Below are 114,221 nucleotides of genomic sequence, written 5' to 3' on the forward strand. Positions count from 1 at the left end.
GTGGATGATCGAGCCGACATCGCCGTGCCCGCTCAACACCGGGCGCGGGTCGCCGGTCACATCGGATTCGCCGATCACGCTGGTACGCGACCCGACGTTGCCGGTCACGGTGTCGATGGTCGGGCGGGAGGGTCGCTTGACTGCAGGTTGAGTTGCCATGATCTAAAACATCCCTGAAACAAGGTTCGATGAAGATCCGGGGCACGTGCCGAATCGCGCAGCAACACGTTGATGGCGCAAATCGAGGCGAAATTGCTCGACGAGCCCGGGGTTGCGGTTTGGAGGTCATCCATACGCATAGCGGCCATGCGTACCGACGCGAAGGTGCGGAAGCTCGATATGGCTCCCACGCAACGAAAGGATTTCGTAATTTACAGGCGTGCGATGCATGTATCCAGCTTGGACACGACCGTTGCTTGACCTCTGTCGACCATTGCGTCTCGCGGGTTGATTTACTCGGTGATTTTTGCCATTCCCGATTTCCGCAGTGGCGACGACTGCACGCGCAACGCGATGACTCGTCGCATCAGCAACGCTAAAAGCCGGCAACGTCAACGTGGCATTCGCTCGCACCAATAGAAATGACCCGGTCTTCGCATTCGCGAAGACCGGGTCATGTCGCACCGTGTGGCGCGTCGGAAAGCTTATGCCATGGCCGTGGTTTGCATCGCAGCCTGCACCATCAGGTCGACATCCTGCACGGTATTGTGAGAGCCGGTGTAGCCAACACCGTCAAGCACCGGCCGCCCTTCGTTCGCCGCAAGCTCCGACATTCCGGGCGCGCCACCCTCCGCCCGAAGCAGCTCCTGAGAGCCGGCACTCAGCACATCTGCCAACGCGAGCTCCGGCGTGTTGCTGCCCGCCCCGTCATCGGCCTGGGAACCCTCATCGCCTGCCTCGTGATGCATCCCGTCGAACAACGCGGCGAGCGACCGCGTCGATGCCATTGAGCCGCTGGTCGGCGTCGTGATGTCGAGCACCTGATTCGCGCCGCTCGGTTGCAGTATGGCGACGCTCACACCGCCATGCACACCGCCGACATCGGCCACGGTAGCTACCGCCTCCCCGCTCCCGCCATCGCGGGCGACCGTACCGGTGAGCGCTTGCTCGGCCTGCGGATCGAAGGTCGCGGATTGAACGCTCGCACCGACTCCGGGGCCGGAGAAGACGATGTCGTCCACCCAGTTCATGGTCATATCGTTCGATCGCCATTCTTCGTTGATTTCGACGCGCGTGAACTCCTTGCCGACATCGATATCGATCCGCTGATGCAGGCCGTCGGCGACCGTGTACCCGGGGGACGTGAAAATCAGGCTGCCGCTCTTGTCGTAAAAATACAGTTTGACGATCTCGCTCGACGTCACGTCGCCCAGATCGAACGACATGTGCGTGGCAGACCGCCCGTCATGCAGATCCAGCCGCACCCTGCCGGTGATGACCAGTGCGCGCGTGGGCGGGCGCTCGCTGATATAGAGGCTCGGCGCCGCGACACTTTCACCCGTCAACAAGCCCTCATGAAAAACGACGGCACCGGCCCCATTCGGGTCGATGCGGGTCACGTCGAAATAGCGGGTGGACGCGCGCTGACCGGCGACGTCCAAATATATTTCCGTCGGCAACGCGTTGAAATCCTCGAAAATGCTGCCTTCCACCGCGTAGTCGAAGCTCGCCGACGATGGGCTCGCATTGCCCGCGGGATCCCTGGCCGTGGCCGTCAACGCATGATGGCCGACCGTGGCCGTCATTTCAGACGGCAACTGGAACGTCCATTGGCTATCGGGGCCTGCCGTCGCGGTGCCGAGCAAAGCCTGGCCGTCATACACCTCGACCGTCGAATACGGCTCTGCATGGCCGGACAGTGTCGCGGAGATGCCGGACGACGCGTGATCGATGCTCGGCGGCGGCGGCGGAGTCACGTCGACCTCGATCATGTAAGCATTCGACGGCACGCTCTGCCCGGCCGCATTGCTTGCCCGAACCGACAGCCTGCACAAGCCGTCCGACAACGGTTGCGGCAATTGATACGTCCATGTTCCGTTCGGGCGGACCTTGACGGTGCCCACTTCGTTGTTGTCGACGCGGACGTGGATGATCGAGCCGACCTCACCGTGCCCGCTCAACACCGGGCGCGGGTCGTTCGTCAGCCCGGACTGGCTGATCAGGCCGGTGAGTGGCTCGACGTTGTCGGTCACGCTGTCGATGGTCGGGCGCGACGGTCGCTTGACTGCTGATTGATTTGGCATGAGCTGAACCTATCTGAAGCGGATTTCGGTGAAGATCCAATGCCGCGCACCCAACTGCAATCGCAATTGCGCAGCAGCGCGTCTATCGCGCAAATCGAGGTGGAACGGCTCGACGAGCCCGGAGTCGCGGTTCGGAGAAAAGAACCCCGATGCTTACGCATGGCGGCCACGCTCACCAACGGCGTGTACGGCAAACGCTGATATGGCTCAATCGATGCCCATAGCAAAATGAAATAGTTTTCGTCATGTGCCGACGTGCGACGCAGGCATCCCGACTGGATACAGCCGTGGCCCGACCTGAATCGGCCCGCACCAACGACATGGACCGGTCTTTGCCTTCGCGAAAACCGGGCCATGCATGCAACATGCAGTGCGCCGGGCCGCTTAGGCCATGAGCGTGGCCTGCATCGCGCTCTGCACCATCAGGTCGACATCCTGCGCGGCGTGGTGAACGCCGGTGTAGCCGGCATCGTCAAGCACCGATCGCCCTTCGTTTCCCGACACGCGTTCCGGCATGCCGGGCACCTGCGCGCCGCCATCCGCCCGAAACAGCTCCTGATGGCCAGCACCGCTCAACACGTCCGCCAACGACAGCTTCCGCGTGTTGTCGCCCGAGTCGATCATCGGCACGATCGACGATTCGCCGGTCAGCCCGGCCGCCGTGCCGTCGCTCGGCCCATCGCTGTGCCACACCCCGCTGTCGCGCCCCGCGTCGTCCACCACCGCGCTTGCGGCCGGCTGCGCCGGCACGACGATGTCGAAGCTCGCCGACGATTCGCTCACATTGCCCGCGAGATCCCTGGCCGTGGCCGTCAACGCGTGGGTGCCGGCCGCCATGTCGCCCGGCAGCGACAACGTCCATTGGCTGTTCGCGCCTGTCGTCGCGGTGCCACGCAAGGTGTCGCCTTCATACACGTTGATCGTCGAATACGGCTGCGCATGACCGGACAGCGTGGCGGGCCCTTCGGACGACGCGTGATCGATGGTCGGCAGCGGCGGCGGGGTCACGTCGACCTCGATCATGTACCCCTGCGACGGCAGGCTCTGCCCGGCCGAATTGCTCGCCCGAACCGACAGACGGTAAAAGCCGTCCGACAGCGGCTGCGGCAATTGATACGTCCACGCCCCGCCCGCGCCGACCTCCACGGTACCCACTTCGATGCTGTCGACGCGAATGTGGATGAGCGAGCCGACGTCGCCGTGCCCGCTCAACACCGGGCGCGGGTCGTTGGTCAGCCCGGCCTGGCCGATCACGCCGATGTCTGGCTGAACGTTGTCGGTCACGGTATCGATGGTCGGACGCGACGGTCGCTTGACTGCTGATTGTTTTGCCATGAGTTGAACCTCTCTGAAACGGATTTCGGTGAAGATCCAATGCCGCGCACCCAACTGCGATCACACAGCGGCGTACCTGTCACGCGAATCGATGCGGAACGGCTCGACGAGCCACGGATCAATGGTGCTGAGAAGGGATGCGGACCATTTCGCACGGTAACCCTGCGTATCGACGGCGCATTCGCCGCCCGATCGGGCGGCCACCGGCCCTCATCTGCGGGAAAGGCGTTGCGTAATGTACAGACGCACGCTCCCTGCACCCAAACCGGGCGCGACCGTTGCTTGACCTGAATCCAACATTGCATTCGACAGACCGCCGTAGCCGCCCGCGGGGGGCGTCCGATTGTCCCGGCGAAATCCGCTATACTTGCCGCCACTCGTCGCCGCGACAGCGGGGCGGGAACACTCGAATGACGCGCCGATTTGCTGACTCGATTGCGGGCGCGCGAACCCCAGCCACCAGGCCGCGGGTTCATTACAAATGCGGCTAAAGAGGTCGTCAGCCGCGCATCTTTCACTCCGCGCTTCGCCGACGCCATTTAGCCGCCCAGTCATAAGGCGGAACGAATGGAATCGATCGGCATCGTCGCTCCACAGACCATGCATTTCGCCGAACCGCTGCGGCTCCAGAGCGGCAGCGTGCTCGGCAACTACCAACTCGTCGTCGAAACCTACGGCGAACTGAACGCCGCGCGCTCGAACGCGGTGCTCGTGTGTCACGCGCTCAACGCCTCGCACCACGTCGCGGGCCTGTACGCGGACGATCCGCGCAGCACCGGTTGGTGGGACAACATGGTCGGGCCCGGCAAGCCGCTCGACACCAACCGCTTCTTCGTGATCGGCGTGAACAACCTCGGCTCGTGCTTCGGCTCGACCGGCCCGATGAGCATCGATCCGTCCACCGGCACGCAGTACGGCGCGCGCTTCCCGGTGGTGACGGTGGAGGATTGGGTCGACGCGCAGGCGCGCGTGGCCGATGCGTTCGGCATCGAGCGCTTCGCCGCGGTGATGGGCGGCAGCCTCGGCGGCATGCAGGCGCTGGCCTGGAGCCTGATGTACCCGGATCGCGTCGCGCACTGCATGGTGATCGCCTCGACGCCGAAGCTCTCGGCGCAGAACATCGCGTTCAACGAGGTGGCGCGCTCGGCGATCCTGTCCGATCCCGATTTCCACGGCGGCAACTACTACGCGCACAACGTGATTCCGCGTCGCGGCCTGCGCGTGGCGCGCATGATCGGCCACATCACCTACCTGTCGGACGACGACATGGCCGAGAAATTCGGCCGGGCGCTGCGCCGCGTCGACGGCGCGCTCGACGCCTACAACTTCAACTTCGACGTGGAATTCGAAGTGGAGTCGTACCTGCGCTACCAGGGCGACAAGTTCGCCGAATACTTCGACGCGAACACCTACCTGCTGATCACGCGCGCGCTCGACTACTTCGATCCGGCCAAGGCCTTCGAAGGCAACCTGAGCGCCGCACTGGCGAAGACCACCGCGAAATACCTGGTGGCCAGCTTCTCGACCGACTGGCGGTTCGCGCCGGCGCGCTCGCGCGAGCTGGTCAAGGCGCTGCTCGACAACCGCCGCGACGTCAGCTACGCCGAGATCGACGCCCCGCACGGCCACGACGCGTTCCTGCTGGACGACGCGCGCTATCACAACGTGGTGCGCGCCTATTACGAACGAATTGCCGCGGAGGTGGGCGCATGAACCAGCAAGCCTTGACGATGCTTTCGGCCCGGCCGGACTTCCGCGCGATCGCGCGCTGGGTCGAGCCGCGCTCCACCGTGCTCGACCTCGGCTGCGCCGATGGGTCGCTGCTGGCGCTGCTCGCGGAGGAACTCGAAGTGAGCGGCTACGGCATCGAGATCAACGATGCGGGCGTGCTGGGCTGCGTGAAGAACGGCGTGCACGTGATCCAGCAGAACCTGGAAGACGGGCTGCGCCTGTTCGAGGATCAGAGCTTCGATTTCGCGATCCTCTCGCAGACCTTGCAGACCATCCACCAGACCGCCGCGATCCTGCGCGAGACCGTGCGCGTGGGCCGCGAATGCATCGTGTCGTTCCCGAATTTCGGTTACTGGGCGCATCGCTTGTCGGTGCTGCGCGGGCGCATGCCGGTGTCGAAATCGCTGCCGCACCAGTGGCACAACACGCCGAACGTGCGGGTGCTGACGATCAAGGATTTCGAGGCGCTCGCGCCCGAAGTCGGCATCGAGATCCTCGATCGGGCCGTGCTGCATGGCGGCCAGCCGGTACGCTGGGGCGCGAACTGGCGTGGTAGTCTTGCCGTCTATCGCGTCAAGCGAGCCCATCCCTGACGATTCTTCATGACCTCTCCCGAGCAGCGCGACACGCCGGCGCTGGCCGCACACGATGACCACCCCGGCTGGCGCGCCTACCTGAACAAACGCACGCTGATCTGCGTATTTCTGGGCTTCACCTCCGGCCTACCGTTGTTCACGCTGATCTACCTGGTGCAGGCGTGGTTGCGTTCGGAAGGGGTCAACCTGAAGGAAATCGGCCTGTTCGCGCTGATCCAGATTCCCTACACGTGGAAGTTCGTCTGGGCGCCGCTGATGGACCGCTTCGTGCCGCGCCTGCCGGGCTGGCGGCCCGGGCGGCGGCGCGGCTGGATGCTGGTCACGCAATTGCTGGTGGCGGTGGCGATCGGCACGCTCGGCTTCGTCTCGCCGCGCGATTCGATCTGGACCGTCGCCGCGCTGGCCACCCTGGTGGCGTTCTTCGGCGCCAGCTCGGACATCGTGATCGACGCCTATCGCCGCGAGCTGCTGCACGACACCGAACAGGGGCTCGGCAATGCCGTCCACGTCAACGCCTACAAGATCGCCGCGCTGGTGCCCGGCTCGCTGTCGCTGATCCTCTCCGATCACCTGCCGTGGAGCCTCGTGTTCATCGTCACGGCCCTGTTCATGCTGCCGGGCATGGCGATGACGCTGTGCGTGCGCGAGCCTGAAGTGCGCGGCACGCCGCCTAAGAACCTGCGCGAAGCCGTGGTGCTGCCGTTCAGCGAATTCCTGCAACGCGGCGGCTGGCGCAACGCGCTGCTGGTGCTCGGCTTCATCTTCCTGTTCAAGCTCGGCGACACGATGGCGACCACGCTGTCGACCTCGTTCTTCCTCGACATCGGCTTCAACAAGACTCAGATCGGCGTGCTCGCCAAGACCACCGCGTTCTGGGCCAGCCTGGCCGGCGGCATCCTGGGCGGCGTCTGGCTCGTCAAGATCGGCATCGCGCGCGGGTTGTGGATCTTCGGCTTGATTCAGATCGTCTCGACGCTCGGTTTCGCGTGGCTCGCCAAGGCCGGCCCCGATCCGGTGCTGATGGCGGGCGTCTACGGCTTCGAAACGTTCTCGACCGGCCTCACGCTGGCCGCCTTCACGGCCTATATCGCCAGCACCACCGATCCGCGCTATACGGCCACGCAGTTCGCGCTGTTCACGAGCCTGGCTTCGGTGCCGCGCACGCTGGCCTCGGCGTCGAGCGGCTTCATCGTCGCGCAGATCGGCTGGCTCGATTACTTCCTGGTGTGCGCGGCGCTCGGCATTCCGGGCATGTTGCTGCTGTTCAAGGTCGCGCCGTGGCGCGGCGGGCAGAGCGGAGCGGCCCGTGCGAGCTGAACTGGCCGCCACGCTCGGGCGAGCCGGCGCGCTGCTGGCCGGCTCGCTGCTGGCCTGCGCGGCCGGGCAGGCGTTCGCGGCCGGCGAGCCGGTGCACGGCACACATGCCACCACCAACGCGGTGGCCGCCGCCAATGGCGCGAACCACGCGGGCGGCCCGGTCGCGGCCTACGCGCCGCCGCCACGCAGCGTGCATTACGGCAACGCGTTCGCGTTCCGCAATCTGGTGTCGTCACCGATGCTCGAGCAGATCACGGCCGCGCAATACCAGCAGATGGTGCAGGCCGCGGCGCGCGCCGGCACGCTGGTGCCGGCCGGCGACCCGCGCGTGAAACGGCTGCGCGCCGACGTCGACCGGCTCGCGCCGTATGCGGTGAAGTGGAACGAACGCGTGAAGGACTGGCACTGGGACGTGAACGTGGTGCGCGCCCGCACCACCCGCATCGTCTGCCTGCCGGGCGGCAAGCTGCTGGTCGACAGTGGGCTGCTGGCGCGGCTCCATCCGAACGACGACGAACTCGGCGTGCTGGTGGCGCACGAAATCGCGCATGCGCTGCGCGAGCACGCGCGCGAAGGGTTGGGCGACATGCAGGTGCCGGCCACGCTCGGCACGAACCCGATCTCCTCGCTGTACGGCCTGACCGAGCCGCTGCCCGCGCAGCCCGACATCGCCGAGCGGCTGGCCACGCTGCGCTACGGCGCGACCGACGAAACCGAGGCCGACGTGATCGGCGGCGATATCGCCGCGCGCGCCGGCTTCGATCCGCGCTCGGCCATCACGCTGTGGGACAAGCTGGCCGTCGCGACGCGCGGCGACCGCCAGCATGGGTTCATCTACGCGCACCCGTACAGCAGGCATCGCCGTCAGGATCTGCTCAAACGGCTGGCCGACTGGATGCCGACCTATGCGAAGGCGATCGGCAAGCCGGTCGGGTTGTTGCCGTCCTACGCCGGCATCAGCGCGGTGCGGCCGGTTTCGGCGCGGCGTTGAGGGCTGGGTTTGCGCTTGGGTTGCGGGCCGCCTGGCCCGTATGAATGCGGCTTCATTGATGCTTCCACCCAGGCTTCCACGCCGCTTTTGCAACTGCTGCGCGTCATCGGCGCTGCCCTCACGCCGCGTCGGTCACGGCGCTCTCGCACGCCTCGTCACTCCACCTCCACCGCCGCATCGCTCGCCACCGCGCCGTTGGCCGACTGCACCCAGCGCACCTCATCGCCGGGGCTGCGGCCGAACATCCGCTTGAATTCGCGGCTGAACTGCGATGCGCTGACATAACCGACCCGCGCCGCCGCCACGCTCGCGCTCACGTTCTGCTGCACCAGCATCAGCCGCGCGTGGTGCAGGCGCGTGGCCTTCACGTACTGCATCGGCGAGGTGCCCGTCACGCGCCGGAAATGCGCGTGGAACACGGCCGCGCTCATGCCTGCCTCGGCCGCCAGCACGTCGACCGAATGCTCGCCGCCGAGATCGACGTGAATGCGCCGCAGCGCCTTCGCGATCCGGCCGAAGTGATGCTGCTGGGCCAGCGCCGCGCGAATCCCGTCGCCCTGCTCGCCGGTCAGCACGCGGTAGCCGATCTCGCGCATGATCGACGGCCCGAGCACGCGCGTGTCGTGCGGCGATTGCAGCACTTCGAGCAGGCGCAGCACGGCGTCGGCGAGCGGTGCGTCGAGCGGCGTCGAGCAGATGCTGTCCGGCTCGCTGACGGCCGCGCCGTGGGTTTCCTCCAGCAGCATCGCCAGCTCGGCGATCACGCCCAGATCGATGCGCACCGTGATCGCCAGGAACGGCCCGTGCGGCGCGGTATAGGTTTCGCACTCGAACGGCAGCGGCACCGACAGCACCAGATACTGCCGTTCGTCGTACACGAAGGTGCGCTCGCCGACATAGCCGACCTTGCGCCCCTGGCAGACGATCACGATGCTCGGCTCGTACAGCACCGGGCAGCGCGGCAACGTGGTGCTGACGCGCATGAAGCGCACGCCTTCGAGCGTCGCGTCGGTGACGCCGTCGCTCGGCGCGAGCTGGCCGAGCAGTTCGATGATGCGCTGCTGCACGCGCAGGTCGCCATCCGGAATCAAGGGTACGAAGCTCATGAGCCATCCGCCGCCGCAATAGGATCAGGCTTGCAATCTAGCATTGCGGGCCTCCACTGCGTGCTGCATCCGCACAATTCGAGAGGTTTAGGCAACGCTTCAAGACCTTCAGGTATATCGGCCGGCACCTCGCATCCTTAGTATGGGAACCCGTTTCGCACCCGACCGCCGTGTCGGCAGCCGGGCGAAGCGTTCCGAATTCAACAGTAAGGAGCCCTCCCATGAGCACGACTTACGCCTACGCGGCGCAGAGCGCGACCAGCCCGCTCGCCGCCACCGAAATCCAGCGCCGTGAACTGCGCGATCTCGACGTCCAGATCGAGATCCTCTACTGCGGCGTCTGCCACTCGGATCTGCATCAGGCCCGCAATGAATGGAAGAACTCGGTGTACCCGGTGGTGCCCGGCCATGAAATCGTCGGCCGCGTGAGCGCCGTCGGCCCGGACGTCACGCGCTTCAAGACCGGTGAGCTGGTCGGCGTCGGCTGCCTGGTCGATTCGTGCCGCACCTGCCCGAGCTGCGGCGAAGGCCTGGAGCAGTATTGCGAAAACGGCTGGGTCGGCACCTACAACGGCAACGATCGCGTCACCGGCGACCTGACGTTCGGCGGCTACTCGTCGCAGATCGTGGTCGACGAAGCGTTCGTGCTGCGCGTGCCGGAGTCGCTCGATCCGGCCGCCGCCGCGCCGCTGCTGTGCGCCGGCATCACCACCTACTCGCCGCTGCGCACCTGGGGCGCCGGCCCCGGCAAGAAGGTCGGCATCGTCGGCCTGGGCGGCCTCGGCCACATGGGCGTGAAAATCGCCCGTGCGATGGGCGCGCACGTCGTGCTGTTCACCACCTCGCCGTCGAAGATCGAAGACGGCAAGCGCCTGGGCGCGCACGAAGTGGTCATCTCGAAGGATGAAGCGCAAATGAACGCGCACCTGAACAGCTTCGACCTGATCGTCAACACGGTGGCGGCCACCCACGACCTGAACCCGTTCCTGAACCTGCTCAAGCGCGACGGCACGATGGCGCTGGTCGGTGCACCGGAGCACGATCACCCGTCGCCGCAGGTGTTCAACCTGATCATGAAGCGCCGCCGCCTGGCCGGCTCGCTGATCGGCGGCATCGCCGAGACGCAGGAAATGCTCGATTTCTGCGCCGAGCACGGCATCGTGTCGGACATCGAACTGATCAAGATCCAGGACATCAACGCCGCCTACGAGCGCATGCTCAAGAGCGACGTGAAGTACCGCTTCGTGATCGACAACGCCTCGCTGCAGCCGGCTGCATAAGGGCTTTGCACTGCCGATGAAAAAACGCCGCCGGGAGCGATCCCGGCGGCGTTTTTCTTTACGTACCCTTGATGGGCGCCGGCGCGCGCGTTACTTGTAGTCGTAATCCACCGTCAGCGGCGCGTGGTCGCTGAACTTGATGTCGCGGAAGATCGTCGTCTGCTTGGCCGTGCTGGCCACGCCGGCCGTCGCGAGCTGGTAATCGATGCGCCACCCGACGTTCTTCGCGTAGGCCTGGCCGCGGTTGCTCCACCACGTGTATTGATCGGGGCGCGGGTCGAGCGTGCGGAACACGTCCACGTAGCCCACGTCGTCGAACAGCTTGGTCAGCCACGCGCGCTCTTCCGGCAGGCAGCCCGAGTTCTTCTGGTTGCTCTTCCAGTTGCGGATGTCGATTTCCTTGTGGACGATGTTCACGTCGCCGCACAGGATCACCTCGCGCTTGGCCTTCAGCTCGGCCAGGTGCGGCATGAATTCGTCCATGAAACGGTACTTGGCCTGCTGGCGCTCCTCGCCGCTCGACCCGGACGGCACGTAGACCGAAATCACCGACAGCTTGCCGAAGCGCGCCTCGACATAGCGCCCCTCGGCGTCGAACTCGCTGCTGCCGTAGCCGATGATCACGTCGTCCGGCTCGCGGCGCGTGTAGAGGCCCGCGCCGCTGTAGCCCTTCTTCTGCGCGTGGTGGAAATAGCCCTGGAAACCGTGCGGCGCGACGAATTCGGCCGGCAGGTCGTCGGCCGACACCTTGATTTCCTGCACGCAGACGCAATCGGCCGTCTGATCGCCGAGCCAGTCGAAAAAGCCCTTCTTCGCGGCCGAGCGGATGCCGTTCAAATTCGCCGTGATGACACGCAGCATGATGTGATTCCGTTCAGTGTTCGGTGAGTGGGAGGGGGAGCGAGCGAGGCGGCCGGCCAGCCGGCGGTCACTCGACTCACTCGATCGTCACGCCCTTCAGTTCGGGTTTGGCGGCCGGATAGTCGAGCTTCATCGCGGCCAGCTCGCGCAGCAGCAATTCGGCCACCATGACGTTGCGGTGCGTCTTGGAATCGGCCGGGATCACGTACCACGGCGCGTGCGGCGCGGAGGTGGCGGCGATCGCGTCGCGGTAGGCGGCCTGGTAGGCGTCCCAATGCTTGCGCGCCTCGATGTCGGACAGGTCGAACTTCCAGTGCTTGTCGGGGTTGTCGATGCGCGATTGCAGGCGCTCGCGCTGCTCGTCCTTCGAGATGTGCAGGAAGCACTTGACGATGGTGGTGCCCGATTCGTGCAGCATGGTTTCGAATTCGCGGATCTGCCGATAGCGGCGCGCGCATTCGTCGGCATCGATCGCGCCGATCACGCGCGGCACCAGCACATCCTCGTAATGGCTGCGATTGAAGATGGTCAGCTCGCCCGCGGCCGGCGCCTGCGCATGCACGCGCCAGAGGAAATCGTGCGCCAGCTCCACGGCGGTGGGCGCCTTGAACGGCACCACGCGCAGGCCCAGCGGATCGACCTCGTGGAACACGGCGCGCACCGTGCCGTCCTTGCCGCTGGTATCCATGCCCTGCAACACCAGCAGCAGGCGCTTGCGCGATTGCGTGTGGAGCCGGTCCTGCAAGGCGTCGATCTGCACCGATACCTCGGACAGCCGCGCCCGATCCGCCTCTTTCGAGCCGGCCGAGAACGGCTTGTCGCCGGCCTCGAAGCGGTCGAGCCGGAAGCCGGCCGCCGCTTTTTCGTCGGTGTGATACGGCACGCGGAAATCGTCGAGCGATGCTTGCTTGGCCATCTATGCCTCCGGGCGGGACAGGGTTCGGGCTGCATGCCGCGCGAGCCGCCGCGACACGAACCGACGAGCATAACGCAACGGGCCGCCGCCGGCAGCCTGCCCGGCAGCGGCCCGCGAGCGCGGCCGCATCATCGGCCGCGCGATGCTCAACCGAGCTTCTTTTTCAGCAGTTCGTTGACCTGGGCCGGGTTCGCCTTGCCCTTGGTCGCCTTCATCGCCTGGCCGACCAGCGCGTTGAACGCCTTCTCCTTGCCCGCGCGGAATTCCTCGACCGATTTCGCGTTGGCGGCCAGCACCTCGTCGATGATCGCTTCGAGCGCGCCGGTGTCGGAGATCTGCTTGAGCCCCTTCGCCTCGATGATGCGATCGGCCGCGGCTTCGTCGGTGGCCTGTTCGTCCCAGATCGCCTGGAAGATTTCCTTGGCGATCTTGTTCGAGATCGTGCCGTCGGCGATGCGTTGCAGCACCAGCGCGAACTGCGCGGCCGACACCGGGCACGCGTCGATCTCGATGCCTTCGCGGTTCAGCAGCGACGACACGTCGCCCATCAGCCAGTTGGCGGCCGTCTTGGCGTTGGCGGCGCCGGCCTTGGCGACCACCGCTTCGAAATAGGCGGCCATCGCCTTGCTGGCGGTCAGCACCACGGCGTCATAGGCCGTCACGCCGTACTGCTCGACGAAGCGCTGCTGCATCGCGGCCGGCAGCTCCGGCATTTCACTGCGCACGCGCTCGATCCACTTCGGATCGATCACCACCGGCAACAGGTCCGGATCGGGGAAATAGCGGTAATCCTGCGCGTCTTCCTTGCTGCGCATCGAGCGCGTCTCGCGCTTGTCCGGATCGTAGAGGCGGGTTTCCTGCACCACTTCGCCGCCGTCCTCGATCAGCTCGATCTGGCGGCGCACCTCGTAGTTGATCGCCTCTTCGAGGAAGCGGAACGAGTTCAGGTTCTTGATTTCGGCACGCGTGCCGAACTTCTCCTGACCGACCGGGCGCACCGACACGTTGGCGTCGCAGCGGAACGACCCTTCCTGCATGTTGCCGTCGCAGATGCCGAGCCACATCACCAGCGCGTGCAGCGCCTTCGCATAGGCCACGGCCTCGGCCGCGCTGCGCATTTCCGGCTCGGTGACGATTTCGAGCAGCGGCGTGCCGGCGCGGTTCAGATCGATGCCGGTCATGTCGGCGAAATCTTCGTGCAGCGACTTGCCGGCATCTTCTTCCAGATGCGCGCGGGTCAGGTTGATGACCTTGGAATAGGCTTCCTTGCCGGCTTTTTCGTTGGCCGGCACCTGGATCGTGACCTTGCCGCCCTGCACCACCGGAATTTCGTACTGGCTGATCTGATAGCCCTTCGGCAGATCCGGGTAGAAATAATTCTTGCGCGCGAAGATGCTGCGCGGCGCCACCACCGCGTCCACCGCGAGGCCGAGCCGGATCGCGCGCTCGACCGCGCCGCGGTTCAGCACCGGCAGCACGCCCGGCAGCGCGAGATCGACCGCGCAGGCCTGAGTGTTGGGTTCGGCGCCGAACTGCGTCGACGCGCCGGAGAAGATCTTCGACGCCGTCGACAGTTGCGCGTGCGTCTCCAGACCGATAACGACTTCCCACTGGGCCATGTTCTTAGACTCCTGCCGGAACTTGCTTGTGCCAATCGGTCGCGCGCTGGAACGCGTCGGCGACCTGCAGCATCCGGGCTTCGTTGAAATAGTTGCCGATGATCTGCAGGCCGACCGGGCGCTGCGCGTTCGCGCCGGCGCCGAAGCCGCACGGCACGCTCATGCCGGGCAGCCCGGCCAGGCTCACCGACAGCGTGTAGATGTCGGCCAGATACATCTGGACCGGATCGTCGCCCTTGGCGCCGAGATCCCAGGCCACGCTCGGCGACGCCGGCCCCATGATCACGTCGCACTGCTCGAACGCGTTCTGGAAATCCTGCGCGATGATGCGGCGGATTTTCTGCGCCTGCAGGTAGTAGGCGTCGTAATAGCCGTGCGACAGCACGTAGGCGCCCACCATGATGCGGCGCTTCACTTCCGGGCCGAAGCCTTCGGCGCGCGACTTCTTGTACATGTCCTGCAGATCGCGGTATTGCGCCGCGCGATGGCCGTAGCGCACGCCGTCGAAACGCGACAGGTTCGACGACGCCTCGGCCGGCGCGATCACGTAATACACGGGGATCGACAGCTCGGTCTTCGGCAGCGACACCGGCACCAGCTTGGCGCCGAGCGCTTCGTACTGCTTGAGCGCGGCGTCGATCGCGGCGCGCACGTCGGCGGCCAGGCCATCGCCGAAATATTCGTTCGGCAGGCCGATGCGCAGGCCGGCCAGCGGCTTGTCGGCCGGCGCGTCCGGGGTCCAGCCCTGGCCGACGTAGCGGCCGAAATCTTCATCGTCGCGTTCGAGGCTGGTGGAATCGCGTTCGTCGAAACCGGCCATCGCGTTGAGCAGCAGCGCGCAATCGGCGGCGGTTTGCGCCATCGGGCCGCCCTGGTCGAGCGACGAGGCGAACGCGATCATGCCGTAGCGCGACACGCGGCCGTAGGTCGGCTTGATGCCGGTGATGCCGGTAAACGACGCCGGCTGACGGATCGAGCCGCCCGTATCGGTGCCGGTGGCGGCCGGCGCGAGGCGCGCGGCCACGGCGGCCGAGCTGCCGCCCGAGCTGCCGCCCGGCACGGCCTGGTGATCCCACGGGTTCTTGACCGCGCCGAACGCCGAATTCTCGTTGGACGAACCCATCGCGAATTCGTCCATGTTGGTCTTGCCGAGCGTGACCATGCCGGCCGCGGCGAGCCGCGCGACCACGGTGGCGTCGAACGGGCTCGTGTAGTTGGCGAGCATCTTCGAGCCGGCCGTCGAGCGCCAGCCGCGCGTGACGAACACGTCCTTGTGCGCGATCGGCAGGCCGGCCAGCGGGCCGGCGTTGCCGGCGGCGCGCGCGGCGTCGGCGGCGCGCGCCTGCGCGAGCGTCAGCTCCGGATCGACGTGGACGAAGGCGTTGAGCTCGCCGGCCGCGTCGATACGCTGCAGGTAGAGCTGCGCCAGCTCGACGGCCGAGGTTTGGCCGGCGTCGAGCGCGGCGCGCAGTTCGGTCAGACTTTTTGCGTGCATTGCGGGAGGATTCCTGGATTCTGGGGGGCCCGCGGCGGGCCGCGGGCCGGGACGGCGCTGGCCGGCCGCGCTTATTCGATCACCTTGGGCACGAGGAACAGGCCGTCCTGGACGGCGGGCGCGGCGCGCTGATTCTCGTCGCGATTCACCTGCTCGGTGACGGCGTCCTCGCGCAGGCGCTGCTCGACGGCCTGGATCTGCTCGATCGGATGGGCCAGTGGCGCGATGTCGCGTGTGTCGACGGCGCGCATCTGCTCGACGAGGCCGAAGAAATCGTTGAGCTGGTTCAGCGTGTGTTCGGCCTCGGCATCGGCGATCTCGAGCCGCGCCAGGTGCGCGATGCGTTTCACATCGTTCAGGGTCAAAGCCATGCGTTTCACCGGGAAAACTGGGCTTGCGCGACGCATTGGAAGCCGCGCCGCAACAGGGGGTTGGAGGACTCGTTCGAACCCTCAAAATCGGGTACGAAGCGGTGAATTGACGGTCCGTTTGGGTTCAAATACCCAGAAATTATAAGGTATCATTACGCGTTCGACCCAGCCCCGGACCATCCCCCTCGCACGGCAACCGTTAGCTGCAAGCCGGCTGCAAGCTCAGCCGCCTGCCAAGCGGGGCGCGCGACGGTCCCGGTAGATTGCACCCGCAGCTTCGCGTTCCAGCGGCGGCCATGCCCGCCCGATCCGAGGCTGTTATTTTTTCCGCCGCCACCCTTGCGCGCCATGTCAGCGCGGGGGCGGCCCAGAGCGAGACAGGATTCTGAATGTTCGGTTTTTTGCGCAGCTACTTCTCCAACGATCTCGCGATCGATCTCGGCACCGCAAACACCCTCATCTACATGCGCGGCAAGGGCATCGTCCTCGATGAGCCGTCCGTCGTGTCGATCCGCCAGGAAGGCGGCCCCAACGGCAAGAAGACGATCCAGGCCGTCGGCAAGGAAGCCAAGCAGATGCTCGGCAAGGTGCCGGGCAACATCGAGGCGATCCGGCCGATGAAAGACGGCGTGATCGCCGACTTCACCGTCACCGAGCAGATGATCAAGCAGTTCATCAAGACGGCGCACGAGTCGCGGATGTTCTCGCCCTCGCCGCGCATCATCATCTGCGTGCCGTGCGGTTCGACCCAGGTCGAGCGCCGCGCGATCAAGGAAGCCGCGCACGGCGCCGGCGCCTCGCAGGTCTACCTGATCGAGGAGCCGATGGCCGCCGCGATCGGCGCGGGCCTGCCGGTGTCGGAAGCCACCGGCTCGATGGTGGTCGACATCGGCGGCGGCACCACCGAAGTGGGCGTGATCTCGCTGGGCGGCATCGTCTACAAGGGTTCGGTGCGCGTCGGCGGCGACAAGTTCGACGAGGCGATCGTCAACTACATCCGCCGCAACTACGGCATGCTGATCGGCGAGCAAACCGCCGAAGCGATCAAGAAGCAAATCGGCTCGGCGTTCCCCGGCTCCGAAGTCAAGGAAATGGAAGTGAAGGGCCGCAACCTGTCGGAAGGCATTCCGCGCAGCTTCACGATCTCCAGCAACGAAATCCTCGAAGCGCTGACCGATCCGCTGAACCAGATCGTCTCGTCGGTGAAGATCGCGCTCGAACAAACCCCGCCGGAACTGGGCGCGGATATCGCCGAGCGCGGCATGATGCTGACCGGCGGCGGCGCGCTGCTGCGCGATCTGGATCGCCTGCTGGCCGAGGAAACGGGCCTGCCGGTGCTGGTCGCCGAAGATCCGCTGACCTGCGTGGTGCGTGGCTCGGGCATGGCGCTCGAACGCATGGACAAGCTCGGCAGCATCTTCTCGTACGAGTAACCCCCGCTCCGGGGCCGCGCCGCGCATCGTGCGCGCAGCTCCGGGCCGGCGGACAACCCCGTCCCCGGCATGCAGCCGCCACCGACGCACGCGCGTGACGCTCCGGCTTGTAACATTGGCCGAACCGCCGCGCGTTTTTCGCGTCTGAGAATCATTTAACCGATCAAGCCGCCCGGCGCCGACCATGGAATACAGTCCGCCGCCCCTCTTCAAGCAAGGTCCGTCAGCGCTCGCGCGGCTGATCTTCTTCGTTGCGCTGGCGATCGCGCTCCTCGTGTCGGATGCGCGTTTCAATTCGCTCGAAATTGTCCGGGGCATTCTTGGCACTGCGCTGTACCCGCTGCAGCGGGCCGCGCTCGTGCCGCGCGACCTGTTCATGGGCGCCGCCGATCTGGCCGCGAGCAACGCCACGCTGCGCCACGACAACCAGCAACTGAACGACCGCAACCTGAAGCTCTCGCTGCAGGCCAACCAGTCGGCGCTGCTCGCCGCCGACAACATGCACCTGCGCGCGATCCTCGGCCTGCGCCAGCGCATCGCCGCGCAGGCCACGCCGGTCGAGATCCAGTACGACACCAGCGATCCGTTTTCGCAGAAGGTCGTGATCGGCCACGGCTCGCACGACGACATCCAGAACGGCGCGCCGGTGGTCACCGAAGATGGCGTGGTCGGCCAGGTCACGCGCGTGTTCCCGCTGCAATCCGAAATCACGCTGATCACCGATCGCGACCTCGCGATTCCGGTGCAGGTGCTGCGCACCGGGCTGCGCAGCGTGATCTACGGCACGCCGAAGGGCGATTCGCTCGACCTGCGCTTCGTGCCGACCAGCGCCGACCTGATGGTCGGCGACGAGCTGGTCACCAGCGGCCTCGACGGCATCTACCCGCCGGGCCTGCCGGTGGCCAAGGTGGCGCGCGTCGACAAGGTGGGCGACACCGCGTTCGCGCATGTGGTCTGCGTGCCGATAGCCGCCGTGCGCGGTGCACGCGAGATGCTGGTGCTGCACTATCAATCCGACGTGCCGCCGCGTCCGGTCGATCCCGAAGCGGCCACCGACAAGAACGGCAAGGGTAAAAAGGGGACGAAGGCCGCCGACAAAACCAAGGCAGCGGCCAAGGAAGCGCCGGCAGCGCCCGCAGGCAAGCCCGGCAGCGTCGCCACGGCAGGCGCCACGGCCAACGGCAGCGCCGGCCCGGCCGCAGCCAATGTCGCCGCCAAGCCCGCCGCTGCCCCCGCCGCCAAGCCCGCACCGGCGCCCGCCGCCGCGCCGCCCCGGGGAACGCAGCCATGAGCCGTCCGCAATACATCCTGCAGCCGGTCAACCCGACCTTCATCATCTTCAGCCTGGCCGTCGCGTTCCTGCTGAACCTGATGCCGTGGGGGCGCCTGCCCGGCGTGCCCGATTTCGTCGCGGTCGTGCTGCTGTTCTGGAACATCCACCAACCGCGCAAGGTCGGCATGGGCGTGGCGTTCCTGCTCGGCATCCTGATGGACGTGCACGACGCGGGCCTGCTCGGCGAACACGCGCTGGCCTACACGCTGCTCTCGTACGGCGCGATCACGATCCACCGCCGCGTGCTGTGGCTCTCGCTCGGCGTGCAGGCGTTCTACGTGATGCCGCTGCTGGTGCTCGCGCAGCTCGTGCCGTTCGTGATCCGCCTGATCATGGGCGCCGCGTTCCCGGGCTGGAGCTATCTCGTGGACGGTTTCGTCGAGGCCGCGCTCTGGCCGTTCGTGAGCCCCCTGCTGTTGATGCCGCAACGCCGCCCGGTCGATCCGGACGACACGCGGCCCATCTGACGTCGCCATGACGTTGCCGCGCCGCCGCCTGCCTGCCGATCCGATCCCGGGCGTCGCGGCGCGTGCGCCTTACCCCGTATCCGCATGACCGAATTCCAGGACACCCAGCAACAGCTCTCGAAGTTCCGCCTGCGCGTCGCGGCGGCGGGCCTGTTCGTGTTCGTCTGCTTCGGGCTGCTCGCCACGCGCTTCTTCTATCTGCAGGTCTGGCAGCACAACAAGTACGCGCTGCAGGCCAACGAGAACCGCATCTCGGTGGCGCCGATCGTGCCGAACCGCGGCATCATCACCGATCGCAACGGCGTGGTGCTGGCGCGCAACTATTCGGCCTACACGCTCGAAATCACGCCGTCGAAGCTGAACGACACGCTCGACAACACCATCACCGCGCTGTCGGAAGTCATTCCGATCGACGCGCGCGACCGCCGCCGCTTCAAGAAGCTCCAGGAAGATTCGAAGAACTTCGAAAGCCTGCCGATCCGCACCCGCCTGACCGACGAGGAAGTCGCGCGCTTCACCGCGCAGCGCTGGCGCTTCCCCGGCGTCGAGGTGCGCGCGCGGCTGTTCCGCCAATACCCGCTCGGGCCGACGGCGGCGCACGTGATCGGCTATATCGGCCGGATCTCGAAGCGCGACCAGGATCGCATCGACGCGATGAGCGACGACAACGACAGCGATCCCGAGCACTACGATCCGCGCAAGGACGCCAACAACTACAAGGGCACCGACTACATCGGCAAGATCGGCGTCGAGCAGAGCTACGAAACCGAGCTGCACGGCATCACCGGCTTCGAGGAAGTCGAGGTGACGGCCGGCGGCCGGCCGGTGCGCACGCTGTCGCGCACCCAGGCCACGCCCGGCGACAACCTGGTGCTGTCGATCGACATCGGCCTGCAACAGGTGGCCGAGCAGGCGTTCGCCGGCAAGCGCGGCGCGCTGGTCGCGATCGAGCCGGCCACCGGCGACGTGCTGGCCTTCGTGTCGTCGCCGAGCTTCGATCCGAACTCGTTCGTCGACGGCATCGACCAGCAGACCTGGGACGAACTGAACAACTCGCCCGACAAGCCGCTCCTGAACCGCCCGCTGCACGGCGTCTACCCGCCCGGCTCGACCTACAAGCCGTTCGTCGCGCTGGCCGGCCTCGAACTCGGCAAGCGCACGCCCGGCTGGGGCTTCCAGGATCCGGGCTACTACACGTTCGGCGGCCACACGTTCCGCAACGACGTGCGCTCGGGCCAGGGCTGGGTCGACATGAACCGCGCGATCATGGTGTCGAACGACACCTACTTCTACATGCTGGCGCACGACCTCGGCGTGACCAACATCGCAAACTTCATGAAGCCGTTCGGCTTCGGCCAGATCACCGGCATCGATGTGCAGGGCGAGGCGCGCGGCGTGCTGCCGTCGCCCGACTGGAAGAAGAAGACGTTCCGCAAGGCGGCGCTGCAGAAGTGGTACGACGGCGAAACCATCAGCCTCGGGATCGGCCAGGGCTACAACTCGTTCACGATCCTGCAGCTCGCCCACGCGGTGGCCACGCTGGCCGACAACGGCGTGGTCATGAAGCCTCACCTGGTCAAGGAAATCGAGGATCCGATCTCGCGCCAGCGGCACCTGACGGTGCCCAAGGAAAGCGAGGTGATTCCGCTCAAGCAGTCGAACATCGACGTGGTGAAGCGCGGCATGGAGAACGTGATCGAAAATCCGTCCGGCACCGCGTACAAGCTGTTCCGCGGCGCGCCCTACACGGCGGCCGGCAAGACCGGCACGGCGCAGGTGTTCTCGCTGCAGGGCGCGAACTACCACGGCCACATGCTCGCCGAACACCTGCGCGACCACGCGCTGTTTACCGCCTACGCACCGGCCGATCACCCGCGGATCGCGCTCGCGCTTATCGTCGAGAACGGCGGCTGGGGCGCGCAGTCGGCCGGCCCGATCGCGCGCAAGGTGCTCGATTTCTACCTGGTCGAGCGCCAGAACCCGACCAACGAAGCCACCGCCGTGGCCGCCGCCGCCTCGGCCACCGAGCCGGTCAGCGCGCCGGTGGTGGGCGACGCCACCCAGCCGGTGCAGGTTGCGATGGGCTTCACCGCGCTGCCGCAGCCGGTGCCGCCTGCGGCAGCCAGCGCCGCCTCGGGCGCCAGCGCCGCCGACGCCGCCTCGGATGCGAACCCCGCCGGCAGCAGCGCCGTGCCGGCCAGCGCGGCCGCCGCATCCGAGGCCGCCAGCGCGGTCAGCGCGACGCAGATGCGGCACCTGCCGCGCAAGCCGCACCGCACGCCGGCCAACGGCGCGAGCGCGCCCGCCGCGATCCGCGACGAACGCGCCGCCGCGCGGGCCGCCGCCGGCACCCACTAACGGAGAAAGGCATGCAATTCGACAAGCGCGCCTGGCTCGACAAGGCCAAACAGATGTTCGCGGGCTTCGACCGCCCGCTCGCGCTGTTCGTGTTCCTGCTGCTCTGCGTCGGGATCGTCACGCTCTACAGCGCCGCGATCGACATGCCGGGCCGCGTCGAAGATCAACTGCGCAACATCATGCTGACGTTCGTGCTGATGTGGATCATCGCGAACATCCCGCCGCAAACGCTGATGCGCTTCGCGGTGCCGCTCTATACGTTCGGGGTGGCGCTGCTGGTGGCCGTCGCCGTGTTCGGGATGACCAAGAAGGGCGCGAAACGCTGGCTCAACGTCGGCGTGGTGGTCCAGCCCTCGGAGATCCTCAAGATCGCCACGCCGCTGATGCTGGCCTGGTATTTCCAGCGCCGCGAAGGCGGCATCCGCTGGTTCGACTATCTGTTCGCGTTCGGCATCCTGCTGGTGCCGGTGGGCCTGATCGCCAAGCAGCCCGACCTCGGCACGGCGATGCTGGTGTTCGGGGGCGGGCTGTTCGTGATCTATCTGGCGGGGCTGTCGTTCAAGCTGATCGTGCCGGTGCTGATCGCCGGCGTGGTGGCGGTGGCCGCGATCGCCACGTTCGAGAGCAAGATCTGCCAGCCGCAGGTGGTCTGGCCGCTGATGCACGATTACCAGAAGCACCGCGTCTGCACCTTGCTCGATCCGACCTCCGATCCGCTCGGCAAGGGCTTCCATACGATCCAGGCCGTGATCGCGATCGGCTCGGGCGGGCCGGTCGGCAAGGGCTATCTGAAGGGCACCCAGGCGCACCTCGAATTCATCCCCGAGAAGCACACCGACTTCATCTTCGCCGTCTATTCGGAGGAGTTCGGGCTGGCGGGCGGCCTGGTGCTGCTGACGCTCTACATGCTGCTGATCGCGCGCGGGCTGTATATCGCCGCGCAGGGCTCGACGCTGTTCGGGCGGCTGCTGGCCGGTTCGCTGTCGCTGGGCTTCTTCACCTATGCGTTCGTCAACGTCGGCATGGTCAGCGGCGTGCTGCCCGTGGTGGGCGTGCCGTTGCCGTTCATGAGCTACGGCGGCACCGCGCTCGCCACGCTCGGCATCGCGATCGGCATGATCATGAGCGTCGGGCGGCAGAAGCGCCTGATGAAGTCCTGACGCGCGCTCACCCGCCATTCAAGCGAAAACCCGGCGTCGGTTCATCACGCCGGGTTTTTCGTTACTGCCGGCGGCGCTGCATGCGCCGCTCGTTCATTGCGATGCCGCTGGCGGAGCCGAAGCCGCCGATGCGCCCGAAGCACCCGAAGCTGCGGCCGCCACCTGCGCACGCAGCGCCGTGCTGACTTCCTGATACTTGAGCGCGGCGACATCGTCGCCATGTACGGCCGCCGCCGCGTAATAGACGCGCGCGAGGTTCAGGTCGACAGCAACGCCATCGCCGCCGCGTTCGTAGAACGAGGCCGTCACGTACTGCGCGGTCGGCTCGCCGGCGTCGGCCGCCTTGCGATACCAGAGAAACGCCTGATGGTTGTCGCGCGGCGTGCCGCGACCGTCGAGGAACTGGTTGGCGAGCGCCAGCTCGGCCTCGACGTGCCCTTGCTGCGCGGCCTTCAGCAGCCAGCCGTGCGCCGCGGCGGGATCGCGCGCGACGAAATCGCCGTTGTCGTACATCGTGCCGAGGACGTACTGCGCCTGCGTCATGCCGGCCCCGGCAGCCGTATTGAGCCAGTGCAGGCCGTCCGGCACGTTGGCCGTGGCGCCTTCGCCCTTGAGCAGCATCATTCCGTAGTTGAATTGCGCGAGCCGATCGCCGTGGCCGGCCGCGCGCTTGAAGCCCGCGAGCGCGGCGTCGAGATCGCCGGCGTTGTAATCGGCGACGGCCGCCGCCGTGGCCTTCGACGGCGCGGGCGGCTTGCGCAGCTTCGCGTGCGGCGTCGAGCGCGGTGCGCTGGCGGCAGCGTTCGCCATGCTGGCGGCGCTCGCCGCACCGGTTGCATTCGCCGTATCGGCCGCCAGGGCCTGCGCGCTCGTCACGAGCGCGGCGCCGGCCGCGCTCAACGCCAGATATGCCGCCACCGCGCGCGCGACGCGCACCGTCCGCTTGCCTGAGCCATTCATGTCCTGTTCTCCTGCTGGCCGCGCAAGGCGCATGGCGCGCGCGGCCGGTTGCCCCGTCACCCGTGTGGCGGAATCGTTGTTGTATCGGGAAAAGCGTGTTCGCCGCGCGGCGCGCGGCGGCCCGTGAGCCGCCGCACGCATCGCGCGCGCGACGATCATACCGTGGTCAGAAATGCGCCGCCGGGCGTGCGTTCGGGGGACGCGAAGCGCCGTTCGACAGGGCGAACGGCGTGCGGGAAAGCGGCGGGAAGGAGGGCGAAACGAAGGCGGACAACAGCGCGTGCCGGGCCTCGCGCCCGGCCGACGAGCGGCGCCTCAGCGCGCCGGATTACGTTCGACGTCGGCCCAGCAGTTCGGCGTTTCGTAGAGCCGCACGCGTTCGAGGCGCAGGTTGATGCCGTAATGGGCGTCGTACACATTCGCAAGGATGTCGAACGCCACCGCCGCGAGATTCTCGACGGTGGGAATGCGGTCGAGCACGACCGTCTTGTGGTCGGCCATCTGTTCGAGAAACCCGCGCACCTGCTCGTCGCGCGCATACACGAGGAACGCGTGATCCCACTTGCCGACCAGATGCTCCATGGCCAGCGATTTGACGTCGGCGAAATCCATCACCATGCCGCGGTCGGGTGCGCCTTCCGTATCGACGAGATCGCCGCGCAGCGTGATTTCGAGCACATAGCGATGGCCATGCAGGTTGCGGCACTGGCTGCGGTGATCGGGGATGCGGTGGCCCGCGTCGAATTCGAGTTTTCGGGTAATCAGCACGATGAGTGAAGCTCGCGGCTCAAGGAATATTCAGGTATTTGTGCGTCTGCATCGACAGGCGCCACTGCGGATGGCGCTTGCACCAGTCGATCGCGAGCTTGGTATTGAGATCGCGCGACGGGCCGTCCATCGGCTGCACGAGGAAGTAGGCGAAATCGAGCTTCGCGTACTCGGCCAGGCGCTGGTTGTCCTGCGGGATCACGACCTTCAGCTCGTGGCCCCGGGTGACGACCAGCGGCGCATCGGCCTTCGGGCTGACGCAGATCCAGTCGATGGTATCGAGCACCGGCAGCGAGCCGTTGGTCTCGATGGCGATCTCGAAGCCGCGCGCATGCAGCGCGTCGACCAGCGCCTGATCGAGTTGCAGCATCGGCTCGCCGCCCGTGCAGACGACGAAGCGATGCGCCTCGCCTTCCGGCCACAGCGCCGCCACCTGGTCGGCCAGCGCGTCGGGCGTCTTGAACTTGCCGCCGTTCTCGCCATCGGTGCCGACGAAATCGGTATCGCAGAACCGGCACACGGCCGACTCGCGATCGGCTTCGCGGCCCGTCCACAGATTGCAGCCGGCGAACCGGCAGAACACGGCCGGACGCCCGGCATTGGCGCCCTCGCCCTGCAACGTGTAGAAGATTTCCTTGACCGTGTACGTCATCTGCTCATCGTGCGGCGGCTTGCCGCCGTTTCCATTGCTGCGCGCCTGCCCGGCGCGCGTTGTGCGGTGCCGGCCGTCAGGCCGGCGCCTCGGTGACCTGCTCGCCGTTGCGATAGGCCTCGTAGCCGCGCTTGCGCAGCTTGCAGGCCGGGCACGCGCCGCAGCCGAAGCCCCAGTCGTGCAGTTCGGCGCGCTCGCCCACGTAGCAGGTGTGGGTTTCGACGCGCACCAGTTCGACCAGATCCTGGCCGCCGAGCTGCTCGGCGAGCCGCCAGGTGTCGGCCTTGTCGAGCCACATCAGCGGCGTTTCGAGCACGACGCGGGTATCCATGCCGAGGTTCAGCGCGACCTGCAGCGCCTTCATGGTGTCGTCGCGGCAATCGGGGTAGCCGGAGAAATCGGTCTCGCACATGCCGCCGACCAGCACCTTGAGCCCGCGACGATAGGCGACGGCCGCCGCGATCGTCATGAACATCAGGTTGCGGCCCGGCACGAAGGTGTTCGGCAGGCCGTTCTCGGCCGTTTCGATCTCGATGCTGCGCGTCATCGCGGTATCGCTGATCGCACCGAGCACCGACAGGTCGATCATGTGATCCTCGCCGAGCCGGTTCGCCCATTGCGGGAAGCGCGTGCGCAGCGCTTCGCGCACGCCTTCGCGGCATTCCAGCTCGACGCGGTGGCGCTGGCCGTAATCGAAACCGAGGGTCTCGACGGTTGGATAACGTTCGAGCGCCCAGGCCACGCAGGTTGCCGAATCCTGGCCGCCGGAAAACAGTACGAGCGCGCCGCCCTTGGCGTCTGTCCGAATCACCGTGTACTCCGAGTAGAGAGGAGCCGCCGCGGCGCCGCGCGCGGAATCGGGCGGAGCGAGCGACAAACAAAAAAGGACTTGCGGCGCGGAAAACCAGCGTCTCAAGTCCTTCAAGTCTTTGAGTCGGCAAGGATTTTATCATGCAGCCCGCCGTTTCGCCCGGCGCGCGCCCCGCGTGGCGGCGCATGCCGGGCATAGCGGGCGCGGCATGACCGATGCGGCGCGCGTTCGGAAGCGGCGGGGGCAGCCCCGGGGCTTCCAAAGGGAAAAGGTCCAAAAGCCGTGAAGCTTTTGGACCTTTTCGAATTTGGTGGCCTGGGTCGGAATCGAACCAACGACACGCGGATTTTCAATCCGCTGCTCTACCAACTGAGCTACCGGGCCAACGAAGAAGAGAGAGTATAGCCAGACCGTAACTGCAGATCAAGCCCTTTTCGCAAAAAATTCAGAGGCCGCCTTCCGGAGGCTTCTTGCCGAGTTCGACGCCGAGCTGCTTGAGCTTGCGATACAAGTGCGTGCGTTCGAGGCCCGTCTTTTCCGCGACGCGCGTCATGCTGCCGTTCTCGCGTGCCAGGTGGTACTCGAAGTAGGCCCGCTCGAACGCATCGCGCGCCTCGCGCAACGGAATGTCGAACGGGATCGCGGCAGCCTGCCCCGACGCGCCGAGCGCCACCTGCACTTCCTCGCCGAGCGTCGGCAGCGCGGCGGCCGAGGCCACCGCCGCCGGGCCGGCTGCCGGCTTCGCCGCCGGGCTTGGCTGCACCGGCGCCGCGCCGCGCGCCAGGCCGTGCTCGACCGATTTCAGCAGCTTCTGCAATGCGATCGGCTTCTCGAGGAAATCGAGTGCGCCGATCTTGGTCGCCTCGACCGCGGTATCGATCGTCGCGTGCCCGGACATCATGATCACGGGCATCGTCAGTTGCCCGTGGCTCGCCCATTCCTTCAACAACGTGACGCCGTCCGTATCGGGCATCCAGATGTCGAGCAGGACGAGATCGGGCGCGAGCCGCTGACGATAGTCACGCGCGGCCTGCGCGTTCTCCGCCAACTCGACGACGTGTCCTTCGTCCGCGAGGATTTCCGAGAGCAATTCCCGGATGCCCATTTCATCATCTACCACCAGGATGGTTGCCATTTACGCTGCCCTTGTCTGCACTGTTGCTTTTGTCTTGGCGGGTGCCGTTCCGCTGTTCGCTCCGCCCTCGGAGCCCGTGGTGTCGTCGGCGAGCTGCAGGAACAGGATGGAAACCTGCGCGCCCTCGACCACTTCACCCTGCATGCGGTTGCGCAGATCGATCCGCGCACCGTGTTCATCCACGATCTTCTTCACTGTTGCGAGCCCGAGGCCCGTGCCCTTCGCCTTCGTCGTGACGTAAGGCTCGAACGCGCGCGTGAGGATGCGCGCCGAAAAACCCGGGCCGTTGTCGGATACACCCAGCCGCACCGCGATGCGCCGCATGCCGCTCGCATCGGGGTCGCCATATTCTACTGCCCTCGTTTCGAGCCACACACGAGGCTGCGCGACATCGGCGACCGAATCCTGCGCGTTCTGCAGCAGATTGTGGATCACCTGACGCAGTTGCGTGGCGTCGCCGCGGATCACCGGCAGCGGCCCCTGCTCGACCACGATCACGTTCTTGCCTTCGCCCACGCCGTACAGCGTCAGCACTTCGCTGACCAGATCGTTGAGCTGCAGATTGCCGAGCACGGCCGGCGGCGTGCGCGCGTAATCGCGGAAATCGTCCACCATGCGCTTCATTGCGGCCACCTGGTTGACGATGGTGGTCGCGCCGCGCTTGAGCATGTCGGCATCGGCCGGCGCGAGCTTGTCGGCGAGTTTCATCTGCAGGCGCTCGGCCGAAAGCTGGATCGGCGTGAGCGGGTTCTTGATCTCGTGCGCGAGCCGTCGCGCCACCTCGCCCCAGGCCACCGAGCGCTGCGCGGAGATCACGTCGGAAATATCGTCGAACACCACCACGTAGCCGGATGTCTGGGGATCGTCGGCCTCGCCCGCCACGGCCGACGCAAGACGCGTGCCGCGTACCAGCAGCGTGAGCGGCTCGGGCTCGCCCGGCACCGTCACGGCGAACTGCTGCTGCCAGTGCCCGCGATCCTCGCCGCCATGGCCGGTGGCCTCGCGATCCGCGAACGCCTTGCGCACCATCGCGCCGAACTCGGCGACCACCGCCAGTTGATCGAGCACGGTGCCGATCTGCGACTGGAACGGCTGGCGGAAAATCCGCTCGGCGCCGCGATTGGCGATCGTCAGGCGAAACTGGCGGTCGAGCACGAACACGCCGGCCGTCAGGTTGGCCAGGATGCCTTCGAGGTAGGACTTCGAATATTCGAGCGCGACGCGGTTGCGCTCCACCGCGAGCCGCGCCTCGGACAACTGGCGCGTCATCGCGTTGAACGACTGCGTGAGGAAGCCGAGCTCGTCGCGCGTCTTCAGCTCGCGCTTGGGCGTGTAGTCGCCTTCGGCCACTTCCTTGGTGCCCTGCGCCAGCAGGAACAGCGGCCGCGCGAGCTGGTTGCCGAGCGCGAGCGCGATCATCATCGCGATGAAGGTGGCCAGGAACAGCGCGAGCGTCAGCGTGCCGATATACATCTTGCGCAGGCCGCTGCGGCCCAGCGATTTTTCCTGGTACTCGCGGTAGGCGCGCTGCACGGCGTCGGCGTTGCGCGCAAGCGTGGGCGAGACGGGCTGCGTCAGTTGCAGATAGCGCTCGACCGGCCGCAGCAGCGCCGTCGACGAATCGGGAATGCGCTGCACCACGCGCAGGCGCAGCGCGCCCTTCGCGCCGCGCGCGCGCGGATCGCCATCCACCTCGCCTTCGATCGCCGCGTAGCCGCTGTGCTCGCGCGCCTGGTCCAGCATCAGCGGCGTGGGCATGTCGTCGGGGATCAGCGCGGCGAAATTGCCCGAGGCCTGCGCGACGATGTGCAGATCGGGCGTCGCACCCGTGCCGTTGTGGCCCGGCTCGACGATGGTGGCGTCCTGCACGCCGAACTGGTCGCGCAGCCGCAGCAGCGTCAGCGTGGTGCCGTTGGTGTTGGCATCGGCGCTCGACAGTTGCTCCGACATCAGCCGCGCCTTGTTCTGCAGATCCGACAGCGAGGCGTCGAGCATGCCGCGGCCGAGGTTCAGGCCGGCCGTCAGCGCCGTCTCCACGTTGACGTCGAACCACGACTCGATGCTGCGCGAGACGAACTGATACGACACGATGTAGATGATGCCGCCCGGCACCACGCCCACCAGCGCGAAGAAGATCGCCAGCTTGGCGAGCAGCCGCGTGCCGAACTTGCCCTTGCGCAGGCGCACCACGATCATCCCGCCGAGCCCGAGCACCACCAGCAGGAACACGATCGCGACGAGAATGTTCGCGGTGTAGAGCCACGAGTAATAGCGATCGAAGAATTCGGTGTTGGCGCTCGCGGCGGCGAGCAGCACCAGCAGCAGTAGCGCCGTGACCGCGACGGTCGAGACGAGCACGCGAATCAGCAGGCTCTTGCCGAAGAAGCGGCTCAGGCTATTTCGCACGATCGGTCACCGTGAACGTGAAGCGCTTCCAGTCGGACACGAGCGTCCAGTCGCGGTTGTTCACCGCGTCAACCTGGAACGGCTTCGGCATCAGCGCGGTATCGAGCTGCATGCGCACCGAGGCCGTGTACGTTTCACCGGCCTGCACCTGCGTGCGGTCGATCACGTGCCAGGAGCTCACGTGCTGCACCACCGCCAGCGCATCCTTGAGCGTCGGGAAGCCGAGCTGCAGGCCGCCCGTGGAGACGCGATATTCGCGCGTGAGCGGCTGGAACGACAGGCGGATGGTTTGCGTGACCGACACCGGCTGTTCGTCGAACCAGTACCAGCGCGCGCGGCTCAGTTCGAAATCGGTCGTGAAATAGAGCGGAATGCCCTTGTTGACGGCATCTTCGAGATTGGCGTTCAGCTCGAACTCGAAGCGCACGTCGAGCGCCCAGCCGTTGCCGTCCGATTGCAGCGACGCGCGCTGGACGTTGACCGGATCGGCATGGGCGGCGGGCGCGGCGGCCGCGAGGCACAGCGTGATCGCGACCAGCAGCGCGGCCGCGAACCGAAGTGGAAGGAGGCGAGAGATCGTCACCGTTTCTGAAAGCGCGCGTAGAAGAATCCGTCGTGATCGGCCGGCCGCGCGTCGGCGTCGTGACCGGCATCGTCCTGCAACCGGCCCGCGGCGGCCCGAGGCAGCAGTTGCCCGGGCGCGTCCAATCGTACCGCATCTTGAACCGCCGCTTCAAACCAGCGCGCCTGCTGTTCGCCTTCCTCGGGGAAGATCGAGCACGTCACGTACAACAATTCGCCGCCCGGTTTCAGCAACGGCCACAATGCCAGCACGATGCGGCGCTGCTCGGCCACCAGCGCGGCCACGTCGGTCTCGCGGCGCAGCCAGCGGATATCGGGATGACGGCGCACGATGCCCGAGGCCGAGCACGGCACGTCGGCCAGGATTCGGTCGAACGCCTGCCCGTCGTGCCACGCGGCCGGGTCGCCCGCATCGCCCACCCGCACCTCGGCCACGAGCTTCAGGCGCGCGAGGTTGTCGCCGATGCGGGTGGCACGCGACGCGTCGCTTTCGAGCGCCACCACGTCCACCTCGGCCTGCTCCAGCAGATGGCCGGTCTTGCCGCCCGGCGCCGCGCAGGCGTCGAGCACGCGCATGCCGTCACGCACACCGAGCCATTCGGCCGCAAGCTGCGCCCCGGCATCCTGCACCGACACGACGCCTTCCGCGAAGCCCGGAATCCGGTCCACCGGCAACGCCGCGGCAAGCCGCACCGCATGCCGGCCGACCGCCTGCGCCGCGATGCCGTGTTGGTTCAGCGTGGCCAGGTAGGCCTCGACGCTGGTCTGCCGCGCATTGACGCGCAGCGTCAGCGGGCCGGGCGCGTCGCCGGCCGCGAGGATCGCCTGCCAGTCGTTCGGCCAGGCGCGTTCGACCGCGTCGATCCACCAGTCGCGATAGTTCCAGCGCGCCTCGCGTACCGCCTGCCATTGCGTGGCGAGCGTCGCGCGTTCGCGCAGGAAGCGACGCAGCACCGCATTGACCAGGCCCTTCGCGAACCCGAATTCGCGGCGTGCGCCAAGCGCCGTCACCGCCTGATCGACCACGGTAAACGGCGCGTAAGCCGCATCGGCCCCTTCGTCGACCAGCAGCGCCAGCGCACAGGCCAGCAAGGCCTGCACATGCTCGGGCGGCGCCTTGCTGACCAGCGTGCCGATCAGCCAGTCGGTGGTGCCGCGCCGGCGCATCGAGCGGTAGGCGATGTCCTGGATCGCGCCGCGCGACAGGCCGCGCGCCGCCGCCGGCTGGGCCGCCTGCACCGCGGCCAGCGCGGCGGGCAACGCGCTGCCGTGCGACACGGCGACCAGCGCCTGCGCGGCGCCGTCGAGCGCGAAGCCGAGCGAATCGGGCGGCAGGTGCAGCGCGGACAGGTGCGAGGCCGGCGCGTGCGGCGTGCGCGCCGGCGCCGGCCGGGCGGGCTTGCCCGGATTGGCGTGACGCGGACGGGACGGGCGGGGGGTGCGAGGCTGGGTCATCGGGTACGGGATCGTGCGCACCGGCGCCGAGCGGGCTGCGCGGCGGACGAATGGCGTCAAACGGGGGATTGTAGCGCGCCGCCGGGGCGGATTCCCGCGCGGGCCGGGGCAATGAGCCAAACCGGCGGGCCGGGCCGGCGGCCTCGTATGCCTGCGTCGCGTGCCGGGCTCATGTGCCGGGCTCATATGCCGGGCTCATGTGCCGGCCTCGCGTGCCGGCCTCGCGTGCCGCGCTCATATGCCGGCCTCGCATGCCGCGCTCATGTGCCGGCCTCGCGTGCCGGGCACGTATGCCGGGCTCGTATGCCGAACCCGCACGCGTTGCCGTGCCGGGCACCGGGCCACCACCCGACAACCCCGATTCCTCATACCCGAGCCGCCCTGGCCGCCCCTGTGGTTCGGTGCGGAATCGCACGGACGCGAACTCGCTGCGATTCGTCTAATAGAAACCACGGAGCATCGAAGGGCACGGCGGTCGAAAAACGGACCGGCCCCGACGCGCGCCGCATGACGGCCACCCAGCCGGACGCACCGCGCACGACGCGAGCGCCAGGCCGCCGGACGCGGTCATGACCAGCGGGGATTGGAGCCAGCGCATGCCACGGGCTTGGTGGATTGCGGCACGACACGGTTCGAACCCCCGAACGCACCAGCAGCACCACCTCAATCGGGGACCTCGTTCCATGAAAACCGCATTGCGCCGCATCCTTTCCGAATCCGCCCGCCTGAGCGTGCCAGTCGATACGCTCGCCGACGACGCCGATCTCTACGCCGCCGGCCTCTCCTCGCTCGCCACCGTCCACCTGATGCTCGCCATCGAGGACGAGTTCGGCATCGAGGTGCCCGACCGCATGCTCACGCGCCGCCTGTTCTCGAGCATCGACTCGCTGGCCGCCGCCGTGGCCGAACTGCAGAAGGCCGCCGCATGAACTCGCCGCTGATCCATCAGCCGGCGGCGGCGGACCCGGCCGGCTCGGCCGCGCTGGCGGCGGCCACGGCCAGCGATTTGCCGGATGCAGCGAAACGTGCGGAGCAGATCCTGCCATCCGCACCGCCCGCCGTTGCATCGCTGTCCCCGTTGTCCGCATCGAGCACACCGCTAGCGTCGCCCGAGCCGGACTGGCGCGCCGCCGCCCAACGCTGCGCCGATCTCGCCGCCCAGTTCGCCGACGCCATCGACCGCGAGGCGCGCTTCCCGTTCGAGGCGTTCGAGGCGCTGCGCCGCGAGCGATTGCTGTCCGCGCTGGTGCCGGCCGCGTATGGCGGCGCGGGCTTGTCGCTGGCCGAGGTCGGCGATATCTGCGAAACGCTCGCGCACGGCTGCGCGTCGACCGCGATGGTCTACGCGATGCACCAGATCCAGGTGGCCTGCATCGAGCGCCACGCCAGCGGCAACGCCTGGCAGCGCGCGCTGCTCGGCAAGCTGGTCGAACACCAGTGGCTGCTCGCGTCGGCCACCTCGGAAGAAAACATCGGCGGCAGCATGCGCACCAGCGCCTGCTCGGTCGAACTCGACGGCACGCGCTTTCGCATCGACAAGGCCTGCCCGACCATCTCCTACGGCGCGCACGCCGACGCGATCCTGGTCACCGCGCGGCGCACCGCCGACGCGCCGGCCGCCGACCAGGTGCTGATCGTCGCGCTGCGCGACGAGACGCGGCTCGACAAGCGCAACGGCTGGGATTCGATGGGCATGCGCGGCACCTGCAGCGAAGGCTTCGCGCTGGCCGCCACCGGCCACGCCGACCAGATCCTCGCCACGCCGTTCGCCGAGATCGCCGATCGCACCATGCTGCCCGTCTCGCACACGCTGTGGGCCGCCGTATGGACCGGCATCGCCGGCGACGCCGTGAACCGCGCCAAGGCGTTCTTCCGCGCCCAGGCGCGCGCCAAGCCCGGCTCGGTGCCGCCCGCCGGCCTGCGCCTGGCCGAAGCGGTGGGCCTGTTGCAGATGATGCAGGCGCGCCTCGCGGCCGCGTTCCAGGCCGAGCACGCGGAGCACCGGGCCGCGCGCGGCCCGGCCGACGACGACGCGCCGCTCTCCGCGATGCTCGGCTTCGCCGCCGACATGAACACGCTGAAGACCGCCATCTCGCAAACGGCCCTGCAGGTCGTGCAGCAGGTGCTGATGATCTGCGGCATGGCGGGCTACAAGAACGGCACGCCGTTCAGCGTCGGGCGCCACCTGCGCGACCTGCACTCCGCGCCGCTGATGATCAACAACGACCGCATCGCGCAGAACACCGCGAGCCTCCTGCTCGCGCAGCGCCCGACCACCCACGCGAAGGGGTAACACGATGAACACCATGACCATCGACGACGCCGCACTCGCCGCCGGCCCGCGAATCGAGGCCGCCGGCCTGCGCGACGCGCTGCTGGCCTCGGGCCTCCTGATCGAGACCGGCGAGGACGGCCTGTACGGCCGCAGCCAGGTGTTCGAGGACGTGATCGAGCGCCTGAGCGTGGCGATCACGCACCTCGGCGCGGATCAGCAGGCCGAACTGCTGCGCTTTCCGCCCGCGATGCGCCGCACCGATTTCGAGGACAGCGAATACCTGAAGAACTTCCCCGATCTGGCCGGCACGGTGCATGCGTTCTGCGGCAACGAGATGGGCCAGCGCCGCCTGCTGACGGCGCTCGACAAGGCCATGGAAGCCGGCCCGGAAGATCGCGACACGGCCTGGATGGATCAGCAGCAGCCCACCCGCATCGTGCTGACGCCGGCCGCCTGCTACCCGATCTACCCGGTGATCGCCAAGCGCGGCCCGCTGCCCGCCGACGGCCGCACCGTCGACGTGATGTCGTACTGCTTCCGCCACGAGCCGTCGCTCGATCCGGCGCGCATGCAGATGTTCCGTCAGCGCGAATACGTGCGGATCGGCAGCGGCGATCAGGTGCTCGAATTCCGTCAGCGCTGGATCGAGCGCGGCTCGCTGCTCGTCAAGCTGCTGAACCTGCCGCTCGAGGTGGATCTCGCCAACGATCCGTTCTTCGGCCGCGGCGGCAAGATCGTCGCCGACAGCCAGCGCGCCCAGGCGCTCAAGTTCGAACTGCTGATCCCGGTGTCGAGCGACGAGAAGAAGACCGCCTGCCTGTCGTTCAACTATCACATGGAGCACTTCGGCCAGATCTGGCGCATCGCCTGCGCCGACGGCTCGGTCGCGCACACCGCCTGCGTGGGCTTCGGCATGGAGCGCATCACGCTGGCGCTGTTCCGTCATCACGGGCTCGACGTGCAGGCCTGGCCGGAAGAAGTGCGCGCGCTGCTGTGGGGCGATACGGCCGCCTGCGTGACGCTCGGCATCGATGGCCTGGCGGGCACGCCGGGCGCGCGTCTGGCCGGAGAAAGCGCATGAATCCGGTCGTCCACGCTCCCCTCGCGTCACCCGCGATCGCCGCGCCGCCGGCCGGCGCGGCCATGCCGCTGCGCCGGCACGCCTCGCACGCGCTGCATCAGGGCGAGCGCGTCTGGCAGGAAACCAATTGCTACGTCGACTTGTGGATCGAGCTGCTGCACGGCTTCGGGCTCGACCCGCGCGCGGCGCTCGCGTTCACCGTCACGCAGGATTTCGAGGGCGACCAGTTCACGTTCTTCAAGTTTCCGCTGGAGGACATCGAGCGCCTGTACGGCACCCAGGTGCAGGAGCTGGCGATCTACGATTCGATCGAGGCCCACGTGCTGGCGCAGACGCAGCGCGGCAACACCGTGCTCGCCGAGGTGGACGGCTTCTACCTGCCGGACACGCGCGCCACCTCGTACCGGCGCACCCATCCGAAAACCACCATCGGCGTGGATTTCATCGATCCGGCCACGCGGCGCTGCGGCTATTTCCACAACACCGGCTATCACCTCGTGGAAGGCGACGATTACGACGGCGTGTTCCGCAAGCTGCCGCAATTCGCCGGCCGGGACGACCTGCTGTTCCCGTACGTCGAGTTCGCCAAGCAGACGCGCAGCCCGCTCGCGGGCGGCCAGCTCGCCGAGGAATCGGCGGCGCTGCTGGCCATGCACCTGGAGCGGCGACCGGCCGTGAACCCGATCGCACGCTGGCGCACGGCGTTCCCGGCGCATCTCGACACGCTGCTCGAACGCGGCGAGACGTACTTCCATCCGTACACGTTCAACCTGATGCGGCAGCTCGGCGCGAACTTCGAGTTCCTGTCGAAGTACCTGACCTGGCTGTCCGACCAGGGCTTCGATATTCCCGGCTCGATTCCGATTGCCGCGCAGGCCATCGCGTCAGAGGCGATGGTCATGCAGTTCCGCGTGATGCGCGCCATCGCCCGCAAGCGGCGCGATCTCTGCGAGGACTGCTTCGACCACCTCGAACACGCCTACGACAACACGCTGCCGCCGCTCGCCGCCCTCGTGCAGTGACGGCACGCCCGCCAGGAGACGCCGTGCGGATCAGGCTGACCGATATCGAAACGATCGAGGCGTCGATGTCGCTTTCGCGAGGTGGTGAGGGCGGGGGTGATGTCGCGGCCGGTGCCGGTGCCGGTGCCGGTGCCGAGGATGACGTCGATGCCAATGCCGAGGTCGATGCCGATGCCAACGCCAACGCCGATGCCAACGCCGATGCCGATGCCGATGCCGATGCCGATGCCGATGCCGATGCCGACGCCGACGCCGAGGGCAAGGGCGATGTCGGGGGTGATGCCAATGCCGATACCGACAGCGCCTCGCCCTGGCCCGTGCGGATCGATACCGGCTGGCGCTGCCTGTCGACGCCGGCCGGTGCGTTCGCCGCGCCGTCGATGCTGCCCGCCGACGGCGACTGGCTCGCCGCCGCCGTGCCCGGCACGGTGGCCGGCGCGTGGCGGGCGGCCGGGCGGCTCGACATCGAGCACGCCCCGGCCTTCGCCTACGACGATCACTGGTTTCGCGTCGCGCTGCCCGGCGACGGCACGCGGCGGCTGCGCCTGCACGGCCTCGCGACGATCGCCGAGGTCTGGCTCGACGATACGAAACAGCTCGACAGCGATTCGATGTTCGTCGCGCACGATCTCGACGTGAGCCTGCATGCGGCCAGCGTGCTGACGCTGTGCTTCCGTTCGCTGGCGGGCGCGCTGGCCGCGAAGCGCGGCCGCGCGCGCTGGCGGCCGCGCCTCGCGTCGCCGCCAAGCCTGCGCGCGGTGCGCACCACGCTGCTCGGGCACATGCCGGGCTGGTGCCCGACCGTGCAGGCGGCGGGGCCGTGGCGCGCGGTGGAGTTGCTGGCCGCCACACCGGACGCGATCGAGCACGTCGATTGCACGACGCGCCTCGACGGCGACGACGGCATCGTGTCGGTCACGATCCGCTTTCTCGATGCGCGGGCGAAGCACACCTTGCGCGCCCGCCTGCGCTGCGGCGATCACCTCACCGATCTGAGCTGGGACGACGCCGGCCACGCGCGCGGCGAACTGCGCATCGCACGCGTCGAGAAATGGTGGCCGCATACACACGGCACGCCCGCACTGCACGCGCTGACGCTAGAACTGAGCACACGCGACGGCGCAGCACCACGCACGCATCCGCTCGGCGAAGTCGGCTTCCGCACCCTCGACGTCGATCGCGGCGCCGACGGCCGTGGCTTCGCGCTGCGCGTGAACGGCGTGCCGGTGTTCTGTCGCGGCGCATGCTGGACCAGCGCCGATCTCGTCACGCTGACAGGCGAGCCGCACGCGCTCGCGCGCAGCTTCGCGCTGGCGCGCGACGCCGGCCTCAATCTGCTGCGCGTGGGCGGCACCATGCTGTACGAATCGGATGCGTTCTTCGAGATCGCGGACCGCACCGGCGTGCTGATCTGGCATGACTTCGCGTTCGCCAATTTCGACTATCCGGCCGATGCCGCGTTCGTCGCCTCGGTCGAGCGCGAGGCCACGCAGTTCCTCGCTCGCACGCGCCGCTTCGCGTCGCTGGCCGTGCTGTGCGGCGGCAGCGAAGTCGATCAGCAGGCCGCGATGTTCGGCCTGCCCGAAGCCCTGCGCACGCAGGCGCTGTTCACGTCGCAACTGGCCGGCATCGCCGCACGCGAACGCGGCGATGCCGTCTACGTGACGAACTCGCCGTCGGGCGGCGCGTGGCCGTTCTCGACCGATGAAGGCATCACGCATTACTACGGCGTGGGCGCCTATCTGCGCCCGCTCGACGACGCGCGCCGCGCCAACGTGCGCTTCGCCGGCGAATGCCTTGCATTCGCGAACGTGCCCGACGACGTGGCGCTCGACGCGCTCGGCACGCATCAGGCGCACGACCCGCGCTGGAAACGCGCCGTGCCGCGCGACCCCGGCGCGGGCTGGGATTTCGACGACGTGCGCGACCACTATCTGCGTACGCTCTACGACGTCGATCCCGCGCGCCTGCGCTACGAGGATTCACCGCGCTATCTGGATCTGTCGCGCGCGGTGGTGGCCGACGTCATGCGCGAGGTGTTCGCCGAGTGGCGGCGCGCCGGTTCGGCGTGCGGCGGCGGCATCGTGTGGCAATGGCAGGACCTGCGTATCGGCGCGGGCTGGGGCGTGATCGATGCGCACGGCGCACCGAAAAGCGCCTACCACGGGCTGGCGCAAGCCTGGCAGCCGGTGCAGCTCGCGATCACCGACGAAGGCCTGAACGGGCTCGATCTGCATCTGATCAACGAGCGCGCCGAGCCGATCGCCGCGCGTCTCGATCTGGTGTGCCTGCGCGACGGCGCGGTGACGGTAGCGTCGGCGCAATGCGAGATCGAACTGCCCGCGCGCAGCACGCAGCGCGTGTCGGCCGCGCAGTGCCTCGGGCAGTTCTTCGATTTCACGCACGCCTACCGGTTCGGCCCGCGCGCGCACGACGTGACCCTCGCCAGCCTGCGCGCGCGCGACACCGGCGCGCTGCTCGCCGAGGCGTTCCATCTGCCCGACCGCTCGGCCCGCGAGCGTCACGATCTCGGGCTGACGGTGGCGCTGGAACGGTCCGCCGACGGCTGGCAGTTGCGCATCGAAGCGCAACGTTTCGCGCGCTTCGTGCAGGTGGCGGACCGTCACTATCGCGCCGTGCTCGACGGGTTTCATCTCGCGCCGCGCGAGCCGGTGGTGGTGCCGCTGGTGCCGCGACATCCCGGCAGCATCGATATCGATGCGCTGCCGAAGCCGGCCGGCGAGATTCGCGCGATCAACGCGTACGCGCCGGTTTTCTACGATTGAGCCCGGCGCGCACGACGCACCGTATTTTTGATATGGCGCACGATTTCCGTATAATCCAGGCTGGTTAGCGGTAACACCGCAACCGTTTGATCCAGCATCAATCGTTCAAATGCGTCTGGCGGCGCGTCGTGTTTTCAGCGGCGCCGCAGGAGCATGTCCAATGTTCCGGTCCTGCAGGCAGCAGGCTGGAATGTCGTCTGCAAAGCAGGCGGTGAAGAGCCAGGGGAGACACTGGCACCTTCTCCGAAGTGCGGCTCTAGATCGTGCGTAACCCCTTCGAATCGTCGAAGACTCGTCATGGCATCGTGCCGCGACGAATCGGAACCGGTTCTAACGAGGACGGCCAAGCCATGAATCCGACTCTCCACAAACGCTTGCGCGAATAGCGTCGCCGCGTCCACTCCGCTTTGCATGCCGGCTCACATGCCGATCCGCATGCCGAGGCGGACGCCCTCACCTTCGATTCGCAGTCGCCTGACGTCGCTTCGCGCGACCTCGCGCTGCGCTGCCGGACCTCGCGCACCAGTGCTGTTCGCCTGGCCGGGTCCGCACGCCCGTGCTCGTCATCGCGCGTCCCCGACGCCGACCGAGTGTGGTTCTGCTCGTCCGCGTTTTTCGAACGAGCGCTGACACACCAACACGGAGTCACGACTCACATGTCTACCGACAATCAGAATATTTCCGTCGCGCAACGCGACGCCACACGCATCGCCTACACCACACGCTCCGGCTCACGCGACATCTTCGAGCGGATCGGCCTGCCCAAATCGCTCGCGGTCGGCTTTCTCGGCCTGTTGCTGTTCATGATCGGCGACGGCGTCGAAGCCGGTTATCTCGCCCCCTTCCTCGGCAGCCACGGCGTCTCGAACGACAAGGTCGCGCTGCTGTTCACGGTGTACGGCGTCACCGTGTCGATTTCCTCGTGGCTGTCGGGCGCGCTGTCCGATCTCTGGGGGCCGAAACGCGTCATGGCCGTGGGCCTCGCCATCTGGATGGTGTTCGAGGTGCTGTTCCTGAGCTTCGGCGTGCAGACCCACAGCTACCCGATCATGCTGGTCGCCTATGCGATCCGCGGGCTCGGCTATCCGCTGTTCGCGTTCGGCTTCCTGGTGTGGATCGCGGCGGCCACGCCGTCGCGTCAGATGGGTTCGGCCGTGGGCTGGTTCTGGTTCGCGTTCGCCGCCGGCCTGCCGACGCTCGGCTCGCTGTTCGCCGCGTTCGCGATTCCCGCCATCGGCCAGGTGCCGACGTTCTGGGCCTCGCTCGGCCTCGTCACGCTCGGCGGCGCGATCACGCTGCTGTTCTGCCGCGACAAGGCCGGCAGCGAACGGCTGGCCCCCCACGGCACGCACCCGCTGAAGGTGGTGTTCGGCAGCGTCACGATTCTCTGGCGCGAGCCGAAGATCATGATGGCCGGCGTGGTGCGCGCCATCAACACCTCGTCGGAATATGCGTTCCTGGTGATCATGCCGGCGTTCTTCACGAAGGTGATCGGCCTGACGCTCGAGGATTGGCTGCATCTGCTGTCGATCATTTTCCTGAGCAACATCGTCTTCAACCTGGCCTCGGGGATGGTGGCCGACCGCATCGGCTATCGGCGCGTGATCGGCTTCGCGGGCGGCGTGGGCTCGGCGATCACCGTGCCGCTGATGTACTACATGCCGCTGCTGTTCAAGGGCGATTTCGCGATGATCTCGCTGTTCGGCGTGCTGTACGGCGCGACGCTCGCGTGCTTCGTGCCGCTGTCGGGGCTCGTGCCGCAACTGTGCCCGAAGGAGAAGGGGCCGGCGCTGTCGATCCTGGGTTTGGGCGCGGGCATCAGCGTGTGGCTGGGGCCGCTGGTGGTGACGCTGTTTCGCAGCCGCGTCGGCATCGAGGGCGTGATCTGGATCTTCTCCGGCATGTACGTGCTATCGGCGGTGCTGACGTACTTCCTCGCGGTCTCCGACGAGGCCAAGGCCTACGCGGAAGAGCACCCCGACGCCGAAGGCACGTTCTCGCTCGGCCACTGAACGCAAAACGGGGCGGCCGCGCGATGGCGGGCCGCCCCGTGGTTCAGGCCGGATTCGACTTCAGTCGAAGCGCCCGGTGCGCGCCATTTCCATCAGGCGCGCGACGCGCTCCTCGGTGGCCGGGTGGGTGCTGAACAGGTTGGCGATCGAACCGCCGGCCAGCGGGTTCATGATCATCATCTGCGCCGTGGCCGGGTGCGCCTCGGCGGTCTGGAACGGAATGCCCGAGGCGTAGCGGTGGATCTTGTCGAGCGCCGTGGCCAGCGCCTGCGGATCGCCCGAGATTTGCGCGCCGCCGCGATCGGCCTCGAATTCGCGCGCGCGCGAAATCGCCATCTGGATCAGCGCACCGGCGATCGGCGCGAGCAGCGCCACCGCAATGCCGGCGATCGGGTTGGTCGAACGGCCGTTTTCGTCGCGGCCGCCGAAGAACATCGCGAAGTTCGCGATCGCCGAGATCGCGCCGGCCATGGTGGCCGAGATCGTCGAGATCAGGATGTCGCGATGCTTGACGTGCGCCAGCTCGTGCGCCATCACGCCGCGCATTTCGCGCTCGGACAGCACCCGCAGGATGCCGGTGGTGGCCGCCACGGCCGCATGTTCGGGATTGCGGCCGGTGGCGAACGCGTTCGGCGCGGCTTCGTCGATCAGGTAGACGCGCGGCATCGGCAGATTCGCGCGCGTGGCCAGCTCACGCACCATGCGGTAGAACTGCGGCGCGGTGGTTTCGTCCACTTCCTGCGCGTTGTACATGCGCAGGACCATCTTGTCCGAGAACCAGTACGAAAAGAAATTCATGCCCAACGCGAACAGCAACGCGATCACCATCCCGCGCGACCCGCCGATCGCGCCGCCGATCGCGATGAACAGGGCCGTGATCGCGGCCATCAGCATTGCCGTCTTGACCCAATTGAACATAGTCGACTCCTTGACCGAAATCCTGTCCCACGGCATCTCAAAATGTGCCGCCGGACGATTGTAAGCGATTCGTTAGATAGGGACGCGCCGGAAAAATTCAATCCCCGCAACGACGGCGCGCATCAGCACGCGCCGTGATGCATCAGCGCTGGGTCGCCACCGCGAGCCGCAGGCCGAGGCCGACGAACGCGCTGCCCACCACGCGATCGAGCCACACCTTCACGGCCGAATTGCCGGCCAGCCGGCGCGTGACGCTGCCGGCCACCCACGCCACGATCACGCTCCAGATCAGGCCCTGCAACGAGAACACGCCGCCGAGCGCGAGAAACGCGAGCGTCTTGTGCGCGCTGTCGGCGGCGACGAATTGCGGGAAGAACGAGATGAAGAACAGCACCACCTTCGGATTGAGCACGTTGGTGGCGACGCCCTGCACGTAAAGCTGGCGCAAGGAGCGAGCCGGCGCGGCGGCGGGCGCTTCGGCTGCGGACTGCGCCGTGGGCGCTTCCGGCCGGGCCAGCAGCAGCTTGACGCCTAGATAGATCAGATAAGCCGCGCCCGCGTACTTGACCACCGTAAACGCCATCGGCGAAGCGGCGATCAACGCGGTCAGCCCGAACGCGCAGGCCAGCGTGTGGACCAGGCAGCCGGTGCCGATCCCGAGCGCCGAAACGATGCCCGCGCCACGGCCCTGCGCGACGCTGCGCCCGACGATATAGGCAGTATCGGGGCCGGGCGTGATGTTCAACAGGAACGCGGCGAGCAGGAACACGCCGAAATGAGTGATGCCGAGCATGGGGAGAATCGAGGCAGCGAACGGGGGTGAATCATTCTACGCGCGTCGCAGGAGCGGCAGCGCAGGTTTGAAACGCCGCATCGCCTGAACGGCGATCGCTTCCGATCGATCGGCAAACCACGAAAAACATCGAAAAACGGTGCGAAACCGTACCGAAACGGGGAAAACGGCGTGATATGCGTGCTGTCTCAATCCTGAGACGGCACGCTGCCGCCGCCCGCGCGCTCGATGCGGCGGCTCAACCCGCCTCGGGCAGCGCGAAACGCTGTCCGGCCGCAAGCGGCGCGCCGGCCAGGAACTCGCGTGCGGGCAGGCGCTTGCCGCCCGGCTTCTGCCACTGCGTGACGCGCAACGCGCCGCTGCCGCAGGCGATCACGACGCCGTCGGCGCCCGCTTCGACGATCGTGCCTGGCTCGGCCGTGGCATGTGCTTCGACAGCCTCGGCCGCCCACAGCTTGAGCACGGTGCCGTCGAGCGTGCCCGCGCCGCCCGGAAACGGGTCGAACGCGCGAATCCGCCGCGCCAGCGTGGCGGCCGGCTCGCGCCAGTCGAGTGCGGCCTCGTGCTTGCCGATCTTCTCGGCATACGTGATGCCGTCGGCCGGCTGCGGCGTCGACGCGAGCGCGCCGTCGCGTTCGAGCTGCACGAGCGCCTCGACGATCAGCTTCGCGCCGAGCGCCGCGAGCGTGTCGTGCAGCGAGGCCGTGGTGTCGCCGGCAGCGATCGCCGTGCGCGCTTCGGACAGCATCGCGCCGGTATCGAGCCCGACATCCATCTGCATCAGCGTGACGCCGGTTTCGGTGTCGCCCGATTCGATCGCACGATGAATGGGCGCCGCGCCGCGCCAGCGCGGCAGCAGCGATGCGTGGATGTTGATGCAGCCGTGGCGCGGTATATCGAGCACCTCCTGCGGCAGCAGCAGGCCGTAGGCGGCCACCACCATCACGTCGTGCGGCGTGGCGTTCAGCGTGTCGACGGCGGCGGCCGCCTCGGCCGGGAACTTGCCGTTGCGGCGCAGCGACGGCGGCTGCGCGACAGGCAGGCCGTGATCGAGCGCATAGCGCTTGACCGCGCTGGCCTGCAGCTTCATGCCGCGGCCGGCCGGGCGATCGGGCTGGGTCAGCACCAGCGGCACCGGGAAGCCGGCCTCGTGGATCGCGGCCAGCGCCGAAGCAGCGAATTCCGGCGTGCCGGCAAAGACGACGCGCAACGAATGAGTCATGGGGGATCGGTCGGTCACGCGCGTCACATCTCGCGTTCGAGTTTCTTCATCTTCGACTTGATGCGGTTCTGCTTGAGCGGCGACAGGTACTGCACGAACACGCGGCCGAGCAGGTGATCCATCTCGTGCTGAATGCAGACCGCCAGCAAGCCTTCGCATTCGAGCTCGAACGCGTTCCCGTCGCGATCGAGCGCCCGCACGCGCACGTGATCGGGCCGCTCCACTTCGTCGTAGACACCCGGCACCGACAGGCAGCCTTCCTCGTAGACCTGCTTGTCGTCGCTCGACCAGATGATCTCGGGATTGATGAAGACCTGCAGTGCGTTCTTGTCTTCCGAGGTGTCCATCACGATCACGCGCTCGTGCACGTCGACCTGGGTGGCCGCGAGGCCGATGCCCGGTGCGTCGTACATGGTTTCGGCCATGTCGTCGACGAGCCGGCGGATGCGGTCGTTGACCTCCGCGACCGGCTTGGCCACCTTGTGCAGCCGTTTGTCGGGGTAATGCAGGATGTTCAGAAGCGCCATGATGTTCGTTTCGAAAAGCGGTTGGGGCGGGCGGCTCGGCCATTCGGCCGACTGGCCGGGCCGTCGCGATACCCGGAAGATGAGGCTCCGAGTCGCGCGGAATGCCTCGCGCAGCCCAACGCCGCGGGCGGGTGCGCGCGATCGCTCTGTTTATTTCGGATGGCGAAAATTTTAACATGGCGGCCTGCGCATCGCTGGCCGCGGCTCGGGCGGCGGCCATGAACCCCGCGCCGCTCAACCGCCAAACGCTTGGCGCGTGGCTGCATCTGGCCTCCGCGCCCGGCCTGACGACCGCCGCCGGCGAGGCGTTGCTGCGCGCGTTCGATTCGATCGATGCGCTGTTCGGCGCCGATCATGCCGCGCTGGCGGCGATTGCCGGCGAGGCCGCCGCGCAGGCGGTGCTGGCGCCGCGCCGCCAGCCCGACGACGCACTCGACGCCGTGCTCGACTGGCTGGCCCGCTCCGGCGGGCACGTGATCACGCGCCACGATCCGGCCTATCCGCCCCGGCTCGCCACGCTCTACGATCCGCCGCCGCTGCTATATGTAAAGGGCGATCCCGCGCGGTTGCACCGGCGCGGCGTGGCCATCGTCGGCAGCCGGCTCGGCACGGCGCAGGGGCGCATCGATGCGGTCCACTTCGCGCGGGTGCTGGCCGATGCGGGGCTGGTCGTCGTCTCGGGCCTGGCGCGCGGCATCGATGCCGCCGCGCATCGCGGCGCGCTCGGCGGCGCGGCCGGCACCGTCGCGGTGGTCGGCACGGGGCTCGATCGCGTCTATCCGGCCGCGCATCATGCATTGGCGCACGAGATCGTCGAACACGGCGCGCTGCTGTCCGAATGGTCGCTCGGCACGCCGGCTCGCGCCGCGAACTTCCCGCAGCGCAACCGGCTGATCGCCGCGCTCTGCGACGGCGTGCTGGTGGTGGAAGCCGCGCCGCGCTCGGGCTCGTTGATCACGGCGCGCGTGGCCAATGAAATGGGGCGCGACGTGTTCGCGATCCCCGGCTCGATCCATGCGCCGCTCGCGCGCGGTTGCCATGCGCTGATCCGCGACGGTGCGAAGCTCGTCGAAACGCCGGCCGACGTGCTCGAAGAGTTTGGCATCGAGGTAGCAGGCGACGCCGCGGCGCCGCCCCGCGAGTTGAAACCGCCTCGGCGTGCACGGCGCTCTGCCGGGGCGACGCCCGAGCCCGACGCGTCCGGCCCGCCGAACCGCTCGGCCGCCGCACGTCCGCCCGAACCGCTGCCGGCCGCCGCGCTCGCCATCCTCGAGGCGCTCGGCCACGGCCCCGTGCCGGCCGATCTGCTCGCAGCACGCTCCGGCGTCAGCGCAAGCCGCCTGCCGCACCTGCTGTTGCAGCTCGAACTGGCCGGTCGCGTGGCCAGCCTGCCCGGCGACCGTTTCCAGCGCCTCGACGCGCCAGCCGCCGCCGATGCAGCCGCCGCGCCGTTTGCCCGCCCCGTGCTACATTCCGGCGACAGGGCGCAGTCCGCGCCATCGTCACCGAGCAAGGAACCGCAATGCCCGCGCTGAATCTCGACACCGACGCCGATCGGATCGCCGAGCGCCTCCGCAACCCCGAAGCGCTGCTCGTCGCCTGCCTGTGCGCCGAATGGTGCGGCACCTGCCGCGATTACGACGCGGTGTTCGAGCGGCTCGCCGCCGCCCATCCCGAAGCCTGTTTCGTCTGGATCGACATCGAGACGCACGCCGATCGCCTCGACGATTTCGACGTCGAGAACTTCCCGACCCTGCTGATCGAGGATGCGAACGCCGTGCGCTTTTTCGGCACGGTGTTGCCGCATGGCGGTATCGTGGAACGAATGCTGACCGACCTGACGGCCATCCCCGGTGTCGCCCACGCGCCGAAATTGCGCAATCTGCTCGACGTTGCCGTCTGACCCCGAAATTTTCGTCCGGCGCCCGACATCGGCCGTCGATGCCCGCCCCGCCTGGGATTTCGGCGGGCTTGCGGGTGTATCGGCCCCCACTTATGATGACCCGCTTTTGACACGAGCCGGGTGTCGACCCTGCGCCGTGTGCTATAAAGCCGACGTAAAAGGGCCGTCATTCGGCCCATCCGGTCTCTCCAACCCACTCGAGTCATGTCCAAAGCACTGATCATTGCGGAAAAGCCCTCTGTCGCGAACGACATCGCGCGCGCCCTGGGCGGCTTTACCAAGCATGACGAATATTTCGAAAACGACGACTTCGTCCTGTCGTCCGCGGTCGGCCACCTGCTCGAAATCGCCGCGCCCGAGGAATACGAGGTCAAGCGAGGCAAGTGGAGCTTCGCGCATCTGCCCGTCATTCCGCCGCATTTCGACCTGAATCCGATCGCCAAGAGCGAATCGCGGTTGAAGGTGCTGACCAAGCTGATCAAGCGCAAGGACATCGACCGTCTCATCAACGCATGCGACGCGGGGCGCGAAGGCGAGCTGATTTTCCGCCTGATCGCGCAGCACGCGAAAGCCAAGCAGCCGGTCCAGCGCCTCTGGCTCCAGTCGATGACGCCGGCCGCGATCCGCGACGGCTTCGTCAAGCTGCGCTCCGACGAAGACATGCAACCGCTCGCCGATGCGGCGCGCTGCCGTTCCGAAGCGGATTGGCTGGTCGGCATCAACGGCACGCGGGCCATGACCGCGTTCAACAGCAAGGGCGGCGGCTTCTTCCTGACCACCGTCGGCCGGGTGCAGACGCCCACGCTGTCGATCGTCGTCGAGCGCGAGGAGAAGATCCGTCAATTCGTGTCGCGCGATTACTGGGAAGTGCGCGCCGAATTCGTCTGCGCCGGGGGCTTCTACGAAGGCCGCTGGTACGACCCGAAGTTCAAGCGCGACGAGCACGATCCCGAGAAGCGCGATTCGCGCCTCTGGAGCCTGCCGGCCGCCGACACCATCGTGGCGGCCTGCCGTGGGCAGATCGGCTCGGTCAACGAGGAATCGAAGCCGTCCACGCAGCTCTCGCCGCTGCTGTACGACCTGACCAGCCTGCAGCGCGAGGCCAACAGCCGGTTCGGCTTCTCGGCCAAGAACACGCTCGGCCTGGCGCAGGCGCTGTATGAAAAGCACAAGGTGCTGACCTACCCGCGTACCGACGCGCGCGCGCTGCCGGAGGATTACCTCGACACCGTGAGCCAGACGCTCGAGATGCTGAAGGAAAGCAACAACTACCTGCCGCACGCCAAGCAGGTGCTCGACAAGGGCTGGGTCAAGCCGAACAAGCGGATCTTCGACAATTCGAAGATCAGCGATCACTTCGCCATCATCCCGACCCTGCTGGCGCCGAAGGCGCTGTCCGAGCCGGAGCAGAAGCTCTACGACCTGGTGGTCAAGCGCTTCCTCGCCGTGTTTTTCCCGGCGGCCGAGTACAAGGTCACCACGCGCATCACCGAAGTGGCCGGCCATCACTTCAAGACCGAAGGCAAGGTGCTGGTCGAGCCGGGCTGGCTGCAGGTCTATGGCCGCGACGCCGAAGGCGCCGACGCCAACCTCGTGCCGGTGCAGAAGGACGAGAAGGTCAAGACCGACAAGATCGCGCCGCACGCGCTCGTGACCAAGCCGCCCGCACGCTATTCGGAAGCCACCCTGCTGTCCGCCATGGAAGGCGCGGGCAAGCTGGTCGGCGACGACGAGCTGCGCGAGGCGATGGCCAACAAGGGCCTCGGCACGCCGGCCACGCGCGCGGCGATCATCGAAGGCCTGCTCGGCGAAAAGTACCTCGTGCGCGAAGGCCGCGAACTGATCCCGACCGCCAAGGCGTTCCAGCTGACCACGCTGCTGCGCGGGCTCGGCGTGAAGGAACTGACCGCACCGGAACTGACCGGCGAGTGGGAATACAAGCTGTCGCAGATGGAACGCGGCAACCTGCCGCGCGATGCGTTCATGCAGGAAATCGCCCGCATGACGCAAACCATCGTCAAGCGCGCCAAGGAATACGATTCGGACACGATCCCCGGCGACTACGCGACGCTGGAAACGCCGTGCCCGAATTGCGGCGGTCAGGTGAAGGAAAACTATCGCCGTTTCGCCTGCACGCAGTGCGAATTCTCGATCTCGAAGATCCCGGGCAGCCGTCAGTTCGAAATCCCCGAAGTCGAGGAATTGCTCCAGAAAAAGACGATCGGGCCGCTGTCGGGCTTCCGCAGCAAGATGGGCCGGCCGTTCTCGGCCATTCTCAAGCTGTCGTTCGACGAAGACACGAAGAACTACAAGCTCGAGTTCGATTTCGGCCAGGATCAGGGCGGCGAGGATGGCGAAGCGCCCGATTTCTCGGCGCAGGAGCCGGTGGGCGCCTGCCCGAAGTGCGGGGGCCGCGTGTTCGAGCACGGCATGAGCTTCATCTGCGAAAACTCGGTCGCCAATCCGAAAACCTGCGACTTCCGTTCGGGCAAGGTGATCCTGCAACAGGAAATCGCGCGCGAGCAGATGGCCAAGCTGCTGACCGACGGCCGGACCGATCTGCTGCCGAACTTCAAGTCGTCGCGCACGGGCCGCAACTTCAAGGCGTTCCTCGTCAAGCAACCGGACGGCAAGATCGGCTTCGAGTTCGAGAAGAAGGAGCCGAAGCCGGGCGCCGCCGCGAAGAAGGCCGCAGCCAAGACGTCCTCGGCCGCCGCCGCGAACGAGGACGGTGACGATACGGCCGCCGTTGCCGCACCGGCCAAGAAGGTTGCCGCCAAGAAAGCGCCGGCAGCGAAGAAGGCACCCGCAGCCAAGAAGGTCGCCGCGAAGAAGGCGCCGGCTCGCAAGACCGCGTCGTCTTGATGTGGTAGCGCCGCGGTCTCGCCCACCCGGGCGGACCGCGGCGCCCGAATGAAAAAGCGCGCTGTCCTGACGGACAGCGCGCTTTTTTACTTGCTGCGCCTCGAAATCAGAGCGGCGACGGCGCAGTGGTGCGCGGACGGCTCTTCGGCAGCGGCGCCGGCATCGACGGGCCGGCCGGCGAGCGTTGCAGGCCTTGCAGCGCAGGCGCGCCTTCCGACGGCGGCTGCAAGCCGCTATTGACGCCCCATTGCTCCCCCAGCGCGGTGTCCGGCATCTGGCTGAAGTGCTCGACGAGGTGATCGATGAAGGTGCGAACCTTGGCCGGCAGGTGACGGCGGCTCGGGTAGGCGACGTTGATTTCGATCTGCGGCAGGCGATAGTCGGGCAGCAGGCGCACCAGCTTGCCGCGCGCCGTGTCGCCACCGATCAGGTAGCTCGGCAGCATCGCCACGCCCATGCCGAGCAGCGCGAACTGGCGCAGCATTTCGGTGTTGTTCGCGACGATCACGTTGGTCGGCCGCACGCGCACTTCGCCGTCCGGCCCCGTGAATACGCGCTCGTCGCCCCAGTATTCGGCGGGCAGGCTCAGCGACGGGTGTTCCATCAGGTGCTCCGGATGCGTCGGCGTGCCGTGCTTTTCCAGATAGGCCGGCGTCGCGCACACCGTCATGCAGCCGGTGGTGAGCCGCCGCGTGACGATGCTCGCACTGCGCATCTGCCGCGCGATCACCACCCCGACATCGAAACCTTCCTCGACCAGATCGACCTGCCGGTCGACCAGCGTGAGATCGGGAATCACCTTGGGATAGCGCTGGGTGTAGCTTTGCAGCACCGGCGCGAGGTTGTGCAGCCCGAACACCACCGGCGCGACGATGCGCAGCGTGCCGACCGGCTCGTGGTTGCGCGCCACGACCATCTGCTCGACGTCTTCCAGCTCATCGAGAATCTGGCGGGCGCGTTCGAGATAGACCTGGCCGGATTCGGTCAGGGAAAGGCTGCGCGTCGTCCGGTTCAACAGACGGGTGCCGAGCCGCCCCTCCAGATCGGCAACGTGGCGCGTGGCCACGGCATTCGAGATATCCATCGCGGTGGCCGCTCGCGCGAAGCTGCCCAGATCCGCTACCTTGACGAACACTCGCATCGACTGCAGATGATCCATAACCACTCCCGCCGCTGTGCTTTACAGCTTCAAAATTGTGTAGCAAATGCGTAATTCTCCTACGACAGCGAATTTGGTGCAGAGTTGCCATCGGAGTGCGGGATTTCGACAAAAAATGTTCGATTAAGGGGCACCTTACATTGAGATTCATCTAATTATTCTGATTCCGGAAACAATTCGCCGCGAACAAGCCGATTCGCGCGTCCGAGTCAACGGTCGCGCGCGGCCTATCCGGAGCGTCGCCGCACCGCCGCCCCGTAACAAGCTGTTAAAAAGAGATACACCTGGCCGGCGCGCGTCATAAGATCATGACGGCCCGCCCCCGTTCGGGCCGCCGGCCTGCCACACAGCCATGGCGGTGCCCGGCGCATCCCGCTTTCCGTGCCGTTCTCGACTACTTCATGAAAATAGCCATCCTCGACGACTATCAGGACGCCGTCCGCAAGCTCAATTGTTTCGAGTTGCTCGCCGACCACGAGGTCAAGGTCTTCAACAACACGGTGCGCGGCCTCGGCCAGCTCGCCAGCCGGCTCACCGAGGTCGAAGCGCTCGTCCTGATCCGCGAGCGCACTCACGTCACCTCGCAACTGCTGTCGAAGCTGCCGCATCTGCGCATGATCAGCCAGACGGGCAAGGCATCGAGCCATATCGACATCGACGCCTGCACCGAGCGCGGCATCGCCGTGCTCGAAGGCACCGGTTCGCCGGTCGCGCCGGCAGAACTGACCTGGGCGCTGATCATGGCCGCCCAGCGCCGCATTCCGCAGTACGTCGCCAACCTCAAGCAGGGCGCCTGGCAACAGTCGGGGCTCAAGACCTCGGCAATGCCGCCCAACTTCGGCCTCGGCCAGGTACTGCGCGGCCAGACGCTCGGCATCTGGGGCTACGGCAAGATCGGCCAGATGATCGCCGGCTACGGCAAGGCATTCGGCATGAACGTGCTGGTCTGGGGCCGCGAGCCTTCGCTCGAACGCGCGCGCGCCGACGGGCACACCGCCGCCGACAGTCGCGAAGCGTTCTTCGAACAAGCCGACATCCTGACGCTGCACATGCGCCTGAACGACGAGACGCGCGGCATCGTCAAGCAGGACGACCTGATGCGGATGAAGCCCACTTCGCTGCTCGTCAACACGAGCCGCGCCGAGCTGCTGGAGGAAAGCGCGCTCGTCAATGCGCTCGCGCAGAACCGGCCCGGCATGGTGGCCATGGACGTATTCGAAAGCGAGCCGATCCTGCAGGGCTACAGCCTGCTGCGCATGGAAAACGTGATCTGCACGCCGCATATCGGCTATGTCGAACGCGAGAGCTACGAGCTGTATTTCGGCGCCGCATTCCGCAATATCCTCGCGTTCGATTCGGGCGACATGTCGAGCGTGGCCAATCCCGATGCGCTGGTTGGCGGGCGGAATCGGCGTTGATTTGGCGTTGATTTGGCGTTGATTTGGCGTTGATTTGGCGTTGATGCGGGATTGATCGGCGCGGGCGGGTGCTTCCTTTTGTGAATCGGGAAGCGCCGCGCGCCACGGGCTCTGGCGCCGAGCGGCGGATTTGTTGCCGGGCGCTCAGGACGCCACGGCCACCGGCTGTGCCATCTGCTCGCGTTCGCGCACCATCGCCGCGACGAACTGCTCGCCATCGCGGCGGCCGAGATCGTAGGCGTGCTGCATCTGGCCCGGGCTCGTGTAATCCCAACTCGAAATCGGCACCTTGACCGACGGCTGCACGTAGAGCCGCGTCTGTTCGCCGTGCGCGACCGTGAACCTTTGCGGGCGCGGATAGCGGCGCGTCACCATCACCAGCACCTTGCCCGGCGCGGGATCGAGCGCGCCCACCGGCACGTTGTCGACCATCCCGCCATCGAGCACCGGCCGCCCCGCGCGGCGCAGCACCGGCGTAAACGGCGGCGTGCACGACGACTGCAGGATCAGGTCGGCCAGCTCGTCGACATCCGCGCAGGCCTGGGCCCGCACGAATTCCGGCCGGAAGCCGAGCGACTGGCCGAGCGTGGGATGCAGCGTCTTGCGAACGTATTTCTCGATGTTGTAGGCCACCAGGCCAGCCGCCACCGCGCTGCGCGCACCGAGCCAACGCGGCACGTGCGAGACGCCGATGCGGATTTCGGGCGCGTCGCCCAGGCGCGCGAACGGCTCGCCGTAGATGTCGACCAGCGCCTGGCGGTAGATGCGGTAATGCGGAAACACCGGCTTGCCGCGCAACAGGTTGCCCCAGTAGGCGTTTTTCGTGTTGTCGCGCAGCGCCTCGCGGTAATAGCGCATGACCCATTGCGAATCGCGCGTGTAGAGCATGCACGCCGTGGCCGCGCCGGCCGAGATGCCGGTGATCACGCGCGGACGGATCGCCAGCGCCGGTTGCGCGATGTCCCAGAAGCCCGCCTGCCACCAGCAGCGGTTGCCGCCACCGGCGAATACCACTTGATCGAACATCGCGGGGGCTCCTTGTTTGGTGAACCGTGCCGGGGGCCGGCTGCGGCGAGGGTGAATGGCCGATTGGCCCTGGGCTTGGCCCCTGCCTGTCTGCCGGGCGTCATGATAGCGGAGCCGCTGCGGGCGGGTCGCGTAGGCCTTGGGCCAAGCGAGGCGCTTTTTTGAAGAAAAAGCGAGAAAGGGGTAGACAAGCCCCAAAAGCTTGGGCATAATCTTTCTTCTGTTGGGGGCGTTAGCTCAGTTGGTAGAGCAGCGGACTCTTAATCCGTAGGTCGAGTGTTCGAGTCACTCACGCCCCACCAAGCATTTGGAAGCCCGGTCAGCGAAAGCTGACCGGGCTTTTTGCTTTGGTGGCCTTCACCCGGCACAGCATTGATCCAATGCCTGCAGCCCCCCTCACTCCCATTCCGCCACCCCGCCGTGGCGCGAGCAGGTGCCCGACCGATGTCGGCTGAAGCTGTACGTGCCGTCGCCGCAACGCGCGCTCGCACCGGCCGGCGCGCGCCCGTTGCGCGAATGCGCCGGCGAGTGCACGGCCTGGCCGTCGCGGTTCGTGTAATGACGATGCTCGCGCAGTTGCGATTCGTCGGGATCGGGTTGGTAGGCGAAGGCCGGCGCGGCCAGCACGCCGAGCAGGATCGCAATCAGGCATCGTTTCATCGTGGTCCCCCGGGCCGGTTCGGCCGCTTTTTGTCGGTGCCGTCTGCGCATCCGGCAAAGCAATCCGGTGAATCATGCGAACGCGGCTGTCGCACTTTACCGCGACTCGCGGCACGCGCCATTCGACAATGAGGAACGCTGCGCGCCGGACGGCGCAAGGACGATGCAGCCTGCGATCCACAGGCATGCCGATCGTTGCAAACGCAACGATCGGCCCAACTCGATTCAACTCAGTTCAAACGCTGAAGCGGTTCAGCGTATAAGCGCGATAAGCGGCCACGAACGCATCGAACGATCCGCCGTCCTTGCCTTCCAGCTCGGCCTGCTCGGCCAGTGACTTGTCGGCCAGTGCTCGCGCCGCGGCGGCCGCTTCGCCATCGAGCGGCCGCGCACGGAAGTACTCGGCATGCGCCGCGCTTTGCCGGCGCGCGAAATCGAGGAACGATTCGCCGCGCTCGCGCATCTCGCGCAACACACGCGCCGACGGCGTCTGCTCGGGATCGTCGAGCTTCACGCGCTGCGCGGCCACGGCACGCACGTGTGCATCGTCGCCGCGGATCTCGTCGAGCACGCGCGCCGCGATCTCGATCTTCGCGAACTCGTCCTCGGCCCAGTCGCGCATCGTCACGGCCACACCGTCGCGCACCAGTTCGAGCCCCGGCTTGCGCCCTTCCATCGTCACGCGGCCGAAGTTCGCATTGGCTTCGCGATAGGCATCGCATTCGAGCGGCGCGCTGTCGTCGAGCGCGCACACCAGCAGGTAGGCATCCATGAAGCGCGCGGTATCGATGGCGATGCCGGTCGGCTCGAACGGATCGATATCAAGGCAGCGCACCTCGATGTACTGCACGCCGCGCGACGCGAGCGCATGCAGCGGCCGCTCGCCCGAATAGGTGACGCGCTTCGGACGGATCGTCGAGTAGAACTCGTTCTCGATCTGCAGCACGTTGGTGTTGAGCTGGATCCACTCGCCGTCGCGATGCGTGCCGATCGCCTCATAGGCCGGATACGGCTCGCTGACGGCCTTGGACAACGCATCGAGATAGCCGTCGAGCGAGTTGTAATCGGCCACCAGTGCCGACTGCGCCGTGGTGTTCGAATAGCCGAGATCGCTCATCCGCAGGCTGGTGGCGTACGGGCGATACAGCGTGGTCGCATCGAACGCCTCGAGCGCGCTCTCGCGCCCGCGCAGGAACGCCTTGTCGAGCGCCGGCGACGCGCCGAACAGGTACATCAGCAGCCAACTGGTGCGGCGGAAATTGCGGATCTGCGCGAGATAGCGCGCCGATTGATAATCGACCGGCGCGGCGGCCGACTGCGCATGCTCGCGCAAACGCAGCCAGATATCCTCGTGCAGCGAGTAGTTGTAGTGAATGCCCGCGATGCACTGCATCGTGCGGCCGTAGCGATACGCGAGGCCGCGGCGGTAGATGGTCTTCAGGCGGCCGATGTTCGAGCTGCCGTATTCGGCGATCGGAATTTGATCGTCGGCCGGCAGCGTGCCGGGCATCGATTCGTTCCAGAGCATCTCGTCGCCGAGCGCGGCGTACGCCTCGCGATGCAGCGTGTCGAGGCTCGCCAGCGTGATCGCCACATCGGGTTCGGCCGGCGTGATCAGCTCGATCAGCGCCTCGGAATAATCGGTCGTGAGCGCGGGATGCGTGAGCGCGGAACCGAGCGCGCGCGGATGCGGCGTCATCGCGATCATGCCGTCGCGCGTCACGCGCAGGCTTTCCTTTTCAATACCGCGCAGGCCGTCGACCAGACGTTCGCGCGTCGGCCCGGAAGCCAGCACGGCGAGACGTTGCTGCAGCAAGTCGGTGTGGCTGGAAGTCATCTTGTTCGACATGGATGCTCGGAAGCAGGCATGGCGGTTTGCTGCCACGCGCACCGCCCGCCGGGATTGACGGTAGCGGGCACTTTAACATCTCGCCGACACGCCCGCTTGAGCCCACCCCGATTCCCGGCACAGCCAAGCCTGGCTTGCCTTCCAGCGCCCTCAGCCGCCGCGCGCGCCGCCCGCCCGGTCGGCAATTTCGTTCCAGAGATGCATGGCCGCATAGGCACGCCACGGGCGCCATGCGTCGCTGCGCCGCCGCTGGCTCGACGGCCGGTCGAGCGACGGATCGCGCGCGACGATCGACTGCATCAGCACGAGATCGGTGGCGGGCCACGCGTCCGGGTCGCGCCAGGCGCGCATCGCGATGTATTCGACCGTCCACGGGCCGATGCCGGGCAGCGCGAGCAGCGCCGCACGGCGTTGCGTCAAATCGGCCGTGCCGGCGGCGAGGTCGATCGGCGCCTCGCCGGTGGACACCGCGTGCGCCGTGCCCTGCAGCGCGGCGATCCGCTTGCCGGGCATGCCGATCCGGTCGAGATCGCAGGCGGCCAGCGCGGCCGGCTCGGGAAAGCGCCAGCCGACAGCCGGATGCGGCGGTGCGGCAAGCGGCTCGCCGGCGCGCTGCACCAATCGTCCGATGATCGTGGTCGCGGCCTTCACGCTGACCTGCTGGCCGACGATCGCGCGCACGACAAGCTCGAACGCGGACCACGCGCCCGGCACGCGCAAGCCTGGCGCTGCCGCGACCAGCGGCGCGAACCACGCGTCGCGCGCCAGATGCGCGCCGATCTCGGCCGGGTCGGCCCGCACGTCGAAGACGGTGGCCAAGCGGGCCGCGAGCGCGTCGTCCGCACACAATGCAGCGGTGCCCTCGATCGTCGCAACAAGGCAGCGGCGCGTGGGATGACGGCGCACGCTCAACACGCCGCTCGCGCCGCGATAGTCGATCGCGCGCAGATACGCGCCGTCGGCGACGGTCTCGACGCCGGGGATCGCGCGCCCGGCCAGGAAACGCAACAGGCGCGGCCAGTCGTACGGCGGCCGGAACGGCAACGCGATCTCGACGCGCGCGGCATCGCCCGCGGCCACGCCTGCAACGCTGGGCCCGCCTATGGCGAGCAGCGCTGAGGCGGAGGCGGATGCAGCCGCGGCGCGACGCGTCATGCGGCGTCGTCGAGCGACAGCGCGGCCGGCTCGCCGGACGCCTGCCGCGCCTCGGCCGCGAGCAGCGCCGCCTTGCGCGCGGTGCCCCAGCGATAGCCGGTCAGCGCACCGTCCTTGTGGATCACGCGGTGGCACGGGATCGCGAGCGCCACCGGGTTCGACGCACAAGCGCTCGCCACGGCCCGCACCGCACGCGGCGAACCGACCGCCTCGGCGATCTGCGTATAGCTGCGCGTCTGGCCATACGGAATCTGCTGCAGGGCTTCCCAGACGCGCTGCTGGAACGCCGTCGCGCTGATGTCGAGCGGCAACGTCATGCGCTCCTGCGTGCCGTGCAGGTAGGCATCGATCTCGCTCAGGAACGGCGCCAGACGCTCCGGCGCGGCAACGCATTCGGCGTTCGCGAAACTCGTGCGCAGATCGTCGACGAGCGGCGCTATCGCGTCGCCAAACGCAATCCGGCAGATGCCGCGCGAGGTGGCCGCCACCAGCACCTGGCCGAGCGACGTGGGCGCGGTGGCGTACTCGATGCGCAGCCCCGCGCCCTTGCGCCGGAACACCGACGGCGCCATGCCGAGCTCGCGCGGCACCGCCTCGTACACACGCGACGACGACTGATACCCGGCATCGACCGCCGCACGCGTGACCGGCGCACCGCTTTCGAGCGCATCGCGCAGTGCGGCGCCACGGCGTGCCGCCTGATATTGACGCGGCGTCACGCCCACCACCCGCTTGAACAGGCGCTGCAAATGAAACGGGCTCACATGCACGGCCGCGCTCAACTCGGCCAGCGTCGCGCGATCGCTCGCGTCGAGCACGGCGCAGGCGCGTTGCACGATCTCCACTTCGCGCGGCGCGCGTTCGGGCTGACAGCGCTTGCAGGGTCGGAAGCCCGCTTCGCGCGCCGCTGCCGGCGCGTCGAAAAACGCCACGTTCTCGCGACGCGGCATGCGCGACGCGCAGCTCGGACGGCAGAACACGCCGGTCGTGCGGACTGCGTAGAAAAACACGCCGTCGGCCCCGGCATCACGCGCGACGAGGGCGGTCCAGCGGGATTCGTCGGTCGGATACTTGGAAGACATGATCGCCTCGCGAAAACAGTGAGAACGGTATGCACTCTACGTGGCACGCCCTGCGCTGCCTGCCGGAAACTTGCGCTGTCATTCGGCAGAACTAACGGGGTGCGACCGGATGCAGCGCCGCGCCACACCGCACGTCAATTAAGCGAGAACTACACCCAAATTCGCAGCCCTTTGCCGCAGCGCGCGAAACAGCCGAAACGCTGCGACACATTGACTCCGTAACGATATTTTGCAATCGAATTATTGCGACGCACCATCGGCCTGTGTATAGTTGGAACTGTCTCCTCCATGTCTCCTCCTGATATGGATTAAGCCCGCTCCACTAGAGCGGGCTTTTTTTCGTCCATCGTTCGGGCACACCGTTGTTCATCGCTGCGGGCATTTTGCGCGCATCGCGTCATGTCCGTCGAGCTGGCCGAATGGCCGACTCGATGCGCCGCGCGTGATCGACTAGACTCGATCGCTCCATGCCTGAAACAGGAGACGCGCCTCATGAAACCCGTGATTCTCGGCATCGACCACGTCGTGCTGCGCGTCATCGACATGCCGTCGATGCTGCGCTTTTACTGCGACGTGCTGGGTTGCCATCTCGAGAAGGAACAGCCCGATCTCGGGCTCATGCAATTGCGTGCCGGCAGCACGCTGATCGACCTGCTGAGGCAGCACGCACCGATCGACCGCACGGACAGCGGCATGCCTGGTGCGGGCCGCAACATGGATCACCTGTGCCTGCGCGTCGAGCCGTTCGATGCCGACGCACTGCGCGCTCACCTCACGTCGCACGGCGCCGCGCCCGACGAGCCGGCCGAACGCTATGGCGCGGACGGCTACGGGCCGTCGATCTATCTGTCCGACCCCGAGGGAAATCGCGTGGAATTGAAGGGACCGCCGCGCGCGGTGTAGCGAGGAAGGAAAAGCGTTACTCGCCGGCGCGCGGCTTCAGCACGGTCCATTCAACCGCGACCGGATCGTGCGACGCGCTCGACAGCCAGGCCGAGCCATCCTGAATCGTGCATTGCAGCCGCATCGTCCGTTCGGCCATCGTGCCGAGCGCTTCGGCGGCGCCGTCGGCCAACGTCAGCACGCGCACGTTGCGCAGGCGTTCCACCTTGCTGCGCACGCCCTGCCACCAGATATCCGAGGTGCGGCCGCCGTAGGCGATCACATCCACCTGGGCCGAACGGCCGCTGGCCTTCGAGATGCGCCGTTCATCCGGCTGGCCGACGTCGATCCAGGTCTCGATCGCGCCCGTCAGGTCCTTTTGCCAGATGTCCGGCTCGTCCGTGTCGGACAGGCCCTTGGCGAACTCGAGGCGCTCGCGCGCCAGCAGCGCGAACGCAACGATACGCACCATCATGCGTTCGTCCGTCTCGGAGGGATGACGGGCCACCGTCAGCGTGTGGTCGGCGTAATAGTGCCGGTCCATGTCCGCAATTTGCAGTTCAGCCTTGTAGATCGTCGATTTGAGCGCCATCCGGTGTCGTGCCGCGTGCGGGCGAAAGGTTCGGTCGGGGCGTGATGATACCGAATGCGCGCGGCGTGCGCCCGAAATCGCGGTAAAGGCTATGGACGGTGGCACGCCATACGAGAAAATCCACGATGCGCCGCTCGTGCGCTGCCTAGAATAAAAAGCAGGGCGCTACGCTGCCCGTCAGCCGCACGGAGGCAATCGTGGTCGAGCAAGTGATCCTGGGCATTTTTCTCGTGCTGCCGCTGGTAATCGTCGCGGCATTGTTCTCCGACGAGCTGTGGCAGGAACATCGCCGGCGGCATCCGCGCGCGCTGCACGCGGTGCATATCGACTGGCGGCATCCGTGGAAGCATTGGCGGCGCGAGCATTGAGGCGTTCGGGCTGCGATCGCGCCCCGCTTCAATGGTTGCTGTTCATCCGCTGCTCATCCATGCGTTGCTGACGCACGCGCTCTTCCTGCATGCGCTCCTCGCGCATCGTTTCCTCGTGCTGGCGCTGGTAGCGCAGCTCTTCCTGCTGATGGCGTTCCGCGCGCAGATAATCCTCGCGATTGTTGACGCGTATGAAGCCGCCCGCAGCAGGCTCCGATGAGTAGGTCTCCGAAGCAAGCTGGGCAAGCGCCGGCAGCGCGACGGCGGACAATGCGCACGCCAGGCAGCCGGCGAGCAATCGTGAATAAGGGAGCATGCGGGCTCTCGTCGATGGCGGGTGATCGAACACCGTAGCATTCGATGCCGCGCGGCATGACGAGATTGCGAAGCGGGTGGTGCGGATGCGAAACGCGCCGAAGGCGGGCTGGCGACGCGGACTTACTTCCCGATACAGAACCGGCTGAAAATCACCCCCAACAAATCATCCGACGTAAATTCCCCGGTAATCGAATTCAACTGCTCCTGCGCGAGCCGCAACTCCTCCGCGAACAGATCGAGCGCCTGCGCGTTCTGATCTGCGTGCGCCGCGGCCTGCGCCAGATGCGCCTGCGCCGCGCGCAGCGCGACCAGATGCCGCTCGCGCGCGAGATACACGCTCTCGGCACCGGCCTGCCAACCCGCGATGCGCAGCAACTCCGCACGCAACAGATCGATGCCGTCGCCGCGCTTCGCCGACAGGCGCAATTCGCTCAGATCGGCCTCGCCGGCCAGATGGGCGACCGATGCGGCCTCGTTGCTGAGGTCCGTCTTGTTGAACACGCGCACTACCGGCACATTGGCGGGAAAACGCCCGGCGATCGCGCGATCGTCGTCGCCCAGCGCCGTGCGCGCATCGAGCAGATGCAGCACGACATCAGCGCGCTCGATCTCGCCCCAGGTGCGCGCGATGCCGATCTTCTCGACCTCGTCGTCGGTCTCGCGCAGCCCGGCGGTATCGATGATGTGCAGCGGAATGCCCTCGACCTGGATCGTCTGTGCCACCTTGTCGCGCGTGGTGCCGGCGATCGGTGTCACGATCGCGAGTTCGGCGCCGGCCAACGCGTTGAGCAGCGACGACTTGCCGACGTTCGGCTGCCCTGCCAGCACCACCGACATCCCCTCGCGCAGCAGCGCACCCTGGCGTGCCTCGCCAAGCACCTGCACGAGCCGCGCGCGGATGTGCGCGAGCTTGCCGCGCGCGTCGGCGGCCTCGAGGAAATCGATCTCTTCCTCGGGAAAATCGAGTGTCGCCTCGACCAGCATCCGCAGGCCGATCACGTCGTCGACAAGTGCATGGATCTCGCGCGAGAACACCCCGTCGAGCGAACGCCCCGCCGAGCGCACGGCGGCCTCGGTGCTGGCTTCGATCAGGTCGGCCACGGCCTCGGCCTGCGCGAGATCGAGCTTGTCATTGAGGAACGCGCGACGCGTGAATTCGCCCGGCTCGGCCAACCTCAGGCCGTGCTCGCGGCCCGCGTCCAGACAACGTTGCAGCACCAGTTGCAGCACGATCGGGCCGCCATGCCCCTGCAGTTCGAGCACCTGCTCGCCGGTGTAGGAATTCGGCGCGGTGAAATACAGCGCGATGCCGCGATCGAGCGCAGCACCACCCGCGTCGAGGAACGGCACGTAGCTGGCGTGCCGCGGCGCCAGCATTTGCCCGCATACCTCGCGCATCAACGCCTCGGCCGCCGCCGCGCCGGCGCGGCCGAACGACACGCGCACGACCCCGATGCCGCCTCGGCCGGCAGCAGTGGCAATGGCGACGATCGGATCGGAATCGGTGACGGGCATGGAGAAGTCGAAGGCAAGGAGGATCGGGCCGGCATCGCCGTGGACGCCGCTGGAACGCCCGCATTGTAGCGTGGCGGCAGGAAGCGCTCCGAGGCCGGAGCGCGTCGCACCGGGTCGGGTTCGCCTGCGATTGTCGGCAGGCCGTTTTCTCCCGATCAGGCTATTTCATCATCAGAACGTCCATCGTCGAATCGGCTCGTACATCCCGAATCTCGTCCACATGCCTTTATTTACGAGATAATCATGCTCAATCTCGGCTGCACCCGCCGCCGCATTCCAGCGCCAAATGAGATAAATATGGCGCAGGCGGTTGTCATTGCGCCATCGCCTCGATTGCACAATCTGCGCATGCCGACCCTCGAAGAAAAAATGGCGTTTTCAGAACGCCTCAAATTCGCGCTATTACGCAGTCCCGAGAAACTTTCCGGCGCGACCGGACTTGCCCTGCACTTCAACCTGCGCCATCACGGCGAGCATCCGGTGTCGCCGCAAACCACGCACAAGTGGCTGACCGGCCGCACGGTTCCGACCGCGGACAAGCTCGCGACGCTCGCCGAATGGCTGCGCGTCGATCTGCACTGGCTGCATTACGGGCCGCCGCCCACCAGCAATGCGCTCAGCACGCCGCGCCCGTTGCCACGCGACGAACGGTATCCGCCGACGGACGAAACGATCGAACTGGCGACCAAGATCGAAGCGTTGTCGTCGCATCATCGCTATTTGGTGCAGGAGTTGATCGAGCAGTTCTACGGCGGCTCGCCGCAACGCTGACATGCCCGCGAGCCGACCCTCCTCGATGCACTGTGACCCAATGCCACAATTTAGCCGGTTTCGGCCAGCATCTCGTGGATTGGCCGTCAGCCATATTTTGAGATAGAACTGGCGTCCAGCAGGACGCTCGACACCGTGGGCCATCCATGCGGATCCATCGCGCGGAATTCTCCCAAACACGCTAAATTGCCGGCAACCAGCAACACGATGCCGCATGCCCCAGGGACATCACCACTCCCGCCACACAAGCATTTCAGAGATAAGGCGAGAAACGTGACGCGCGACGCTACGGTTGAATCAACACGCATTTGAGATAAATATGACGCGATTGGTTGTCGGAGGCATCGGCCCCCGATTGCACAATCTGGCGCATGCCGACGCCCGACGAGAAATCGGCGTTCTCCGAACGCCTGAAGTTCGCCCTGATGCGCAGCCCTGAAAAGGTAGCGGGCGCGACCGAACTCGCGTTGCATTTCAATTTGCGCCATCACGGCGAGCAGCCCGTCTCGCCACAAACGGCGCACAAATGGCTGACCGGCCGCACGATCCCGACGGCCGACAAGCTCGCGACGCTCGCCGGCTGGTTGCGCGTGGATGCGCACTGGCTCCACTACGGGCCGCCGCCATCGGTGGCCGCGCGCAACACACCGAAGCCGCTGCCACGCGACGCCACCTACCCGCCCACGCAAGAGACGATCGAGCTGGCCACCAAGATCGAAGCGCTCTCGCCGCATCACCGCTACCTGGTGCAGGAACTGATCGAACAGTTCTACGGCGATTCGTCCGACCGGTGATTCTGCACCGCCGCGCGACACGCGTGGCATGTGATCGCCGCGACACGGCGTCGCCTCCGCCCTGCACTCGTTTCGAACATCCATGAAAAAACCGCCCGGTTCTGACACCGGGCGGTTCTTGTCATGCGGCGGGCAAGCAACCCGTTACATCAGGAGGCCGCCTTCTTGTTGCCCAGCGCGCGCGTGATGTAGTACTGCTGCGCCACGGACAGCACCGTGTTGACGACGTAGTACAGCACGAGGCCGGCCGGGAAGAAGAAGAACATGACCGAGAACGCCAGCGGCATGAACATCATCATCTTGGCCTGGACCGGGTCCGGCGGCGTCGGGTTCAGGCGCGTCTGCACGAACATCGCGCCGGCCATCAGGACCGGCAGGATGAAGAACGGGTCGCGCTGCGACAGATCGTGAATCCAGAGAATCCACGGCGCGCCGCGCATTTCCACCGACGCCAGCAGCACCCAGTACAGCGAGATGAACACCGGGATCTGGATCACCACCGGCAGACAGCCGCCGAACGGGTTGACCTTCTGCGTCTTGTACAGCTCCATCAGCGCCGCGTTCATCTTCTGCGGATCGCCCTTGAAGCGCTCGCGCAGCGCCTGCATGCGCGGCGTGATTTCCTTCATGCGCGCCATCGACTTGTAGCTGGCGGCCGACAGCGGGAAGAACACGGCCTTGATCAGCAGCGTCAGCAGGACGATCGACCAGCCCCAGTTGCCGACATAGCTGTGGATCTTCTGCAGCAGCCAGAACAGCGGCTTGGCGATGATCGTGACCCAGCCGTAATCCTTGACCAGATCGAGGCCCGGCGCGATGCCTTCCAGCACGCGCTCTTCTTCCGGACCGGCGAACAGGCGCGCCGACACGTCGGTTGATTGGCCCGGCTCGATCGTCTTGACCGGCTCCTTGATGCCCACGCGATACAGCGAATCGATCTTCTCGACGTAGATATCGTGCTTCACGCCCTGCTGCGGAATCCAGGCCGACGCGAAATAGTGCTGGACCATCGCCACCCAGCCGTTGTCGGCCGAGCTGACGTAATCCGCCTTGTTCTTGTCGATGTCGCTGAAGGTGATCTTCTGGAAATGCTTCTGGTCCGTGTAGACGGCCGGCCCGAGGAAGGTGTGCGAGAACAGCGGCGTTTCCACCGGCGTGCTGTCACGGACGATTTCCATGTAGACGGTCGGCGAAACCGGCGCCGTGCCGACGTTGTCGATCTTGGTGTCGACGCCGATCACGTAGCTGCCGCGCGTGAAGGTGTAGGTCTTCACGACCTTCACGCCGCCCTTCTCCTGCGACTCGAACGACAGCTTCATCGAATCCTGGCCCGCGGCCAGCGCGGTGGGATTGCCGGCCACCGGCGTGAACACGTCGTTGTGGTTCGGGAAGTTGCCGCCCGTCACGCCGGTGCGTGCCAGGTAGGTGTGATCCTGGGTGTGGTCGAACAGCGTGACGAACAGGTCGGGCTGCTTGCCGTCGCCTTCCTTCTTCAGCGTCAGCTTGGTCAGCGTGCCGCCGCGCGTGTCGATCTCGCCGTCATAGACGTCGGTCGAGAAGCGCACCAGCTGCGCCTGCGCGATCGGCGCGGTGTTCGCCGGCGCCGTGGTGGAGGCAGCCGGAAGCGCTGCCGTTCCGCTGGCTGCGGAGGCGCCGCTGCTGGCGTCGGTCGAGGACGCGCCTTGGGTCTTCGTGACGTTCGGGAAGAACATCGACTGGCCCCCATGGGCTCTCTGCCAGTTGTCGTACAGCATGACCGCTGACATGAAGAAAATCACCCATAGGACGGTGCGTTTGATATCCATGCGTTGTCTCAGAGTCGATGGGACGGCGCTTCAGTTTCGTGGGTAGCGCTGGCACCGGAACGGGCCGGCGGGACGAGATCGATGCCGCCGGCGGAAAACGGATGGCAGCGGCACAGACGCTTCGCGGCCAAGTACGTGCCGCGCGCGGCGCCATGATACTGGATTGCCTCGCGCGCGTAATCCGAACAGGAAGGGTAAAAACGGCAACGGCTGCCGAGCAAGGGACTCAAGGCAGCCTTGTAGACACGCAGCAATGCGATCAATACCGTTTGCATAGCATTCGGCGCTTGCGCGCCGTCATGTGACCGGATGGGCATGCCCGCGAGGCACACCCGGCCCGGCCATCGGAAAAGCTCACCGGCGCGCGGTTCAAGCGCCCTCCGGTTTGACGGGGCCGCGCTTGGCGACCTCGCGCGCCGCCTTGTCGAGCAGCTCGCGAATCTCGCCTTCGCACAGCGCGGCGAGCGGCGCGGAAACCGCGCTCGGCATCGCCTTCTTGTCGAAACGCGTGTGCAGCCGCAGCAGCAAATCCCAACCGGCGAACTCCGCGCGCCGCTGGCGGAACGCCTCGCGAGCGAGGCGTTTCACCAGGTTGCGCGTGGCCGCGCGCGGCGCGAACTTCTTGCCGATCACGAGGCCGAGGCGGGCGTCGCCACCCACCGGCTTGCCGTAGATCACGAAGTGCGCGCTGCGCCGCCAGGGGCGCAAACGAAAAACGGATGAGAACTCATCCGTTTTCAGAAGCCGCGCGGCTTTCGGGAAGGTCGCGCCCACCTGCAACGGATCGATGCCGGGGCTTGCGACTGCGTTGCCCGCATCGCCGCTGACGGCGGACACGGCGCTTCGCCCGTCCTTAGATGGCGAGGCGCTTGCGGCCCTTCGCGCGACGTGCGTTGATGACCTTGCGGCCACCTGCAGTCTTCATGCGGACGCGGAAACCATGGGTACGCTTACGACGCGTCACGGAAGGTTGGTAGGTACGTTTCATGTTGCTCTCACTTGGTCGAGAATGTCGGTAATCAGGGACCGCGTGCCCGATCCTTCAGGCCACCGGGCGAACGCAATCGCCGAAAATCTAGGATTGGTTTTCGCGGAACCCGCTATTTAATCCGTTTTTCTGTGAGCGGTCAATACTTTAGCCCCGTTCCCGCCCCCTGTGCAGCAATCCCCACCCTCACCCCACCGAGTGGCGCGCCCCTGTGGATAACTCCCGCGACGCCCCCGTTTGGCGTTAGAATCTCGCCTTACCTCCAAGAATCCCGCACACCGCTCCGGCTCGTCCTGCGCCCGAAACCCTTGTGGCACGTGCCTCCGGAGCATGCTCGCTCGGCCGCACCGGGCCTTGTTGCCGATCCGCAACAAGGGCGGCCTCGTGCCGCTGTGCAACCCAAGAACGACAGCACCTAGATGAATGATTTCTGGCAACACTGTTCCGCCCTGCTGGAGCGCGAATTGACGCCCCAGCAGTACGTGACGTGGATAAAACCGCTGGCGCCGGTGGCCTTCGACGCCGCCGCGAACACGTTGTCCATTGCCGCCCCCAACCGCTTCAAGCTCGACTGGGTGAAGAGCCAGTTCTCGGGCCGGATCTCCGATCTGGCCCGCGATTTCTGGAACGCACCGGTAGACGTCCAGTTCGTGCTGGACCCGAAGGCCGGCGCCCGCAGCGCCGCGCCGGCGGTCGCCCCGCGCCCGTCGGTGGCGGCTACCGAAGCCGCGCCCGTCGCCGTCACGCCCGCTGCCGCACCGGCTCCCGAAGCGCCGGTCAATCCGGCCGTTGCCGCGATCCGGGCCGCCCAGGCGGCGGCGCAGGCTGCCGCCCAGGCCGCCGCGCTGAATGCCGACGACGCCGCCGATCTCGATCTGCCGAGCCTGACCGCCCACGAGGCCGCCGCCGGCCGCCGCACCTGGCGGCCGGGCGCGAACGGCCCCGCGGCCGGCGACGCCGCCGATTCGACCTACGAGCGCTCCAAGCTGAACCCGGTCCTGACCTTCGACAACTTCGTCACCGGCAAGGCCAACCAGCTCGCACGCGCCGCGGCCATCCAGGTGGCCGACAACCCCGGCGTGTCGTACAACCCGCTGTTCCTGTATGGCGGCGTCGGCCTCGGCAAGACCCACCTGATCCACGCGATCGGCAATCAGTTGCTGCTCGACAAGCCGGGCGCGCGAATCCGGTACATCCACGCCGAGCAATACGTGTCCGACGTCGTGAAGGCCTACCAGCGCAAGGCGTTCGACGATTTCAAGCGTTACTACCACTCGCTCGACCTGCTGCTGATCGACGATATTCAGTTCTTTTCGGGCAAGTCGCGCACGCAGGAAGAATTCTTCTACGCGTTCGAGGCGCTGGTCGCCAACAAGGCGCAGGTGATCATCACCAGCGATACCTACCCGAAGGAAATCTCGGGCATCGACGACCGCCTGATCTCGCGCTTCGATTCCGGCCTGACCGTGGCGATCGAGCCGCCCGAACTCGAAATGCGCGTGGCGATCCTGATGCGCAAGGCGCAATCGGAAGGCGTGAACCTGTCGGAAGACGTGGCCTTCTTCGTCGCCAAGCACCTGCGCTCGAACGTGCGCGAGCTCGAGGGCGCGCTGCGCAAGATCCTCGCGTATTCGAAGTTCCATGGCCGCGAGATCAGCATCGAGCTGACCAAGGAAGCGCTGAAGGATTTGCTGACGGTGCAGAACCGGCAGATTTCGGTCGAGAACATCCAGAAGACCGTTGCCGATTTCTACAACATCAAAGTGGCCGACATGTACTCGAAGAAGCGCCCCGCGAACATCGCGCGGCCGCGGCAGATCGCGATGTACCTGGCCAAGGAACTGACGCAGAAGAGCCTGCCCGAAATCGGCGAGCTGTTCGGCGGGCGCGACCACACCACCGTGCTGCACGCGGTGCGCAAGATCGCCGACGAACGCAGCAAGGATGCGCAGTTGAACCACGAGCTGCACGTGCTCGAACAGACGCTGAAGGGATAAACGCGCCAACTTGCGCGCCGCTGCCGGCGGCTCGCACGCGCGCGCGATCCATACGCCGATCCGGGTGAATTTAAAAGGGGCGGTTCTGTTTTGAGGCACAATACAGGTTTTTGACCGCCCGGGCGGCGGGAAGGCAGCGGGCCGCCCAGGCGGGCGTTGCGTGGCTTGCAGGCCGTTTATTCAACGAAGGAACCCTATGCAACTGGTCAAGACCGAACGAGACACCCTCCTCAGGCCGCTGCAAACCGTAAGCGGTATCGTCGAACGCCGCCATACGCTGCCGATCCTCGCGAACCTGCTGATCACCAAGACCGGTTCCGACGTATCGTTCCTGTCGACGGACCTCGAACTGCAGATCACCACGCGCGCCGATTTCGGTGTGGGCGGCGAGCAGGTCGCGACCACCGTGGCCGCCCGCAAGCTGCTCGACATCCTGCGCGCGATGCCCGACGGGCAAGTCACGCTGTCGCTGGCCGACAAGCGCCTGACCGTGCAATCGGGCAAGAGCCGTTTCGCCCTGCAAACGCTCGCCGCCGACGAATTCCCCACCGTGGCCCAGTCGAAGGATTTCGGCGCGAGCCTGGCCGTGCCGCAAAAGTCCTTCCGCCAGTTGCTCGGCATGGTCTATTTCGCGATGGCCCAGCAGGACATCCGCTACTACCTGAACGGCATGTTGCTGGTGGTCGATGGCGATCTGCTGATGGCCGTGGCCACCGACGGTCACCGCCTCGCCTATTCGTCGATCAAGATCGAAGGCGGCGCTTTCCCGCGCCAGGAAGTGATCGTGCCGCGCAAGACGATCCTCGAACTGCAACGCCTGCTCGAAGACATCGACGACGAAGTCAAGATCGACATCGCGCAAACGCAGGCCAAGTTCACGTTCGGCCAGGTCGAACTGGTGTCGAAGCTGGTCGAGGGCAAGTTCCCCGATTTCCAGCGCGTGATCCCGAAGGGCCACAAGAATACCTTCACGATCGGCCGCGAAGAGTTGCAGCGCTCGCTGCAACGCGCTGCCATCCTGACCTCGGACAAGTTCAAGGGCGTGCGCTGCATCATCGCCCCGGGTCAGTTGAAGATCATGTCGACCAACGCCGATCAGGAAGAGGCGCAGGAAGAACTCGAAATCGCCTACCAGGGCGATACCGTCGACATCGGCTTCAATGTCACGTATCTGCTCGACGTGCTCGCCAACCTGAAGGTAGACAACATCGAAGTCAGCCTCGGCGACGCCAGCTCGAGCGCGCTGATCACGATTCCCGAAGTCGGCGAATTCAAGTACGTGGTGATGCCGATGCGCATCTGACGCACGCGACACACCGGACACACCAAGGGGCGCCACGCCCCTTTGGCGTTTTTATGGCATTTGCGGGCGTACCCCCGGCCAGCCGAAACGCGGAAATTTTCCGCGATTTTTCAAGCGTTTCCCGCGTGTTTCGTACCCCGAAACAGCATGAAAACAACAGAAAAACGGCTCGCGAGCGCACCCGCCCCTGCCTGACGGCAGTACCCGGCCGCAGCACTTCGTGGCGGCCAGCAGAACCGGAAGACATCCATGACTGAACAGCACAATTCGCAGCCCGATAACAGCAGCTATGGCGCCTCGTCGATCCAGATCCTCGAAGGTCTGGAGGCGGTCCGCAAGCGGCCCGGGATGTATATCGGCGACACGTCGGACGGCACCGGTCTGCACCACCTCGTGTTCGAGGTGCTCGACAACTCGATCGACGAAGCGCTGGCCGGCTACTGCAACGACATCCACGTCACGATCCACGCCGACAACTCGATCTCCATCACCGACAACGGCCGCGGCATCCCGACCGACGTCAAGATGGACGACAAGCACGAGCCGAAGCGCAGCGCCGCCGAAATCGTCATGACCGAGCTGCACGCGGGCGGCAAGTTCGACCAGAACAGCTACAAGGTGTCCGGCGGCCTGCACGGCGTGGGCGTGTCGTGCGTGAACGCGCTGTCGAGCTGGCTGCGTCTGGTCGTCAAGCGCAACGGCAAGAAGCACTTCATGGAATTCCATCGCGGCGTCGCGCAGGAGCGCGTGCTGGAGCAGCGCGACGGCGTGGAAGTCTCGCCGATGGCCGTGACCGGCGACACCGAAACGCGCGGCACCGAAGTGCATTTCATGGCCGATCCGACCATCTTCGGCACGGTGGAATACCACTACGACATCCTGGCCAAGCGCATTCGCGAGCTGTCCTTCCTGAACAACGGCGTGCGAATCCGCCTGACCGACCATCGTTCGGGCAAGGAAGACGATTTCGCGTTCGAGGGCGGCGTGAAGGGCTTTGTGGAATACATCAACAAGGCCAAGACCGTGCTGCACCCGACGATCTTCCACATCACCGGCGAGAAGGACAACGTGGGCGTCGAAGTGGCGATGCAGTGGAACGACAGCTACAACGAAAACGTGCTGTGCTTCACCAACAACATCCCGCAGCGCGACGGCGGCAGCCATTTGACCGGCCTGCGCGCGGCCATGACGCGCGTGATCAACAAGTACATCGCCGACAACGAGATCGCCAAGAAGGCCAAGGTCGATACCTCGGGCGACGACATGCGTGAAGGCTTGTCGTGCGTGCTGTCGGTGAAGGTGCCGGAGCCGAAATTCAGCTCGCAGACCAAGGACAAGCTCGTTTCGTCCGAAGTGCGCGCGCCGGTGGAGGAGGTCGTCGCCAAGGCGCTCGAGGATTTCCTGCTCGAAACGCCGAATGACGCGAAGATCATCTGCGGCAAGATCGTCGAAGCCGCGCGGGCGCGCGATGCCGCGCGCAAGGCGCGCGAGATGACGCGCCGCAAGGGCCTGCTCGACGGCGTGGGCCTGCCGGGCAAGCTGGCCGACTGCCAGGAGAAGGATCCCGCCAAGTGCGAGATCTACATCGTGGAGGGCGACTCCGCCGGCGGCTCGGCCAAGCAGGGCCGCGACCGCAAGTTCCAGGCGATTTTGCCGCTGCGCGGCAAGGTGCTGAACGTCGAGAAGGCGCGCTATGACAAGCTGCTGTCGTCCGAGCAGATCATGACGCTCGTGACCGCGCTCGGTTGCGGCCTCGGCAAGGAAGACCTGAACCTCGACAAGCTGCGCTATCACCGCATCATCATCATGACCGACGCGGACGTGGACGGTGCCCACATCCGCACGCTGCTGCTCACCTTCCTGTATCGCCAGATTCCGGAGCTGATCGAGCGCGGCTACGTGTATATCGCGCAGCCGCCGCTGTTCAAGGTGAAGGCCGGCAAGGACGAGCGTTACCTGAAGGATGAGGGCGAGCTGAACGCGCACATGCTGCGGCTGGCGCTGAACGGCTCGGAGCTGCAACCGGGCGGCGACGCCGCGGCGATTTCCGGCGATGCGCTGGGCGCGATGGCGCGCTCGTATCTGCTGTCGCGCGCGGTGGTGAGCCGCCTGGGCCGCCTGTACGACCCGGCGGCGCTGGAAGCGATCATGGACGGCGTGCTGGTGGATCTCGCGAGCGAAGATGCCGCGATTGCCTCGGCGGCCACGCTGCAGGCCGCGATGCTGGCCGGCGACGCGCTGAAGAACGAAGTGCGCGTGATCGCCAAGCACGATGAAGTGCGCGAGAAGTGGACGCTGCGCATCGAGCGGCCGCACCACGGCAACGTGCGGGTGTCGGTCATCGACGAGGAATTCCTGCTCACGGCCGATTACAAGCAGCTCGTCAGCACCGCGGATACGTTCAAGGATCTGATCGGCGAAGGCGCGCTGATCAAGCGCGGCGAGCGCTCGCAGGCCGTGAAGGACTTCAAGGGTGCGATGGCCTGGTTGATGGCGGATGCGGAGCGGAATATCTCGAAGCAGCGGTATAAGGGTTTGGGCGAGATGAACCCCGAGCAGCTTTGGGAAACCACGATGGATCCGAATGTGCGGCGCTTGTTGCGCGTGCAGATCGAGGATGCGATTGCTGCGGATGGGATCTTTACGACGCTGATGGGGGATGAGGTGGAGCCTCGGCGTGCTTTCATTGAGTCGAATGCGTTGCGGGCGGGGAATATTGATATTTGAGGGGGGTGCGGTTGGCTCCTTCGGAAAAGGCTCCTTCGGGAGCCTTTTTTTGTTTTCTCGAATTGCCGCAGCTCACGGGTAGCATCACGCCGTCTCGGTATCATCATGCCTATCTGCGCCCTCCCGCGCGCTCCATCTTCCTCGATCTTCACCGATGTCCCAGTCCGTCAATCTCGCTGACGTCCTAACACTTGCCGAAATCCAGTCGCTCGCCGACCCGAACACATTTTCACGCGGCAAGAATTATTTCCACGACGGCGTCGTGTCGTCCCTCGACACGCGCGATGGTGAAGTTCGCGCCGCCGTGCGCGGCACGCACCGTTACCGGGTTCGACTCACGGTCGAACATGGCAGCCTCGCCTACGACTGCAACTGCCCGGTAGGCGACAGCGGCATTTTCTGCAAGCATGCCGTCGCCGTCGCACTCTCCTGGCTCGAAAATTCCGGCGAAGAAGTGTTTCATGCCGACGAACCCGCGCCCCATAAGCCTCGAAAAAAGCGCAAAACCTACGCGGATATCGTTCGGGACCATGTGATGAGCCTGGGCATGGAAGCGCTGCAGAAATGCTTGATCGATGCAGCCGAACGCGATGTCGCCCTGCGAGACAGGCTGCTGTTCGCCGCGCGTTCAAACGGTGAAGCAAACTCGCAAAGCCTGAAAACTGTCGTCAGGCAGATGACACGCGTGTCCGGCATGCTGGACTGGCAAATGGCGGGCGACTATGCGGACGGCCTGGAATCGCTGGCCGATATGTTGCGCCAGCGGCTTTCCGGGCCGAATGACCAGGCCAGACAAGTGGTCGAACTGAGTGAGTTGGCCATTGCCGGCGCGGAACGCAGCCTCGAGCAAATCGACGACTCGAGCGGCGATGTGATGCCCGCCATCTTCGAACTGGCGGCAGTGCATCTCGATGCCTGCAAGCAGACCACTCCCGATCCAGTGAATCTCGCGGAGCGCCTGTTTCGCTTCCAGACGGCAAGCCCGTGGGACACCTTCCACGACGTGCTGCCGGCATACGCCGAGCCGCTCGGCAAAAACGGCTTGCTCCGTTATCGCGAGCTCGTCAATCACGCGTGGGAAGCGCTGCCCAAGCTCACACTGAACGCGGGGGGCGACACGCGTACGATTCGTTGCGCATGAAGCTCGAACACGCGATGAGCGGCTTGGCGGAACTCGACGGTGATATCGATGCGCTCATCCACATTCACTCGAAAGACCTGTCGAGCTCACACCGATTCTTTTTGATTGCGGAGCTTTGTCAAAAACATGATCGCGAGGACACCGCGCTCGCGTGGGCCGAGCGCGGGCTCCTCGCGTCGGGTAAAAACACCGACTACCGCCTGCTTGATTTCTGCATCGACGCCTACGTGCGACGGCGCGAATTCGACAAAGCCGATGCCTTCGCGTGGCAACGGTTCACGCATCATCCGAGCGCTTCGGCGTTCTCTGCATTGATGAAGGTCGCGAAATCGACCGGCAAGCTGGACGAAACCCGAAACCGCGCGCTCGATCATCTCCGGGCATTGATCGCCGAAGAAGAAGCAGCGAAATCGAAGCGAGCCACTTGGCAACGTTCGAGCCGCACCGAATTGGTCATAATTTTTCTTGCCGACAAACGGAACGACGACGCATGGGCCACGTTTATCGGCGGCCCGGTCGCCGCGCAACTTTGGCCTGACATGGCCGCGACCCGCGGCAAGACTCACCCGCACGATGCCATCGCGCTTTACCATCGACTGCTGCCCATTGCGCTTGAAAACGGCTCACATACCGCGAAATACGATGAAGCGTTCGAAGCCGTGAAGGCAATCGGCACCCTGCGAGCCGGGCTCGGTGAACATGCCGAATTCACCAACGAGCTGGAGGAGATTCGCGTAACGTATCGCGCGAAACGCAACTTCATCAAGCTGCTTGCCCAGTTATCCTGATGATCTATCGCGCGCGCACTCCATTTTCAAACTCCCCCAAACACCGCAAACAAGCCGCCGTCACCCGCCCCATCAGCGCATCGAACCGCCGTTCATCCGCGAACTGATAAACCCCTTCCCCCTGCGCCACTCCACCAAACTCCTCCATCAACGCCGCCACTTCATTCTCAATCGCAAAAAACGGAAACTCGATCGTGTCATCCATCGCGCGCAGCAGCACCACGTTCGGCGCATCGCGCCACTTCGACCGGTCGTTGATCCACGCGGCCAGCGTCTTCGTGACATATTCGCCGTCGGCGCGCCCATGATGCCTGCAAGCCATTACCGCCACGGTTTCACTCCTTCGTGAAGAAAGCCATCCTGCCTACCGGTCACCCGGCCGGTTCGTTCGCTCCCCTTCGACCCGGCCAACCGGCCATTCATTCCCGTCCATGAAGCCGCGGCGAGCCGCGACGCCATAAATAAAAAACACGCCCGCAAAAGCGGGCGTGCGATCGATACAGGGCAAGGGCCAAGAAAGCCCGAAGAACCTCACCGCCCCCGCACCATGCTCCCCAGCACGCCATCGCGCCGGATCAACCCATGGAACAGCGCGGCCGCCAAATGCCCCACCACCGCGGCAAACAGCACGAACGCCAGCACCTCGTGCGCATTGCGCAACCAGGCAAACGCCACCGGATCGGCCCCCATCAGCGCCGGCAACTGCACGCCGCCGCCCAGCATCACCGGATACCCGCCAGCCGACAACATCGCCCAGCCGATCAACGGCATCGCCAGCATCAGCCCGTACAACACCCAATGCGACAGATGCGCAGCCGCCTTCTGCCACACCGGCAGATCCTGCGGCAAGGGCGGCGGCCGATTGGTGAGGCGCACCACCAGCCGCACGATCACCAGCACGAGGATGGCGATGCCGAGCGGCTTGTGGATCGCGATCAGCATCGCGTGCCGCAGCGACACGGAATTGACCATCCCCACCCCGATAAACAGCATCGCGATGATCATCGCGGCCATCAGCCAGTGCAGCAGCCGCGCGATCGGATTGAACCCGTTAGCGTTCTTCATCATTTGCCCTCCGTCGCGGCCGGAGCCTTGGGTTGCGCATAGCCGGGCACGGCAGCTTCCTCGCTGGTGCGTCGGCGGTAGGACACGGCATAGGCGGCCGAGCGCGCCGCCAGCAGCGGATCGTCGGACACCTCGATGCCACGCGGCAGCACCGTGGGGTCGTAGTTGATGTCGCGGCACGGGCCGCTGTCCTGCGCCTCGGCCTGGTTGAGCGTCAACGTGCCGATGTCGATGGTCTTGCGGTCGGCAGGCCACGGCTTGGTGGCGTCGTCAACCGGGTCGCCCGGGTTGGCGAACGTCACGAGCCAATGCCAGCGTTGCGGCCCCTTGGCGAGCCGTTCCTCGAGGTCGGGCTGCAGCACGTTCGGGCCGCTCGCCACGGCGCCGTCCTGCTGCTCCGGCACCACGCGCCAGCGCACCGCGTGCTTCGCGCCCTGCGCATCGACGAAATAGAACGCGTTGATGCCGTAGTAACTCTCGGTGGCGAAGCTCGCGCTGGGCTTGGCCGTCTTGACCCAGGCGCGGAACGCGGCGGTCTCGGGGTGCGAGGCGAAGAACGCGCCAACTTTCTTCGGATCGGGCTTGCCGGTGGCCGGATCGGGCTGGGTGGCCACCAGTTGGGCGTAGAACGCCTCCGGCGTCGCCACCGGGAACACGGGCATGGCGTTCATGCCGGTGCGCCACTGCGCGCCGTCGGGCGCGGTCAGGCGCAGCGCGAGGCTGCGGATCGGCACGCTGGTGTCGGGCGCATAAGGATTGCCGCCGGGCACGGCGAAGCGCCCCACCACAGGCGTGCTGACGCCGGCCGCGAAGAACGGCGCGCTCGACCAGGCGGCGCCGTCGCCATTGCTCTCGAAGCTGCCGGTCACGCAAATGCCCTTGGCGTGGTTGCGGCGGAAGCCGGGGTGCGGGTCGCCGGGGCCTTGCAGCCCGTTGACGATCCGATCGGCCGTCAGCCGATGCGGTGTAATCCAGCCGCCGGTATAGGCGAAGGCGGCCACGGCAGCCGCGGCCACGCCGCCGATCAGCACCCAGCGCCAGGCGTTGCCGCTCGGCGGGGTCGGTGAATTGGGGGGAGGATGCGCCATCAGTTTCGCTCCTGACCTGGAAGTCGTTTAGGGGGGACGCGCATAAGACGAACGGCAAGACGCTTTATTCCCTCGCCACCCGAAATTTCTTCGCGGCAGGCGTCAAACCGGTGCGCCGCCCTCAACCCTATCTCGAAATGGAATAAAGTCGAGCGGCCGGCGTCTCACGCAGATATCCACCCGCGCCGCCCGACGGCCCACCATGTCCACTGCCGATCTCGACGATTCGTTGCGCGAACTGCTGCCGCGATTGCGGCGCTTCGCACTCTGGCTGACCCGCGACGTCCACGCCGCCGACGATCTCGTGCAGGCGTCGATGGAACGTGCGCTGACGCACTGGAGCGAGCGTCGCGAGCCGGCCGCGCTGCGCAGCTGGCTGTTTACGATCCTCTACCGCCAGTTCCTCGATTCGCGCCGCAGCGCCAAGCGCTACGCCTGGCTGCTCGGCCGGCTCGGCGGCGAAGACGAGCCGCAATGGCCGTCGGCCGAGGACGAAGTGGTCACACGCTCGATGCTCGATGCGTTCGGCAAGCTGACGACCGAGCAGCGCAGCCTGCTGCTGCTGGTCGCGGTCGAGGGCTTCAGCTACCGCGAGGTGGCGGAGCTGCTCGAGATCCCGATCGGCACCGTGATGTCGCGCCTCTCGCGCGCCCGCGCCGCGCTGCGCGCGCTCGGCGACGGCGAATCCCCCGCTCCCACGCTGCGATTGATGAAATGAACATTCCGCCCGACGACCACGATCTCCAGGCCTATGTCGACGGCCGCCTCGACGCGCCCTCGCGCGCCGCCGTCGAACGCTGGCTCGACCACCATCCGCAGCGCGCCGAGCAAATGCGCCAGTGGCGCCGCGACGCGCAGGCGCTGCGCGCCGCGCTCGACGGCCTGCCGCTGCCGCCGCCCACCCGCGAACTCGATCCGGCCCTGCTTCGCGCCAACCGCCACGCGCGGCTGCGCATGCGCGGCGCGATCGCGGCGGCGTTGTTCCTGTGCGTCGGGCTCGGCGGCGGCGCCGGCTGGATGATGCGCGGCTGGCAGATCGACAGCAGCCCGCTGCTGGCGCAAAACGCCAACGGCAACAACGGCGCCCTGCTGCCGGCTTCCGCGACGATCAAGCCGATGGGCGACGCGCTGGCCGCCTACCGGCTGGTGGTGGACCGCAGCGCCCAGGTGGACGTCGTCACGCACCAGCCCGCGGACCTGCAGGCCTGGCTCGACCGCTCGGTCGGCAGCGCGATCCGCCTGCCCGATCTGTCGAAGGCCGGCTTCAAGCCGGTGGGCGGCCGCCTGTTCGCGACCGAGGACGGCCCGTCGGCGATGGTGCTCTACCAGGACGACACCGGCCACGCGGTCAGCTTCTACGTGCGCCCGCCGGGCGGCTCGGAGCGCGTGCTGCTGAAGAACGGCTCGCGTCGCGACGGCGCGCTGCTCGCGCAATACGGTTCGCACCAGGGCTACAACTACGCGCTAATCGCGCCGACCCACGGCGTGGACGACGCGGCGCTCGGCAGCGCGCTGGCCGTCGTGCGCGGCTGATACAGCACGCGTCGGCCGAGGCGCGCCGCACAGGAAATCACAGCGGATAGCCTGTGGACAGATTGGGTAAAACACGGATCTGCACAGCCTGTGCGGAAAGTTGTTCTGTGTTCCCTGTGACTGTTCACATCTCAACGGCACAGTTGTGCGGACTGCACAGCGCTGATCGAAAAGGCGTAAACGTGGTTATCCACAGCGGCAGGCGCCCCTTGTTAACTACTACTACTTGTGTATACGCAGAGCTAAGAACCGGTGGGGATAGCCGCCGACGTGGATAAGTGCGTGCACAACCGGTTTCGAATGCTGTGCGGGCACCGCTTCGTCAATGACGTCGATCCAAGAATCCGTCGATTGTGATGCGGCTACGCGCCCCGCGACGCGGTAACGCAAGTATCAAGTGAACAACCGCAGCGAATTCGGTGCTATATCCAGTGACGCTCGATCCGCTTCCAAAGGAGATGAGATGAACCGGGTACCGCTGACCGCGCGAGGGCAGACATGAGGCGCTACGACATATGCAAAGGCGATCACACGACCGCTGGCGGGACCGTCATCGGCGGCGATCCCGACAATCGCATCCTCGGCCGCGAGCAGGCGTTCGAACTGGATGAAATCTGGTGTCCCGCCTGTCAACGCACCGGGCGCATCGTTGCGACGGGGCCGCGAATCTCGAGCACCGGCCCCGACGGTCGGGAGTCCGCCCTGAGCGATGATCTATGCGTTTGCGACTGCACGCCCAATCCCGTGCTGCTGGCTTCCCAGCATGTGTCGTATGTCGAGGTAGAAGCCAACTCCCACGACAGCCAGGCGTCCACGCCAATGCCCTTGGCGGCGACGCCATTGCGTGACGAACCGAATGATTCGCGATGGTTCTTCATCGAGGACAGTGCAACCGCCGCCGCCTTGCCGAATCGCGACTTTATCGCCACGATCGACGGCATTCGGACAACGGGAAAAACCGATAACGAGGGCTACGCAAGGGTCATGGCCAATCGAGACCAGCGCGTCGAAATCCATATCGTTTTCCGCACACCCAAACGAACCCTGATCCCTCGCGGCCGGTAAGCATGGCAACGGACTACGACATCGAGCATTGGACGACCTCGCACCCTTTATCGGGTGGAGGAAAGCGCGGCGCGATTTCGATCAAGGTCAACGATCGCGCCGCTACCCGGCAGGCCATTCTGACGAGTCTGAAGCGAAAGGGTTATCCGCTTGTCGAACGATCCTCATGGAGAGCAAGACCACCCAACAACGCGTTGAGTTCTTCTCATTTCGACTACCGTGACATCGTCATTCACCACGCAGGAAGGAGCTATGACTGCGCAGTCGATCGATTGGGTGCGATTGAACAGATCAAGGCTGCGCAATCGTACGATATGGACCAGCACCAATTCGACGACATCGGCTATCACTACGCGGTGTCGTGTGTTGGCGAACTGTTCGAAGCGCGCGATATCCGGTTTATCGGCTCACACGTGAAGAACGACAACACCGGAAAAATCGGCATTGTCCTGCTTGAAAATCTGGCGGAGGCAGGTGAGGCGTGGCAGCAGGAGTACAGCGGCAAATCGCTTTGGCAGAAATTCAAAAGTACGTTGAATATCGTCCGCGATGCAGCGGCGTTCCACCATTCGATGCCGACGACAGCACAAATCGAAGCCCTGCCGGTTTTGATTCAGACACTGACGGAGTTTTTCGATATCACGGCCCTGGGCGGGCATCGCGAATATCAACGTCTCGCACTGGATAACGAAGGTCGTGCATGTCCTGGAAAGCACGGCATGCAAGTGGTCGAGGCCATGCGCGCGAAATTCGGATTGAGCGCGCCGTCATAGCGAAAAAGCCCAGCCTAGCTGGGCATTGATCAGGTAAGTGCGATGTGCGATCCGAGCTTGAATGATCTGGCAACGTTGCGGCTTCGGCAGCGCACTGGTTGCGGGCAACCGCGCTCGCGCTTCGAAGGCATTGAGCCATTCGCTGCTGCCGATATCCGGTCCGTGCCCTTCACCGTCGGAAATCTCGAAATATCGATTATCCAGGTAGCCAAACCATTCCGGCGAGCAAGGTGCCGCCTCGGGGGCATGTGCCACGCTCGTGGTGGCGACCAACCAGACAAGAATGGCGAAAAGAAAAATGCCCGAGAGGATTTTCATTGAGCTTCTTTCTTGACGATGGCGGAGATGGGCTAGGCAAGACCGGCTCATGTTATCAGCCGGGATGCGCAAATCCATCCAACCAACGGCGCAAGACCAGGCCGGAATGACGATCCGTCGCACCGGCCTTCCCTCCGATTCCCGTCCGCCTAAAACCCGAACGACCGCTGCCCCGTCACCCCCAGCAAATCATCCACGGTCCGGGCCCGCACGAAATGCACCGGCCCCTGCGCCCCGGCAATCGCCTTGAAATGCGCCTCGCCGCAGCCGATCTTGCGGCGCTCGCGGCCACGAAGCTCGGCATCGTCGGTGCGGCTGTCCATCTCGACCACATAGCACTGGCTCGGCGAACCGGCCTGCTCGACCAGCACGAGCCAATCGGGCCGGTAGTCGCCCAGCGGCGTCGGCACGCGGAACCAGGGCGGCAGCTTCGCGTACAGCGTCACGGCCTCGCGAGCCTCCAGCGCATCCACGAACGCGCGCTCGGCCGCCGAATCCACGGCGATGGCCGTGGTGATCGATTTGCGCGCGTCCTCGCGCAAATCCTTGCGATAGCCGGTCACGGGCTCGTCGACGAAGCGCGCAAGCGGCCACACCACGCCGTCGCCAATCCGCTTGTAGGCGATGCCGTCGACCAGCGCCTGCCGCTTGCAGCGGTTCACGGCGTCGCTCACCAGCGCGATGAACGCCTGCGGATTGATGCGGAACGCATCGAGCCGGCCGCTGCCGGTCAGCACGGCGGCCAGCGTGCGGCGCGTGAGCTGGGTGCGGTCCTGCAATTCGGTGAGCAGGTCGGGCAGCGCAACGTCACCCTCGTCGAGCACCACGGTGCCGGCCGACGCGGTTTCGGTGGCCTCCACGCCGGCCTTGCCGATCGAAATGTCGGCCTTGCGCCATTGGAGCCGCGCGCGCGGCACCTCGGGCGCGGCCTTCAGCGCCGCGATGCAGGCCTCGACGAGCGCGGCGTCATCGAAGCTCACGCGATACGTCGTGCGGGCCTGTACGCGGCTCCAGAGCGCCTGGAACGCCTCGCCCAGCACCACCGGTTGCCCGTTCGCGTCGGTCCGCAGCGCGAGCAGGCGGCGGTCGTCGGCGTTGCGCACGTCGAGCCGGCCCGACAGCTTGCGCAGCAACTCGACAATTCGATGCCGCAGCGGCTCGAACGCCTCGGGCAACGGCAGCACGCCGCCCTTGAGCACGATCTTCAGCGCGTCGAGCACCTTGCCCTGCGCATCGATGAAGCCGCCCTCGTGCAGGTGCGCCCACAACGCGGCCGAGCGCGTCATGCCGAGCGGTGCGGCGGTGCCGTCGCCGTTCGTCACCGGAATCGCGGCGAACTGGTGCGTATCGACGATGCCGAAGCGAATGCCGGTATCGGCCTCGATCTCCCGCTGCAGGTTGGCGGCGAACTGCTCGTAGCTTTCGGTCGCGACCACGGTGAGCGTGTTGACGTCGAAACCGCGCACCCGTTCGCCGCGCTGATCGACGGCCAGCCGCAGCCCGCGGCCGATGGTCTGGCGCCGCTCGCGCTCGGTGCGGATGTCGCGCAGCGTGCAGATCTGGAACACGTTCGGGTTGTCCCAGCCTTCCTTGAGCGCCGAGTGCGAGAAGATGAAGCGCAGCGGCGTGGCGAACGACAGCAGCCGCTCCTTCTCGCGCATGATCAGCCCGTAGGCGCGCTCGGCGTTCTCGCGGCCGCTCGCATTGCTGTCGCTGGTTTCGGTCCAGCCGCCCTTGCGGTCGATCGAGAAATAGCCGTCGTGCGCCGCTTCCACGTCGGTCGCCGGATCGAAGTTCGCGAACAGCGCGCGGTACAGCGGCAGCCGCGCCGCACGCTTGTACTCATCTTCGAAGATCGCCGCGTACGGGCCCTTGACGGCCACGCCACCCGGTTCGTAGCGCCGGTAGCGCTCCACGCTGTCGACGAAGAACAGCGACAGCACCTTGACGCCGAGCGGCTTCAAACGCAGCTCCTTGTCGAGATGCTCACGGATCGTGCGGCGGATCATTTCGCGCTGGATCGCGAGCGGATCGACGTCGCCGTGCGCGTCGCCCACCGCGAGGAACGCCTCGCCGCCCGGGTAGCGCAGTTCGACGAATTCGTTGCCGCGCGTGGTGTCGATCTCGCCGATCCGGTAATCGGCGTACACGGCGCGGCGCGTTACGCGTTCGAGCAGGTCGCCGTCGCCGACCGTCACGGTCTGGCGCTCGACGCCCGACGGCGCGGCCACGTCGAGTTCCACGCGCGCGGCGATCGTGCCGCGCCGGTTGCTGACCGATACGAGCCGCACGTAAGGCTTGTTGTGCGCATCTTCCACCGTGGCCGACGCCACCTCGATCTGCTTGACGAGACGCCGCTCGTAGGCATCCACCGCATCGAGCCGGTAAACCATTTGATAGAGGTCCGCATGCGTGGCCGAATAGCGCAGCGTGCAGAGCGGCGCCATCGCGTCGAGCGCTTCCTTGCCGCGGCCTTCGAGCCCGCCGTCCACGCTTTGCGGCTCGTCGACGATCAGGATCGGCCGCGTCGCGCGGATCAAATCGATCGGCTTCTCGCCGCCCGTCTTCTCGCTCGGCTTGTAGAGGTTGTTGACGTCCTTGCGATTGATCGAGGCCACGGTGGCGACCATGATCTGCACGTTCGCGCTGGCCGCGAAACGGCGCACCTGGCCGAGCTTGGTCGAGTCGTACAGGAAATAGTCGAACGGCACGCCGTCGTAGAGCCGGCGGAAATGCGAGCGCGTGATGTCGAGCGTCTTGTGCACGCCTTCCTTGATCGCGACCGACGGCACCACGATCACGAACTTCGTGAAGCCGTAGCGGCGGTGCAGCTCGAAGATCGTGCGCAGGTAGACATAGGTCTTGCCGGTGCCGGTTTCCATCTCGACGGTGAAATCGGTGGACGCCAGCGGCCCCGACGGCGCGAGGCCGCCGCGCACCTGCACGTCGGCCAGGTTGCGCGCGAGCGCGGCCTCGTCGATCGCCAGCCGGTTGCCCACCGCGAGCGCCGTCTCGGCCACGCCGATCGGCATCTGGCGCGCGGCGCTGGTGGCGCCGTCGCCAATTTCAGCCGCATCCACGCTGAACGCGGCGCGATGCGCATCCTGCCCGCGAAACAGGTCGCACACCGCGTTGACCGCCTCGATCTGGTAATCGAGATCGGCCTCGAAATGCAGTTCCATCATCGGCGCGCCCGCGGCCTGCGCGTCGAACGTGTTGCGCGCCATCACAAGCTCCGGACGGAACGGATTCCGTGCTGTTCGAGGATCGCCGAGAGATTCACCTTGGCCACGTCGTCCACGAACGCACCGTCGCGGAACACGCAGGTCACGTCGTGCACGGGCGGCGCATCCACCGCATCGAGCACGCCCACGATGCCCTGCGCCAATACTTCGGCTTCCGAACGATCGATGCGCGCCGCGAAACACGCGACGATCGCGCCGGCGATTACGTGCACCTGCTTGCCGGCGATCGGCAGCGTGTCGACCGGTGCGCAGAGATCGAGGCCGAGCTTGATGGTCAGTTCGGCCAGCAGGTCCTGGTCGGTGCGGCCGGCCTTGATGTGTTCGACCGCATCGAGCAGCGATTGCTGCACGTTCGCGCCGCGCGGGTCCCATTCCACCACGTTGGTGGAATCGAGCCGGAACACGCGAAAGCCCACGTCGATGGCGGCCTCGGGATGCGCGTCGACGATCTTCGCGGCGGCACGGCGCAGCCGTTCCTTGGTGATCTCGGCGAGGTTGGCCGGGCGCTTGAGCTTCGCGCAGAATTCGGCCGCGGCCTTCTGATCCTTGCTCGACGCATCGAGCGGCTCGGGCAGTTGCACCAGCGCGAAACGGCGGCGGCCGCCGTCGGCCGCGTTGGCTTCCATTACCGCGTGCGCGGCGGTGCCGGAGCCGGCGAAGCAGTCGAGCACGAGGTCGTCGCCGCCCGTGAGCCAGCCCACCAGCGCGGCCGAGAAATCGGTGGGCTTGGGCAGGTCGAACGGGATCGCCAGCGCCTTCAGGCGCGCGTCGTCGGAGCCGCCGAACGGCAGGATCGACGGCACGTTCTCGTGCAGGTTCTCGTCGAGGAAATAGATCCGCTGCGGCTGGGTGGTGTCGTCCGCGCCGAATTCGATCAAGCCCTTGTCGAGCAGCTCGCGCATGGTGGCGGGCGGGTTGCGCCAGCCGCGTTCGGGCACCGGGCAGGGCTTGCCGGTAACCGGGTGGGTCAGGGCGATGAAGTAGTCGTCGGGGGCGCGCTTCTTGTTCGGCCAGGCCATCGACACGAGCCGGTAGACGCGCCCGTCCGGCGACAGCCGGTCGTACATCGCCTCGCCGCCCGACAGCGTGGTTTGCGTGCGCAGCCACGCGCGGTAGGCCTGCGTGGCCTCGGCGATGGTGGCGGTGTCGGCGATCGCGTCGTGCGCGGCGTCGAGCATGCGCTGCGCGTTGCGCTTCGGGCGCTTGAGCGGTGCGTGTTCGTAGAGCCATTCGGCGTCGCGCGCGAACAGCACGATCGATTCGTGCTGATACGCGATGCCGCGCGCGTCGCCCTTCGGATTGCGCTTGTCCCACACCGCCACGCCGAGTTCGTTCTCCTCGCCGAAGATCTCGCGCATCACCAGCACCAGCGCCGGCAGTTCGTGTTCGTCGATATGCACGGCGATCAGGCCGTCGCGCGCGAGCAGATCGAACGCGAGCTTCAGGCGCGGGTACATCATGTTGAGCCAGTCGGTATGGAACCGGCCGCTCGCCTCGGTGTGGCTGCTGACCTTGACGCCGCCGGCCGCCTGGCCGGTCAGCGTGAGGTAGTGGCGCAGGCTGTCGGTGAAGTTGTCCGGGTAGACGAATTCCTTGCCGGTGTTGTACGGCGGATCGATATAGACCAGCTTGACCGAGCCGGCATAGCTCTTGTGCAGCAGCTTGAGCACTTCGAGGTTGTCGCCCTCGACCATCAGGTTGCGCGTGTCGTCCCAGCTCAGGCTTTCGTCGCGGCAGGGCCGCAGCGTGCCGGTGGAAGGTGTCAGCGCGAGCTGGCGCGCGCGGCGCTTGCCGTGCCAGGCCAGGCCGTATTTCTCGTCGGCCTCGCCCACGGTGCGTTCGCCCACCAGCGCGCGCAGCACGTCCAGGTCGAGCGCGGCGCCGTCGGGGCCTTCGGTGACGGCCTCGGGGAACAGCGCCCGGAGCCGCGCCAGGTTGTCCGCCGCGAGATCCGCGGAGCGGGCCTCGGGACTGGCGGATTCGATCTTCTGCATCGTGTTTTCCATATCAAGCTTGAGTGGCGCGCCGGCTCGGGGTTCCCCGGCATCCGCCGCGACGTGCCGCGATGGCCGGCGCGCCGCGTGGCGAACACGGCTTGCGCGGGCAGGGCGGGAACGGTGGACCGAGGGTCGCGCCCGGCGCGCCAGGGCGCGCGAAAAGCGCCGAGCGGGCCGGGCGGCCGGACGAACATTCTGGGGTGTGAAACCGGGCCGGCGCAGCGGCCGGCGGCGGCGCTTCGCCGCGCCCGCCAGGCAGCGTTCGCGGCGCGCCCGATGAAAGCGGGCGAAGCAGGGAGCGGAGGGCGGAACACGGGGAAGGGCATGGCCGGCCACGGGGCCGGTTTGCACAACGTGAGCCGAATTTTAACGGAAGCCCGCCGCCACGCGGCCCATCATCTCGTAGCCGTTGTCGAACAGGCGCGAGAAGAACGGAATCATGTTGGGCACCATCAACTGCACCAGCAGCATCCCGACCAGCATCAGCACGGGAAAGCCCACCTGGAAGATGCCGATCTGCGGCGCGGCGCGGTTCAGGATGCCGAGCGCCAGGTTGGCGATCAAGAGCGCCGCCACCACCGGCAGCGCGAGCAGCAGCCCCATCGAGAACACGTTGATGCCGGCCCCGACGATCACGCGCCAGCCGGCCGGATGCAGCAGGTCGGCCGACACCGGCACGCTGGAAAACGATTCGACGATGCCCGCGATCAATTGCAGATGCCCGTCGAACGCCACGAACGCGAGCATCGCGAACGCATTGAGCACGCGGCCCAGCATCGGCGTGGTGCCGGCGTGCGGATCGAAGAAGGTGGCGAAGCCCAGGCCCATCTGCAGGCCGATGTAATCGCCGGCGGCCTCCACCACGGCGAACACGATCTGCATCGTGAAGCCGAGCGACACGCCGATCAGGAACTGGTTGATCAGAATCCAGATGCCCTCGGCCGAGAACACCGTGGCCTGCGGCAGCGGCCCGAGCGCGGGCGCCACGGCGATCGCGACGAACGCCGACACGCCGATCTTGACGCGCACCGGCACCGCCGCGTTGCCGATCAGCGGCGCTGTGGCGACCAGCGCGAGGATGCGCACGAACGGCCACAGGAAGGCCGTCAGCCAGACGTTCAGTTGCGCGTAGGTAACGGAGAACATCGGCGGGGCGCGGCGCTCAACTGACGCCGAGCGTGGCGACATGCATCAGGATGTCGCGCGTGTAGTCCACCAGCGTGGACAGCATCCACGGCCCGGCGATCACCATCGCCACCACCACCGCGATCAGCTTCGGGATGAACGACAGCGTGGTTTCGTTGATCTGCGTGGCCGCCTGGAACAGGCTGACGACCAGGCCCACCACCAGCGCCACCAGCAGCAGCGGCGCGGCCAGCAGCAGGCCGATCATCATCGCCTGATGGGCCAGCGTCATGACGGTTTCGGGAGTCATCGCCGCTCCTAGGTGAAGCTTTGCGCGAGCGAGCCGATCAGCAGTTGCCAGCCATCCACCAGCACGAACAGCATCAGTTTGAACGGCAGCGAGATGGTGGTCGGCGAAACCATCATCATCCCCATCGACATCAGCACGCTCGCCACCACCAGATCGATGATCACGAACGGGATGAAGATCGTGAAGCCGATCTGGAAGCCGGTCTTCAGCTCGCTGGTCAGGAACGCGGGCACCAGCAGCGGCAGCGGCACGTCTTCCGGGCCCTGCATCGGCGGCGCCTTGGCGATCTTCGCGAACAACGCGAGATCGGTCTCGCGGGTCTGCTTGAGCATGAAGGTCTTGAACGGCGCGAGGCCACGCTGCACCGCCTGATCCATCGGCAGCGTGCCGGCCGAGAACGGCTTGTAGCCGTCGTTGTAGGCGCGGTCGAGCACCGGCGACATGACGAACAGCGTCAGGAACAGCGCGAGGCCCACCAGCACCTGGTTAGGCGGGGTGGTGGTGGTGCCGAGCGCCTGGCGCAGCAGCGACAGCACGATGATGATGCGCGTGAAGCTGGTCATCATCAGCACGATGGCCGGCAGGAACGACAGCATCGTGAGCAGCAGCATGGTCTGCACGCTCAACGAATACGTGGTGCCGCCGTTCGGGCCGGGGCTGGTGTTGAAGGCCGGCAGGCCCTGCGCCTGCGCGTGGGCCAGCGAGGGCAGCGCGAGCGCCGCCAGCGGCAGCAGCACGGCGGCCAGCGTCAGCGCGCGCGCGGCCGGCGAGGCGCAACGCGCCCGCTGCGCAATCCGCGCGATCGATCGAAACAGCGTCATATCTCAGGAATCCTTGCGGCCTCGGCCGCCCAGCCGCTTGGCGACTTCACCGCCCAGCGCGCTGCGAAAGCGCTCGCCGAACGAGCCGGCCAGCGCGTCGTCGGCCGGCGGTGCGTTGCCGGTGCTCGCGCCCGCCGCCTCGGTCGAACCGGCCGAGCCGGCCGGCAGCGTATGGAGCAGCCGCACGTTGCCGGGCGCGACGCCCAGCACCAGCCAGGTGTCGCCGATCTCGACCACGGTGGCGCTTTCCTTGCCGCCCACCGCCACGCTCGCCACCACCTTCAGCGCGCCGCCGCGCCGCGCGGGCTGGAACCCGAAGCGGCGCGCGAGCCAGGCGCAGCCGAACACCAGGCCGATCACCACGGCCAGGCCGACCACGGTTTGCAGCACGGCGCCCGCGCCGAGCGAGGGCACCGCGGAGCCGACCACCACGCCCGACGCGTAGGCCGCGGGGTGGTTGACGGCGTTCATGTCGGCCGCGCTCGCCACGGCCGGAGCCAGCGCCGCGGCGGCGGCCACACCCGCGATGCGTGGCCGCACGGCCCGCACCACCGGCACGGCGCGCACGACGGGCGCGGTTGCGTCGTTCATCGGTTCAGCTTCCGGATCCGCTCGGACGGCGTGATGATGTCGGTCAGCCGGATGCCGAACTTGTCGTTGACCACCACCACTTCGCCCTGGGCGATCAGGCAGCCGTTGACCAGCACGTCCATCGGCTCGCCGGCCAGGCCGTCCAGCTCCACCACCGAACCCTGCGCGAGTTGCAGCAGGTTGCGGATCGCGATCTTGGTGCGGCCCAGCTCGACGGTCATCTTGACGGGAATGTCGAGAATCAGGTCGATGTCGTTGTGGGTCGCGGTCGACGCGGCCTTCGACAGCGGCTGGAACACGCCGGCGCCGGTCGCGCCGGCCTCGATCGGCTGATCGTTCTGTTCGGCGAGCGCGGCCGCCCAGTCGTCCAGGCCGGCATCGTCGGCCGCCGCATCGGCGCCGGATTTCTTGTCGCTGTCGGGCGTCGGGTTCAGCTCAGTCATATCCACCTTCCTTCATCGTGTCGCTTGCGCTGATCATCCGGTTCACCCGCAGCGCGTATTGCCCATTGAAAATCCCGTAACCGCATTCCATCACCGGCACGCCGTCGACCTTGGCCGTCACGGCGTCGCCGATGTCGAGCGGCAGCACGTCGCCCACCCGCAGGTTCAGGATCCGTTCAAACGTGGTCGGCAGTTCGGCCAGATCGGCGGTCAGTTCGACCTCGGCGGCCTGCACCTGCTGCGACAGCACGCGGACCCAGCGGCGGTCCACTTCGAGCGCCTCGCCCTGGATCGGCGAACTCAGCACGTCGCGGATCGGCTCGATCATCGAGTACGGCATGCAGATGTGCAGCGTGCCGCCGGTCGAGCCGAACTCGATCGAGAACTGCGTGACGATCACGATCTCGTTGGGCGTGGCGACGTTGGCGAACTGCGTGTGCATCTCCGAGCGCACGTGCTCGAACTGCAACGGCCGCACGCTCTTCCAGGCGGCCGTGTAATGCTCGAAGACCAGATGCAGCAGCTTGCTGATGATGCGCATCTCGGTCTGCGTGAAATCGCGGCCCTCGACCCGGGTATGGAACCGTCCGTCGCCGCCGAACAGGTTGTCGACCACGAAGAACACCAGGTTCGGGTCGAACACGAACAGCGACGTGCCGCGCAGCGGCTTGACGTGCACCAGGTTCAGGTTGGTCGGGATCGGCAGGTTGCGCGTGAATTCGCTGTACTTCTGCACCTTCACCTGGCTGACCGAAATTTCGGCCGTGCGGCGCATGAAGTTGAAGATGCCGACCCGCAACAAACGCGCGAAGCGATCGTTGATGATCTCCATGCCGGGCATGCGCCCGCGGACGATCCGTTCCTGCGTCGCCAGGTTGTACGGGCGAACGCTGGCCCGATCGACGGGTTCGTCGCTCGAGTCGATTTCGCCTGTTACGCCTTTGAGGAGGGCATCGACCTCCTCCTGCGACATGAATTCTTCGTGGCCCATGGCGCTCCCTTGGCGGCGTTACTGGACGACGAAATCGGTGAACAGCACCTCGTCGACGCGAGCGCTGCGATTGCCCGGCTGCGTGGGCTGTTCGATCAGCTTGCGCAGCTCGTCGGCCAGCGCGCGCTTGCCGTCCAGCGACGCCAGGTCTTCCGGATGCTTGTTCGACAGCGCCAGCAGGATCCGGCTGCGGATCTCCGGCATGTGCTGGGTCAGGTATTCCTGCGCGGTCGCGTCGGTCAGCTTCAGCGTCAGGCCGACGCGCAGGTAGTGCAGGCCGTCGTCGGATTGCAGGTTCACCGTCATCGACTCGAGCGGGAAGAACACCGGCGTCGCCAGCGGCGGCGGCGGGGGCGGCGGAACGTTCGATGCCGAAGCCGGATGCTTCGACAGGAAGAACCACGCGCCGGCGCCGCCCGCGGCGGCAAGGGCGATGCCGATCAGCGCGAACAGGATGATGCGTTTGAACTTGCCGGTGGGCGGGCGTTCGGATGCGGCGGATGCGGTCGTGGTGGCCATGGGCGTGCGTACTGGTTGACTCGTAGCCGGATTGTCAGGGGGCAACCGGTCGCGCGATGTGACGAACAGAGGGGGGATTTGCGCCTATCTCGCCGGTTTGTCGAACCGGGGCGGGCGCGGCAGCCCCGATGAAGGCCGTGGGCGCGGAAGCGGGGCGGGTTGCGGGAGCAAGGCGGGGCGGGCCTTCGGGCCGGCTGGGGCGGGGCGGGTGGGTGGTTGGACGGGGCGTTCGGGGAGTCAGCCGTAAATCGGCCGCGATCCGATGGCGTGGGCGCACCGGGCGGCAAAACCCGCACCCGCCCAACCCCGCCACGCGCACCTACATCGGCAAATGCGCGAGCAGCGGCGCGATCAGCACCATCGCCACCCCGGCGATCATCATCGTCAGGCTCGACACCACGCCTTCCTCGCCGCCGATCTCGCGCGCCTTGGCGGTGCCGATCGCATGCGCGGCGGCGCCGAACAGCGCCCCGCGCGCGAGCCGTGAGCGCAGCGGCAGCACGGCCAGCATGAATTCGCCCATCAGCATCCCGCACACGCCGGTGACGATCACGAACAGCGCGGTCAGGTCGTGCGGCGCGTGCAGGCGGTCCGACACGGCGATCGCGAACGGCGTGGAGATCGAGCGCGTGACGAGCGTGCGCTGCAGTTCGGGCGACAGGTGCAGCAGCTTGGCCAGCAGCAGCGAGCCACCGACCGCCGCGACGATCCCCACCACCACGCCCACCGACAGCGACAGCCAATGGCGGCGGATCAGGTGCCGGTATTCGTGGATCGGCACCGCGAACGCGATGGTGGCCGGGCCGAGCAGCCACATCAGCCAGCGCGTGTCGTGGAAGTAGACGGGATAGGGCAGGCCGGTCAGCGCGAGCGCGGCCACCAGCAGCACCGGCACCGCCACCAGCGGCGAGAACAGCAGCGTCTTGCGCGCCCGGTACAGCCGCTTCGCGCCCAGATAGAGCGCGATCGTCACGACGAAGCAGGCGGCCGAGAGCGCGGCGTTGGCGGCCGGCGACAGCGCCGCGAAATCAACGAGATCGAATCTCATGGCGGGCTCCGGGCGGCTCAGGCAGCGGGCCGGCCGCGCTGGGCAAGCGCCTCGCGGGCCTCCCGCGCCTGGCGGATTTCACGGGTCTTGCGGATCTGGCGCGCCGCGCGCGCCCGCCGGCCGCGTTCGAGCCGCCGTTCCAGGCGCGCGGCCTGCTCGACGGCCAGCGCCACCACGCACATCACGAACGCCGTGCCGACCACCAGCAGCAGCGCGAGCTGCCAGCCGTTGGCGCGGAACAGCCCGCCGTACTGCACGGCCGCGACGGTCGCCGGGATGAAGAACAGCAGCATGTCGGTGAGCAGCCAGTTCGCGCCGTCCTTCACCGCAGCCGGCGCGAGGCGGCCCGACATCAGCAGCGCGAGCACCGCCGCCATGCCGAGGATGCCGGCCGGAATCGGCAGCGAGAACGCCCGCACCAATTGATCGAGCACGGCCCACAGCGCGGCCAGCGCGCCGGCCTGCCAGACGATGCGCAGCCCGCGCCGCAGCGCGCCGGCCGGAGCCGAGCGCACGGGGGCGGTCGGCTCGGGGGCGGGCGCTGATGAAACGGTGGCGGGCGTGAACTTCGGCATGACGTCGGGTGCGGCTTGATCGATGGGATGGGGCGAGTATAGGATTGGCGCTGTCATAAATAAAATGACTTGTTCCCATCAAAACCATTCCGGATCGGAATTCCCCGGCCGGGAACCCTGACGTTCACCGGAGGCGTGATGGAACTGCGTGCGCTGCGTTATTTCGTCGAGGTGGTCCGCCAGCAAAGCTTCACGGCGGCAGCCGAGCAGATGTTCGTGACCCAGCCAACCATCAGCAAGATGGTCAAGGCGCTGGAGGACGAGGTCGGCTCGCCGCTGCTGCTGCGCGACAGCCGCCAGATGACGCTGACCGACGCCGGGCGGATCGTCTACCAGCGCGGCCAGGACGTGCTCGCCGCGCAGGCGCAGTTGCAGGCCGAACTCGACGATCTGGCCGAACTGGGGCGCGGCGAGCTGACCATCGGCATCCCGCCGCTCGGCGGCGCCGCCTTCACGCCCGCCATCGCGGCGTTCCGCCAGCGCTATCCGAACATCGAACTGAAGCTCTACGAGCAGGGCGCGCGCACCATCGAGACGGCGCTCGCGGCCGGCGAACTCGAACTGGGCGGGGTGCTGGAGCCGGTCGATCCGGCCGTGTTCGACGTGCTGCGCATGGTGCGTGCGCCGCTCTGGCTGGTGGCGCGGCGCGGCGCGCGCTGGGATCGCGACGATACGGTGCCGCTGGCCGATCTGGCCGAGGAACCGTTCGTGTTCTACGCCGAGGCGCTTGCGCTGCACCAGGCCGTGCTCGACGCCTGCGCGCAGGCCGGCTTCACGCCGTCGATTGTCAGCCGCAGCGGGCATTGGGATTTCATGGCGGCGCTGGTGCATGCCGGCGTGGGCATCGCATTGCTGCCCGAGCCGTATTGCCGCCGGCTCGATCCGGCCCAGTTCAGTTGCCGGCCGATCGTCGAACCGGAAATCCAGTGGTCGATCGCGGTGGGCTGGCTCAAGCGCGGATACCTGTCGCATGCGGCGCGCGCCTGGCTCGAGGTGGCGCGCGAGGTCGGCCCGGCCGATCCGGGCAGCGATCTGGCGTTCGACAGCCTGCGGATCTGGGGGCAGGACGGCGGGCGGCGATAAGCGCGGCGATACGGTGCCAGGCCCATGTCAGGTCGATTGCTGCCGTGGCAAGGATGAATGAGCGGGAAAACGGCCGCTTACGGCCAGGCCAGCAGCCGAGATTCGATGCTTCTCAGGCTCCGACGGGCGCGTCCGGCGTGGTCAACGTCACAGCAGCAGCCGTTTCCGGCGTATTCGCGATGAAACGCTGCAGCAGCGAGGTCATGGTGTGCAACTCGTCGGCCGAGAAGCCCGTCAGTTGCGCGTTCAGCTCGCCGGCCACCAGCCCCGGCAGCGCCTGGGCGGCTTGCGCGCCGCGCTCGGTCAGCGCCAGCTCGATCACGCGGCGGTCCGCCGCGCTGCGCCGGCGCTCGAGCAGCCCCTTCTTTTCGAGCCGGTCGAGCATGCGCGTCATCGAGCCGCTGTCGTAGCAAAGCCGCCGCGACAGTTCGAGCGGCGTGCCGGCCTCGCCGCGCGCCAGCATCAACATCACGCCGATCTGCTGCGCGGTCAGCCCGAGCGGCGCGAGCGCGTGATCCATCCGCTCGACGAACGCCTGCCGCGCGCGCGTCAGGTAGAAACCGACGCTCGTTTCCAAATCGATGCTGCGGGGATCGTAAAGGAGGGTCATCGCGCGGGCGAAATGTGTTGTTTCCGAGATAAATTCTCGCCCAGTATCTTGAAAATTGATTGCATGGTCAATATTATTTCAGGCAATCATTCTTTCGTTTCAGACATCCGCGAGCACCCAGCCCACTCTTGCCTGAACCGCCTTTGAGCCATTCGCCGAGGAAGTTCGTCATGCCGTTCCTGATCCAGATCGCCAGCGCCCTGCGCCGTTACGCCCGTCCCTTGCTCGCCCGCTCGCCGCGCGGCTGGAAGCTCGCGTTGATGGTGGCGATGCTGGTGCTGCCGGGCGGCTCGCTGGCGGCGCTCGGTTTCGCCTGGTTCGAGCAGCGGCGCCAGCGCGCGCGGGACGGCAAGGCGACGGCCGACGAGCCGTCGTCGTGGCAGCGCCTGCTAACGCTCGTCACACCGCCGCAGCCGCCCCATCCCGTACATTGACGCGCTGACGCCCGCCCGCCGGCGCGGCCCGACCCGCCGGCCGACCTTTCTGCGCCGTAATCGCCTGTAACCACGCCCTCCCTCCCGGTAACACCTGCGCACGCACCCAGCCTTTACCCTTACGGCTTTCCGGTTCGTTTTTGCCGCATTCGTCAGTTACCATTCCGGCCAGGCCGGCCGCCGCCGCGCCGGTAGCCGCATCGTTCGCCGGCCCGCGAGCGGGCGGCGCCCAGACAGGAATCCAGTCCATGCAGCCAGTTTTCCCCTCGCGGTCACGTCATGCGCTGCGCATCGCCGTGTCCGCCGCCGTCGCGGCGCTCCTCGCCGGATGTGCGGTCGGCCCCGACTACCATCGCCCCGACGTGTCGATCCCGGCCGCGTACAAGGAAGCGCCGGACGGCTGGAAGGTCGCGCAACCGGACGACCGCACCGATCGCGGCGCGTGGTGGAGCGTCTATCAGGATCCGCAGCTCGACGACCTGATGACCAAGCTCGACGCCGCCAACCAGTCGATCGCGCAATTCGCCGCTGCCTACCGGCAGGCCCGCGCGCTGGTCGCGCAGGCCCGCGCGGCCTACTTCCCGACGCTCGGCGCCACCTTCGGCGGCACCCGTTCGTCCAGCCCGGGCGGCTCCACGCAGGGCTTCACCACCGGCCGCAGCAACAGCACCGCGTACAGCGCCGGTCTCGACGCCTCGTGGGAGCCCGACCTGTGGGGCAAGGTCAGCCGCACCGTCAGCTCCCAGAAGGCCGGCCAGCAGGCGGCGGCCGCCGATCTGGCGAACGCCCGGCTGTCGGCGCAGGGCACGCTCGCGCAAACCTACTTCCAGCTTCGTGAAACGGACGCCGCGCAGAAGCTGCTCGACGACACCGTCGCCGCCTTCCAGCGCTCGCTGCAACTGACGCAGAACCAATATGCGCAGGGCGTGGCCGCGCGCTCGGACGTGATCCAGGCGCAAACCCAGCTCCAGTCGGCGCAGGCCGCCGCGATCGACAACGGCATCGCCCGCGCGCAATTCGAGCACGCGATCGCCACGCTGATCGGCGTGCCGGCCTCCAGCTTCGCGCTCGGGCCGATGCCGCTGACGGCCGAGCCGCCGGCCACCCCGGCCGTGGTGCCGTCGGCGATCCTCGAACGCCGGCCCGACGTGGCAGCCGCCGAGCGCCGCGCGGCCGCCGCCAACGAGCAGATCGGCGTGGCCATCGCCGCGTTCTTCCCGACCCTCACGCTGTCGGCCACCGGCGGCGTGCAAAGCTCGGCCTGGTCGCAACTGTTCTCGCTGCCGTCGCGGGTCTGGACGGTCGGCCCGCAACTGGCCGCCACGCTGTTCGACGCGGGCCTGCGCGCCGCGCAAACCGACGCCGCGCGCGCCAGCTACGACCAGACCGTCGCCGAATACCGCGCGGCCGTGCTGACCGCGTTCCAGGACGTGGAAGACAACCTCGCCTCGCAACGCATCCTCGCCAACGAGATCGTCGTGCAGCGCCAGGCCGTGGAATCGGCGCAGCATGCGCTCGACATCATCACGAACCAGTACAAGGCCGGCACCGTGGCCTTCCTGAGCGTGCTGACGGCGCAAACCACGGCGTTCACGGCCGAGCAAAAGCTCGTCACGCTGTCGGGCAGCCGGATGGTGTCGTCGGTGAATCTCGTGAAATCGCTGGGCGGCGGATGGGACGTCTCGCAGATGGATCGCGAGACGGGCGGCGTGGCCGCGCCGGTACCGGCCTCGGCTTCAACGCCGGCTGCCGCGCCGGTGGCCGCTTCGTCGGCGTCGGCCGCCAAGGGCTGAACGCCCGCATGACGTCGGCCCGGTGAGGCCGGGCGCGGCGGCCTGCTCACCGCCGCGCCGTGTTCCAGCCTTTTCCTCTTGCATCGCCCGGCCGCCTTGCACCGCCGGGCGCATCCTGCTCAAAACGTCAGCGTGACCTTGCCCGGGCCGATCGGCTTGCCGAGCAGGTTCAGCAGCCCCGCGAGGTTCTCGCGATGCGCTTCGTCGGCCTCGGCCGTGCCGTTGAACACCGAGGTGGCACCCGCGAACGTGCCGTGCCCTTCCAGCGTCAACGGCCCGTTCAGCGTGGACAGATCGAGCGTGGAGTTCGCCCCCTGCGCCTGCCAGACGGCGCGATACGAGCCGAGCGGCTTGACGATCGAGATCCGCGAACTGACGTCGTGCATGGTGACGGTGAGCCGCCCGAACACGTCCTGGCCGAACAGCCGCCAGTCGCTCCAGTCGATCCGCACGTCGCCCTGCAGGTCGAGCGTGTTGAACGGCGTGCCGAGCCCGGCCAGCAGCGAGGCCGGCACGGCCATCGCGCCGGCCGACACGGTCGCCCCGCGCAGCGTGGCGTTGACGGTGACGGGATCGGGCATCGCCTGAGTCTGACGCATCTGCATCTGCACGCGGCCCGTGAACAGCGGCCAGAACGCGGTACGCCATTCGATCCGGCCCGGCAGCAGCGTCGAGGTGCTGCGGTCGCTGCCCGGCGCCAGCAGCAGCGTGGCCGAGCCATGCCACAGCGAGCCGTCGGGATCGACCAGATTGACGTGCCCGCCGGTCGCACGCGAGAACTGCGGCGTGACCCACGCGGCGGGCAGCAGCGCGACGATCACCACGCCGATCGCCAGCATTCCGGTCAGGCACCACGGCAGCGCCGCGCGAATTCGCCTCCACAAGCTCATTGGCTTACCGCTCCCGACATCATGCCGCGGGCTGGGTTGCGTGCTTCCATGGGTTTCACTTGTTGACGCTCGACGGTTGCATCACGACGGTCAGGTCCACCTGGCCGTCTTCCTTCAGGGCGGTGGCATGCGCCTCGCCCACCTGTACCTTGAACTGCTTGCGCACGTCGTCGGCCCATTGCGTCCAGATCGGGAACGCCACGTTCTTCAACTGCACCTGCACGCCGTTGCCCACCACCTGCACCTGCGCGGCGGTAATGCCGTGGTCGGTCAGCGAGCCGTTCAGCGCGTCGCGCAGCGCCACGCCGGTGGGCGCGACGCCCTGCGCGGCGGCGGCCAGCGAGCGCGCCTCGTTGGCCTGCTCGGTCATCTGCGCCAGTTGCAGGCGCATCGCCGGCAGCGCGTGCGCGATGCGCTCGCTGTTGTCCTGCGCCGGCGCCCAAAGCAGCGAATACAGCACGTACGCCACCAGCAACGCACCGCCCCAGCCGAGCAACATCTTTTCGCGCGAGTTGCGCTCGTCCCAGAACTGGGTCAGGGTTTCGGTCAACTCCGCCTTCATGATCCGCTCCGGATGGTCCATTTGCCCGTGCTGCTGTCGATCTCGCCCGTCAGGCCGTTACGCGCGAGGCGCGTGCCGAAATCGGGATCGACCTTCACCTCGGGCTTGAAGCCGACGTCGAGCCGGCGGTCGTGATAATCGAGCGAGGCGATGCCGTTGGCCGGCAGCGGCCCGAGCGAACGCGCCACGCCGCTGGCCAGCGCCAGGAAATCGTTCGGCGACAGCTCGCCGGCCGCCACCCGCAACTGGTCGATCTGGCGCGTCATCTGCGCGGGCGGATCGAGCACCACGGTGGTTTTCGGGAACGCCGTCAGCAGCGTTTCGGTGATCTGCGCCGACAGCGCGTCGCGCTCGTGCGCAAGCCGCCACCAGTGGATGTTGATGCCGATCACGGCGATCACGAGCGTGACGGCCGCCAGCGCGGCCGGCAGCTTCAGGCGCGAAATGGTGGCGCGGTCGAAGCGCCACGGCATCGCTTCGAAATCGAACTGGCAGAGATTGAAGCGGGCTTCGCGCGCGCGCCGCGCGAACGCGTCGAACGGCAGCGGCGTGGTGCCCGGAATCGCGTCGGGCGCGGCCTGCGGGGTGATCGAGGCGAGTTGCGGCTCGGCACCGGGCGCGCCGAGCTGATACAGCTCGAACGGTGCCCCGGCGGTCAGCGCGGCCAGCGTGGAACCGGCCGAGGCGGCCGGCGCGGTCAGCCCTTCGCCGAGCAAGCCACGCGCGATGGCGAGTTCGACTCGCGGCGCGGCCGCGATCGACAGCGCCGCATCCACCGGCATCGAATCGATGCGCGCCACGATGGCGGCCACGATCGGCACCCGCAGCGGCTCGCCGTTCGCGCCGGTGTGGGCCGCCACTACCACCGGCGCTTCGACCGGCGAGATCACGGCGGCTTCGGTGATGCCGTCCGCGTCGTCATCCTCACCGGCGGCCAGCACCGGCTCGGCGGCGGGCGCGAGCGGCGCCCCGTCGGGCAGCGGCAGGCAGCGCGTGGCCGGCACGGCGCGGATCGCACGATGGCCAGCCGCCTTGAACGCCTCGATCGCGAAGCGGAACCACTCGCGGTCGATCACGGCCAGCACGCGCCGGCCATCGGGCAACGCAACCGGATCGACGGCGATATGGCACGCCTGCGGGTCCTGGATCAGGTAGTCCTCGACGATGTTCGGCAGCGCCTGGCGCAGCTTCGGCCCCTTCACGGCGGGCACGGCAGCGGCCAGCAGCAGCAGGTCGCGCGCGGCCACCACCAGCACCGTGGCGGCGGCATGCGGCAGCGACGCCAGCGATGCGCGGCCCGCGCGTTGCGTCTGGCCGGCCTTGTCGACGAGCGCGAACGACAATTCGGGCCATTGCCACTCCGGCAGCGGCACGGCCGGTTCGCGCGGCGGCAAAACAACAATCAACGTGCTCAAGACACCTCTCCCGGATGGCGTTGTTATAGCTGATCGGATATCCGCACGACGCGCGTGGTGTGCGTCATCGAATCGCGATACACGAGCGAATTGCGGTCGATCTCCGCGCGCCCGTGCTCAATATGCCCGTGAACGATGAAATAACTGCTGGTCACGTCGATCTGGGTGGGATCCAGCAGCGTATTCGGCACGCCGGTGGCCTGCAGCGCGAGCTGGGCATCGCCGACGTTGCGGAAAAACACGTTCTCGCGGCGCGCCACCAGCGTTTGCGCCGACGACACCGACAGCCCCGGCAGCAGCGCCGCGATCACCTCGGCGCGCGCGGTATTGAGGTTGACCGGCGTGACGGTGGGCAGCACCGTCACGAACGGCCGCAGCCGCTCGACCACCTCGGGCGTCACGCCGTTCACGTCGAGCAGCGAGGCCACGCTGATCGGCACGATCGGCGAGGCGCCATGGCTCGCGTCGGTGCCGCCGTCGTCGTCCTCGAAACCGGGGTCGGGCTGGCCCGAATTGGTGTTGCCGCCAGTGGGCACCGGCACGCCGGCGGTGCCGGGCGCGTTGGCCATCTGGAAGCGCGTGGCCGAATTGCGCAGCGCGGCGCGCATCTGCTGCGCGATGCGCAGCGCCAGTTGCGAATCGATCGACAGCGAGGTCAGCAGCCGCTTGAGCGTGCCGATCGCCGATGCGTTGAGCTGCAGCACGCCGGGCGCGGGCGTGATCACGAGGTTGCGCAGGTTGAAGCGCGCCTGCGCGTCCTCGATGTCGCCGGACAGATAAGTGTCGTCGTCGCCCGAGACATCGGTGACGCCGATCTTGCCGAGGAAATCGGACAGCCGGGTCTTCGCGATCGGCACCGCCCAGATGCCGCCCAGGTAGGTGACGCCGGGCGACGTATCGCCTTCCGAGCGCAGGATCATGCGGGTCCAGTCGAGCGCGCCGCGCGCCACCCATTGCGCCTGCATCAGCAGGCGCTGGTTCTCGATGCGGCGGATCTGCACCTGCTGGCGCCAGAGCATGCCCGACACGAGGATCGCGGTGAGCGCCACCACCAGCAGCGCGCTGATGATCGCGACGCCGCGCTGGCGGTGCGCACCGGGCCGGGCGGGCAAGGCAAGAGAGGAGGGCGGCAGCGGCCGGAAGGTGCGCATCGTCATTCCCCGATCAGGAACACGCGCCGGATCGGCTTGTGCAGCGAGGTGGCGCCGATGCCGACCTCGAGCCCCGTGACCGAACGCTCGGGCGGCCCGTTGCCGACGATCGGCTGCTTCATCGCCTGGTTGTTCTTGGCGAGCGCGTCGTCGGCGCTCGGCATGTTGATGGTCCAGCCGACCTTCGGCACGTAGATGCGCGCCGTGATCGAGCCGACGCCGCGCATCAGCGGCACGCTGCTCCAGCCGTCCAGGCTGTCGCTGCCGAGCATGCCACGCAGCACGCGCGCGTCGGAAATGGGCGGCGAGGCGTGGCGCACCACGCGGCCCGACGCGATCAGGTAGCGCACGATCTGCAGACGCGGGGCGCCGCCGGGCGTGTCGAAATAGCGGACGATCTGCAAGGTGTTGCCGGACACGCGCACGGCCGGCTGGCCGGCTTCGTCGTCGCTGACGGCGCGGCGCGCGTCGATGCGCATCTGGTCGAACATCTGCGCGAAGGTGCGCTCGTCCTCCATCACCGCTTCCACGTGATTGCGGCCGCGAATCACCTGATCGAGCCCGCGCCACGACAGCAGCGCGAGCACCGCCATGATCGCGATCGCGATCAGCAGCTCGATCAGCGTGAAGCCGCGCGCGCGGCGCTCAGAGCGAACGATTGGTTTCATTCGCCACCACCGTCACCATCTGCGCGAGCACGCCTTTCTCGCCGGTCTTGCTGACCGACACCTCCACGCGCCGGAACACCGGGTTCGGCGTGGTCTTGACGCGCTGCGTGCAGCTCAGTTCGAGATTGCCCTGCGAGCAATCGAAGGTCTGCTCGCCGACCTCGGGCCACGCATGCGCGAGGCGCAACTGGCCGAGCACGTCGTCGGCGCTCCAGCTTGCCAGCAGGCGGTCGTTCAGCGCGCCGGCATTGCTGGCGAGCGTGCCGACCGCGCGGATCGACGCGGCCAGCGCGATCGCGATGATGGCCAGCGCGATCAGCACCTCGATCATCGTGAAACCGCGTGCGCGCGAGGCGCGGCGCGGTGCAGGAGTGAGCCGGGCGGACATGTTCAGCGCACCTCGTAGCGGCCGTTGCCGGTGCCGACGATCGTCGCGCTGCCGATCGCGGAATAGAGCGTGACGCGCACCGGCACGTCGATCGGTTCGGTGCCGAAGACGATCCGGTTCACCTGCGTATCGGAGCCCGGGTAATCGATGCTCGCGCCGGTCACGCCGCCATCCCAGTCGCGCGGGCGCAACAGGTCGTCGCGCAGCGTGCGCCAGCCGTCCTGGCTGCGGATGTCGAAACGAAAGCCGTGCTCGGTGGGCTGCCAGGCGATCGGCCGGGCGCGAACCTGGGCCTCGTCGCCGGCGCTTTCGAGCAGCAGCGAGACGCGCACCGCTTCCTCGTGGAGGTCGGTGCGCGGATTGCGCCGCATGGTCAGCGTGGCCGCCGTCACGAGGATCCCCACGATCACGAGCACAACCATCATCTCGAGCAGCGTGAAGCCGTGCATCCGCCGGGGCGGAGAACGCAGCAGGGTGGTGCCGGGGGTTCGCATGACAAACGCAGGGTAAAAGGAACGGTATCGGTCGGCCGCGCGGGCGGGACGTTACTGCCAGGACCCGATGTCGGCGTCGTTGTTCTCGCCGCCTTCCTTCGCATCGGCGCCGTAGCTGAACACGTCGATTTCGCCGTGCACGCCCGGGTTCAGGTACTTGTACGGGTTGCCCCACGGGTCGTTCGGCAGGCGTTCGAGATAGCCGCCGTCCTTCCAGTTGTTCGGCACCGGATCGGTGGTGGGCTTGGCGATCAGCGCCTGCAGGCCCTGCTCCTGGGTCGGGTAGCGGCCGTTGTCGAGGCGATACAGCTTCAGCGCCTGCATGACGGTGCCGATGTCCTGCTTGGCGGCGACCCGGCGCGCTTCGTCCGGGCGACTCATGATCTTCGGCACGATCAGCGCCGCGAGAATGCCGAGAATCGCGATCACGACCATGATCTCGATCAGCGTGAAGCCGCGTTGGCCGTTCGGGCGACGCGCGGCTTGCGGGCGGCGATTGATCCACGTTTGCATGGGTGAAACCTCTCTTTCAAAAACAGTCAGTCAATATTGAATGGCGCTGGCAGGCACACCGCCCGCCCAGCGAAGCCGCATTGTAAGGCGGCCCCTGCTTCGGGCTTTCACCCAACGCAAATTTCACATAATCGTCCGTACAATAGCCCGCATGAACGCGCTCTCGATCCGGATCCTCTCCCTCGCCCTCTTCGCAGCTTTGTGCGCGACGGCCACTTACTGGGCCATCACGCTCTCGGCGCATCAGGCCCCACTACCCGCCGCCGCCGCGCGCGCACCCTTGCGCACGGAGGACGCTGCCGCGCTGTTCGGCGGGCAGCTCACGCACAACCCGGTACAGGACATCCACCTGTTCGGCATCCTCTCGCTGCGCCAGGGTGCCGCCGCGATCATCGGCGCGGGCGGCGACCCGGCCCGCGCGATCACGCTGGGCAGCAACATCATGCAGGGCACCAAGCTCGCCGAAGTCCGCGCTCGCTCGATCGTGATCGACCGCAACGGTGCGCACACCGAAATCTTCCTGCCGGCCAACGCGCCCGGCGCCACCATCTACGTTCGCTGAGCCGCCGTTGCCCTAATGCCGCCCCGGCGTTGCCGTCGGGGCAGCCCGCACCGGGGCATGCTGCTGATTCTGCAAGCGGGCCGCATCGTGCGGCCCGTTTTGCTTGCTCCACGCGTTCCGCCTGCCTGCCGCCGCCTCACTGCACCATGTTGTTCAGGTCGATGATCGGCAACATCACGGCCAGCACGATCACCAGCACGATGCCGCCCATCGCCAGGATCAGCAGCGGTTCGAGCAGGCTGGTCATGAACATGGTGCGGCGTTCGAGTTCGCGCGCCTCACCTTCGGCCGCGCGGTCGAGCATGGTCGTGACGTCGCCGGTGGCCTCGCCCGAGCGGATCAGGTGCACCAGCACCGGCGGGAACGTCTTGACGTGATTGAGCGCGCGCGACAGCGAGGTGCCTTCCCGCACGCGGATGATGGCGTCCTCGATGTTGCGGCTCATCGCGCGGTTGCTCAACGTTTCGCCCGCGGCCTGCAGCGCGCGCAGGATCGGCACGCCGGCCGCGGTCAGGATCGCCAGCGTGCTAGCGAAGCGCACCGTGTTGTAGCCGCGCACCAGCTTGCCGGCCAGCGGCGCGCCGAGCAGCCAGCGGTCGAACGCGAGGCGCGGGCCTTCGCGCGACAGCGTGGCCTTCGCGGCCCAGACCACCAGCGCCACGCCGGTCAGGATCGCCCACCACCAGTTCCGCACGAACGCGGACAGCGCCATCATCACCACCGTCAGCACCGGCAACTGCTGCTTGGTGCTCGCGAACACGTTGACCACCTGCGGCACCACGTAGCTGAGCAGGAACGTGACGATGCCGAGCGCGATCAGCGTGACGATGCCCGGGTAGGTGAAGGCCAGCACGATCTTCTGCTTGAGCGCGTTGCGCTGCTCGATGTAGTCGGCCAGGCGCGACAGCACGAGACCGAGCTTGCCGGTGTGTTCGCCGGCCGCGACCAGCGCGCGGTAGATCTCGGGGAAATCGCGCGGATGCTCCGCCAGCGCACTGGCCAGCGAATGGCCGCCCAGCACCTCGGCGCGGATCGCCGCCATCAGCTCGCGGATGTAATCGCGCTCGGCCTGCTCGGTCAGCACCGCCAGCGCCTCGCCGAGCGGCAGCCCGGCGGTCAGCAGGCTGGCGAGCTGACGCGTGAGGATCGCCTGCTCGCGCTGCGACATCTTGCGGCCGATCGACAGGCGCTGCTTGCGCTGCCCGGCCGTGCGCCTGGCGGCCGGCTCGACCACCAGCGGCGTGAGGCCCTGGGTGCGCAACTGGCCGCGCGCGGCGCGCGCGCTGTCGGCCTCGATCACGCCTTTCTGGGGGCGGCCGCCTGCGTCGATTGCTTCGAAACGGAATGCCGGCATCGCGCTATGCGCCTCCTGTCACGCGCAGCACTTCCTCGAGCGACGTGTTGCCCTGCTCGATCCAGCGCTCCGCGTCGTCGCGCAGCGTGCGCATGCCACGGGCGCGGCCCGAGGCGAGGATCTCCGAATCGGGTGCGTTGCGGTGGACCAGCGAGCGGATGTCGTCGTCGAGCGTCAGCAGCTCGTATACGCCGCGCCGGCCCGAATAGCCCGAATGGCCGCATTTCTCGCAGCCGACCGGGTGATAGCGGATGCGGCCGTCTTCCTCGCGCGGCGCCTTGCAATGCGGGCACAGCTGGCGCACCAGCCGCTGCGCGAGCACGCCGAGCAGCGACGACGCGAGCAGATACGGCTCGACGCCCATGTCGGTCAGACGCGTGACGGCGGACGCCGCGTCGTTGGTGTGCAGCGTGGCCAGCACCAGGTGGCCCGTCAGCGAGGCCTGCACGGCGATCTGCGCGGTTTCGAGATCGCGGATTTCGCCGATCATGATGACGTCCGGATCTTGCCGCAGGATCGAACGCAGCGCGCGCGCGAAATTCATGCCGATCCGCTCGTTCACCTGCGTCTGGCCGATGCCGGACAGGTCGTATTCGATCGGATCTTCCACCGTCATGATGTTGGTGGTGGCGGTTTCGAGCCGGGACATCGCCGCGTAGAGCGTGGTGGTCTTGCCCGAGCCGGTCGGGCCGGTGACCAGCACGATGCCGTGCGGCCGCGCGATCAGCTTGTCGAACTGCCTGAGCGTATCGCCGCCCATGCCGAGCGCTTCGAGATTGAGGCGCTTCGAATCCTTTTCGAGCAAACGCAGCACCGCGCGCTCGCCATGACCCGTCGGCAGCGTCGACACCCGCACGTCCACCGGGCGGCCACCCACGCGCAGCGTGATCCGGCCGTCCTGCGGCAGGCGTTTCTCGGCGATGTCGAGCTGCGCCATGATCTTGATCCGCGAGATCAGCGCGCCGTGCAGCGCCTTCTTCGGGCGCACCACGTCGCGCAGCGTGCCGTCCACGCGGAAGCGCACCACCGAGGCGTTCTCGAACGGCTCGATGTGGATGTCCGACGCCTGTTCGCGCGCGGCCTGCGTCAGCAGCGCGTTGATCATGCGGATGATCGGCGCGTCGTCTTCCGATTCGAGCAGGTCCTCCACCTCGGGGATGTCCTGCATCAGGCGCGACAGATCGACCTCGCCTTCCACCTCGCCCACCACCTGCGCCGCGCTGCCGTCCTGGCGCGCGTAGGCGGTGTTGATCGCCTGGGCGAGCTCGTCGGCGGGCAGGCGACGCGCCGTCAGCGCACCGAAATTGCGGGCGACCTCGGCCAGCGCCGCATCGGTCGTGCGATCGCTGATCCACACTTCGATCGCCTCGCCGTCCTGCTGCGCGACGAGGATCTGGCCGGCCTTCGCGAAGCCGTAGGGCAGCAGGCGCGCGGCGATCGCCGACGGGCCGGCATCGCTCTGGGCGTCCCGGACGGCGTCGTTCACGGCTGCACTCCCGGCTGGGTGGTCACGCCTTGGTTGGGCACCGGCTGGACCACTGGCGCGGCCACGCCCGAAGTGGGCGCGGTGGCGGCCGGCGCGCTGGCCGGATTCGCCGGATAGCCCGGGCGGCGCGTCATGCGCGACAGGTCGAACAGGTTCGCGGCCGGCGAACCGCCGTCGCTCGGGCCGATCGGCATCGGCGGCGTGACCGGATCGTCGCGATCCTTGATCAGGTTGTTATCCGACTTGTACGCGCCCTGCACGCCCTGGATGTAGTCGTAGCGGTTCGCGGTAATGGCCTGCGTGGTGGACTGATCGCTCAGGATCACCGGGCGCAGGAACACCATCAGGTTGGTCTTCGAGCGCTGCTTGCCTTCCGAACGGAACAACTGGCCGATCCAGGGGATGTCGCCGAGCAGCGGCACCTTGTTGTTGCCGGCCTGGTAGTTGTCCTGCATCAAGCCGCCGAGCACGATGATCTCGCCGTTGTCGCACAGCACGGTGGACTGGATCGAACGCTTCGTGAAGGTCGGCACGCCGATCGTGCTGGCACTGCTCGAGGTGCTCGGCAGCACCGCCGAATCCTCGGTGTAGATCTGCAGCTTCAGGATCCCGCCTTCGGTGATCTGCGGCTTCACGTGCAGCGTCAGGCCCACGTCCTGGCGGTCGAAAGTGTTGAACGCGTTGTTGCTGTTGCCGCTCGTCAGGTTCGAGTACGAGCCGGTGGCGATCGGCACGTTCTGGCCGACCACGATCTTGGCTTCCTCGTTGTCGAGCGTGACCAGATTCGGCGTGGACAGCACGTTCGCGTCGCTCGACCCGGAGAACGCCTGCAGCAGCGCGCCGAGGCCGGTGATGCCGAACATGTTCTTGAGCCAGCCGATATTGAGGCCCGGCGTGAGCGAGGCCGCCGCCGCGGCGCCGCCGCTGATGCCGCTTGCCGAGCCCGTCGCGGCCGCGGACGTCAGGCCGGTGATGGTGTTGCCGAGGCCCGACACGTTGGTGCCAAGCGAGCTGCCCGCGTACAGCGCGTTGTTCGCGACCTGCCACTGGATGCCCAGGTTGGCCGAGGTCGTGGAATTCAGTTCGACGATCAGCGCCTCGATATAGACCTGCGCGCGACGCTCGTCCAATTGGTCGATCACGGCGCGCAGGTTCCGGTAGACCGGGTCCGACGCGGTGATGATCAGCGAATTGGTGGCGGAGTCGGCCTGAATCATGCCGCCCTGCTGGTTGTCGTCGCTTTTATCCTTGTCGCTGCTGAGGAAGCCGTCGTTCTTGCCGCTGCCGCTGCCGCCACCGCCGAAGCTGCTGCCCGAGCCGGAACCGGAGCCCAGCGAGGACGAACCCGACGGCAGCGGGGCGGTGCCGGACGTGCCCGTCGAGAAGTTGCTGCCGCCACCCGAGCCGCCGCCCGAATTGAACGAATTGGCGTCGTTGGTGGAGCTGGAGCTGCTGCTGTCGCCCTTGCCCAGCATGCCGCGCAAGGTTTTTGCAAGCTTCACGGCGTCGGCATTGCGCAGCCGCACCACGTGCATGTTGCCCGGCACGCCGCTCGGCGCGTCGAGCTGCGACACGAGCCGCTTGGCCGCGGCCAGCCGCGAGCCGTTCGAGGCGCGCAGCAGGATGGCGTTGGTGCGCGGATCGGCCGTGACGCTGACCTTCAGCGTGGCGTCGGTATTGCCGATCGAGCCCGGGTCGAGCAGCTTGCCGAGCTGGCTGGCCACGTCGATCGCGTTGGCGTTGCGCAGCGGCATCACCACGACCTGGTTGCCGGCCGCGCCGTCCACGCCCGCGATGATCTGGGCAATACGTCGCACGTTGTCGGCGTAATCGGTGACGACCAGCGTGTTGTTGGCGGGATACGCCGTCACGGTATTGTTCGGCGAGATCAGCGGGCGCAGCACCGGCAGCAGGTTGTTGGCCGATTCGTTATGCAGTTCGAACACCTGCGTGACGATCTGGTCGCCGGTGGCGCGCGGCGTATTGCCGATGTAGGTGGGCACGCCCTGCAGCTTGGCGTCGGCTTCCGGCACGACCTTCAGGACGCCGTGGTCCTGCAGCAGCGAGAAGCCCTGCATGCGCAACGCCGATTGCAGCGTCTTGAGCGCCTGATCCTCGGGCACCGATCGTTCGGAGATGAGGTTCAACTGCCCCTTCACACGCGGGTCGACGATGATCGTCTTGCCGGTGGCCGCGCCGATGGCCTTGGCCACCTGGTCGATATCGGCATTGACGAAATTGAGCGTGACCTGGGCGTGCGCGGCCGCGATCTGGGACGCGACGATTCCGGCGACGACGAGCGCTTTTGCAGCGCGCCGCATAGCAAAACGAGTGGTTGTCATGAGGTGGGTAGTCGATGCCGGGTAAGGCTGTATCAGACGGTAGAGCGTGATTGCGGAAAGCAAAAAACGGACATTATCAGCTTTTCGTGTCCGAAATATCACATCGATCCGAGAGAGTTCTCGCTTTTTTGAGCCAAGGCATTCCGGCCACTGCGAGTCGTATTTCTTTCAGCAAGTTTTCGCAAGAATTCCAAATAAAAGGCCCTGGAAAAAACCGTGTCCGCCGCCCGCAACACCCGCCGCGGACGGTGGCGGGATGCACCAGGGCACCGGTATGATACGGGCGGCGCAGCGCTTGCGCCCGCTTTCCGCGTTGGGGGTTTTCCCGCCCCGATTTCCCGTTTTTCCAGCTATTTGAAGGCTTCCTAATGCAAATTAGGTGTTTTCTCTTCGTGTCGTGGCTTGCCGCAGCCGGCTTCAGCGCCCCCGCGCATGCCGACTGTTATGACGAGGCCGCCAAGTATCAGAAGGTCAATCCGCTGATCCTTCGCGCCATCGCGTGGCAGGAATCCCACAACACACCCGACGCGATCAACCGGAATGCGAACGGTTCGACCGACTACGGGATCATGCAGATCAACTCGATCCATCTGTCGCGGCTATCCCAATACGGGATCACCAAGGACACGCTGATGCAGCCGTGCAAGAACGTCTACATCGCGGCGTGGCACCTGCGTCAGAAGATGAACAAGTTTGGCAACACCTGGGCCGCGGTAGGCGCTTACCACTCCGAAACGCCGTCGTTGCGCGACAAATATGCTCGGCAGATCGCGGCGATCCTGGCCAAATGGCGCCTGCTGCCGACGGCCAACGAGCCGCATTGAGGGGCGAGCGGTGCGGTACGGCGACAGTGCGAACGCACCGCCGAGCCGCCGTCTGCCGGTAGCCCCCCGCCGATTTCGCCTGCCGTATTCCTCGTTTCATCCGCTTCGTTCAGCGCGTTTCTTCCCTCGGCTTCTTCCTGCCGCGTCTTCTGCCGATTCCCCCCGGCCGGCCCCGCGTCCCCGCCCGCCCGCGCGTTTGATGCACAATGCGGCTTTCATGCCGCCACGCCTGCGCGCGCGCGGCTGCTTCCGTCTTTTTCCGGGGTATCCATCGCCATGAACTCGCCGTTGCCCGTTACCGTGCTGTCCGGCTTTCTCGGCGCCGGCAAGACCACGCTGCTGAATCACGTGCTCGCCAACCGCGACGGCCTGCGTGTTGCCGTGATCGTCAACGACCTGGCCGACGTCAATATCGACGGCGCGCTTGTCGACGACAAGGCGGCGTTGTCGCACGTGGAGGAACGGCTGGTCGAGATGTCGAACGGCTGCATCTGCTGCACGCTGCGCGACGACCTGCTGGTGGAAATCCGCCGGCTGGCCGCCGAGGGCCGGTTCGACGCGATCCTGGTCGAATCGACCGGCGTGGCCGAACCGATGCCGATCGCCGAAACCTTCACGTTCGTCGACGACGACGGCGATTCGCTCGAACATGTCGCGCGGCTCGACACCATGGTGACGGTGGTCGACGCGTTCAATTTCCTGCGCGATTACGGCTCCGACCAGGGCCTCGCCGATCGCGGCCTGGCCACCGCCGGCGACGACGATCGCCAACTGGTCGAACTGCTGATCGAGCAGATCGAATTCTGCGATGTGCTGGTGATCAACAAGGCCGACCTGGTGGACGCGGATCAACTGGCGCAGTTGCAACGGATTCTCGCCAGCCTCAATCCGCGTGCGCATCAGGTGGTGAGCCGCTTCGGCGTCGTGCCGGTGTCCGAGGTGATCGGCACCGGGCGCTTCGATTTCGAGGCCGCCGCGAACGCGCCGGGCTGGCTCACCTCGCTCGAACATCGCCACGACGGCGCTTGCAGCGACGCCTGCGACGGCGCCGATGCGCACGGCACGCCCGACGAATTCGGCATCGGTCATTTTGTTTATCGCGCGCGCCGGCCGTTTCATCCGCAGCGTTTCTGGACGCTGCTGCACGACGAGTGGAAGGGTGTGCTGCGCAGCAAGGGCTTCTTCTGGCTGGCGACGCGCCATGATGTCGGCGGCTCGCTGTCGCAGGCCGGCGGCGTGTGCCGTCATGGGCCGGCGGGGCTCTGGTGGGCCGCGCAGGATCGCAGCGAATGGCCGGACGACGATCCGTCGCTGCTCGACGAAATCGCCGCCGATTGGCATGGCGATCCGGACGACACGACGATCGGCGACCGCCGCCAGGAACTGGTGCTGATCGGCGTGGGCCTCGATACGAACGCGTGGCGTGCGAAATTCGACGCCTGCCTGCTCGACGAAACCGAATTCGCGGCCGGCCCCGATGCCTGGCACGCGCTGCCCGATCCGTTCCCTGCGTGGGACATCGAGGAGCACGATCATGACGATGATCACGATCACGACGGCGAAATCGTCCATCGCCACTGAACGCGATGCGTCGCCGCGCCCCGGGCCGTGATGCCGGGGACGAAAAAAACCCGCCGGGAAGGCGGGTTTTTCCGTTAACAAACGCAGAACTTAGCGCTTGTTCACTGCATCCTTGAATGCCTTGCCAGCCGTGAACTTGACGGTCTTGGCAGCCGGAATCTTGATGGTTTCGCCCGTCTTCGGGTTGCGGCCGGTACGTGCTGCACGCTTACCCGAGCCGAAGCTGCCGAAGCCGATCAACTGAACCGCGTCGCCTTTCGACACGGCCTTCTTGATCACTTCGAGGAGCGTGTCCAGCGTTTCGCCGGTTTGTGCCTTGCTGGCGCCCGTCTGTGCGGCGACGGCGTCGATCAGTTCCTGTTTGTTCATTAAGGTTCCTTTCTCAGGTTAGGTTGACACGAACAGCGCAGACGCGCCGATTATAAGTACGCCCACCGTAGCATCGCAGTTCGCGGCGACGGCAGGGCGCAGTCGGACTGCGCCGCGCCTCGTAACAGCGAAGGCGCCTGAGGCGCTTCCGCTTTACGGCGCTTGCTATGATAGCGCAGCGCAAACCCAATAACGACAAGGGTTTCAAAGATTTTCATCCGGATTTTGCCGGATTCCAGCGCCGTTGCCCGCATTTTTGCAGCGCACCGCCCGGCCTTGTCAAGCGTGCGAACCCAGCCTTGCACAATGACGTTGGTTTTTGCCAACGCCAGGCGGGACGGGGCTTCCAGGGCGATGCCGGCCCATTTCGATTGTTTCGCATGACCGACCGACTGATCCCTGCCACGCTTCAGCGCCTTGAAAACGGCATGCTCGTTTCATCGTTTCACGGCGAGTTGCAGCCTGCCGCAGCCGATGCGCACCCTGCGCCAGCGCAAGCCGGCAGCGGCTTGCTGCACGGCAACGGGCTGCCCGGACGCTGGCGCGGACGGCGCAGCTTCACGATCGTCGAAACCGGCTTCGGCGCCGGATTGCAGTTCCTCTCGACCTGGGCCGCCTGGCGTGCCGATCCGGCGCGCGGCGAACGTCTGCACTACGTAGCAATCGAGTCGCACCCGTTTTCACGCGAGGATCTGCATCGGGCTGCCAAATATATGGTTGCAAGCGCAACCAATAGGGAAGCGGGTGTCGAATGCTTGATCGATACGCTCGTCGATACGTGGCCAATGCTCACCCCGGGCCTGCATCGGCTCGAACTCGATGCCGGGCGTGTGATCTTGACGCTCGCGTTCGGCGACACCGAGGCGATGTTGTCGTCGCTCGTGTTGCGCGCCGATGCGTTCCATGTCAATACCTTCGCAGTCCGGAACAATCGGAATGCAAGCGCGGCCATGACGTGTCGCGCGCTCGCCAAACTGGCCGATGAGAACGCAACGTTCACCGTCGACACGATCGACGATGAAATGCGAAAGGCCCTGCAAAATGCGGGCTTTTCGTGTCGAGAGGAAGCCTGCGCGGGCACCTTCGCGCCACGCTGGAAGGTACGTCGTCACGAGCCACCGCGCGCGCATGACGCGAGCACCCGCGACGCAATCGTGATCGGCGCGGGGCTGGCCGGCAGCGCGCTCGCCGAACGTCTTGCAGCACGCGGCTGGCACGTCACGCTGATCGAGCGCCATGATGCTGTCGCACGCGAAGCCTCGGGCAATCCGGCCGGCGTGTTTCATCCGCTCGTCGCGATCGACGACAACTTCGGCGCACGGCTGTCGCGCGCCGGTTATCTGTATGCGCTGTCGCGCTGGCGCGCGTTCGAGGCGGCCGGTCACGACTTCTCGCGCAGTGCGAACGGCTTGCTGCAACTGGCCTGCGACGATGACGAATTCGCTCGCATGCAGGCCGCGGCCGACGCGCTCGACATGCCGGAAACACTGGCCGTCCTGCTCACGCGTGAGCAAGCAGCCGAGCGCTTGCGCACCGATGTTGCTCATGGCGGATGGTTCTTTCCGCATGGCGGCTCGCTCGATCCGGCGGCACTCGCGCGTGCCGCATGCGCGATGGCCGGCGAGCGGCTGACGCGCCTGCACGGTGTGGACGTCGCGCAGCTCGTGCCTCGCGACGGCGGCGGATGGCGCGCCGTCGATGCGTCGGGCGCGACGCTGGCCGAGGCAGCCGTGACCATCGTCGCCAACGCGGCCGATGCGCCCCGCGTCGCGCGCTTGCACCATGCGCCGGTGCAGATCGTGCGCGGCCAGTTGAGCCTGTTGCCGGCCGGCGTCGCCCCCGACGTTGCGCTGCCCGTGATCGGCGACGGCTACCTGATCCCGTTCGCCGACGGCACCGCGCTGACCGGTGCGACCTACGATCCCGACGACGCGGACCCAGCCCTGCGCGCCAACGATCATCGAGACAATCTCGCCCGGCTCGCGGCACTGCTGCCATGCAGTCACGTCGATATCGATGTCATTGCAGATCCGGCAGCGCTGGCGGGCCGCGTCGCGTTCCGCTGCGTGGCGAGCGATCGTCTGCCGATGGCCGGCGAGCTTGGCGACGAGCCCGAAGCGGCAGCCCAAGCCGCCTCGCTGTCGGGCGCGCAGGCACGCGATGTGCCACGCGCGGCAGGCCTCTATGGCGCGTTCGGCTTCGGCTCGCGCGGTTTCATCTGGGCCGCGCTCTGCGCCGAATTGATCGCCTCGCAGCTCGACGGCGAACCCTGGCCGATCGAACGCGAACTGGCCGAAGCCATCGACCCCGCACGCTTCCTGCTCCGCGCCCTGCGCCAGGGCCGCGCCGGCTGAGATTCGCACCTTCCGGCCGCGCCAATGGTGCGGCACGCCAGCTTTCCGTCTTCACCCATTCCCGTTTGCCACAGCCCGATCCGGCACAGCCGCCCAGAAAACGGCGCCTGTGCGCGGCAGCTTATCCACCGGCATCTGTGGATAAGCGCGTGATTTTCCCGTGCGTTCCCTGTGTAACCACAGTGGACGTAAACGGGGTAACTTGGATTCGCCGCACAGCACAGCAAAAGTTGTTCTGTGAATCGCTGTGCGAGCGCACAGGCTGTGCGGGGCTTTTGAGTTTGGCAAGCCTATGAATCTGTGAGGTTTACCGGGGTTATCCACAGAAAATCTATGCCCTTGTTAACTACTACTACGTATACATACAAGTAAACCTGTGGTTATAAACCCATGGCATCTACCGAGCGGCCAGGCTTCGGATAAATCCGATCCGGTGCGAAATAGATGTGGCACAATCGGACACCACTGCGCTGCACCGGAATGCCACCGGCGCGGCACATCAGGAACAGTTCTAGCGAATCGGAATCTGAGGATGAGATCGCGCTGTTTCCATCACGCCAGGCCGGCAGTCAGATCGGCCATCTCCCGAACAGCGTCCTCATGCGTCGCGATTCGGGAAATCCCGTGTCATGACGCCCTGATCCAGACCAACAACAACGGGGCAACCAGCCAAGCCAGCGCGCCATTTCGTTCGATACGCTCGACCCAGCGTCGCAGCCGGTTGCCTTCGCATAGGAGAATTCACCTCGATGAAGTCGGCATTCTCGTTTCTACCGAATTGGCCGTTTGTTCCCGATGCCGTGTTCTGGGCCGGGATCGCGCTGTTCGCAGCAGGCCTTTGTGGCGAACTCTGTTACCGCGCGTGGCGCCTGCCGCGCGTCACCGGCTATGCCGTCATCGGGCTGATCGCCGGGTCGGCCGGGTTCGGCGCGATCGACGCCAGCACCAGCAATACCGCGCGCCTGCTGATCAACGTCGCGCTCGGGCTGCTGCTGTTCGAACTCGGCAGCCGGCTCGACCTGCGCTGGATTCGCCGCAACCCCTGGCTGATCGCCACCAGCGTGGCCGAGGCCACGCTGACCTTCGCGCTGGTGCTCACCGTGCTGTTGGTGCTCAACGTGCCGGCCATGGTGTCGATCGTGCTGGCCGCGATCGCGGTGGCCACCTCGCCGGCGATGGCGATCCAGCTCAAGACCGAACTGCGCGCGGAAGGGCAGGTGTCGCAACGCCTGCTCACGCTCACGGCGCTTAACAGCGTGTATTCGGTGGTCCTGACGAAATTGCTGACGAGCTGGTTGCACCAGGAGGAATTCGGCAACGTGTTCGCGACGATCCTGCAGCCGCTGTATCTGATCGCCGGTTCGATGATCCTCGCGTACCTGCTCGCACGCGCCTGCAATTACCTGTTCCGTCACATCGCGCCGGTCATGCGTGACGAGCATTCGTTCGTCGCGCTGTTCGGCCTGGTGGTATTGGCGATCGCGGTCGCGCAGGCGCTCAAGTTGTCGACCGTGCTGACCTTGCTGCTGGCCGGCATCGTCGTGAAGAATCTCGAGGTGCGTCCGCAACTCTGGCCCGAGCATTTCGGCACGGCCGGCTGGTTGCTGACCGTCATTCTGTTCGTGCTGACGCTGACTTCGTTCACCTGGCACGACCTCGCCACCGGCGGCTTGATCGCGCTGGTGCTGATCGCCACGCGGCTGGTCGCCAAGCTGCTCGGCGTGGTGGCGTTCGCCAAGAAGAGCGGCATCAACGTGAAGCAGGGCGTGGCGCTCGGCCTGTCGCTGGCGCCGATGTCGGCACTGGCCTACTTGCTGGTGGACGACACGTATCAGTCGTATCCGAATTTCGATCCGCACCTGCGCGCGGTCGTCATGTGTTCGATCGTGCTGCTGCAGCTCGTCGGTCCGGCCTTCGTCTATCGCAGCCTGTCGGCGGTGGGCGAACGGCGCGACGACAACTGATCGGCGCCGCCGCGGCCATGATCGCGGCGGCACCCAACCCGTTATCCGGAATTTGCCATGGCACTCGAAACCTTCAACAATTCCGAGCCGTTCACGTTCGGCGTCGAGCTGGAAATCCAGATCGTCAACACGCACAACTACGACCTGACCAAAGCGGCGTCGGACCTGATGCGGCTGATCGAAAACGAGCCGCATCCCGGCAACATCACGCCGGAAATCACCGAAAGCATGATCGAGCTGTCGACCGGCATCTGCCATTCGCACGAGCAGGCGCTCGGCGAATTGCGCACGATTCGCGACGTGCTCGTGAAGGCGGCCGACCAGCTCAACGTGGGTCTCGCCGGCGGCGGCACGCACGCGTTCCAGCAATGGAGCGACCGGCAGATCTACGACGCGCCGCGCTTCCAGTATCTGTCCGAGTTATACGGCTATCTGGCCAAGCAGTTCACGGTGTTCGGCCAGCACGTGCACATCGGTTGCCCCGATGCCGACAGCGCGCTGTTCCTGCTGCATTCGATGTCGCGCTATATCCCGCATTTCATCGCGCTGTCGGCGTCGTCGCCGTACGTGCAGAACGTGGACACCGGATTTCATTCAGCACGCCTGAATTCGGTGTTCGCGTTTCCGATGTCGGGCCGCGCGCCGTACACGCTGACCTGGGATGGCTTCGAGGAGTACTTTTCGAAGATGGTCAACACCGGCGTGGTCAACAGCATGAAGGACTTCTACTGGGATATCCGCCCGAAGCCGGGCT

At 66.8% G+C, this 114,221-nt stretch carries 104 protein-coding genes and 2 tRNA genes (2 of these 106 only partly in view); 43 read left to right on the top strand and 63 right to left on the bottom strand.

What is annotated here, in order from left to right; translation table 11 throughout:
- The 3 genes from AB4850_RS32050 to AB4850_RS32060 all read right to left on the bottom strand — a co-directional run.
- Window positions 1–159, bottom strand: partial view of an Ig-like domain-containing protein gene (locus AB4850_RS32050; protein WP_414443413.1) — the beginning only. The gene continues 4,104 nt to the left of window position 1, outside the view; 159 of the gene's 4,263 nt are visible here — the first part of the coding sequence; its start codon is at window positions 157–159; the stop codon falls past the left edge of the window.
- 485 nt (window positions 160–644) lie between these two features.
- Window positions 645–2,192 (bottom strand): Ig-like domain-containing protein, encoded by a 1,548-nt coding sequence (locus AB4850_RS32055; RefSeq protein ID WP_414443414.1) that lies wholly within the window; start codon window positions 2,190–2,192, stop codon window positions 645–647.
- Window positions 2,193–2,627: 435 nt separating this feature from the next.
- Window positions 2,628–3,578, bottom strand: coding sequence for an Ig-like domain-containing protein (locus AB4850_RS32060; RefSeq protein WP_414443415.1), 951 nt, complete (start codon window positions 3,576–3,578; stop codon window positions 2,628–2,630).
- Between the two features lie 567 nt (window positions 3,579–4,145).
- On the opposite strand from AB4850_RS32060, the gene metX reads away from it, so the two are divergent.
- Genes metX through AB4850_RS32080 form a run of 4 tightly spaced genes read left to right on the top strand, consistent with a single transcriptional unit; the run spans window position 4,146 to window position 8,213 of the window.
- A complete protein-coding gene (gene metX, locus AB4850_RS32065) occupies window positions 4,146–5,291 on the top strand; it encodes a homoserine O-succinyltransferase MetX (protein WP_414443416.1) in 1,146 nt (381 codons plus the stop codon).
- Window positions 5,288–5,902 carry a methionine biosynthesis protein MetW gene (gene metW, locus AB4850_RS32070; RefSeq protein ID WP_206130051.1) on the top strand — a complete coding sequence of 205 codons (615 nt, stop codon included), beginning with the start codon at window positions 5,288–5,290 and terminating at the stop codon, window positions 5,900–5,902. The genes metX and metW overlap by 4 nt, the downstream gene beginning before the upstream one ends.
- A gap of 9 nt (window positions 5,903–5,911) precedes the next feature.
- Complete coding sequence (locus tag AB4850_RS32075) at window positions 5,912–7,222, top strand: AmpG family muropeptide MFS transporter (RefSeq protein ID WP_414443417.1); 1,311 nt, start codon at window positions 5,912–5,914, stop codon at window positions 7,220–7,222.
- Complete coding sequence (locus AB4850_RS32080) at window positions 7,212–8,213, top strand: M48 family metallopeptidase (RefSeq protein WP_414443418.1); 1,002 nt, start codon at window positions 7,212–7,214, stop codon at window positions 8,211–8,213. Before AB4850_RS32075 ends, AB4850_RS32080 begins: the two co-directional genes overlap by 11 nt.
- A gap of 155 nt (window positions 8,214–8,368) precedes the next feature.
- Here AB4850_RS32080 and AB4850_RS32085 read toward each other — a convergent pair whose 3' ends face one another.
- Window positions 8,369–9,319: an AraC family transcriptional regulator gene (locus AB4850_RS32085; RefSeq protein WP_414443419.1), complete on the bottom strand. Its 951-nt coding sequence runs from the start codon at window positions 9,317–9,319 to the stop codon at window positions 8,369–8,371.
- A gap of 221 nt (window positions 9,320–9,540) precedes the next feature.
- Between AB4850_RS32085 and AB4850_RS32090 the strand changes: the two genes are divergently transcribed.
- Window positions 9,541–10,599, top strand: a complete 1,059-nt coding sequence (locus AB4850_RS32090; RefSeq protein ID WP_414443420.1) for an NAD(P)-dependent alcohol dehydrogenase — start codon at window positions 9,541–9,543, stop codon at window positions 10,597–10,599.
- A gap of 90 nt (window positions 10,600–10,689) precedes the next feature.
- On the opposite strand, the gene AB4850_RS32095 is transcribed toward AB4850_RS32090, so the two are convergent.
- The 5 genes from AB4850_RS32095 to gatC all read right to left on the bottom strand — a co-directional run bounded on the left by AB4850_RS32095 (window position 10,690) and on the right by gatC (window position 15,861).
- Window positions 10,690–11,460, bottom strand: a complete 771-nt coding sequence (locus tag AB4850_RS32095) for an exodeoxyribonuclease III (protein WP_414443421.1) — start codon at window positions 11,458–11,460, stop codon at window positions 10,690–10,692.
- Window positions 11,461–11,536: 76 nt separating this feature from the next.
- Window positions 11,537–12,376, bottom strand: a complete 840-nt coding sequence (locus AB4850_RS32100; protein WP_414443422.1) for a PPK2 family polyphosphate kinase — start codon at window positions 12,374–12,376, stop codon at window positions 11,537–11,539.
- Between the two features lie 146 nt (window positions 12,377–12,522).
- A complete protein-coding gene (gene gatB, locus AB4850_RS32105; protein WP_414443423.1) occupies window positions 12,523–13,995 on the bottom strand; it encodes an Asp-tRNA(Asn)/Glu-tRNA(Gln) amidotransferase subunit GatB in 1,473 nt (490 codons plus the stop codon).
- Between the two features lie 4 nt (window positions 13,996–13,999).
- Entirely contained in the window at window positions 14,000–15,490 is a 1,491-nt protein-coding gene (gene gatA, locus AB4850_RS32110; protein WP_414443424.1) for an Asp-tRNA(Asn)/Glu-tRNA(Gln) amidotransferase subunit GatA, read from the bottom strand.
- A 71-nt stretch (window positions 15,491–15,561) separates the two neighbouring features.
- Complete coding sequence (gene gatC, locus AB4850_RS32115) at window positions 15,562–15,861, bottom strand: Asp-tRNA(Asn)/Glu-tRNA(Gln) amidotransferase subunit GatC (protein WP_414443425.1); 300 nt, start codon at window positions 15,859–15,861, stop codon at window positions 15,562–15,564.
- Window positions 15,862–16,250: 389 nt separating this feature from the next.
- On the opposite strand from gatC, the gene AB4850_RS32120 reads away from it, so the two are divergent.
- The 5 genes from AB4850_RS32120 (at window position 16,251) to rodA (ending at window position 22,612) form a co-directional block, all read left to right on the top strand.
- Window positions 16,251–17,294 carry a rod shape-determining protein gene (locus tag AB4850_RS32120; RefSeq protein ID WP_414443426.1) on the top strand — a complete coding sequence of 348 codons (1,044 nt, stop codon included), beginning with the start codon at window positions 16,251–16,253 and terminating at the stop codon, window positions 17,292–17,294.
- Between the two features lie 184 nt (window positions 17,295–17,478).
- Complete coding sequence (mreC, locus tag AB4850_RS32125; protein WP_414443427.1) at window positions 17,479–18,585, top strand: rod shape-determining protein MreC; 1,107 nt, start codon at window positions 17,479–17,481, stop codon at window positions 18,583–18,585.
- Window positions 18,582–19,094: a rod shape-determining protein MreD gene (gene mreD / locus AB4850_RS32130; RefSeq protein ID WP_414443428.1), complete on the top strand. Its 513-nt coding sequence runs from the start codon at window positions 18,582–18,584 to the stop codon at window positions 19,092–19,094. The genes mreC and mreD overlap by 4 nt, the downstream gene beginning before the upstream one ends.
- An 84-nt stretch (window positions 19,095–19,178) precedes the next feature.
- A complete protein-coding gene (gene mrdA / locus AB4850_RS32135) occupies window positions 19,179–21,452 on the top strand; it encodes a penicillin-binding protein 2 (RefSeq protein ID WP_414443429.1) in 2,274 nt (757 codons plus the stop codon).
- A gap of 11 nt (window positions 21,453–21,463) precedes the next feature.
- Window positions 21,464–22,612, top strand: coding sequence for a rod shape-determining protein RodA (gene rodA / locus AB4850_RS32140; protein WP_414443430.1), 1,149 nt, complete (start codon window positions 21,464–21,466; stop codon window positions 22,610–22,612).
- Window positions 22,613–22,705: 93 nt separating this feature from the next.
- Here rodA and AB4850_RS32145 read toward each other — a convergent pair whose 3' ends face one another.
- The 9 genes from AB4850_RS32145 to rsmB form a co-directional block, all read right to left on the bottom strand.
- Window positions 22,706–23,422 carry a tetratricopeptide repeat protein gene (locus tag AB4850_RS32145; protein ID WP_414445674.1) on the bottom strand — a complete coding sequence of 239 codons (717 nt, stop codon included), beginning with the start codon at window positions 23,420–23,422 and terminating at the stop codon, window positions 22,706–22,708.
- 465 nt (window positions 23,423–23,887) lie between these two features.
- Window positions 23,888–24,340 carry a 6-carboxytetrahydropterin synthase QueD gene (gene queD / locus AB4850_RS32150; protein ID WP_414443431.1) on the bottom strand — a complete coding sequence of 151 codons (453 nt, stop codon included), beginning with the start codon at window positions 24,338–24,340 and terminating at the stop codon, window positions 23,888–23,890.
- 19 nt (window positions 24,341–24,359) lie between these two features.
- On the bottom strand, window positions 24,360–24,992 hold the full coding sequence (queE, locus tag AB4850_RS32155; RefSeq protein ID WP_414443432.1) for a 7-carboxy-7-deazaguanine synthase: 633 nt from the start codon (window positions 24,990–24,992) through the stop codon (window positions 24,360–24,362).
- Window positions 24,993–25,068: 76 nt separating this feature from the next.
- Window positions 25,069–25,803, bottom strand: coding sequence for a 7-cyano-7-deazaguanine synthase QueC (gene queC, locus AB4850_RS32160; protein ID WP_414443433.1), 735 nt, complete (start codon window positions 25,801–25,803; stop codon window positions 25,069–25,071).
- Window positions 25,804–26,111: 308 nt separating this feature from the next.
- A tRNA-Phe gene (locus AB4850_RS32165) sits at window positions 26,112–26,187 on the bottom strand.
- Window positions 26,188–26,248: 61 nt separating this feature from the next.
- A complete protein-coding gene (esaR, locus tag AB4850_RS32170; RefSeq protein ID WP_414443434.1) occupies window positions 26,249–26,938 on the bottom strand; it encodes a response regulator transcription factor EsaR in 690 nt (229 codons plus the stop codon).
- The gene (esaS, locus tag AB4850_RS32175; protein WP_414443435.1) at window positions 26,939–29,344 is read right to left on the bottom strand and encodes a sensor histidine kinase EsaS; all 2,406 of its coding nucleotides are present in this window, start codon (window positions 29,342–29,344) and stop codon (window positions 26,939–26,941) included.
- Window positions 29,334–29,927, bottom strand: coding sequence for a DUF4390 domain-containing protein (locus AB4850_RS32180; RefSeq protein ID WP_414443436.1), 594 nt, complete (start codon window positions 29,925–29,927; stop codon window positions 29,334–29,336). The genes esaS and AB4850_RS32180 overlap by 11 nt, the downstream gene beginning before the upstream one ends.
- On the bottom strand, window positions 29,924–31,381 hold the full coding sequence (rsmB, locus tag AB4850_RS32185) for a 16S rRNA (cytosine(967)-C(5))-methyltransferase RsmB (RefSeq protein WP_414443437.1): 1,458 nt from the start codon (window positions 31,379–31,381) through the stop codon (window positions 29,924–29,926). Before rsmB ends, AB4850_RS32180 begins: the two co-directional genes overlap by 4 nt.
- Before the next feature lie 683 nt (window positions 31,382–32,064).
- Here rsmB and AB4850_RS32190 point away from each other — a divergent pair.
- The 6 genes from AB4850_RS32190 (at window position 32,065) to AB4850_RS32215 (ending at window position 40,557) form a co-directional block, all read left to right on the top strand.
- Window positions 32,065–32,310, top strand: coding sequence for an acyl carrier protein (locus AB4850_RS32190; protein ID WP_206131927.1), 246 nt, complete (start codon window positions 32,065–32,067; stop codon window positions 32,308–32,310).
- Window positions 32,307–33,674, top strand: coding sequence for an acyl-CoA dehydrogenase family protein (locus tag AB4850_RS32195; RefSeq protein ID WP_414443438.1), 1,368 nt, complete (start codon window positions 32,307–32,309; stop codon window positions 33,672–33,674). The genes AB4850_RS32190 and AB4850_RS32195 overlap by 4 nt, the downstream gene beginning before the upstream one ends.
- A 4-nt stretch (window positions 33,675–33,678) precedes the next feature.
- Window positions 33,679–34,737, top strand: coding sequence for an amino acid--[acyl-carrier-protein] ligase (locus tag AB4850_RS32200; RefSeq protein WP_414443439.1), 1,059 nt, complete (start codon window positions 33,679–33,681; stop codon window positions 34,735–34,737).
- Entirely contained in the window at window positions 34,734–35,759 is a 1,026-nt protein-coding gene (locus tag AB4850_RS32205) for a DUF1839 family protein (protein ID WP_414443440.1), read from the top strand. The genes AB4850_RS32200 and AB4850_RS32205 overlap by 4 nt, the downstream gene beginning before the upstream one ends.
- 23 nt (window positions 35,760–35,782) lie before the next feature.
- Window positions 35,783–38,545, top strand: coding sequence for a glycosyl hydrolase 2 galactose-binding domain-containing protein (locus AB4850_RS32210; RefSeq protein ID WP_414443441.1), 2,763 nt, complete (start codon window positions 35,783–35,785; stop codon window positions 38,543–38,545).
- Between the two features lie 656 nt (window positions 38,546–39,201).
- Window positions 39,202–40,557 (top strand): MFS transporter, encoded by a 1,356-nt coding sequence (locus AB4850_RS32215; protein WP_414443442.1) that lies wholly within the window; start codon window positions 39,202–39,204, stop codon window positions 40,555–40,557.
- Window positions 40,558–40,617: 60 nt separating this feature from the next.
- On the opposite strand, the gene htpX is transcribed toward AB4850_RS32215, so the two are convergent.
- The 4 genes from htpX to def form a co-directional block, all read right to left on the bottom strand.
- The gene (htpX, locus tag AB4850_RS32220) at window positions 40,618–41,475 is read right to left on the bottom strand and encodes a zinc metalloprotease HtpX (protein ID WP_414443443.1); all 858 of its coding nucleotides are present in this window, start codon (window positions 41,473–41,475) and stop codon (window positions 40,618–40,620) included.
- A 142-nt stretch (window positions 41,476–41,617) separates the two neighbouring features.
- A complete protein-coding gene (locus tag AB4850_RS32225) occupies window positions 41,618–42,268 on the bottom strand; it encodes a LysE family translocator (RefSeq protein WP_414443444.1) in 651 nt (216 codons plus the stop codon).
- Between the two features lie 238 nt (window positions 42,269–42,506).
- Entirely contained in the window at window positions 42,507–43,490 is a 984-nt protein-coding gene (fmt, locus tag AB4850_RS32230) for a methionyl-tRNA formyltransferase (RefSeq protein ID WP_414443445.1), read from the bottom strand.
- A 23-nt stretch (window positions 43,491–43,513) separates the two neighbouring features.
- Window positions 43,514–44,017: a peptide deformylase gene (gene def, locus AB4850_RS32235; RefSeq protein ID WP_414443446.1), complete on the bottom strand. Its 504-nt coding sequence runs from the start codon at window positions 44,015–44,017 to the stop codon at window positions 43,514–43,516.
- A gap of 218 nt (window positions 44,018–44,235) precedes the next feature.
- On the opposite strand from def, the gene dprA reads away from it, so the two are divergent.
- From dprA to AB4850_RS32250, 3 genes are all read left to right on the top strand, one after another.
- On the top strand, window positions 44,236–45,552 hold the full coding sequence (gene dprA / locus AB4850_RS32240) for a DNA-processing protein DprA (RefSeq protein ID WP_414445675.1): 1,317 nt from the start codon (window positions 44,236–44,238) through the stop codon (window positions 45,550–45,552).
- Window positions 45,540–45,920, top strand: coding sequence for a thioredoxin family protein (locus AB4850_RS32245; protein ID WP_414443447.1), 381 nt, complete (start codon window positions 45,540–45,542; stop codon window positions 45,918–45,920). The genes dprA and AB4850_RS32245 overlap by 13 nt, the downstream gene beginning before the upstream one ends.
- Before the next feature lie 204 nt (window positions 45,921–46,124).
- Complete coding sequence (locus AB4850_RS32250) at window positions 46,125–48,785, top strand: DNA topoisomerase III (protein ID WP_414443448.1); 2,661 nt, start codon at window positions 46,125–46,127, stop codon at window positions 48,783–48,785.
- A 106-nt stretch (window positions 48,786–48,891) separates the two neighbouring features.
- Here the strand turns inward: AB4850_RS32250 and AB4850_RS32255 are convergent, their stop codons facing one another.
- On the bottom strand, window positions 48,892–49,944 hold the full coding sequence (locus AB4850_RS32255) for a LysR family transcriptional regulator (RefSeq protein ID WP_414443449.1): 1,053 nt from the start codon (window positions 49,942–49,944) through the stop codon (window positions 48,892–48,894).
- Between the two features lie 401 nt (window positions 49,945–50,345).
- Here AB4850_RS32255 and AB4850_RS32260 point away from each other — a divergent pair, with 401 nt between their 5' ends.
- Window positions 50,346–51,362, top strand: a complete 1,017-nt coding sequence (locus AB4850_RS32260; protein WP_414443450.1) for a D-2-hydroxyacid dehydrogenase family protein — start codon at window positions 50,346–50,348, stop codon at window positions 51,360–51,362.
- 144 nt (window positions 51,363–51,506) lie between these two features.
- Here AB4850_RS32260 and AB4850_RS32265 read toward each other — a convergent pair whose 3' ends face one another.
- Window positions 51,507–52,388, bottom strand: coding sequence for a patatin-like phospholipase family protein (locus AB4850_RS32265; RefSeq protein WP_414443451.1), 882 nt, complete (start codon window positions 52,386–52,388; stop codon window positions 51,507–51,509).
- Window positions 52,389–52,614: 226 nt separating this feature from the next.
- On the opposite strand from AB4850_RS32265, the gene AB4850_RS32270 reads away from it, so the two are divergent.
- Window positions 52,615–52,690, top strand: a tRNA-Lys gene (locus tag AB4850_RS32270).
- A gap of 94 nt (window positions 52,691–52,784) precedes the next feature.
- Here AB4850_RS32270 and AB4850_RS32275 read toward each other — a convergent pair.
- The 4 genes from AB4850_RS32275 to ada all read right to left on the bottom strand — a co-directional run bounded on the left by AB4850_RS32275 (window position 52,785) and on the right by ada (window position 57,137).
- The gene (locus AB4850_RS32275) at window positions 52,785–53,048 is read right to left on the bottom strand and encodes a DUF3761 domain-containing protein (RefSeq protein WP_414443452.1); all 264 of its coding nucleotides are present in this window, start codon (window positions 53,046–53,048) and stop codon (window positions 52,785–52,787) included.
- A 235-nt stretch (window positions 53,049–53,283) separates the two neighbouring features.
- Entirely contained in the window at window positions 53,284–54,897 is a 1,614-nt protein-coding gene (gene gshA / locus AB4850_RS32280) for a glutamate--cysteine ligase (protein ID WP_414443453.1), read from the bottom strand.
- Between the two features lie 150 nt (window positions 54,898–55,047).
- Window positions 55,048–56,052: a DNA-3-methyladenine glycosylase family protein gene (locus AB4850_RS32285; protein ID WP_414443454.1), complete on the bottom strand. Its 1,005-nt coding sequence runs from the start codon at window positions 56,050–56,052 to the stop codon at window positions 55,048–55,050.
- A complete protein-coding gene (gene ada, locus AB4850_RS32290) occupies window positions 56,049–57,137 on the bottom strand; it encodes a bifunctional DNA-binding transcriptional regulator/O6-methylguanine-DNA methyltransferase Ada (RefSeq protein WP_414445676.1) in 1,089 nt (362 codons plus the stop codon). Before ada ends, AB4850_RS32285 begins: the two co-directional genes overlap by 4 nt.
- A 489-nt stretch (window positions 57,138–57,626) precedes the next feature.
- Here ada and AB4850_RS32295 point away from each other — a divergent pair, with 489 nt between their 5' ends.
- Window positions 57,627–58,037, top strand: coding sequence for a VOC family protein (locus AB4850_RS32295; RefSeq protein ID WP_414443455.1), 411 nt, complete (start codon window positions 57,627–57,629; stop codon window positions 58,035–58,037).
- A 16-nt stretch (window positions 58,038–58,053) separates the two neighbouring features.
- On the opposite strand, the gene AB4850_RS32300 is transcribed toward AB4850_RS32295, so the two are convergent.
- Window positions 58,054–58,608, bottom strand: coding sequence for a YaeQ family protein (locus AB4850_RS32300; protein WP_414443456.1), 555 nt, complete (start codon window positions 58,606–58,608; stop codon window positions 58,054–58,056).
- Window positions 58,609–58,805: 197 nt separating this feature from the next.
- On the opposite strand from AB4850_RS32300, the gene AB4850_RS32305 reads away from it, so the two are divergent.
- Window positions 58,806–58,976 carry a hypothetical protein gene (locus AB4850_RS32305; RefSeq protein ID WP_414443457.1) on the top strand — a complete coding sequence of 57 codons (171 nt, stop codon included), beginning with the start codon at window positions 58,806–58,808 and terminating at the stop codon, window positions 58,974–58,976.
- A 28-nt stretch (window positions 58,977–59,004) separates the two neighbouring features.
- Here the strand turns inward: AB4850_RS32305 and AB4850_RS32310 are convergent, their stop codons facing one another.
- Together AB4850_RS32310 and mnmE are read right to left on the bottom strand one after the other, a co-directional pair.
- A complete protein-coding gene (locus AB4850_RS32310; RefSeq protein ID WP_414443458.1) occupies window positions 59,005–59,325 on the bottom strand; it encodes a hypothetical protein in 321 nt (106 codons plus the stop codon).
- Window positions 59,326–59,414: 89 nt separating this feature from the next.
- Window positions 59,415–60,809, bottom strand: coding sequence for a tRNA uridine-5-carboxymethylaminomethyl(34) synthesis GTPase MnmE (gene mnmE, locus AB4850_RS32315; protein ID WP_414443459.1), 1,395 nt, complete (start codon window positions 60,807–60,809; stop codon window positions 59,415–59,417).
- Between the two features lie 348 nt (window positions 60,810–61,157).
- On the opposite strand from mnmE, the gene AB4850_RS32320 reads away from it, so the two are divergent.
- Window positions 61,158–61,580, top strand: a complete 423-nt coding sequence (locus tag AB4850_RS32320) for a transcriptional regulator (RefSeq protein ID WP_414445677.1) — start codon at window positions 61,158–61,160, stop codon at window positions 61,578–61,580.
- Between the two features lie 371 nt (window positions 61,581–61,951).
- Window positions 61,952–62,374, top strand: a complete 423-nt coding sequence (locus AB4850_RS32325; protein ID WP_414443460.1) for a transcriptional regulator — start codon at window positions 61,952–61,954, stop codon at window positions 62,372–62,374.
- Between the two features lie 149 nt (window positions 62,375–62,523).
- Here the strand turns inward: AB4850_RS32325 and yidC are convergent, their stop codons facing one another.
- The 4 genes from yidC to rpmH form a co-directional block, all read right to left on the bottom strand.
- Window positions 62,524–64,179, bottom strand: coding sequence for a membrane protein insertase YidC (gene yidC, locus AB4850_RS32330; protein ID WP_414443461.1), 1,656 nt, complete (start codon window positions 64,177–64,179; stop codon window positions 62,524–62,526).
- Window positions 64,180–64,187: 8 nt separating this feature from the next.
- Window positions 64,188–64,454, bottom strand: a complete 267-nt coding sequence (gene yidD, locus AB4850_RS32335; protein WP_414443462.1) for a membrane protein insertion efficiency factor YidD — start codon at window positions 64,452–64,454, stop codon at window positions 64,188–64,190.
- 94 nt (window positions 64,455–64,548) lie between these two features.
- Entirely contained in the window at window positions 64,549–64,959 is a 411-nt protein-coding gene (rnpA, locus tag AB4850_RS32340; RefSeq protein WP_414445678.1) for a ribonuclease P protein component, read from the bottom strand.
- Window positions 64,960–65,032: 73 nt separating this feature from the next.
- On the bottom strand, window positions 65,033–65,167 hold the full coding sequence (gene rpmH / locus AB4850_RS32345) for a 50S ribosomal protein L34 (protein WP_004198824.1): 135 nt from the start codon (window positions 65,165–65,167) through the stop codon (window positions 65,033–65,035).
- 419 nt (window positions 65,168–65,586) lie between these two features.
- Between rpmH and dnaA the strand changes: the two genes are divergently transcribed.
- The 5 genes from dnaA to AB4850_RS32370 all read left to right on the top strand — a co-directional run bounded on the left by dnaA (window position 65,587) and on the right by AB4850_RS32370 (window position 73,123).
- Window positions 65,587–67,164 carry a chromosomal replication initiator protein DnaA gene (gene dnaA, locus AB4850_RS32350; RefSeq protein ID WP_414443463.1) on the top strand — a complete coding sequence of 526 codons (1,578 nt, stop codon included), beginning with the start codon at window positions 65,587–65,589 and terminating at the stop codon, window positions 67,162–67,164.
- 196 nt (window positions 67,165–67,360) lie between these two features.
- Entirely contained in the window at window positions 67,361–68,467 is a 1,107-nt protein-coding gene (gene dnaN / locus AB4850_RS32355; protein ID WP_414443464.1) for a DNA polymerase III subunit beta, read from the top strand.
- A gap of 249 nt (window positions 68,468–68,716) precedes the next feature.
- Window positions 68,717–71,194 carry a DNA topoisomerase (ATP-hydrolyzing) subunit B gene (gene gyrB / locus AB4850_RS32360; RefSeq protein WP_414443465.1) on the top strand — a complete coding sequence of 826 codons (2,478 nt, stop codon included), beginning with the start codon at window positions 68,717–68,719 and terminating at the stop codon, window positions 71,192–71,194.
- 154 nt (window positions 71,195–71,348) lie between these two features.
- Entirely contained in the window at window positions 71,349–72,335 is a 987-nt protein-coding gene (locus AB4850_RS32365; protein ID WP_414443466.1) for an SWIM zinc finger family protein, read from the top strand.
- Window positions 72,332–73,123, top strand: coding sequence for a hypothetical protein (locus tag AB4850_RS32370; protein ID WP_414443467.1), 792 nt, complete (start codon window positions 72,332–72,334; stop codon window positions 73,121–73,123). Before AB4850_RS32365 ends, AB4850_RS32370 begins: the two co-directional genes overlap by 4 nt.
- 4 nt (window positions 73,124–73,127) lie before the next feature.
- Here the strand turns inward: AB4850_RS32370 and AB4850_RS32375 are convergent, their stop codons facing one another.
- The 3 genes from AB4850_RS32375 to AB4850_RS32385 all read right to left on the bottom strand — a co-directional run bounded on the left by AB4850_RS32375 (window position 73,128) and on the right by AB4850_RS32385 (window position 75,276).
- On the bottom strand, window positions 73,128–73,454 hold the full coding sequence (locus AB4850_RS32375) for a hypothetical protein (RefSeq protein WP_414443468.1): 327 nt from the start codon (window positions 73,452–73,454) through the stop codon (window positions 73,128–73,130).
- 200 nt (window positions 73,455–73,654) lie between these two features.
- Window positions 73,655–74,191, bottom strand: a complete 537-nt coding sequence (locus AB4850_RS32380) for a cytochrome b (protein ID WP_414443469.1) — start codon at window positions 74,189–74,191, stop codon at window positions 73,655–73,657.
- Window positions 74,188–75,276: a catalase family peroxidase gene (locus tag AB4850_RS32385; protein WP_414443470.1), complete on the bottom strand. Its 1,089-nt coding sequence runs from the start codon at window positions 75,274–75,276 to the stop codon at window positions 74,188–74,190. The genes AB4850_RS32380 and AB4850_RS32385 overlap by 4 nt, the downstream gene beginning before the upstream one ends.
- Before the next feature lie 202 nt (window positions 75,277–75,478).
- Between AB4850_RS32385 and AB4850_RS32390 the strand changes: the two genes are divergently transcribed.
- The 4 genes from AB4850_RS32390 (at window position 75,479) to AB4850_RS32405 (ending at window position 78,647) form a co-directional block, all read left to right on the top strand.
- A complete protein-coding gene (locus tag AB4850_RS32390; RefSeq protein WP_414443471.1) occupies window positions 75,479–75,994 on the top strand; it encodes an RNA polymerase sigma factor in 516 nt (171 codons plus the stop codon).
- Complete coding sequence (locus AB4850_RS32395; RefSeq protein ID WP_414443472.1) at window positions 75,991–76,809, top strand: anti-sigma factor family protein; 819 nt, start codon at window positions 75,991–75,993, stop codon at window positions 76,807–76,809. The genes AB4850_RS32390 and AB4850_RS32395 overlap by 4 nt, the downstream gene beginning before the upstream one ends.
- Before the next feature lie 498 nt (window positions 76,810–77,307).
- Window positions 77,308–77,874, top strand: a complete 567-nt coding sequence (locus AB4850_RS32400) for a PAAR domain-containing protein (protein ID WP_414443473.1) — start codon at window positions 77,308–77,310, stop codon at window positions 77,872–77,874.
- Window positions 77,875–77,876: 2 nt separating this feature from the next.
- Entirely contained in the window at window positions 77,877–78,647 is a 771-nt protein-coding gene (locus tag AB4850_RS32405; RefSeq protein WP_414443474.1) for an N-acetylmuramoyl-L-alanine amidase, read from the top strand.
- Here the strand turns inward: AB4850_RS32405 and AB4850_RS32410 are convergent.
- The 12 genes from AB4850_RS32410 to AB4850_RS32465 form a co-directional block, all read right to left on the bottom strand.
- A complete protein-coding gene (locus AB4850_RS32410) occupies window positions 78,642–78,965 on the bottom strand; it encodes a hypothetical protein (protein WP_414443475.1) in 324 nt (107 codons plus the stop codon). The two genes, AB4850_RS32405 and AB4850_RS32410, sit on opposite strands and share 6 nt — an antisense overlap.
- Before the next feature lie 149 nt (window positions 78,966–79,114).
- Window positions 79,115–82,147: a type III restriction-modification system endonuclease gene (locus AB4850_RS32415; protein WP_414445679.1), complete on the bottom strand. Its 3,033-nt coding sequence runs from the start codon at window positions 82,145–82,147 to the stop codon at window positions 79,115–79,117.
- A gap of 44 nt (window positions 82,148–82,191) precedes the next feature.
- A complete protein-coding gene (locus AB4850_RS32420) occupies window positions 82,192–84,216 on the bottom strand; it encodes a site-specific DNA-methyltransferase (RefSeq protein ID WP_414443476.1) in 2,025 nt (674 codons plus the stop codon).
- A gap of 357 nt (window positions 84,217–84,573) precedes the next feature.
- Entirely contained in the window at window positions 84,574–85,353 is a 780-nt protein-coding gene (gene fliR, locus AB4850_RS32425) for a flagellar biosynthetic protein FliR (RefSeq protein WP_414443477.1), read from the bottom strand.
- Window positions 85,354–85,369: 16 nt separating this feature from the next.
- On the bottom strand, window positions 85,370–85,642 hold the full coding sequence (gene fliQ, locus AB4850_RS32430) for a flagellar biosynthesis protein FliQ (protein WP_414443478.1): 273 nt from the start codon (window positions 85,640–85,642) through the stop codon (window positions 85,370–85,372).
- Window positions 85,643–85,650: 8 nt separating this feature from the next.
- On the bottom strand, window positions 85,651–86,463 hold the full coding sequence (gene fliP, locus AB4850_RS32435; protein ID WP_414443479.1) for a flagellar type III secretion system pore protein FliP: 813 nt from the start codon (window positions 86,461–86,463) through the stop codon (window positions 85,651–85,653).
- Between the two features lie 3 nt (window positions 86,464–86,466).
- A complete protein-coding gene (gene fliO, locus AB4850_RS32440; protein WP_414443480.1) occupies window positions 86,467–87,054 on the bottom strand; it encodes a flagellar biosynthetic protein FliO in 588 nt (195 codons plus the stop codon).
- A complete protein-coding gene (fliN, locus tag AB4850_RS32445; protein WP_414443481.1) occupies window positions 87,051–87,497 on the bottom strand; it encodes a flagellar motor switch protein FliN in 447 nt (148 codons plus the stop codon). Before fliN ends, fliO begins: the two co-directional genes overlap by 4 nt.
- A complete protein-coding gene (gene fliM, locus AB4850_RS32450) occupies window positions 87,490–88,488 on the bottom strand; it encodes a flagellar motor switch protein FliM (protein ID WP_414443482.1) in 999 nt (332 codons plus the stop codon). Before fliM ends, fliN begins: the two co-directional genes overlap by 8 nt.
- Before the next feature lie 18 nt (window positions 88,489–88,506).
- Window positions 88,507–89,007 (bottom strand): flagellar basal body-associated protein FliL, encoded by a 501-nt coding sequence (fliL, locus tag AB4850_RS32455; protein ID WP_414443483.1) that lies wholly within the window; start codon window positions 89,005–89,007, stop codon window positions 88,507–88,509.
- 319 nt (window positions 89,008–89,326) lie between these two features.
- Window positions 89,327–90,055: an LrgB family protein gene (locus AB4850_RS32460; protein WP_414443484.1), complete on the bottom strand. Its 729-nt coding sequence runs from the start codon at window positions 90,053–90,055 to the stop codon at window positions 89,327–89,329.
- Between the two features lie 17 nt (window positions 90,056–90,072).
- A complete protein-coding gene (locus tag AB4850_RS32465) occupies window positions 90,073–90,630 on the bottom strand; it encodes a CidA/LrgA family protein (protein ID WP_414443485.1) in 558 nt (185 codons plus the stop codon).
- 138 nt (window positions 90,631–90,768) lie between these two features.
- Here AB4850_RS32465 and AB4850_RS32470 point away from each other — a divergent pair, with 138 nt between their 5' ends.
- Complete coding sequence (locus AB4850_RS32470; protein WP_414443486.1) at window positions 90,769–91,713, top strand: LysR substrate-binding domain-containing protein; 945 nt, start codon at window positions 90,769–90,771, stop codon at window positions 91,711–91,713.
- Between the two features lie 112 nt (window positions 91,714–91,825).
- Here the strand turns inward: AB4850_RS32470 and AB4850_RS32475 are convergent, their stop codons facing one another.
- Window positions 91,826–92,323 (bottom strand): MarR family winged helix-turn-helix transcriptional regulator, encoded by a 498-nt coding sequence (locus tag AB4850_RS32475; RefSeq protein ID WP_414443487.1) that lies wholly within the window; start codon window positions 92,321–92,323, stop codon window positions 91,826–91,828.
- Between the two features lie 170 nt (window positions 92,324–92,493).
- On the opposite strand from AB4850_RS32475, the gene AB4850_RS32480 reads away from it, so the two are divergent.
- Window positions 92,494–92,757: a multidrug ABC transporter ATPase gene (locus AB4850_RS32480; RefSeq protein ID WP_414443488.1), complete on the top strand. Its 264-nt coding sequence runs from the start codon at window positions 92,494–92,496 to the stop codon at window positions 92,755–92,757.
- 248 nt (window positions 92,758–93,005) lie between these two features.
- Window positions 93,006–94,550 carry an efflux transporter outer membrane subunit gene (locus tag AB4850_RS32485; RefSeq protein WP_414443489.1) on the top strand — a complete coding sequence of 515 codons (1,545 nt, stop codon included), beginning with the start codon at window positions 93,006–93,008 and terminating at the stop codon, window positions 94,548–94,550.
- Between the two features lie 119 nt (window positions 94,551–94,669).
- Here the strand turns inward: AB4850_RS32485 and AB4850_RS32490 are convergent, their stop codons facing one another.
- Genes AB4850_RS32490 through gspG form a run of 8 tightly spaced genes read right to left on the bottom strand, consistent with a single transcriptional unit; the run spans window position 94,670 to window position 100,631 of the window.
- The gene (locus AB4850_RS32490; RefSeq protein WP_414443490.1) at window positions 94,670–95,440 is read right to left on the bottom strand and encodes a type II secretion system protein N; all 771 of its coding nucleotides are present in this window, start codon (window positions 95,438–95,440) and stop codon (window positions 94,670–94,672) included.
- Window positions 95,441–95,495: 55 nt separating this feature from the next.
- Complete coding sequence (gspM, locus tag AB4850_RS32495; RefSeq protein ID WP_414443491.1) at window positions 95,496–96,002, bottom strand: type II secretion system protein GspM; 507 nt, start codon at window positions 96,000–96,002, stop codon at window positions 95,496–95,498.
- Window positions 95,999–97,417 carry a type II secretion system protein GspL gene (gene gspL, locus AB4850_RS32500; protein WP_414443492.1) on the bottom strand — a complete coding sequence of 473 codons (1,419 nt, stop codon included), beginning with the start codon at window positions 97,415–97,417 and terminating at the stop codon, window positions 95,999–96,001. Before gspL ends, gspM begins: the two co-directional genes overlap by 4 nt.
- Window positions 97,418–97,440: 23 nt before the next feature.
- Window positions 97,441–98,568 (bottom strand): type II secretion system minor pseudopilin GspK, encoded by a 1,128-nt coding sequence (gene gspK / locus AB4850_RS32505; RefSeq protein ID WP_414445680.1) that lies wholly within the window; start codon window positions 98,566–98,568, stop codon window positions 97,441–97,443.
- Between the two features lie 2 nt (window positions 98,569–98,570).
- Complete coding sequence (locus tag AB4850_RS32510; protein ID WP_414443493.1) at window positions 98,571–99,236, bottom strand: type II secretion system protein J; 666 nt, start codon at window positions 99,234–99,236, stop codon at window positions 98,571–98,573.
- A complete protein-coding gene (gene gspI, locus AB4850_RS32515) occupies window positions 99,214–99,624 on the bottom strand; it encodes a type II secretion system minor pseudopilin GspI (RefSeq protein WP_414443494.1) in 411 nt (136 codons plus the stop codon). Before gspI ends, AB4850_RS32510 begins: the two co-directional genes overlap by 23 nt.
- A gap of 2 nt (window positions 99,625–99,626) precedes the next feature.
- Window positions 99,627–100,118, bottom strand: coding sequence for a GspH/FimT family pseudopilin (locus AB4850_RS32520; protein ID WP_414443495.1), 492 nt, complete (start codon window positions 100,116–100,118; stop codon window positions 99,627–99,629).
- 51 nt (window positions 100,119–100,169) lie between these two features.
- Complete coding sequence (gspG, locus tag AB4850_RS32525) at window positions 100,170–100,631, bottom strand: type II secretion system major pseudopilin GspG (RefSeq protein WP_414443496.1); 462 nt, start codon at window positions 100,629–100,631, stop codon at window positions 100,170–100,172.
- Between the two features lie 151 nt (window positions 100,632–100,782).
- Here gspG and AB4850_RS32530 point away from each other — a divergent pair, with 151 nt between their 5' ends.
- Window positions 100,783–101,193, top strand: a complete 411-nt coding sequence (locus AB4850_RS32530; RefSeq protein WP_414443497.1) for a hypothetical protein — start codon at window positions 100,783–100,785, stop codon at window positions 101,191–101,193.
- 136 nt (window positions 101,194–101,329) lie between these two features.
- Here the strand turns inward: AB4850_RS32530 and gspF are convergent, their stop codons facing one another.
- The 3 genes from gspF to gspD are packed head-to-tail and all read right to left on the bottom strand — an operon-like array spanning window position 101,330 to window position 106,375.
- Window positions 101,330–102,547: a type II secretion system inner membrane protein GspF gene (gene gspF / locus AB4850_RS32535; protein WP_414443498.1), complete on the bottom strand. Its 1,218-nt coding sequence runs from the start codon at window positions 102,545–102,547 to the stop codon at window positions 101,330–101,332.
- Window positions 102,548–102,551: 4 nt separating this feature from the next.
- Window positions 102,552–104,033, bottom strand: a complete 1,482-nt coding sequence (gene gspE, locus AB4850_RS32540) for a type II secretion system ATPase GspE (RefSeq protein WP_414443499.1) — start codon at window positions 104,031–104,033, stop codon at window positions 102,552–102,554.
- Window positions 104,030–106,375, bottom strand: a complete 2,346-nt coding sequence (gene gspD / locus AB4850_RS32545; RefSeq protein WP_414443500.1) for a type II secretion system secretin GspD — start codon at window positions 106,373–106,375, stop codon at window positions 104,030–104,032. The genes gspE and gspD overlap by 4 nt, the downstream gene beginning before the upstream one ends.
- A gap of 368 nt (window positions 106,376–106,743) precedes the next feature.
- Here gspD and AB4850_RS32550 point away from each other — a divergent pair, with 368 nt between their 5' ends.
- A complete protein-coding gene (locus AB4850_RS32550) occupies window positions 106,744–107,199 on the top strand; it encodes a lytic transglycosylase domain-containing protein (RefSeq protein WP_414443501.1) in 456 nt (151 codons plus the stop codon).
- A gap of 276 nt (window positions 107,200–107,475) precedes the next feature.
- Window positions 107,476–108,780, top strand: coding sequence for a GTP-binding protein (locus tag AB4850_RS32555; protein WP_414443502.1), 1,305 nt, complete (start codon window positions 107,476–107,478; stop codon window positions 108,778–108,780).
- A gap of 90 nt (window positions 108,781–108,870) precedes the next feature.
- Here the strand turns inward: AB4850_RS32555 and AB4850_RS32560 are convergent, their stop codons facing one another.
- Window positions 108,871–109,149, bottom strand: coding sequence for an HU family DNA-binding protein (locus tag AB4850_RS32560; protein WP_006401505.1), 279 nt, complete (start codon window positions 109,147–109,149; stop codon window positions 108,871–108,873).
- Between the two features lie 380 nt (window positions 109,150–109,529).
- On the opposite strand from AB4850_RS32560, the gene mnmC reads away from it, so the two are divergent.
- The 3 genes from mnmC to AB4850_RS32575 form a co-directional block, all read left to right on the top strand.
- Complete coding sequence (gene mnmC / locus AB4850_RS32565) at window positions 109,530–111,503, top strand: bifunctional tRNA (5-methylaminomethyl-2-thiouridine)(34)-methyltransferase MnmD/FAD-dependent 5-carboxymethylaminomethyl-2-thiouridine(34) oxidoreductase MnmC (RefSeq protein WP_414443503.1); 1,974 nt, start codon at window positions 109,530–109,532, stop codon at window positions 111,501–111,503.
- 749 nt (window positions 111,504–112,252) lie between these two features.
- Window positions 112,253–113,467 (top strand): cation:proton antiporter, encoded by a 1,215-nt coding sequence (locus AB4850_RS32570; RefSeq protein ID WP_414443504.1) that lies wholly within the window; start codon window positions 112,253–112,255, stop codon window positions 113,465–113,467.
- Between the two features lie 57 nt (window positions 113,468–113,524).
- Window positions 113,525–114,221 carry the 5' portion of a YbdK family carboxylate-amine ligase gene (locus tag AB4850_RS32575; protein WP_414443505.1) on the top strand. 419 nt of this gene lie beyond the right edge of the window, so only the first 697 of its 1,116 coding nucleotides appear in the window; it begins with the start codon at window positions 113,525–113,527; its stop codon lies beyond the right edge, outside the window.

This window comes from Burkholderia sp. 22PA0106 (assembly GCF_047497155.1).
Classification (GTDB): domain Bacteria; phylum Pseudomonadota; class Gammaproteobacteria; order Burkholderiales; family Burkholderiaceae; genus Burkholderia.

Bases quoted from the DNA above. Each gene is read 5' to 3' on its own strand.
- dnaN (WP_414443464.1), top strand. From the start codon at position 67,361: ATGCAACTGGTCAAGACCGAACGAGACACCCTCCTCAGGCCGCTGCAA.
- fliM (WP_414443482.1), bottom strand. From the start codon at position 88,488: ATGGGCCACGAAGAATTCATGTCGCAGGAGGAGGTCGATGCCCTCCTC.
- gspD (WP_414443500.1), bottom strand. From the start codon at position 106,375: ATGACAACCACTCGTTTTGCTATGCGGCGCGCTGCAAAAGCGCTCGTC.
- fmt (WP_414443445.1), bottom strand. From the start codon at position 43,490: ATGACTCATTCGTTGCGCGTCGTCTTTGCCGGCACGCCGGAATTCGCT.
- AB4850_RS32560 (WP_006401505.1), bottom strand. From the start codon at position 109,149: ATGAACAAACAGGAACTGATCGACGCCGTCGCCGCACAGACGGGCGCC.
- AB4850_RS32145 (WP_414445674.1), bottom strand. From the start codon at position 23,422: ATGGCGAACGCTGCCGCCAGCGCACCGCGCTCGACGCCGCACGCGAAG.
- fliL (WP_414443483.1), bottom strand. From the start codon at position 89,007: ATGGCCACCACGACCGCATCCGCCGCATCCGAACGCCCGCCCACCGGC.
- gatC (WP_414443425.1), bottom strand. From the start codon at position 15,861: ATGGCTTTGACCCTGAACGATGTGAAACGCATCGCGCACCTGGCGCGG.
- AB4850_RS32485 (WP_414443489.1), top strand. From the start codon at position 93,006: ATGCAGCCAGTTTTCCCCTCGCGGTCACGTCATGCGCTGCGCATCGCC.
- AB4850_RS32480 (WP_414443488.1), top strand. From the start codon at position 92,494: ATGCCGTTCCTGATCCAGATCGCCAGCGCCCTGCGCCGTTACGCCCGT.
- htpX (WP_414443443.1), bottom strand. From the start codon at position 41,475: ATGTTCAATTGGGTCAAGACGGCAATGCTGATGGCCGCGATCACGGCC.
- AB4850_RS32285 (WP_414443454.1), bottom strand. From the start codon at position 56,052: ATGACGCGTCGCGCCGCGGCTGCATCCGCCTCCGCCTCAGCGCTGCTC.
- esaR (WP_414443434.1), bottom strand. From the start codon at position 26,938: ATGGCAACCATCCTGGTGGTAGATGATGAAATGGGCATCCGGGAATTG.
- dprA (WP_414445675.1), top strand. From the start codon at position 44,236: ATGAACCCCGCGCCGCTCAACCGCCAAACGCTTGGCGCGTGGCTGCAT.
- AB4850_RS32490 (WP_414443490.1), bottom strand. From the start codon at position 95,440: ATGAGCTTGTGGAGGCGAATTCGCGCGGCGCTGCCGTGGTGCCTGACC.
- metX (WP_414443416.1), top strand. From the start codon at position 4,146: ATGGAATCGATCGGCATCGTCGCTCCACAGACCATGCATTTCGCCGAA.
- AB4850_RS32205 (WP_414443440.1), top strand. From the start codon at position 34,734: ATGAATCCGGTCGTCCACGCTCCCCTCGCGTCACCCGCGATCGCCGCG.
- fliQ (WP_414443478.1), bottom strand. From the start codon at position 85,642: ATGACTCCCGAAACCGTCATGACGCTGGCCCATCAGGCGATGATGATC.
- rsmB (WP_414443437.1), bottom strand. From the start codon at position 31,381: ATGACCCAGCCTCGCACCCCCCGCCCGTCCCGTCCGCGTCACGCCAAT.
- AB4850_RS32245 (WP_414443447.1), top strand. From the start codon at position 45,540: ATGCCCGCGCTGAATCTCGACACCGACGCCGATCGGATCGCCGAGCGC.
- AB4850_RS32085 (WP_414443419.1), bottom strand. From the start codon at position 9,319: ATGAGCTTCGTACCCTTGATTCCGGATGGCGACCTGCGCGTGCAGCAG.
- metW (WP_206130051.1), top strand. From the start codon at position 5,288: ATGAACCAGCAAGCCTTGACGATGCTTTCGGCCCGGCCGGACTTCCGC.
- AB4850_RS32470 (WP_414443486.1), top strand. From the start codon at position 90,769: ATGGAACTGCGTGCGCTGCGTTATTTCGTCGAGGTGGTCCGCCAGCAA.
- AB4850_RS32405 (WP_414443474.1), top strand. From the start codon at position 77,877: ATGGCAACGGACTACGACATCGAGCATTGGACGACCTCGCACCCTTTA.
- AB4850_RS32060 (WP_414443415.1), bottom strand. From the start codon at position 3,578: ATGGCAAAACAATCAGCAGTCAAGCGACCGTCGCGTCCGACCATCGAT.
- dnaA (WP_414443463.1), top strand. From the start codon at position 65,587: ATGAATGATTTCTGGCAACACTGTTCCGCCCTGCTGGAGCGCGAATTG.
- mrdA (WP_414443429.1), top strand. From the start codon at position 19,179: ATGACCGAATTCCAGGACACCCAGCAACAGCTCTCGAAGTTCCGCCTG.
- fliO (WP_414443480.1), bottom strand. From the start codon at position 87,054: ATGAACGACGCAACCGCGCCCGTCGTGCGCGCCGTGCCGGTGGTGCGG.
- AB4850_RS32090 (WP_414443420.1), top strand. From the start codon at position 9,541: ATGAGCACGACTTACGCCTACGCGGCGCAGAGCGCGACCAGCCCGCTC.
- AB4850_RS32370 (WP_414443467.1), top strand. From the start codon at position 72,332: ATGAAGCTCGAACACGCGATGAGCGGCTTGGCGGAACTCGACGGTGAT.
- AB4850_RS32390 (WP_414443471.1), top strand. From the start codon at position 75,479: ATGTCCACTGCCGATCTCGACGATTCGTTGCGCGAACTGCTGCCGCGA.
- AB4850_RS32410 (WP_414443475.1), bottom strand. From the start codon at position 78,965: ATGAAAATCCTCTCGGGCATTTTTCTTTTCGCCATTCTTGTCTGGTTG.
- AB4850_RS32215 (WP_414443442.1), top strand. From the start codon at position 39,202: ATGTCTACCGACAATCAGAATATTTCCGTCGCGCAACGCGACGCCACA.
- fliR (WP_414443477.1), bottom strand. From the start codon at position 85,353: ATGTTCTCCGTTACCTACGCGCAACTGAACGTCTGGCTGACGGCCTTC.
- def (WP_414443446.1), bottom strand. From the start codon at position 44,017: ATGGCGCTTCTGAACATCCTGCATTACCCCGACAAACGGCTGCACAAG.
- mnmE (WP_414443459.1), bottom strand. From the start codon at position 60,809: ATGCCCGTCACCGATTCCGATCCGATCGTCGCCATTGCCACTGCTGCC.
- AB4850_RS32195 (WP_414443438.1), top strand. From the start codon at position 32,307: ATGAACTCGCCGCTGATCCATCAGCCGGCGGCGGCGGACCCGGCCGGC.
- fliP (WP_414443479.1), bottom strand. From the start codon at position 86,463: ATGACGCTGTTTCGATCGATCGCGCGGATTGCGCAGCGGGCGCGTTGC.
- AB4850_RS32120 (WP_414443426.1), top strand. From the start codon at position 16,251: ATGTTCGGTTTTTTGCGCAGCTACTTCTCCAACGATCTCGCGATCGAT.
- AB4850_RS32570 (WP_414443504.1), top strand. From the start codon at position 112,253: ATGAAGTCGGCATTCTCGTTTCTACCGAATTGGCCGTTTGTTCCCGAT.
- AB4850_RS32385 (WP_414443470.1), bottom strand. From the start codon at position 75,276: ATGGCGCATCCTCCCCCCAATTCACCGACCCCGCCGAGCGGCAACGCC.
- AB4850_RS32190 (WP_206131927.1), top strand. From the start codon at position 32,065: ATGAAAACCGCATTGCGCCGCATCCTTTCCGAATCCGCCCGCCTGAGC.
- AB4850_RS32555 (WP_414443502.1), top strand. From the start codon at position 107,476: ATGAACTCGCCGTTGCCCGTTACCGTGCTGTCCGGCTTTCTCGGCGCC.
- mreD (WP_414443428.1), top strand. From the start codon at position 18,582: ATGAGCCGTCCGCAATACATCCTGCAGCCGGTCAACCCGACCTTCATC.
- AB4850_RS32265 (WP_414443451.1), bottom strand. From the start codon at position 52,388: ATGTTCGATCAAGTGGTATTCGCCGGTGGCGGCAACCGCTGCTGGTGG.
- rpmH (WP_004198824.1), bottom strand. From the start codon at position 65,167: ATGAAACGTACCTACCAACCTTCCGTGACGCGTCGTAAGCGTACCCAT.
- AB4850_RS32520 (WP_414443495.1), bottom strand. From the start codon at position 100,118: ATGCGAACCCCCGGCACCACCCTGCTGCGTTCTCCGCCCCGGCGGATG.
- AB4850_RS32475 (WP_414443487.1), bottom strand. From the start codon at position 92,323: ATGACCCTCCTTTACGATCCCCGCAGCATCGATTTGGAAACGAGCGTC.
- AB4850_RS32550 (WP_414443501.1), top strand. From the start codon at position 106,744: ATGCAAATTAGGTGTTTTCTCTTCGTGTCGTGGCTTGCCGCAGCCGGC.
- yidD (WP_414443462.1), bottom strand. From the start codon at position 64,454: ATGCAAACGGTATTGATCGCATTGCTGCGTGTCTACAAGGCTGCCTTG.
- AB4850_RS32365 (WP_414443466.1), top strand. From the start codon at position 71,349: ATGTCCCAGTCCGTCAATCTCGCTGACGTCCTAACACTTGCCGAAATC.
- yidC (WP_414443461.1), bottom strand. From the start codon at position 64,179: ATGGATATCAAACGCACCGTCCTATGGGTGATTTTCTTCATGTCAGCG.
- AB4850_RS32295 (WP_414443455.1), top strand. From the start codon at position 57,627: ATGAAACCCGTGATTCTCGGCATCGACCACGTCGTGCTGCGCGTCATC.
- AB4850_RS32415 (WP_414445679.1), bottom strand. From the start codon at position 82,147: ATGGAACTGCATTTCGAGGCCGATCTCGATTACCAGATCGAGGCGGTC.
- AB4850_RS32300 (WP_414443456.1), bottom strand. From the start codon at position 58,608: ATGGCGCTCAAATCGACGATCTACAAGGCTGAACTGCAAATTGCGGAC.
- AB4850_RS32530 (WP_414443497.1), top strand. From the start codon at position 100,783: ATGAACGCGCTCTCGATCCGGATCCTCTCCCTCGCCCTCTTCGCAGCT.
- gyrB (WP_414443465.1), top strand. From the start codon at position 68,717: ATGACTGAACAGCACAATTCGCAGCCCGATAACAGCAGCTATGGCGCC.
- mreC (WP_414443427.1), top strand. From the start codon at position 17,479: ATGGAATACAGTCCGCCGCCCCTCTTCAAGCAAGGTCCGTCAGCGCTC.
- AB4850_RS32420 (WP_414443476.1), bottom strand. From the start codon at position 84,216: ATGGAAAACACGATGCAGAAGATCGAATCCGCCAGTCCCGAGGCCCGC.
- gspG (WP_414443496.1), bottom strand. From the start codon at position 100,631: ATGCAAACGTGGATCAATCGCCGCCCGCAAGCCGCGCGTCGCCCGAAC.
- AB4850_RS32200 (WP_414443439.1), top strand. From the start codon at position 33,679: ATGAACACCATGACCATCGACGACGCCGCACTCGCCGCCGGCCCGCGA.
- gatA (WP_414443424.1), bottom strand. From the start codon at position 15,490: ATGCACGCAAAAAGTCTGACCGAACTGCGCGCCGCGCTCGACGCCGGC.
- mnmC (WP_414443503.1), top strand. From the start codon at position 109,530: ATGACCGACCGACTGATCCCTGCCACGCTTCAGCGCCTTGAAAACGGC.
- AB4850_RS32225 (WP_414443444.1), bottom strand. From the start codon at position 42,268: ATGCTCGGCATCACTCATTTCGGCGTGTTCCTGCTCGCCGCGTTCCTG.
- AB4850_RS32260 (WP_414443450.1), top strand. From the start codon at position 50,346: ATGAAAATAGCCATCCTCGACGACTATCAGGACGCCGTCCGCAAGCTC.
- AB4850_RS32320 (WP_414445677.1), top strand. From the start codon at position 61,158: ATGCCGACCCTCGAAGAAAAAATGGCGTTTTCAGAACGCCTCAAATTC.
- AB4850_RS32510 (WP_414443493.1), bottom strand. From the start codon at position 99,236: ATGAAACCAATCGTTCGCTCTGAGCGCCGCGCGCGCGGCTTCACGCTG.
- rodA (WP_414443430.1), top strand. From the start codon at position 21,464: ATGCAATTCGACAAGCGCGCCTGGCTCGACAAGGCCAAACAGATGTTC.
- AB4850_RS32380 (WP_414443469.1), bottom strand. From the start codon at position 74,191: ATGATGAAGAACGCTAACGGGTTCAATCCGATCGCGCGGCTGCTGCAC.
- gshA (WP_414443453.1), bottom strand. From the start codon at position 54,897: ATGTCGAACAAGATGACTTCCAGCCACACCGACTTGCTGCAGCAACGT.
- AB4850_RS32460 (WP_414443484.1), bottom strand. From the start codon at position 90,055: ATGAGATTCGATCTCGTTGATTTCGCGGCGCTGTCGCCGGCCGCCAAC.
- AB4850_RS32250 (WP_414443448.1), top strand. From the start codon at position 46,125: ATGTCCAAAGCACTGATCATTGCGGAAAAGCCCTCTGTCGCGAACGAC.
- AB4850_RS32095 (WP_414443421.1), bottom strand. From the start codon at position 11,460: ATGCTGCGTGTCATCACGGCGAATTTGAACGGCATCCGCTCGGCCGCG.
- gspM (WP_414443491.1), bottom strand. From the start codon at position 96,002: ATGAAGGCGGAGTTGACCGAAACCCTGACCCAGTTCTGGGACGAGCGC.
- AB4850_RS32465 (WP_414443485.1), bottom strand. From the start codon at position 90,630: ATGCCGAAGTTCACGCCCGCCACCGTTTCATCAGCGCCCGCCCCCGAG.
- AB4850_RS32275 (WP_414443452.1), bottom strand. From the start codon at position 53,048: ATGAAACGATGCCTGATTGCGATCCTGCTCGGCGTGCTGGCCGCGCCG.
- gspF (WP_414443498.1), bottom strand. From the start codon at position 102,547: ATGCCGGCATTCCGTTTCGAAGCAATCGACGCAGGCGGCCGCCCCCAG.
- gspK (WP_414445680.1), bottom strand. From the start codon at position 98,568: ATGCGCACCTTCCGGCCGCTGCCGCCCTCCTCTCTTGCCTTGCCCGCC.
- fliN (WP_414443481.1), bottom strand. From the start codon at position 87,497: ATGACTGAGCTGAACCCGACGCCCGACAGCGACAAGAAATCCGGCGCC.
- AB4850_RS32395 (WP_414443472.1), top strand. From the start codon at position 75,991: ATGAACATTCCGCCCGACGACCACGATCTCCAGGCCTATGTCGACGGC.
- gatB (WP_414443423.1), bottom strand. From the start codon at position 13,995: ATGGCCCAGTGGGAAGTCGTTATCGGTCTGGAGACGCACGCGCAACTG.
- gspI (WP_414443494.1), bottom strand. From the start codon at position 99,624: ATGTCCGCCCGGCTCACTCCTGCACCGCGCCGCGCCTCGCGCGCACGC.
- AB4850_RS32255 (WP_414443449.1), bottom strand. From the start codon at position 49,944: ATGGATCATCTGCAGTCGATGCGAGTGTTCGTCAAGGTAGCGGATCTG.
- AB4850_RS32400 (WP_414443473.1), top strand. From the start codon at position 77,308: ATGAGGCGCTACGACATATGCAAAGGCGATCACACGACCGCTGGCGGG.
- AB4850_RS32325 (WP_414443460.1), top strand. From the start codon at position 61,952: ATGCCGACGCCCGACGAGAAATCGGCGTTCTCCGAACGCCTGAAGTTC.
- AB4850_RS32075 (WP_414443417.1), top strand. From the start codon at position 5,912: ATGACCTCTCCCGAGCAGCGCGACACGCCGGCGCTGGCCGCACACGAT.
- AB4850_RS32100 (WP_414443422.1), bottom strand. From the start codon at position 12,376: ATGGCCAAGCAAGCATCGCTCGACGATTTCCGCGTGCCGTATCACACC.
- queE (WP_414443432.1), bottom strand. From the start codon at position 24,992: ATGACGTACACGGTCAAGGAAATCTTCTACACGTTGCAGGGCGAGGGC.